General features: G+C 67.3%; 105 protein-coding genes (2 of these 105 cut by a window edge). 43 read left to right on the forward strand and 62 right to left on the reverse strand.

Annotation, left to right across the window (positions count from 1 at the left end):
• Positions 1-1,054 carry the 3' end of a DNA topoisomerase IV subunit A gene (gene parC, locus KXJ60_RS18575; RefSeq protein WP_291131337.1) on the forward strand. 1,298 nt of this gene lie to the left of the window's left edge, so the window shows 1,054 of its 2,352 coding nt (coding positions 1,299-2,352); its start codon lies off the left edge, out of view; the stop codon is at positions 1,052-1,054.
• A gap of 7 nt (positions 1,055-1,061) precedes the next feature.
• A complete protein-coding gene (locus tag KXJ60_RS18580) occupies positions 1,062-2,168 on the forward strand; it encodes a crosslink repair DNA glycosylase YcaQ family protein (RefSeq protein WP_291131339.1) in 1,107 nt (368 codons plus the stop codon).
• A gap of 27 nt (positions 2,169-2,195) precedes the next feature.
• On the opposite strand, the gene KXJ60_RS18585 is transcribed toward KXJ60_RS18580, so the two are convergent.
• From KXJ60_RS18585 to KXJ60_RS18605, 5 genes are all read right to left on the reverse strand, one after another.
• The gene (locus KXJ60_RS18585) at positions 2,196-2,570 is read right to left on the reverse strand and encodes a hypothetical protein (RefSeq protein ID WP_291131341.1); all 375 of its coding nucleotides are present in this window, start codon (positions 2,568-2,570) and stop codon (positions 2,196-2,198) included.
• A 110-nt stretch (positions 2,571-2,680) separates the two neighbouring features.
• Positions 2,681-3,148, reverse strand: coding sequence for a RidA family protein (locus tag KXJ60_RS18590; RefSeq protein ID WP_291131343.1), 468 nt, complete (start codon positions 3,146-3,148; stop codon positions 2,681-2,683).
• 52 nt (positions 3,149-3,200) lie between these two features.
• Entirely contained in the window at positions 3,201-4,163 is a 963-nt protein-coding gene (locus tag KXJ60_RS18595; RefSeq protein ID WP_291131345.1) for a transglutaminase family protein, read from the reverse strand.
• 91 nt (positions 4,164-4,254) lie between these two features.
• Entirely contained in the window at positions 4,255-6,855 is a 2,601-nt protein-coding gene (locus KXJ60_RS18600; protein ID WP_291131347.1) for a circularly permuted type 2 ATP-grasp protein, read from the reverse strand.
• 103 nt (positions 6,856-6,958) lie between these two features.
• Positions 6,959-10,465: a transglutaminase family protein gene (locus KXJ60_RS18605; RefSeq protein ID WP_291131349.1), complete on the reverse strand. Its 3,507-nt coding sequence runs from the start codon at positions 10,463-10,465 to the stop codon at positions 6,959-6,961.
• Positions 10,466-10,584: 119 nt separating this feature from the next.
• Between KXJ60_RS18605 and KXJ60_RS18610 the strand changes: the two genes are divergently transcribed.
• Complete coding sequence (locus KXJ60_RS18610; protein WP_363318040.1) at positions 10,585-13,056, forward strand: DNA internalization-related competence protein ComEC/Rec2; 2,472 nt, start codon at positions 10,585-10,587, stop codon at positions 13,054-13,056.
• On the opposite strand, the gene KXJ60_RS18615 is transcribed toward KXJ60_RS18610, so the two are convergent.
• A complete protein-coding gene (locus KXJ60_RS18615) occupies positions 13,053-14,393 on the reverse strand; it encodes a hypothetical protein (RefSeq protein ID WP_291131351.1) in 1,341 nt (446 codons plus the stop codon). The genes KXJ60_RS18610 and KXJ60_RS18615 overlap by 4 nt on opposite strands.
• A 102-nt stretch (positions 14,394-14,495) precedes the next feature.
• Here KXJ60_RS18615 and KXJ60_RS18620 point away from each other — a divergent pair, with 102 nt between their 5' ends.
• Positions 14,496-15,935, forward strand: coding sequence for a circularly permuted type 2 ATP-grasp protein (locus tag KXJ60_RS18620; protein WP_291131353.1), 1,440 nt, complete (start codon positions 14,496-14,498; stop codon positions 15,933-15,935).
• A 10-nt stretch (positions 15,936-15,945) separates the two neighbouring features.
• Positions 15,946-16,905 carry an alpha-E domain-containing protein gene (locus KXJ60_RS18625; RefSeq protein ID WP_291131354.1) on the forward strand — a complete coding sequence of 320 codons (960 nt, stop codon included), beginning with the start codon at positions 15,946-15,948 and terminating at the stop codon, positions 16,903-16,905.
• Here KXJ60_RS18625 and KXJ60_RS18630 read toward each other — a convergent pair.
• Positions 16,874-17,752 carry a LysR family transcriptional regulator gene (locus KXJ60_RS18630; RefSeq protein ID WP_291131356.1) on the reverse strand — a complete coding sequence of 293 codons (879 nt, stop codon included), beginning with the start codon at positions 17,750-17,752 and terminating at the stop codon, positions 16,874-16,876. The two genes, KXJ60_RS18625 and KXJ60_RS18630, sit on opposite strands and share 32 nt — an antisense overlap.
• An 85-nt stretch (positions 17,753-17,837) precedes the next feature.
• Here KXJ60_RS18630 and KXJ60_RS18635 point away from each other — a divergent pair, with 85 nt between their 5' ends.
• Entirely contained in the window at positions 17,838-18,773 is a 936-nt protein-coding gene (locus KXJ60_RS18635; protein ID WP_291131358.1) for a DMT family transporter, read from the forward strand.
• A 151-nt stretch (positions 18,774-18,924) separates the two neighbouring features.
• On the forward strand, positions 18,925-19,785 hold the full coding sequence (locus KXJ60_RS18640; RefSeq protein WP_291131360.1) for a hypothetical protein: 861 nt from the start codon (positions 18,925-18,927) through the stop codon (positions 19,783-19,785).
• On the opposite strand, the gene mltB is transcribed toward KXJ60_RS18640, so the two are convergent.
• The 4 genes from mltB to KXJ60_RS18660 form a co-directional block, all read right to left on the reverse strand.
• Positions 19,700-20,839 carry a lytic murein transglycosylase B gene (gene mltB / locus KXJ60_RS18645; protein WP_291131532.1) on the reverse strand — a complete coding sequence of 380 codons (1,140 nt, stop codon included), beginning with the start codon at positions 20,837-20,839 and terminating at the stop codon, positions 19,700-19,702. The two genes, KXJ60_RS18640 and mltB, sit on opposite strands and share 86 nt — an antisense overlap.
• Before the next feature lie 62 nt (positions 20,840-20,901).
• Entirely contained in the window at positions 20,902-22,923 is a 2,022-nt protein-coding gene (locus tag KXJ60_RS18650) for a DUF3488 and transglutaminase-like domain-containing protein (RefSeq protein WP_291131362.1), read from the reverse strand.
• Positions 22,920-23,870, reverse strand: coding sequence for a DUF58 domain-containing protein (locus tag KXJ60_RS18655; protein ID WP_291131534.1), 951 nt, complete (start codon positions 23,868-23,870; stop codon positions 22,920-22,922). The genes KXJ60_RS18650 and KXJ60_RS18655 overlap by 4 nt, the downstream gene beginning before the upstream one ends.
• Before the next feature lie 107 nt (positions 23,871-23,977).
• Complete coding sequence (locus tag KXJ60_RS18660) at positions 23,978-24,898, reverse strand: MoxR family ATPase (protein ID WP_291131363.1); 921 nt, start codon at positions 24,896-24,898, stop codon at positions 23,978-23,980.
• A gap of 26 nt (positions 24,899-24,924) precedes the next feature.
• On the opposite strand from KXJ60_RS18660, the gene KXJ60_RS18665 reads away from it, so the two are divergent.
• From KXJ60_RS18665 to KXJ60_RS18675, 3 genes are read left to right on the forward strand one after another with little or no spacing between them, the layout of a single operon-like run.
• Positions 24,925-25,878 (forward strand): histone deacetylase family protein, encoded by a 954-nt coding sequence (locus KXJ60_RS18665; protein ID WP_291131365.1) that lies wholly within the window; start codon positions 24,925-24,927, stop codon positions 25,876-25,878.
• Positions 25,879-25,913: 35 nt separating this feature from the next.
• Positions 25,914-26,726 (forward strand): enoyl-CoA hydratase, encoded by an 813-nt coding sequence (locus KXJ60_RS18670; RefSeq protein WP_291131367.1) that lies wholly within the window; start codon positions 25,914-25,916, stop codon positions 26,724-26,726.
• Between the two features lie 30 nt (positions 26,727-26,756).
• Positions 26,757-28,088 carry a mechanosensitive ion channel domain-containing protein gene (locus tag KXJ60_RS18675; RefSeq protein WP_291131369.1) on the forward strand — a complete coding sequence of 444 codons (1,332 nt, stop codon included), beginning with the start codon at positions 26,757-26,759 and terminating at the stop codon, positions 28,086-28,088.
• Here KXJ60_RS18675 and KXJ60_RS18680 read toward each other — a convergent pair.
• The 7 genes from KXJ60_RS18680 to KXJ60_RS18710 form a co-directional block, all read right to left on the reverse strand.
• Complete coding sequence (locus KXJ60_RS18680; protein WP_291131371.1) at positions 28,065-29,360, reverse strand: TRAP transporter large permease; 1,296 nt, start codon at positions 29,358-29,360, stop codon at positions 28,065-28,067. The genes KXJ60_RS18675 and KXJ60_RS18680 overlap by 24 nt on opposite strands.
• On the reverse strand, positions 29,357-29,851 hold the full coding sequence (locus KXJ60_RS18685) for a TRAP transporter small permease (protein ID WP_291131373.1): 495 nt from the start codon (positions 29,849-29,851) through the stop codon (positions 29,357-29,359). Before KXJ60_RS18685 ends, KXJ60_RS18680 begins: the two co-directional genes overlap by 4 nt.
• Before the next feature lie 78 nt (positions 29,852-29,929).
• Positions 29,930-30,943: a TRAP transporter substrate-binding protein gene (locus KXJ60_RS18690; RefSeq protein ID WP_291131375.1), complete on the reverse strand. Its 1,014-nt coding sequence runs from the start codon at positions 30,941-30,943 to the stop codon at positions 29,930-29,932.
• A 126-nt stretch (positions 30,944-31,069) separates the two neighbouring features.
• Positions 31,070-31,606 (reverse strand): hypothetical protein, encoded by a 537-nt coding sequence (locus KXJ60_RS18695; RefSeq protein WP_291131377.1) that lies wholly within the window; start codon positions 31,604-31,606, stop codon positions 31,070-31,072.
• A 185-nt stretch (positions 31,607-31,791) separates the two neighbouring features.
• On the reverse strand, positions 31,792-34,173 hold the full coding sequence (locus KXJ60_RS18700; RefSeq protein ID WP_291131378.1) for a CHASE2 domain-containing protein: 2,382 nt from the start codon (positions 34,171-34,173) through the stop codon (positions 31,792-31,794).
• A gap of 7 nt (positions 34,174-34,180) precedes the next feature.
• Complete coding sequence (locus tag KXJ60_RS18705; protein ID WP_291131380.1) at positions 34,181-35,869, reverse strand: FecR domain-containing protein; 1,689 nt, start codon at positions 35,867-35,869, stop codon at positions 34,181-34,183.
• The gene (locus KXJ60_RS18710) at positions 35,866-36,582 is read right to left on the reverse strand and encodes a response regulator transcription factor (protein WP_291131382.1); all 717 of its coding nucleotides are present in this window, start codon (positions 36,580-36,582) and stop codon (positions 35,866-35,868) included. Before KXJ60_RS18710 ends, KXJ60_RS18705 begins: the two co-directional genes overlap by 4 nt.
• Positions 36,583-36,916: 334 nt before the next feature.
• Here KXJ60_RS18710 and KXJ60_RS18715 point away from each other — a divergent pair, with 334 nt between their 5' ends.
• The 4 genes from KXJ60_RS18715 to KXJ60_RS18730 all read left to right on the forward strand — a co-directional run bounded on the left by KXJ60_RS18715 (position 36,917) and on the right by KXJ60_RS18730 (position 41,485).
• A complete protein-coding gene (locus KXJ60_RS18715; RefSeq protein ID WP_291131384.1) occupies positions 36,917-37,666 on the forward strand; it encodes an electron transfer flavoprotein subunit beta/FixA family protein in 750 nt (249 codons plus the stop codon).
• 11 nt (positions 37,667-37,677) lie between these two features.
• Positions 37,678-38,610: an FAD-binding protein gene (locus KXJ60_RS18720; protein WP_291131386.1), complete on the forward strand. Its 933-nt coding sequence runs from the start codon at positions 37,678-37,680 to the stop codon at positions 38,608-38,610.
• A 78-nt stretch (positions 38,611-38,688) separates the two neighbouring features.
• A complete protein-coding gene (locus KXJ60_RS18725) occupies positions 38,689-40,479 on the forward strand; it encodes an acyl-CoA dehydrogenase (protein ID WP_291131388.1) in 1,791 nt (596 codons plus the stop codon).
• 25 nt (positions 40,480-40,504) lie between these two features.
• Positions 40,505-41,485: a nitronate monooxygenase family protein gene (locus KXJ60_RS18730; protein ID WP_291131390.1), complete on the forward strand. Its 981-nt coding sequence runs from the start codon at positions 40,505-40,507 to the stop codon at positions 41,483-41,485.
• Here the strand turns inward: KXJ60_RS18730 and KXJ60_RS18735 are convergent, their stop codons facing one another.
• The gene (locus KXJ60_RS18735; RefSeq protein ID WP_291131392.1) at positions 41,486-43,810 is read right to left on the reverse strand and encodes a PBP1A family penicillin-binding protein; all 2,325 of its coding nucleotides are present in this window, start codon (positions 43,808-43,810) and stop codon (positions 41,486-41,488) included.
• Between the two features lie 163 nt (positions 43,811-43,973).
• Here KXJ60_RS18735 and creB point away from each other — a divergent pair, with 163 nt between their 5' ends.
• The 3 genes from creB (at position 43,974) to creD (ending at position 47,572) form a co-directional block, all read left to right on the forward strand.
• Positions 43,974-44,672 carry a two-component system response regulator CreB gene (gene creB / locus KXJ60_RS18740; protein ID WP_291131393.1) on the forward strand — a complete coding sequence of 233 codons (699 nt, stop codon included), beginning with the start codon at positions 43,974-43,976 and terminating at the stop codon, positions 44,670-44,672.
• Between the two features lie 6 nt (positions 44,673-44,678).
• On the forward strand, positions 44,679-46,118 hold the full coding sequence (gene creC, locus KXJ60_RS18745) for a two-component system sensor histidine kinase CreC (RefSeq protein ID WP_291131394.1): 1,440 nt from the start codon (positions 44,679-44,681) through the stop codon (positions 46,116-46,118).
• 95 nt (positions 46,119-46,213) lie between these two features.
• Entirely contained in the window at positions 46,214-47,572 is a 1,359-nt protein-coding gene (gene creD, locus KXJ60_RS18750) for a cell envelope integrity protein CreD (protein ID WP_291131396.1), read from the forward strand.
• A 6-nt stretch (positions 47,573-47,578) separates the two neighbouring features.
• Here creD and KXJ60_RS18755 read toward each other — a convergent pair whose 3' ends face one another.
• The 10 genes from KXJ60_RS18755 to KXJ60_RS18800 form a co-directional block, all read right to left on the reverse strand.
• Positions 47,579-47,866: a DUF1330 domain-containing protein gene (locus KXJ60_RS18755; RefSeq protein ID WP_291131397.1), complete on the reverse strand. Its 288-nt coding sequence runs from the start codon at positions 47,864-47,866 to the stop codon at positions 47,579-47,581.
• Between the two features lie 52 nt (positions 47,867-47,918).
• Positions 47,919-49,391 (reverse strand): xylulokinase, encoded by a 1,473-nt coding sequence (gene xylB / locus KXJ60_RS18760; RefSeq protein WP_291131399.1) that lies wholly within the window; start codon positions 49,389-49,391, stop codon positions 47,919-47,921.
• A 3-nt stretch (positions 49,392-49,394) separates the two neighbouring features.
• Positions 49,395-50,330 (reverse strand): AraC family transcriptional regulator, encoded by a 936-nt coding sequence (locus tag KXJ60_RS18765; protein WP_291131401.1) that lies wholly within the window; start codon positions 50,328-50,330, stop codon positions 49,395-49,397.
• Positions 50,331-50,356: 26 nt separating this feature from the next.
• Positions 50,357-51,775: a D-arabinitol 4-dehydrogenase gene (dalD, locus tag KXJ60_RS18770; protein WP_291131403.1), complete on the reverse strand. Its 1,419-nt coding sequence runs from the start codon at positions 51,773-51,775 to the stop codon at positions 50,357-50,359.
• 41 nt (positions 51,776-51,816) lie between these two features.
• Positions 51,817-52,551 (reverse strand): SDR family oxidoreductase, encoded by a 735-nt coding sequence (locus KXJ60_RS18775; protein ID WP_291131405.1) that lies wholly within the window; start codon positions 52,549-52,551, stop codon positions 51,817-51,819.
• A gap of 35 nt (positions 52,552-52,586) precedes the next feature.
• Positions 52,587-53,630 carry an ABC transporter ATP-binding protein gene (locus KXJ60_RS18780; protein ID WP_291131407.1) on the reverse strand — a complete coding sequence of 348 codons (1,044 nt, stop codon included), beginning with the start codon at positions 53,628-53,630 and terminating at the stop codon, positions 52,587-52,589.
• Between the two features lie 20 nt (positions 53,631-53,650).
• Positions 53,651-54,481: a carbohydrate ABC transporter permease gene (locus tag KXJ60_RS18785; RefSeq protein ID WP_291131410.1), complete on the reverse strand. Its 831-nt coding sequence runs from the start codon at positions 54,479-54,481 to the stop codon at positions 53,651-53,653.
• Between the two features lie 10 nt (positions 54,482-54,491).
• Positions 54,492-55,352 (reverse strand): sugar ABC transporter permease, encoded by an 861-nt coding sequence (locus tag KXJ60_RS18790; protein WP_291131412.1) that lies wholly within the window; start codon positions 55,350-55,352, stop codon positions 54,492-54,494.
• A gap of 78 nt (positions 55,353-55,430) precedes the next feature.
• Positions 55,431-56,738 (reverse strand): sugar ABC transporter substrate-binding protein, encoded by a 1,308-nt coding sequence (locus KXJ60_RS18795; RefSeq protein WP_291131414.1) that lies wholly within the window; start codon positions 56,736-56,738, stop codon positions 55,431-55,433.
• Between the two features lie 199 nt (positions 56,739-56,937).
• Positions 56,938-57,963: a LacI family DNA-binding transcriptional regulator gene (locus KXJ60_RS18800; protein WP_291131416.1), complete on the reverse strand. Its 1,026-nt coding sequence runs from the start codon at positions 57,961-57,963 to the stop codon at positions 56,938-56,940.
• A gap of 181 nt (positions 57,964-58,144) precedes the next feature.
• Between KXJ60_RS18800 and KXJ60_RS18805 the strand changes: the two genes are divergently transcribed.
• From KXJ60_RS18805 to KXJ60_RS18820, 4 genes are all read left to right on the forward strand, one after another.
• Positions 58,145-58,678, forward strand: coding sequence for a gluconokinase (locus tag KXJ60_RS18805; protein ID WP_291131418.1), 534 nt, complete (start codon positions 58,145-58,147; stop codon positions 58,676-58,678).
• Positions 58,675-59,169, forward strand: coding sequence for a TRAP transporter small permease (locus KXJ60_RS18810; RefSeq protein WP_291131420.1), 495 nt, complete (start codon positions 58,675-58,677; stop codon positions 59,167-59,169). Before KXJ60_RS18805 ends, KXJ60_RS18810 begins: the two co-directional genes overlap by 4 nt.
• Positions 59,166-60,443, forward strand: a complete 1,278-nt coding sequence (locus KXJ60_RS18815) for a TRAP transporter large permease subunit (RefSeq protein WP_291131422.1) — start codon at positions 59,166-59,168, stop codon at positions 60,441-60,443. The genes KXJ60_RS18810 and KXJ60_RS18815 overlap by 4 nt, the downstream gene beginning before the upstream one ends.
• 61 nt (positions 60,444-60,504) lie before the next feature.
• Entirely contained in the window at positions 60,505-61,521 is a 1,017-nt protein-coding gene (locus tag KXJ60_RS18820) for a TRAP transporter substrate-binding protein (RefSeq protein ID WP_291131423.1), read from the forward strand.
• A gap of 5 nt (positions 61,522-61,526) precedes the next feature.
• Here the strand turns inward: KXJ60_RS18820 and sulP are convergent, their stop codons facing one another.
• Genes sulP through KXJ60_RS18840 form a run of 4 tightly spaced genes read right to left on the reverse strand, consistent with a single transcriptional unit; the run spans position 61,527 to position 64,486 of the window.
• Positions 61,527-63,269, reverse strand: a complete 1,743-nt coding sequence (gene sulP, locus KXJ60_RS18825) for a sulfate permease (RefSeq protein ID WP_291131425.1) — start codon at positions 63,267-63,269, stop codon at positions 61,527-61,529.
• Between the two features lie 10 nt (positions 63,270-63,279).
• Positions 63,280-63,714, reverse strand: coding sequence for a YeeE/YedE family protein (locus KXJ60_RS18830; RefSeq protein WP_291131426.1), 435 nt, complete (start codon positions 63,712-63,714; stop codon positions 63,280-63,282).
• An 11-nt stretch (positions 63,715-63,725) separates the two neighbouring features.
• Positions 63,726-64,163 (reverse strand): YeeE/YedE family protein, encoded by a 438-nt coding sequence (locus KXJ60_RS18835; protein WP_291131428.1) that lies wholly within the window; start codon positions 64,161-64,163, stop codon positions 63,726-63,728.
• Positions 64,160-64,486 carry a metalloregulator ArsR/SmtB family transcription factor gene (locus KXJ60_RS18840; RefSeq protein ID WP_291131429.1) on the reverse strand — a complete coding sequence of 109 codons (327 nt, stop codon included), beginning with the start codon at positions 64,484-64,486 and terminating at the stop codon, positions 64,160-64,162. The genes KXJ60_RS18835 and KXJ60_RS18840 overlap by 4 nt, the downstream gene beginning before the upstream one ends.
• A 92-nt stretch (positions 64,487-64,578) precedes the next feature.
• Here KXJ60_RS18840 and KXJ60_RS18845 point away from each other — a divergent pair, with 92 nt between their 5' ends.
• Positions 64,579-65,454, forward strand: a complete 876-nt coding sequence (locus KXJ60_RS18845) for an MBL fold metallo-hydrolase (protein ID WP_291131430.1) — start codon at positions 64,579-64,581, stop codon at positions 65,452-65,454.
• Between the two features lie 60 nt (positions 65,455-65,514).
• On the opposite strand, the gene KXJ60_RS18850 is transcribed toward KXJ60_RS18845, so the two are convergent.
• From KXJ60_RS18850 to KXJ60_RS18880, 7 genes are all read right to left on the reverse strand, one after another.
• On the reverse strand, positions 65,515-65,862 hold the full coding sequence (locus KXJ60_RS18850) for a hypothetical protein (RefSeq protein ID WP_291131432.1): 348 nt from the start codon (positions 65,860-65,862) through the stop codon (positions 65,515-65,517).
• Positions 65,863-66,052: 190 nt separating this feature from the next.
• On the reverse strand, positions 66,053-67,627 hold the full coding sequence (pgi, locus tag KXJ60_RS18855; RefSeq protein WP_291131434.1) for a glucose-6-phosphate isomerase: 1,575 nt from the start codon (positions 67,625-67,627) through the stop codon (positions 66,053-66,055).
• Positions 67,628-67,636: 9 nt separating this feature from the next.
• Positions 67,637-68,275 carry a bifunctional 4-hydroxy-2-oxoglutarate aldolase/2-dehydro-3-deoxy-phosphogluconate aldolase gene (gene eda, locus KXJ60_RS18860; RefSeq protein WP_291131435.1) on the reverse strand — a complete coding sequence of 213 codons (639 nt, stop codon included), beginning with the start codon at positions 68,273-68,275 and terminating at the stop codon, positions 67,637-67,639.
• A gap of 10 nt (positions 68,276-68,285) precedes the next feature.
• A complete protein-coding gene (gene edd, locus KXJ60_RS18865) occupies positions 68,286-70,166 on the reverse strand; it encodes a phosphogluconate dehydratase (RefSeq protein WP_291131437.1) in 1,881 nt (626 codons plus the stop codon).
• Between the two features lie 14 nt (positions 70,167-70,180).
• On the reverse strand, positions 70,181-70,924 hold the full coding sequence (gene pgl, locus KXJ60_RS18870) for a 6-phosphogluconolactonase (protein WP_291131439.1): 744 nt from the start codon (positions 70,922-70,924) through the stop codon (positions 70,181-70,183).
• Between the two features lie 4 nt (positions 70,925-70,928).
• Positions 70,929-72,404 (reverse strand): glucose-6-phosphate dehydrogenase, encoded by a 1,476-nt coding sequence (zwf, locus tag KXJ60_RS18875; protein ID WP_291131440.1) that lies wholly within the window; start codon positions 72,402-72,404, stop codon positions 70,929-70,931.
• A gap of 122 nt (positions 72,405-72,526) precedes the next feature.
• Positions 72,527-73,540, reverse strand: a complete 1,014-nt coding sequence (locus tag KXJ60_RS18880) for a PfkB family carbohydrate kinase (RefSeq protein ID WP_291131441.1) — start codon at positions 73,538-73,540, stop codon at positions 72,527-72,529.
• Positions 73,541-73,676: 136 nt separating this feature from the next.
• Between KXJ60_RS18880 and KXJ60_RS18885 the strand changes: the two genes are divergently transcribed.
• The 5 genes from KXJ60_RS18885 (at position 73,677) to KXJ60_RS18905 (ending at position 78,150) form a co-directional block, all read left to right on the forward strand.
• Positions 73,677-74,675, forward strand: coding sequence for a sugar ABC transporter substrate-binding protein (locus tag KXJ60_RS18885; protein ID WP_291131444.1), 999 nt, complete (start codon positions 73,677-73,679; stop codon positions 74,673-74,675).
• A gap of 15 nt (positions 74,676-74,690) precedes the next feature.
• Positions 74,691-75,641, forward strand: coding sequence for an ABC transporter permease (locus KXJ60_RS18890; RefSeq protein ID WP_291131445.1), 951 nt, complete (start codon positions 74,691-74,693; stop codon positions 75,639-75,641).
• Positions 75,641-76,432 carry an ATP-binding cassette domain-containing protein gene (locus KXJ60_RS18895; RefSeq protein ID WP_291131446.1) on the forward strand — a complete coding sequence of 264 codons (792 nt, stop codon included), beginning with the start codon at positions 75,641-75,643 and terminating at the stop codon, positions 76,430-76,432. The genes KXJ60_RS18890 and KXJ60_RS18895 overlap by 1 nt, the downstream gene beginning before the upstream one ends.
• Before the next feature lie 2 nt (positions 76,433-76,434).
• Positions 76,435-76,887 (forward strand): RbsD/FucU domain-containing protein, encoded by a 453-nt coding sequence (locus KXJ60_RS18900; RefSeq protein WP_291131447.1) that lies wholly within the window; start codon positions 76,435-76,437, stop codon positions 76,885-76,887.
• Positions 76,888-76,992: 105 nt separating this feature from the next.
• Positions 76,993-78,150 (forward strand): ROK family transcriptional regulator, encoded by a 1,158-nt coding sequence (locus KXJ60_RS18905; RefSeq protein ID WP_291131535.1) that lies wholly within the window; start codon positions 76,993-76,995, stop codon positions 78,148-78,150.
• 11 nt (positions 78,151-78,161) lie between these two features.
• On the opposite strand, the gene KXJ60_RS18910 is transcribed toward KXJ60_RS18905, so the two are convergent.
• From KXJ60_RS18910 to mutL, 6 genes are all read right to left on the reverse strand, one after another.
• Positions 78,162-78,821: an ABC transporter ATP-binding protein gene (locus KXJ60_RS18910; protein WP_291131449.1), complete on the reverse strand. Its 660-nt coding sequence runs from the start codon at positions 78,819-78,821 to the stop codon at positions 78,162-78,164.
• Positions 78,818-79,786, reverse strand: a complete 969-nt coding sequence (gene miaA, locus KXJ60_RS18915) for a tRNA (adenosine(37)-N6)-dimethylallyltransferase MiaA (RefSeq protein WP_291131450.1) — start codon at positions 79,784-79,786, stop codon at positions 78,818-78,820. Before miaA ends, KXJ60_RS18910 begins: the two co-directional genes overlap by 4 nt.
• A 5-nt stretch (positions 79,787-79,791) precedes the next feature.
• Complete coding sequence (locus KXJ60_RS18920; protein WP_291131452.1) at positions 79,792-81,066, reverse strand: multidrug effflux MFS transporter; 1,275 nt, start codon at positions 81,064-81,066, stop codon at positions 79,792-79,794.
• Between the two features lie 47 nt (positions 81,067-81,113).
• Positions 81,114-81,992, reverse strand: coding sequence for an alpha/beta fold hydrolase (locus KXJ60_RS18925; RefSeq protein ID WP_291131454.1), 879 nt, complete (start codon positions 81,990-81,992; stop codon positions 81,114-81,116).
• Positions 81,993-82,095: 103 nt separating this feature from the next.
• Positions 82,096-83,439 (reverse strand): NADP-specific glutamate dehydrogenase, encoded by a 1,344-nt coding sequence (gene gdhA, locus KXJ60_RS18930; RefSeq protein ID WP_291131456.1) that lies wholly within the window; start codon positions 83,437-83,439, stop codon positions 82,096-82,098.
• A 145-nt stretch (positions 83,440-83,584) separates the two neighbouring features.
• The gene (mutL, locus tag KXJ60_RS18935; protein WP_291131458.1) at positions 83,585-85,588 is read right to left on the reverse strand and encodes a DNA mismatch repair endonuclease MutL; all 2,004 of its coding nucleotides are present in this window, start codon (positions 85,586-85,588) and stop codon (positions 83,585-83,587) included.
• Positions 85,589-85,624: 36 nt separating this feature from the next.
• On the opposite strand from mutL, the gene KXJ60_RS18940 reads away from it, so the two are divergent.
• Positions 85,625-86,278, forward strand: coding sequence for a DedA family protein (locus tag KXJ60_RS18940; RefSeq protein WP_291131459.1), 654 nt, complete (start codon positions 85,625-85,627; stop codon positions 86,276-86,278).
• A 12-nt stretch (positions 86,279-86,290) separates the two neighbouring features.
• On the opposite strand, the gene KXJ60_RS18945 is transcribed toward KXJ60_RS18940, so the two are convergent.
• The gene (locus KXJ60_RS18945) at positions 86,291-87,220 is read right to left on the reverse strand and encodes a LysR family transcriptional regulator (RefSeq protein WP_291131462.1); all 930 of its coding nucleotides are present in this window, start codon (positions 87,218-87,220) and stop codon (positions 86,291-86,293) included.
• Positions 87,221-87,351: 131 nt separating this feature from the next.
• Between KXJ60_RS18945 and KXJ60_RS18950 the strand changes: the two genes are divergently transcribed.
• The 4 genes from KXJ60_RS18950 to KXJ60_RS18965 are packed head-to-tail and all read left to right on the forward strand — an operon-like array spanning position 87,352 to position 90,460.
• A complete protein-coding gene (locus tag KXJ60_RS18950; RefSeq protein ID WP_291131463.1) occupies positions 87,352-88,338 on the forward strand; it encodes a 2Fe-2S iron-sulfur cluster-binding protein in 987 nt (328 codons plus the stop codon).
• Between the two features lie 14 nt (positions 88,339-88,352).
• Positions 88,353-89,627: an aromatic ring-hydroxylating dioxygenase subunit alpha gene (locus KXJ60_RS18955; protein ID WP_291131464.1), complete on the forward strand. Its 1,275-nt coding sequence runs from the start codon at positions 88,353-88,355 to the stop codon at positions 89,625-89,627.
• 2 nt (positions 89,628-89,629) lie between these two features.
• Positions 89,630-90,130 (forward strand): aromatic-ring-hydroxylating dioxygenase subunit beta, encoded by a 501-nt coding sequence (locus tag KXJ60_RS18960; protein ID WP_291131465.1) that lies wholly within the window; start codon positions 89,630-89,632, stop codon positions 90,128-90,130.
• A 6-nt stretch (positions 90,131-90,136) separates the two neighbouring features.
• Positions 90,137-90,460, forward strand: coding sequence for a non-heme iron oxygenase ferredoxin subunit (locus KXJ60_RS18965; protein ID WP_291131467.1), 324 nt, complete (start codon positions 90,137-90,139; stop codon positions 90,458-90,460).
• Between the two features lie 13 nt (positions 90,461-90,473).
• On the opposite strand, the gene KXJ60_RS18970 is transcribed toward KXJ60_RS18965, so the two are convergent.
• A complete protein-coding gene (locus KXJ60_RS18970; protein ID WP_291131468.1) occupies positions 90,474-91,901 on the reverse strand; it encodes an N-acetylmuramoyl-L-alanine amidase in 1,428 nt (475 codons plus the stop codon).
• Positions 91,898-92,446 (reverse strand): tRNA (adenosine(37)-N6)-threonylcarbamoyltransferase complex ATPase subunit type 1 TsaE, encoded by a 549-nt coding sequence (tsaE, locus tag KXJ60_RS18975; RefSeq protein ID WP_291131470.1) that lies wholly within the window; start codon positions 92,444-92,446, stop codon positions 91,898-91,900. Before tsaE ends, KXJ60_RS18970 begins: the two co-directional genes overlap by 4 nt.
• A 27-nt stretch (positions 92,447-92,473) precedes the next feature.
• Between tsaE and queG the strand changes: the two genes are divergently transcribed.
• The 4 genes from queG (at position 92,474) to KXJ60_RS18995 (ending at position 95,355) form a co-directional block, all read left to right on the forward strand.
• Positions 92,474-93,550 carry a tRNA epoxyqueuosine(34) reductase QueG gene (gene queG / locus KXJ60_RS18980; RefSeq protein WP_291131472.1) on the forward strand — a complete coding sequence of 359 codons (1,077 nt, stop codon included), beginning with the start codon at positions 92,474-92,476 and terminating at the stop codon, positions 93,548-93,550.
• A gap of 39 nt (positions 93,551-93,589) precedes the next feature.
• The gene (locus KXJ60_RS18985; RefSeq protein WP_291131474.1) at positions 93,590-93,982 is read left to right on the forward strand and encodes a VOC family protein; all 393 of its coding nucleotides are present in this window, start codon (positions 93,590-93,592) and stop codon (positions 93,980-93,982) included.
• 196 nt (positions 93,983-94,178) lie between these two features.
• Positions 94,179-94,811 carry a CDP-alcohol phosphatidyltransferase family protein gene (locus tag KXJ60_RS18990; RefSeq protein ID WP_291131476.1) on the forward strand — a complete coding sequence of 211 codons (633 nt, stop codon included), beginning with the start codon at positions 94,179-94,181 and terminating at the stop codon, positions 94,809-94,811.
• Positions 94,812-95,025: 214 nt separating this feature from the next.
• Positions 95,026-95,355 carry a hypothetical protein gene (locus KXJ60_RS18995; protein ID WP_291131478.1) on the forward strand — a complete coding sequence of 110 codons (330 nt, stop codon included), beginning with the start codon at positions 95,026-95,028 and terminating at the stop codon, positions 95,353-95,355.
• Positions 95,356-95,449: 94 nt separating this feature from the next.
• Here KXJ60_RS18995 and KXJ60_RS19000 read toward each other — a convergent pair whose 3' ends face one another.
• The 4 genes from KXJ60_RS19000 to KXJ60_RS19015 all read right to left on the reverse strand — a co-directional run bounded on the left by KXJ60_RS19000 (position 95,450) and on the right by KXJ60_RS19015 (position 97,919).
• Positions 95,450-95,761 (reverse strand): hypothetical protein, encoded by a 312-nt coding sequence (locus tag KXJ60_RS19000; RefSeq protein ID WP_291131479.1) that lies wholly within the window; start codon positions 95,759-95,761, stop codon positions 95,450-95,452.
• Positions 95,762-96,099: 338 nt separating this feature from the next.
• Positions 96,100-96,537 (reverse strand): hypothetical protein, encoded by a 438-nt coding sequence (locus tag KXJ60_RS19005; protein ID WP_291131481.1) that lies wholly within the window; start codon positions 96,535-96,537, stop codon positions 96,100-96,102.
• A 324-nt stretch (positions 96,538-96,861) separates the two neighbouring features.
• A complete protein-coding gene (locus KXJ60_RS19010) occupies positions 96,862-97,479 on the reverse strand; it encodes a class I SAM-dependent methyltransferase (RefSeq protein ID WP_291131482.1) in 618 nt (205 codons plus the stop codon).
• Positions 97,476-97,919, reverse strand: a complete 444-nt coding sequence (locus KXJ60_RS19015) for a MarR family transcriptional regulator (RefSeq protein WP_291131484.1) — start codon at positions 97,917-97,919, stop codon at positions 97,476-97,478. The genes KXJ60_RS19010 and KXJ60_RS19015 overlap by 4 nt, the downstream gene beginning before the upstream one ends.
• A 74-nt stretch (positions 97,920-97,993) precedes the next feature.
• Between KXJ60_RS19015 and KXJ60_RS19020 the strand changes: the two genes are divergently transcribed.
• Positions 97,994-98,800 (forward strand): siderophore-interacting protein, encoded by an 807-nt coding sequence (locus KXJ60_RS19020; protein ID WP_291131486.1) that lies wholly within the window; start codon positions 97,994-97,996, stop codon positions 98,798-98,800.
• Between the two features lie 16 nt (positions 98,801-98,816).
• On the opposite strand, the gene KXJ60_RS19025 is transcribed toward KXJ60_RS19020, so the two are convergent.
• Positions 98,817-100,379 (reverse strand): acyl-CoA synthetase, encoded by a 1,563-nt coding sequence (locus KXJ60_RS19025; RefSeq protein ID WP_291131488.1) that lies wholly within the window; start codon positions 100,377-100,379, stop codon positions 98,817-98,819.
• Between the two features lie 121 nt (positions 100,380-100,500).
• Between KXJ60_RS19025 and KXJ60_RS19030 the strand changes: the two genes are divergently transcribed.
• The 3 genes from KXJ60_RS19030 to KXJ60_RS19040 all read left to right on the forward strand — a co-directional run bounded on the left by KXJ60_RS19030 (position 100,501) and on the right by KXJ60_RS19040 (position 103,068).
• The gene (locus KXJ60_RS19030) at positions 100,501-101,307 is read left to right on the forward strand and encodes an ABC transporter permease (protein ID WP_291131490.1); all 807 of its coding nucleotides are present in this window, start codon (positions 100,501-100,503) and stop codon (positions 101,305-101,307) included.
• Positions 101,308-101,314: 7 nt separating this feature from the next.
• Complete coding sequence (locus tag KXJ60_RS19035) at positions 101,315-102,325, forward strand: MlaD family protein (protein WP_291131492.1); 1,011 nt, start codon at positions 101,315-101,317, stop codon at positions 102,323-102,325.
• Positions 102,326-102,495: 170 nt separating this feature from the next.
• Entirely contained in the window at positions 102,496-103,068 is a 573-nt protein-coding gene (locus KXJ60_RS19040) for a hypothetical protein (RefSeq protein ID WP_291131494.1), read from the forward strand.
• On the opposite strand, the gene KXJ60_RS19045 is transcribed toward KXJ60_RS19040, so the two are convergent.
• Together KXJ60_RS19045 and KXJ60_RS19050 are read right to left on the reverse strand one after the other, a co-directional pair.
• A complete protein-coding gene (locus KXJ60_RS19045; protein ID WP_291131496.1) occupies positions 103,069-104,046 on the reverse strand; it encodes a tripartite tricarboxylate transporter substrate binding protein in 978 nt (325 codons plus the stop codon).
• Positions 104,047-104,089: 43 nt separating this feature from the next.
• Entirely contained in the window at positions 104,090-104,962 is an 873-nt protein-coding gene (locus tag KXJ60_RS19050) for a fumarylacetoacetate hydrolase family protein (RefSeq protein WP_291131498.1), read from the reverse strand.
• 157 nt (positions 104,963-105,119) lie between these two features.
• Between KXJ60_RS19050 and KXJ60_RS19055 the strand changes: the two genes are divergently transcribed.
• On the forward strand, positions 105,120-105,791 hold the full coding sequence (locus KXJ60_RS19055; RefSeq protein WP_291131500.1) for a FadR/GntR family transcriptional regulator: 672 nt from the start codon (positions 105,120-105,122) through the stop codon (positions 105,789-105,791).
• A 12-nt stretch (positions 105,792-105,803) separates the two neighbouring features.
• On the opposite strand, the gene KXJ60_RS19060 is transcribed toward KXJ60_RS19055, so the two are convergent.
• A complete protein-coding gene (locus KXJ60_RS19060) occupies positions 105,804-106,718 on the reverse strand; it encodes an AEC family transporter (protein WP_291131502.1) in 915 nt (304 codons plus the stop codon).
• Positions 106,719-106,875: 157 nt separating this feature from the next.
• Here KXJ60_RS19060 and KXJ60_RS19065 point away from each other — a divergent pair, with 157 nt between their 5' ends.
• Together KXJ60_RS19065 and xerD are read left to right on the forward strand one after the other, a co-directional pair.
• Positions 106,876-107,853, forward strand: coding sequence for a tripartite tricarboxylate transporter substrate binding protein BugE (locus tag KXJ60_RS19065; RefSeq protein ID WP_291131503.1), 978 nt, complete (start codon positions 106,876-106,878; stop codon positions 107,851-107,853).
• Positions 107,853-108,770, forward strand: coding sequence for a site-specific tyrosine recombinase XerD (gene xerD, locus KXJ60_RS19070; RefSeq protein ID WP_291131504.1), 918 nt, complete (start codon positions 107,853-107,855; stop codon positions 108,768-108,770). Before KXJ60_RS19065 ends, xerD begins: the two co-directional genes overlap by 1 nt.
• Positions 108,771-108,789: 19 nt before the next feature.
• On the opposite strand, the gene msrA is transcribed toward xerD, so the two are convergent.
• From msrA to KXJ60_RS19095, 5 genes are all read right to left on the reverse strand, one after another.
• Positions 108,790-109,398 carry a peptide-methionine (S)-S-oxide reductase MsrA gene (gene msrA, locus KXJ60_RS19075; RefSeq protein WP_291131506.1) on the reverse strand — a complete coding sequence of 203 codons (609 nt, stop codon included), beginning with the start codon at positions 109,396-109,398 and terminating at the stop codon, positions 108,790-108,792.
• Positions 109,395-109,877 (reverse strand): peptide-methionine (R)-S-oxide reductase MsrB, encoded by a 483-nt coding sequence (msrB, locus tag KXJ60_RS19080; protein WP_291131507.1) that lies wholly within the window; start codon positions 109,875-109,877, stop codon positions 109,395-109,397. Before msrB ends, msrA begins: the two co-directional genes overlap by 4 nt.
• Before the next feature lie 112 nt (positions 109,878-109,989).
• On the reverse strand, positions 109,990-110,571 hold the full coding sequence (locus KXJ60_RS19085; protein WP_291131509.1) for a DUF1439 domain-containing protein: 582 nt from the start codon (positions 110,569-110,571) through the stop codon (positions 109,990-109,992).
• Between the two features lie 51 nt (positions 110,572-110,622).
• Positions 110,623-110,880 carry a DUF3297 family protein gene (locus KXJ60_RS19090; protein ID WP_291131511.1) on the reverse strand — a complete coding sequence of 86 codons (258 nt, stop codon included), beginning with the start codon at positions 110,878-110,880 and terminating at the stop codon, positions 110,623-110,625.
• Between the two features lie 30 nt (positions 110,881-110,910).
• Positions 110,911-111,295, reverse strand: partial view of a YebC/PmpR family DNA-binding transcriptional regulator gene (locus KXJ60_RS19095; protein WP_291131513.1) — the 3' portion only. It continues 329 nt past the right edge of the window; only the last 385 of its 714 coding nucleotides appear in the window; the start codon falls outside the window, past its right edge — the gene reads right to left on this strand; it ends in the stop codon at positions 110,911-110,913.

Raw genomic sequence — 111,295 nt, forward strand, 5'->3', positions numbered from 1 at the left:
GCAGAGCGACGAGCCCAAGGCCGCGCTCATCGAGCGCTTCAAGCTCAGCGACCGGCAGGCCGAGGACATTCTTGAGATTCGTCTGCGCCAGCTGGCTCGCCTCGAGGCCATCAAGATCGAACAGGAGCTCAAGGAGTTGCGCGAAGAGCAGGGCAAGCTCGAAGACATCCTGGGCAACCCCGGCAGCCTGAAGCGGCTGATGGTCAAGGAGATCGAGGCCGACGCCAAGACCTTTGCCGATGCGCGCCGCACGCTGATCCAGACCGAGAAGAAGGCCGTGGCCGAGATCAAGGTGGTGGACGAGCCGGTGACGGTGGTGGTCTCCAGCAAGGGCTGGGTGCGCGCGCGCACGGGGCACGGCCACGAGGCGGGCAGCTTTGCATTCAAGGCGGGCGACGGGCTGTATGGCACCTTCGAATGCCGCACGGTGGACACGCTCATCACCTTCGGCAGCAACGGCCGCGTGTACTCGGTGCCGGTGGCCAGCCTGCCGGGTGCGCGGGGCGATGGCCAGCCGATCACGACGCTGATCGAGCTCGAAAGCGGCACACAGCCATTGCACTACTTTGCGGGTCCGGCCAACGCGGCGTTGCTGCTCAGCAGCAGCGGCGGCTATGGCTTTATGGCGACGGTGGAGAACATGGTGTCGCGCCAGCGCGGCGGCAAGACGTTCCTGAACCTGGGCGAAGGCGAAACACCTTGCGCGCCCTCGCACGCGGCCTTCACGTCCGGCGGTACGCCGCTCAACGCCGCCACGCATGTGTGCTGCGCGTCCACGGGCGGGCGCATCCTCACCTTTGAAATTGGCGAGCTCAAGCTGATGGAGAAGGGTGGGCGTGGCCTCATGCTGATCGACTTGGAGCCCAAGGACACGCTGGCTGGCGCGGCCGCTTACACGCGCAGCGTGAAGATCGAAGGCATCGGGCGCGGTGGCAAGGAGCGCGACGAAACCCTGGAAATCCGCAGCCTGAACAACGCACGCGCGGCACGGGGCCGCAAGGGCAAGGCGGCGGACCTGGGCTTCAAGCCGAACCGCGTCACACGGGTGGAGTAAGACCGGCATGGCGCGCCCGCCCACGCTGGACGAGTTGCGCCGCCACGCGATCGCGCGCAGCCTGTTCCGGCCGGTCACGCTGCCCGCTGCGATCCGCCGGCTGGGCTTTGTGCAGGCCGATCCCATGCGCGCACCGGCCCGCGCGCAAGACCTCATCTTGTTCCAGCGGGTGCGCGACTACCGCGCCGGCGACCTGGAGCGCCGCTACGAGCGGCTGGGCATCGAAGAAGACGCCTTCGTCAACTACGGCTTCATGCCGCGCCAGACGCTCGCGCTGCTGCACCCACGCACGCCCCGCCGCCCCTGGGACGCGGCCACGCTCGCGCAGGCGCGTGAAGTGCTTGCCTTCGTGCAGGCGCGCGGTGCGGTGCATCCGCGGGACGTGGGCGAGGCGTTTGCCCACCACGGGCGCGTGGCCGGTTATTGGGGCGGTGAGCTCAATGCCAGCACCCGCCTGCTGGAGCGCATGCACCACCACGGCTGGCTGCGCGTGCGCCGCCGCGAGGCGGGCACGCGGGTTTATGAAGCCATGCAACACGACGAGCAGGACGACAGCCCGGCCGCCCGCAAGGCGCGCGCCGAGGCGCTGGTCGACACCATCGTGGCGCTGTATGCGCCGCTGCCGGCGCCCAGCCTGGGCTATCTGGTGACGCTGCTGCGCTATGGCGCGAACCACCTGTCCAGCGAGACCCGCGCCGTGGTGAAGGCGGCGCGCGAGCGCTATGGCCACGCCGTGGTGGATGGCACCACCTGGTTCTGGCCGGCCGATGAAAACCCCGCATCGCGCCGGCACCAGCCGGTTGACGGGGTGCGCCTGCTTGCGCCGTTCGATCCGGTGGTGTGGGACCGGCGGCGCTTCGAAATGCTGTGGGGCTGGGCCTATCGGTTCGAGGCGTATGTGCCTGCCCCGAAACGCACCATGGGCCACTACGCGCTGCCCGTGTTGTGGGGTGAACAGATGGTGGGCTGGGCCAACCTGCGCATGGAGCGCGGGCGGCTGCAGCATGCGCTGGGTTTTGTGGCAGCGCGCCCGCGCGAGGCGGGCTTTGAGCGTGCGCTGGAAGAAGAGCTCGCGGGCTTTGAGGCCTTTCTGCAGCCGGGCCCCGCGGCCTGACGCGTCAGCGCCAGGCGCTGCGCGGCGTCAGCAACGGCCAGCGGCCTTGTTCAGCGCATTGCAGTTGGGGGCCGCAGCGGCTGGCGCCTTGCCGCCCATGGGGGTGCAGATGGCATCCGAGTTGGGCGTCTGCCCGAACGACATCACCTGCTGGAATTTGGTGGCCGAGTACATGTAGCACTGGTAGCTCACGCCGTCCTTCGTTCTGGCCGTGTAGTTGATGCGCCCGCCGGTTTCCTCGCTCTGGTTGGCGATGGTGAAGCTGCCCACCTGGCGACCGATGGCCACCGAGGTGCGTTGTTCAAGACCTTCCTGGTTGATGGTGGCAGCGCAGCCGGTGAGGCCCAAGGCCACGAGGAGGGTGGCGCCGAGGCAGGTGCGCTGGGGCGGGCGGGGAGTCATGTGAAACAGGCCTTTCAGGTGAAGATCTGGCCAGTTTCAAAGGTTTGTCGCCGCCCGGGAACCCGACCTGTGTCGGGTGGACGGTCCCGGGTCGGTTGTGGCTGGAAGGGTCAGCCCAGTTCGGCGATCAGCTCGATTTCCACGCACGCGCCCATGGGCAGCTGTGCCACGCCAAACGCGCTGCGGGCGTGGGCGCCCACCGGGCCGAACACTTCACCGATGAGCTCGCTGCAGCCGTTGGTGACAAGGTGCTGCTCGGTGTAGGTGGCGGTGGAGTTGACCAGGCTGAGCACCTTGACGATGCGCTTGACGCTGTTGAGATCTTTGCCGGCGGCTTTGCAGGCCGCGTCCAGCGTGCCCAGCAGGTCGATGGCGACGGCGCGCGCGGCGGGCTTGGCTTCGTCGGTGGTCATGGTCAGGCCGAGCTGGCCGACCCAGGGCTTGCCGTCTTTGCGGGCGATGTGGCCGCTGAGGAAAATCATCGAGCCCGTCTGCACGAAGGGCACATAGGCCGCAGCCGGCACGGCCACGGGCGGCAGTGTGATGCCGAGTTGGGACAGCTTGTCGTAAACGCTCATGGGAAGCTCCTGAAGAAAGAGCGGCCCATTCTATCGACGGGGGTGTGCGGCCTCAGTCGGTCTCGGCGGCTTCGAGCTGGTCGAGTTCGTCGGGCGGGGCCACGGTCACGGCCACGGCCAGCGTGTGGCGCGCGCCGCTCTGGATCACACCGCGCATGGGTGAGACGTCGGCAAAGTCGCGCCCGGTGGCCAGCGTCACGTAGTCTTCACCGGGGCTGCCCCAGCCGCAGCGGTTGTTGGTGGGATCGAAGTCGAACCAGGCGCCCGTGAGCCCATCGGCGGCCTCACGGTCGTTGACCACCGGCACGTACACCGACACCCAGGCGTGTGAGGCATCGGCGCCGATCAGGCGGGGCTTGCCCGGCGGCGGGCGTGTGAGCAGGTAGCCGCTGACGTAGCGCGCCGGCAGCCCGAGCGAGCGCAGGCAGCCCAGCATGATGTGGGCGAAGTCCTGGCAGACGCCTTTGCCCTGGGCGAGCGCGGCCAGCGCCGGGGTGTTGACCTCGGTGCTGTCGGTTTCGTAGGTGAGCTCGGTGTGGATGCGCTCCATGAGCATGCGCGCGGCTTCCAGTGCGGGCAGGCCGGCTTTGTAGGCGGGGCGGGCGAAGGCGGTGAAGGCGTCGTCGCGGGGCACATAGGGCGAGGCGAACATGAATTCGCTGGCGGCGTCGAACGGTGCCTGCGCCCGGTAGCGGAAGTGCTCACGCACGCGCTCCCAGGTCATGCCGCGCCAGGGTGCGCCTTCGGGCAGGGGCTCGGGCGCGCGGGTCTGCACCAGGCTGTCGGCCTCGACGGTGAGCATGTTGTGTGTGGACTGCAGCGAGAAGAAGGTGCGCTGGTTGCCGAACACGTCGGTGGTGTCGCTGCGCGCCGCCGGGTTCGGGTCGATGCGCAACTCGTGCGACAGCACTTCCTGCGACGCCGTGTCCACAGGGCGCAAGTGCACCATGTGCTGCGCCATGTCGATCGCGCCGTGGTAGCGGTAGCGGGTGCGGTGGAGGATGCGAAGGAGCATGTTCAGGCCCTCCGCCGGGCCGCCCCAAGGCGGGCCTGCGCCCCCATGGGGGGCAGCGATGACACGAAGTGCAGAGCGTGGGGGTTCATGTTCAGGCGCCTAGTGACTGGTTGCGCTGGTCGGCGTGGCTGAAGTGCAGGCGCGTGATCTCGTCGGAGAGGTCGATCGCGGCGGCTTCGCAGCCGTCGAGCAGTTCGGCCAGGTCGCTCCAGGTGCGCTGGCCATCGGGGCCGCGTTGCCAGTTGCTGAGATCGGGCAGCACCCAGCCATCGGGGTTGGGCAGGCTGCGGGCGAGCACGGCGTCTTGCGGTGTGGCGCTGTGCGAGAGCTTGGCCAGCCGCGAACGCAGTGTCTGCACCACCCAGGCCAGCGAGCGCGGGTTGTCGCGGTCCATCACCAGCAGGTCGATCAGCGCGACCATGTCGCGCCGCTGCTGGTACTGCGCGTGGAAAGTGATGGTGCTGTCGAACAGCGCCACCACGGCTTCGAAGCCCGCCTGGTCGTGCACGCAGCCGTGCTCCAGCGCGAGCGAGAGCGCGCGGGAGAGCGTGATCAGCCGCTCGATGTGGCGCCCCATGGAGAGCAGGCGCCAGCCGTCGTCGCGCACCATGCGGTCGGTCTGCGATCCGGTGATGGCCGCGAGCAGTTCGCTGGCATTCTGCAGCGCGGCCATGGCTTCGGCGGTGGCGTATTCGGCGTCGGTGGAGAGCGCGGCGCAGTCGCGGGCAAAGCTGGCCTCGGTGCGCTCGATCAGGTTCCAGTGTTCTTGCGACAGGCGCTCGCGCACTTGCGAGGCCGCTGCCTTGAGCGAGCGCAGGTTGAAGCCGACGCTGAACGATGGCGCGGCCAGCGGATGGCCGGGGGCGGGCGACAGCGCGGCAATCAGGCTGCGCGCGAACACGCGTGCAGAGAGCGTGGCGGTCGGCACATCGGGCAGCACCAGGGCGTTCTCGCGCGCCATGTTGGAGAGCCAGGCCATGAGCGCGCGCGAATTAGGTTCTTCGCCGCCCATGTGGTTGAGCACGATCTGCGCGAGGCGAATGCTGTTTTCGGCGCGTTCGGTGTAACGGCCGAGCCAGAAGAGGTTTTCGGCGGCGCGGCTGGTCACGGGCTGCTTCTGCTGCGCGAGCGACAGCGTGCTGGGCGCGGACTGCAGCAGGCTGGTGTGGTCCACCGGGCCATCGGTCTGCACCCAGCAGTCCACGCTGCTGCCGCCCCGCTGCATGGCGGCAATCAATTCACCGCGCGGAGCCAGCCGCACCAGGCCGCCGGGCAGCACGCGCCAGGACTGCGGGCCGTCGGCCAGCGCGAAGACGCGCAGCATGGACGAGCGCGGCATCAGCCGCTCACCGCTCCAGGTGGGGGTTTGCGACAGCGGCAGCCACGACTGCACGGTGTAGTCGTCCGGGTGGCGGGCCATGCGGCCCGACCATTCGTCGAGTTCGCGCTCGCTCAGGCTCTGGCCCATGACGGTGTCCAGGCCCGAGCGCGGGTAGGTGGGCTTGATCACACTGTCCTTGAGCAGGGGCAGCACCTCGCGCAGCGCGGCGTCTTCGCCGCACCACCAGGTGGCCAGCGAGGGCAGGGCCAGCTCTTCGCCCAGCAGGTGGCGGCTGATGGCGGGCAGGAAGCCGAGCAAGGCGCTCGACTCCAGCGGCGCCGAGCCCGGGGCGTTGGCCAGCAGGAGGTTGCCCGCGCGCAGCACCTGCAGCAGGCCGGGCACACCCAGGCGCGAGTCCGAGCGCAGCTCCAGCGGGTCCAGCCACTCGTCGTCCAGGCGCTTGATGAGCGCATGCACCGGCTCCAGGCCGCTGAGCGTCTTGAGGAACAGGCGCTGGTCGCGCACGGTGAGGTCGTTGCCCTCCACCAGCGTGAGGCCGAGGTAACGCGCGAGGTACGCGTGCTCGAAGTAGGTTTCGTTGTACGGCCCCGGCGTGAGCAGGGCGATGCGCGCGTTCTCGCCTTCGGGCGCCATGTGCTTGATGCCGTCCATGAGGGCGCGGTAGCTCGCGGCCAGACGCTGCACTTTCATGCCGGCAAAGGCCTTGGGGAACTGCCGCGCGATGGCGATGCGGTTCTCCAGCAGGTAGCCCAGCCCCGACGGCGCCTGCGTGCGCTGGCCCACCACCCACCAGCGGCCATCGGGCCCCTGCGCGAGGTCAAAGCCCACGATGTGCAGCCAGGTGTCGCCCGGCGGGCGCATGCCCTGCATGGAGCGAAGGTAGCCCGGGTGCCCCTGCACCAGTGCAGCCGGCAGCAGCGCGCGCTTGAGCAGCTCGCGCTCGCCGTAGAGGTCGGCCATCATGGCGTTGAGCAAGCGGGTGCGCTGCAACACGCCGGTCTCGATCTGCGCCCAGTCTTGCGGGTCGATGAGTTTGGGGAAGAGGTCGAGCGACCAGGGCCGCTCCAGGCCCGTGGAGGCGTCGGCGTAGACGTTGTAGGTGACGCCGTTGTCGCGGATCTGGCGATCGAGGTTGTCGGCGCGGCGGTTCAGGTCGGCGAAGCCGTCGGCGCCGATGTGTTCGAAGAAGCTCGCCCAGGTGGGGGCGAGTTCGGTGGCATCGGGCTGACCGCCGGCTCGCAGGTCGTCGCGGTGGCCCGCGTCGGCCGCCACCGACAGCGACAGCGCCCAGTCACAAGGTGAGTCCGGGCGCAGCGCGGCAAAGAGGGATTCGGTCGGTTCGGGATTCACGGTCACCGAGTATGCCCGCTGGGGTGCGGACGCCTCGGGAGAGCGTGAGTCGCCTTGTTGCATCCTTCACACAGGGTTTGTCCCCGGTTCTGTGCGGGCGCTTTCAGGTGCGCAGGTCGAGCGTGAACGGGAACTCGCGGCTGTGCACCGCGGGCGCCACCTCCATGCGGCCGGGCGTGTGGCCCATCTGGAAGAAGCGCGAGAGCCGGCGGCTTTCGGCTTCGTAGGCGTTGATGGGGAAGGTGTCGTAGTTGCGCCCGCCCGGGTGGGCGACGTGGTACTGGCAGCCGCCCATGGAGCGCTTGAGCCAGGTGTCGACGATGTCGAAGGTGAGTGGCGCGTGCGCGGGAATGGACGGGTGCAGCGCCGACGGCGGGCTCCAGGCTTTGTAGCGAACTCCCGCTACGAATTCGCCCACCGTGCCGGTGCTCTGCAGGGGCAGGGCGCGGCCGTTGCAGGTGATGACGTGGCGGCTGTCGTTGAAGCCGCTGACGCGCACCTCCACGCGTTCGAGCGACGAATCGACATAGCGCACGGTGCCGCCGGGCGCGCCTTCTTCGCCCATGACGTGCCAGGGCTCGAGCGCGCTGCGGATGGTGAGCTCGATGCCGCGGGCGGTGACCTCACCCACCAGCGGGAAGCGGAACTCGAAGTGCGGTTCGAACCACGACATGTCGAAGGGGTAGCCGAAGCTGGCCATGTCGGTGAGCACGTCCTCGAAGTCCATGCGCACAAAGGTGGGCAGGAGGAAGCGGTCGTGCAGCTCGGTGCCCCAGCGCGTGAGCTTGCCCTGCCAGGGTTCCTGCCAGAAGCGCGCGACCATGGCGCGCAGCAGCAGCTGCTGCGCAATGCTCATGCGTGCATGCGGCGGCATTTCAAACGCGCGCAGCTCCAGCAGGCCCAGGCGGCCGGTGGGGCCGTCGGGCGAGTACAGCTTGTCGATGCAGAACTCGCTGCGGTGCGTGTTGCCGGTGACGTCGATCAGGATGTTGCGCAGCGTGCGGTCCACCATCCAGGGCGGCATGTCTTCGCCGTAGGTCTTGCGGTTCTTCTCGATCTGCGCCAGCGCGATGTCCAGCTCCACCAGCTGGTCGTTGCGCGCCTCGTCCACGCGCGGCGCCTGGCTCGTCGGGCCGATGAACAGACCGCTGAAGAGGTACGACAGCGAAGGGTGGTTGTGCCAGTAGGCCAGCAGGCTGCCCAGCAGCTCGGGCTTGCGCAGGAAGGGCGAGTCCGCCGGCGTGGCGCCACCCAGCACGAAGTGGTTGCCGCCACCGGTGCCGGTGTGGCGCCCGTCGGTCATGAACTTCTCGGCGCACAGGCGCGTCTGGTGGGCCGCACCGTAGAGAAATTCGGTGTGCTCCACCAATTCGCCCCAGTTGTGCGCGGGGTGGATGTTGACCTCGATCACGCCGGGGTCGGGCGTGACCTGCAGCATCTTCAGGCGCGGGTCGCGCGGCGGTGGGTAGCCTTCCAGCACGATGCCCATACCCAGCTTTTCGGCGGTGGCTTCCACCGCGGCGAGCAGGTCGAGGTAGTCCTCCAGGTGCGCCATGGGCGGCATGAAGATGTAGAGGTGGTGGTTCTTGCCGCCGCCGGCTTTCTCGGCCTTGGGGCCGTTGGCGCGGTGCGGGTCGCGCGCCTCCACGCACAGCGCGGTGCGCGTGAGCCAGGCCGCCGACTCACCGCGCTGCGGGAAGCGCGCGGCCAGTGCCTGCGCAGGGGCCGCACCGGGGCCCGGCTGGCCCGGGCGCAGGCCTTCCACGGTTTCGCTGTCGGGGTCGAAGTCCATGCCTTGCAGCGACACGGTGCCGCCCTCGGCAAAGCCGCCACCCACCTGGTGTGGTGACACCTGGTGCTTCACCGCGGCGCCGCGCGGCAGCGGGTCGCGCGCGGAGTGCGGGTCTTGCTCGATGTGGTACGGGTAGTCGCCCGCCGACACCCAGGGCAGCGAGTCCAGCGGCAGACGGTAGCCCATGGGCGAATCGCCCGGAATGAGGTACATGCGCTCGTCGCGGAAGAACCACGGCCCGGTGGACCACACCGTGCCGGAGATGCGCGGGTAGCCGCTCTTGCCGTTGCTGGAGAGCGCGCCGTTCATGCCCGAGGCCTGCAGCGGCAGCACGTAGCCCACGGTGGATTCCAGGCCCTGGCCGAACACGCGGCGCAGGCGCGCGCGCTCCAGTTCGTCGTCGAGCTTGCTGTCGAACGGGTCCACGTTCACGGGCAGGCGGCGCTCGCGCCAGAGGTAGTACCAAGTGTCCTCGTAGCCCGGGGTGATGTACTGAGTGGACAGGCCGAGCTTGCGGGCGAGGGCCTGCGTGAAGCGGCGCGCGTCGTCGGCGGTGTAGTGGGCTTCGTCGCGCTCATCGGCCAGCAGGGCCGGGTTGCGCCAGATGGTCTCGCCATCGGCGCGCCAGAACATCGAGAGCGCCCAGCGCGGCAGCTGCTCGCCGGGGTACCACTTGCCCTGGCCCATGTGCACGAAGCCGCCGGCGCCGTATTCCTCGCGCAGCCGCCCGAGCAGCTCGGTGGCATAGCCGCGTTTGGTCGGGCCCAGGGCGTCGGTGTTCCATTCGCCGGCGTCGCGGTCGCTGGTGGCCACGAAGGTGGGTTCGCCGCCCATGGTCAGGCGCACGTCGTGCTGCACGAGGTCGGCGTCCACCTTGTCGCCCAGGGCCAGCACGCCGGCCCACTGTTCGTCGGTGTAGGGGCTGGTCACGCGCGGCGATTCGTAGACGCGCGTCACGCTCATGTGGTGGCTGAACTCCACCTCGCATTTGTCCATGGCGCCTTCGACCGGTGCGGCGCTGGAGGGCTGCGGTGTGCAGGCCAGCGGCACGTGGCCTTCGCCAGCGAGCAGGCCGGAGGTGGGGTCCAGGCCGATCCAGCCGGCGCCGGGCAAGAACACCTCGCACCACGCGTGCAGGTCGGTGAAATCTTTCTCGGGACCGTTGGGGCCATCGACCGATTTCACATCGGCCGTGAGCTGAATGAGATAGCCCGAAACGAAGCGGGCGGCCAGGCCCATGTGGCGCAGGATCTGCACCAGCAGCCAGCCGCTGTCGCGGCACGAGCCGCTGCCCAGCTTGAGCGTTTCTTCAGGCGTCTGCACGCCGGGCTCCATGCGGATGGTGTACGCAATGTCGCGCTGCAGGCGCTGGTTGATATCGACCAGGAAGTCGATGGTGCGGCGTTCGGTGCGGTCCACTTCGTCCACGTACTTCTTGAGCAAGGGCGTGAGCGGTGCGGTGGCCAGGTAGGGCGCGAGTTCCTGCTTTTGCGCGTCGTCGTACTTGAACGGGAAGTTCTCGGCCGAAGGTTCGAGGAAGAAGTCGAACGGGTTGTAGACCGCCATTTCCACCACGAGGTCGATGGTGACCTTGAACTCGGTGGTGGGCTCGGGGAACACCAGGCGTGCCTGGTAGTTGGCAAACGGGTCTTGCTGCCAGTTGATGAAGTGGCCGCCGGGCTCGATGCGCTGCGAATACGAGAGCACCTTGGTGCGGCTGTGCGGCGCGGGCCGCAGCCTGACCACCTGAGGACCCAGCTTGACCAGGCGGTCGTACCGATAATGGGTGATGTGGCTCAGGGCGACGTGGATGGCCATACGAGAGACTTTCCAGGGAGGAATAAAACAATGGGTCCGCGGGCAACTCTTTTGCCGTCGCGGCTTGCAGCCATGCTAGCAAGTCTTGCGCCACGGCCTGATGACACTTCCGTCTGGCCTTGGCGCGCGACCTGATCATGCGCCATTGGGGTTTTGCGGCGCTGCTGGGTTGGGTGTGTGGCGTGGCCTTGCAGCTGCAGCAGGCCTATCTGTCGCCCATGGCGCTCTACGGCGCCGCGCTGGCCACCGGCCTGTGTGCCTTGGTGTGCATGCGGCGGTTGCGGCGGCCATGGCCCGCGCTGGGCGTGGCGCTGCTGGCGGGCGTGTTGCTGGGCTGGGGGCTGACCGGCGCGCGCGCCGTGCACTTTGCCGCCGACGCGCTCGACCCGAACCTGCAGGGCGTGGATATCGAGGTCACAGGCCGCATTGCCTCGCTGCCGCAGCGCAGCGCGCAGGGCGAGCGCTTTGATGTCGTGGTGGAGGCTGCCCGCCGCTCGGGCGACACCGTGCGCCTCCCGCCGCGCTTGCAGTTGGGCTGGTACGCCGGGGCCAGCGCAGAGCCTCAAGGGTCGCTGTGGAGCCTGTCGCAGGAAAGCCCGGGCCTGCGTGCGGGCGACCGCTGGCGTTTCACGGTGCGCCTGCGCAGCCCGCACGGCAACCTGAACCCCCACGGGTTTGACCGCGAACGCTGGCTCTGGGAGCAAGGCATCCAGGCCACCGGCTATGTGCGCAGCGGCCCGCGCGACCCGGCGCCGCAGCGGCTGGGGGCAACCTGGTGGCACCCGCTGGACCGCCTGCGACAGGCCGTGGCCGAGCGCATCGAAGCGCGCGTGGCGTCTGACCCGCGCAGCGCGGGCGTGCTGGCCGCGCTGGTGGTGGGCGATCAGTCGGCCATCGACCGTGCCGACTGGGACCTCTTTCGCAACACCGGTGTGGCGCACTTGATGAGCATTTCGGGCTTGCATGTGACGCTGTTTGCGTGGCTGGCCACGGCGCTGGTGGGTGCGCTGTGGCGCCGGCTGGCGCACGTCTGGCCGCAGGCCGTGCTGGCGCTGCCGGCCCCTTGGGCGGCTGGCCTGGGCGGTGTGGCGCTGGCCATGGCCTATGCGCTGTTTTCGGGCTGGGGCGTGCCGGCCCAGCGCACGGTGCTCATGCTGGCCGTGGTGGTGGCGCTGCGGCTGTCGGTGCGGCAATGGCCCTGGCCCGGTGTGTGGTTGCTGGCCATGGCGGCGGTGGTGCTGCTCGATCCCTGGGCGCTGCTGCAGGCGGGCTTCTGGCTCAGCTTCGTGGCGGTGGGCATTCTGTTTGCCACCGACCCGGGCCGCCGCTCTACAGATGCCGGCGCGCAACGCCCGCCCTGGCTGCGGCGGGGTGTGCAGGCGCTGGCGGGTTTGTTGCGCGAGCAAGGCGTGGTGACGGTGGCGCTCACGCCCCTCACGCTGTTGCTGTTTGGCCAGTTCTCGGTGGTGGGGCTGCTGGCCAACCTGGCAGCCATTCCGTGGGTCACGTTGCTGGTGACGCCGCTGGCGCTGCTGGGCGTGATCGTGCCGCCGCTCTGGGACGTGGCGGCCTGGGCCGTGCAGGCGCTGGCGCTGGCCTTGCAATGGCTGGGCGCGTGGCCCGGGGCCACGCTGTTCCGGCCTGCAGCGCCCTGGCCGCTGGCGCTGGCGGCCGTGCTGGGCGGCGCGCTGCTGGTGCTGCGCATGCCCTGGGCGGTGCGGCTCTCGGGAGCCCTGCTGTTGTGGCCCGCACTGCTGTACGCGCCGCCGCGCCCGGCGCCAGGCGAGTTCGAGCTGATGGCGCTGGACGTGGGTCAGGGCAGTGCGGTCCTGCTGCGCACCGCCACCCACAGCCTTCTGTACGACACCGGACCGCGCTACGGCCCGCAACCCGACGCGGCCGATGCCGGTGACCGCGTGGTGTTGCCGCTGTTGCGCGCCCTCGGGGAACGGCTGGATGCCGTGGTGGTGAGCCACCGCGACAGCGACCACGCCGGAGGCGCGGCGGCCGTGCAGGCGGCGCAGCCGCAGGCGCGCTGGTTGTCCTCGTTTGACGCCCAGGCCGAACGCCGCTGCGTGGCAGGCCAGCGCTGGCAGTGGGATGGGGTGGACTTCGAGGTGTTGCACCCGCAACCTGGGGACTACGCCGAGGACGGCTCCGGCCGGCTTTCCAGCAACGCCATGTCCTGCGTGCTGCGGGTGAGCAATGGCTCACAGAGCGCCTGGCTTGCCGGCGACCTCGATGCCGCGCACGAGGTGCGGCTGGCCATGGCCCGGCCCGAGCTGCGGGCCACGGTCATGCTCGCGCCCCACCACGGCAGCCTCACATCGAGCAGCCCGTTGCTGCTCAACACGCTGCAGCCGCGCTGGGTGCTGGTGCAGTCGGGCTACCGCAACCGCTTTGGCCACCCGGCGCCAGCCGTGCTGGAGCGGTATGTGCAGCGCGGCATTCCGTGGCGCAACTCGCCCGAATGCGGGGCGGCCACCTGGCGCAGCGAAGCACCCGATGCCGTGGTGTGCCAGCGTGAAGTGGGCCGCCGCTATTGGCACCGCTCGCTGCAGGCCGGCAAGGAGCGTGCGCAACAGCCCTAGATGCGCATGCCGGCTATGCCAGCCGGATCCACGCGCAGGATCTGGTGCGAGCGACGAGAGGGATCGAAGTGCGATGCGAAATCGTCGAGCACGTGGTCCTCCCATTGCTCGCGCTTGGCTCGCACGACATTGTCGCCATAGGCATCCTCGAGCTTGAGGCCGGCGTATGCCACGCTCGTCATTAGCGCGCCTGAAACCAACGTGCCCAGGAAGTCACGACGCTTGAGTTGTGATTTCAGATGGACCTGAAGGTCTTCTCGGTTATGTGCTCGGCTGCTCAGCAGGGCACTGACACTGGCTGAAAGTGCGGTGCCGATCACCAGGCTGCCTGCTAGTCGGTAGGAATCCATGTTCTCCGGTTGTGTCTCGCCAGCCACTGCATAGATTTCATCCTCATATCGACGCGCCACGCGCCGCAGTTCATCGAGGTCCACTGGTCCAGAGCGTGACAACAGAGCGAGGTAACCCAGGCGCTGGCGGTTGAGCGTGGAGTCTTGCTGTGCAAGCACAGCCAGCAGACGATCAAGGTGGCGCATCAACATGTCGGCGCAGATTTTCGGAAAAATGCCTTCATGGGAAATAGGTTGCTGGCGGCTGGCCTCGTGGACCACGGGTACAGCCAAGTCGTGTGGCGTCGTTTCAAAGCCAGTCTCGACGTGCAGTTGGGCGAGGTTGTTGACCTTTGAAATAGCCGCGGCCCGGATCAACTGGCGCTCGCGGTTTGCCAGGGCCATCAGCGCATGCACGGCGTGTGGTTCTTTGGGAAAAGTCAGTTGCAGCGCCGCTTCCCAGGCGGCCCTTGCAGTCCACTGCTTTCCCTGGTTGCCTTTGCGGTAACGGTACTCGTATTGCTGCGAGAAGTCAGTGGGCAGGCGCAGGGCCGAGGTGCTCAAAGTCGCGTGGGCCATATCAAGGGTTGCCACAGAGCGCAGTCGGCTGTATGTCAGTTCGTCGACGTGGTCTGGCGGGTACTGAACGAAGGCGTTCGCGGCTACGCATGCACTTTGCAGATCAACAAGGTACTGTTGACCTTGTGGCGTCTGCGGCGGACCGGCGTGTTGCAAGGCCCGCCGCTCCAGGGCGTATGCCTGCATGTCGCCGTGGCGGGTGGCCACGCGGATGAGACCGGCCCGTATCGCAGGGAGAAAGACTGAACGCGCACGACCGGGGTGGCGTGCCTCCTCTGAAGCCAGCACGAAACCTTCCTCGACCAGCAGTCGCTCGCGGCAAAAGAGCAACCGGTGCAGGATGGCTTTGTGTCCGGTCGCACCTTTGCTCCCCGTGCCTCCAAACGGGTACTGAATGGATTTGTCGTCGAGCGTTCCGAGGTAGAGCATGGGGTCTCCCTATAGACAAATTCTCGCCGGCCCCAAATTTGCCGGGCATGCTCGAAAACCCTGGCCCGGTCCTTGCTATGCTGTCTTCAGGAGAAAAAGCCCATGAGCAGACCGATGTTTGACGAAATGAATGCCTCGCCCAGCGAGGTCCGGGCCCACTATCAAAACTACGCCAACTGGCTGGCCCAGCAGCCCGAAGACGTGATGGCGGCCCGGCGGGAGGAGGCGGAAATGATCTTCCGCCGTGTCGGCATCACCTTCGCGGTGTACGGCGCCAAAGACGAGGACGGCTCCGGCACCGAGCGCCTCATTCCCTTCGACCTGATTCCCCGCGTCATTCCTGCCCACGAGTGGCAGAGCATGGAAGAAGGCCTGGTGCAGCGCGTGACCGCGCTCAACCGCTTCATCCACGACGTGTATCACGACCAGGAAATCATCAAGGCCGGCATCGTGCCCGCCGAGCAGATCTTCCAGAACGCGCAGTTCCGCCCCGAAATGATGGGCGTGGACGTGCCGCACAACATCTATTCGCACATCTCCGGCATCGATATCGTGCGCGCGCCCAACGCCGACGGCGTGGGTGAGTACTACGTCCTCGAAGACAACCTGCGGGTGCCCAGCGGCGTGAGCTACATGCTCGAAGACCGCAAGATGATGATGCGGCTTTTCCCCGAACTCTTCGGCCAGAACCGCGTGGCGCCCGTGGCGCATTACCCCGACCTGCTGCTCGAAACCCTGCGCGCCAGCAGCCCGGCCACCACCGCCGAGCCCACCGTGGTGGTGCTCACGCCCGGCATGTACAACAGCGCGTACTTCGAACACGCGTTCCTCGCGCAGCAGATGGGCATCGAGCTGGTGGAGGGGCAAGACCTCTTCGTGAAGGACAACTTCGTCTACATGCGCACCACGCGCGGCCCCAAGCGCGTGGACGTGATCTACCGCCGGGTGGACGACGATTTCCTCGACCCTTCGGTGTTCCGTCCGACGTCCACCCTGGGCTGCGAAGGCCTGCTGGGCGTCTACCGCAGCGGCAACGTGGCGATCTGCAACGCGGTGGGCACCGGTGTGGCCGACGACAAGTCGATCTACCCCTACGTGCCCAAGATGATCGAGTTCTACCTCGGGCAAAAGCCGATCCTCAACAACGTGCCGACCTTCATGGGCCGCGAGCCCGAAGACCTGAAGTACATGCTGGCCAACATGAAGGACCTGGTGGTCAAGGAAGTGCATGGCGCAGGCGGCTACGGCATGCTGGTCGGCCCTGCCTCCACGCAGGCCGAGATCGAGGACTTCCGCAAGGCCGTGGCGGCCAACCCCACGGGCTACATCGCGCAGCCCACGCTCTCGCTCTCCACCTGCCCCACCTATGTGCAAAGCGGCGTGGCGCCGCGCCACATTGACCTGCGGCCCTTCGTGCTCAGCGGCAAGACGGTGCAGATGGTGCCCGGCGGCCTGACGCGTGTGGCCCTCAAGGAGGGCTCGCTGGTCGTCAACTCGTCACAGGGTGGCGGTACAAAAGACACGTGGATTCTGGAAGACTGAGGGACACAACATGCTTTCGCGCACCGCCGATCACCTTTTCTGGATGTCCCGCTACACCGAGCGTGCGGAGAACACGGCCCGCATGCTGGACGTGAACTACCAGACCTCCTTGCTGCCGCAGTCTGCCGCGGTGGCGCAGGTGGGCTGGGAAGGCTTGCTCGCCATCAGCGAGCTCATGTACACCTACACGCAGAAGTACGGCAAGGAAATCACGCCGCGCAACGTGCTGGACTTCATGGTCCGGGACGAGAACAACCCCTCGAGCATCGTGTCCTGCCTGCGCGCGGCGCGTGAAAACGCCCGCGCCGTGCGCGGTGCGCTCACCACCGAATTCTGGGAAACGCAGAACCAGACCTGGCTCGAACTCACCCGCATGCTCAAGGGCAAGAACTTCGAGCGCGACCCGGGCGAATTCTTCGAGTGGGTCAAGTTCCGTTCGCACCTCTCGCGCGGGGTGGCCATTGGCACCATGCTGCAGGACGAAGCCTTTCACTTCTACCGCATGGGCACCTTCCTGGAGCGCGCCGACAACACCGCGCGCCTGCTGGACGTGAAGTTCCACGCCGTGCACAGCGACTTCTTCGGCGCCGCCAGCGAGCTCGATCAGGAGTACGACTTCTACCACTGGAGCGCGATCCTGCGCAGCGTCAGCGGCTTCGAGGTCTACCGCAAGGTGTACCGCGATGTCATCACGCCCGAGCGCGTGGCCGAGCTCTTGATCCTGCGCGCCGACATGCCGCGCAGCCTGGCCGCCAGCCTCAACGAAGTGGTGAACAACCTGGCCGTGGTCGCCAACGAACACAGCGGCGAAACGCTGCGCCGCGCGGGCAAGCTCAAGGCCGACCTGCAGTACGCCCGCATCGACGAAATCCTGTCCACGGGCCTGCACGCGTTCCTCACGCAGTTCCTCGATCGCGTGAACGAACTCGGCGGGCGCATCAGCCAGGACTTCCTCGTCCCTTCAAACTGAGCGTCTGCACCATTTGTTCAAACAGCGCGTCCACCGCCGGCTGGTGGCGTGAGGCCTGGCTGCGGTAGAGCGCCACGTCCATCGCTTCGAGCGCGGGCAGGCCTTGCCGCTCGCCCAGCACCGAGAGGTGCGCCGGCGCACTGCAGCGCGTGAGAACGGCCAGCGCCAGGCCACTCTCCACCGCAGCCAGCTGCCCCGCCAGGCTGGAGCTGTTGTAGACCACGCGGTAGGCGCGGCGCTGCGCGGAGAGCGCGGCGATCACCGCCCGGCGCGCCAGACTGGTGGCTTCGTACACCGCAATCGGCAAGGGGTCGCGCCGCCACACCTCGAACTGCGGTGACCCCACCCACACCAGCGGCTCCTGAAACAGCAGCGTGCCGCGCGTGGCCTTGTCGCGCGAGATCAGCGCCACATCGATCTCACCGCGCTGCACCTTGGGAATGAGCGACGTGGACTGTTCGCAGTGCAGCTCGATCTCCACGCCGGCATGGCGGTTCGCGTAGCTGCGCAGCACCGGGGTGAGGTAGCTGCCGGCGTAGTCGTCGGGCACACCCAGCCGCACGCGGCCGCTGAGCACGGGCCCGTGCAGCGCTTCCAGGGTTTCGTGGTGCAGCGCCAGCATGCGCCGCGCGTAGCCCAGCAGCTCGGTACCGGTGGGCGTCAACGCCAGGTGGCGAGGCCCGCGCAGCAGCACCGCGCGGCCCACGGCATCTTCGAGCTTTCGGATCTGCATGCTCACCGCCGGTTGCGAGCGGTGCAGCATCGGTGCGGCGGCGGACAGCGAGCCGCCATCGACCACGGCGACAAATGCGCGAAGCCAGTCCAGTTGCAGATCGGTGTGGTTCATGGGGACCTCAGTATTCGCTAATCGAATGCTTCGGATTTTATTTATCCGTTTGTCAAACGCAGGCAGCTGCCAGAAGATCGGTGCCATGAATTCTTCGGCCTCCCTGACCGCACCGTCGACCTCCCACCCGCTGGCCGCGTCGCGCGAGCGCCGTGGTACGTGGCTGATGGTGGCCGGTGGGCTGATGCTCGGCACGCTGGGCATCTTTCTGGAAGAGGCAGGCCAGAGCCCGCTCACCGCGGTGTGGTTTCGCTGCGCGTTTGGCCTGCTCGCGCTCACCGCTTGGTTTGCGCTGACGCGGCGCTGGTCAGAGCTGAAGCTTTCGGGCCGGGCGCTGTTGGCGGCGGTGAGTGCCGGCGTGCTTGCGGTGCTCAACTGGGTGATGTTCTTTGAAGCCATCGAGCGCACGTCCATCGGCGTGGCCACGGTGGTGGTGCACGTGCAGCCGTTTCTGGTGATGGCGTTTGGCGCCTGGTGGTGGAAGGAGCGGGTGACCCGCGCACAGGCGCTGGCGGCGCTGGCGGCGCTGGTCGGGCTCGCGCTGGCGTCGGGCTGGGTCGATGGTGCGCTGGGCGGTGTGGCGTGGTCGTCCGCGTACTTCTGGGGCGTGGCGCTCGCGTTGCTCAACTCGGTGGGCTATGCGGCGCTCACCCTGATCGCCAACCGCGCGCGTGGCGTCACGCCGCTGGCGCTCTCCTGGTGGCAATGCGCGGTGGGGGCGGTGGTACTGGCTTGGTGGCCGTGGGTGCACGGCTGGCCGCCCGCTGGTGTGGCCTGGGCCTGGCTCGCGGGCCTGGGCGTGATCCACACCGGCCTGGCCTACGTGGTGCTGTACGCCGGCGTGGCCCGCCTGAGCGCCGGCCGGGTGGCCGTGCTCCAGTTCGTATACCCCGCCTGCGCGGTGGCGGTGGAGTGGGCGGTGTACGGCCGCGCCCTGACGCCGAGCCAGCTGGCAGGCGTGTTGATGATGCTGGTGGCGCTCGTGGTGGTGGGCACCCAGCGCGCGCGACAAACGGCGTGAACGGCGCGGAAAACCCGGCGAACGGCAGCAAATGTCACGCAGGGCGCACGCGTTGAGGCTTGCACGCGCGCAAATGCACCTATGCTGACGTGTCAGGCCGGCGTGGGGCTTGTCGCCTTGCCCCGCCCGGAACGTCATCAACGGAGTCTCCATGGCCAGCGATCTGGATACGGTAAGGGTGCTGCGCGCCCTGTTCAACGACATGCCTCGGGCACCCCAAGGGCTCTCCCACGAAGAGACCATGGCCTGGGTGCAGCAGTCGATGGTCGACTTCGAGGGTGGCGACATGGCCTACATGATCGAACACATCACGCGCAGCTCCATGCTCGACATCGTGCTGCGCCTGCGCGAGGACGGCTACCTCAAAGACGACGCCGCCTTCACCGACACGGTGAACCTGATTTCCACGCCCGACGGGCGCAAGACCTTCATGGACCGGTGCATCCAGGCCCAGAAGAGCGCGGACGCCACCTCGCGCCTCATCAACCGCGCCAAGCGCGAATGGAGCGATCCGCTGCCGCTGTTCAGTTCCGACCCCGGCATGGTCGAGCGCTTCGTGAAGGGCGAGCTCTCCGGCCCCGGTCCGCTGTATGCCGAGTTCAAGGCCCGAGCCGACGTGACGGAGCTGGGCGTGTTTGCCCAGGCACCCGACGGCATTCATGAGTTTTCCTGGGGCTTTGTGGTGGAAGACCAGGGCGCCTGGCTGTTCTACATTGCCGACGTCTGGCGCAACGGCACGGTGGGCTGCTTTGACCGCTTCGACAGCGCATGGCAACAGTCGATGGCCGCCGCTTCAGGCGAGGGCCTGCCGCCTGTGCCCATGGGCCTCTCCATGGACGACGGCATCAGCACCTTCAGCGGCATGGCGCTGCAAAGCGCAGGCCCCATGAGCAACCCGGCCCTGCGCCGCTGGGTGGGCGAGGTGTTTATCGACCGCATGCTGCCGACGATGGCAGCACGGGTGGTGGATTCGAACTACGACTTTCCGCTGATGGGTTTGCAGGCGCATTGAGCTCGGGTGCACTCGCGGGGCGGTCGTTGCAGACCAACCCCCGAACCGCTTCTCCCAGCTCGATCACCGCCAGCGCGTAGTAACTGCTCCAGTTGTAGCGCGTGACCACATAGAAGTTGTCTGTGCCGGCCACGTAGCTGGACGGCGCGCCGGCGTTCTGCAGTTCCACCAGCGCGAGCTGGCCGGGGTGTTGCAAGGCGGCACCTTCCAGCACCGCGCCCTTGGCGGTGAAGCTCTCCACGCTGAAGCTGGGCAGGATGTCGGGCGCGAGCAGCGTTTCGAAATCTTCTTTCGTCTGGCCGGGGGCAAAGCGCACCGGGTAGTGCGTGGGCATGCCGGGCTTCCAGCCGAATGCCTTGAAGTAGTTGGCCACCGAGCCGATCACGTCGGCCTGGCTGTTGAAGAGGTCGACCTTGCCGTCGGCGTCGAAGTCGATGGCGTACTTCACCCAGCTGCTGGGCATGAACTGCGGCCAGCCCATGGCGCCGGCGTAGCTGCCCAGGTAGCTGGCGGGGTCTGTGCCGGTGCGCTCGGCCAGGCTCAGGAACTGCTCGAGTTCGCTGCGAAAGAACTCGCTGCGCGTGGCCGCGCGCGGGTGGCTGGCAGGGAAGTCAAAGGCCAGGGTGGTGAGCGCGTCGATCACACGGAAGTTGCCGGTGTGCTGGCCATAGAGGGTTTCCACGCCGATCACGCCCACGATCAGGCTGGCGGGCACGCCAAACTCGGCCTCGGCCCGCGCCAGGGTGTCGCGGTTGGCGTCCCAAAAGCGCTGGCCCGCGCGCAGCCGGATGGGCTCGATGAAGCGCGCGCGGTAGGCGGCCCAGTTCTTCGGGGAGCCGCTGGGCGCGGGTTGCATGAGGCGGATGACGGTGGGAATGCGCAGGGCCGAGCCAATCTGCTGGCGCACCCAGGCGGGGTCGAGGTTGCGGCGCTCGGCGAGGTCGGTGGCGAAGGCCATGGCGACCTCGCTCTGCGAGTAGCTGTACGCGGGCGCCTTGGCCTGGGCGGCGGGGCGCGCCTTGGCGGGCGACTGGGCGAGGGCGCTGGTGCCCAGGCAGAGCGCGAAGGCGCAGGCGGTGAATGCAGCGCGGACAGGGAACGGGACGTGAAGCGGTTTCAAAGAGGGTCTTTTCGGGGCCAGGCCAGTTGCCGGAACTCGCGTTGCAGCGCGGCCAGGGTGGGGGTGTCGGGAGCGCCCGGTCGGCTGTACCGCTGGGCTTCGAGTTGCAGCAGCCATTGTGCAATGCGTTGCGCGGCCTCCGAGCGGCCCCAGCGTTGCTGCACGCGGTGGGCCAGCTCGCGCGGCGGTGTGTGGTCGGCGCTGTCCAGGCCGAGCGCCTGCAGCCGGGTGCGGGCGCGCTGCAGCAGGCGCAGCCACGGGTCGTGCTGCTGGCGCTCCCACAGCGTCCAGGCGGCACCCAGCAGGCTCACAAAGACGATCACGCCGATCAGCACGTAGGCCAGGTCGGTCCAGCTGGGGGAGGGGAAGCCGAGGTTCTTGAGCAGGTCGAGCTGGCGGCCTTCGGTGTAGTTCAGCACCCACTGGTTCCAGCGGTTGTTGGCGGCCTCCCACGCGGCGCGCAGCTGGGCGACCATGGTGGGGTTGAGGTTGCGGATCGCGCCGGCCAGCGCGCCTTCGGGGGCGTTGAGGCGCTGCAGCGAGCCGATGCGCCCGGGCGACACGGCCGACGTGGGATCGACCCGCACCCAGCCCTGGCCTTGCAGCCACACCTCGGCCCAGGCGTGGGCGTCGCGCTGGCGTACGGTCCAGTAGCCGTCCACGCCGTTGAGCTCGCCGCCCTGGTAGCCGGTGACGATGCGCGCCGGAATGTCGAGCGCGCGCATGAGGATCACGAAGCTGCTGGCGATGTGTTCGCAGAAGCCCTGGCGGCGGTCGAACCAGAATTCGTCGGCAGTGTGCTGGCCGTACTGGCCCGGCTCCAGGGTGTAGGTGTAGCCACCGGTGCGCAGGCGGTCCATCACGGCGTTGATGATGCGCGGGCTGGCGTCGGGGCCAGGGCCGTGTTCGCGGCGCAGTTGTTGCGCAAGCACCATGGTGCGCGGGTTGTAGCCGGGCGGCAGCGACACGTGGTCCTGCAGGGCCACGGCGGGCGTGAGCGGGCCGTGGCGGAAGGTGGTGTGGCTGACCGCGGTGTAGCGCACCAGGCTGCTCATGGGGCGGTCGGTGAGCCATTGCAGCTCGCTGGTCATGCGCACGTTAGTGCCGGGGACCTCGGGCGCTTGTGAGGCGGCTTCCAGCACGAAGAGCCAGGGCCGGCGGTGCGGCTCCATGGTGACTTCGTAGCGGATGGGCTCGCCCGACACCACCAGCTCGCTGTTGAGCGCCAGGCGCGTGGGGAACTCCGAGCGGGTGGGCCGCCATTCGATGCCGTCAAAGTGGCTGAGCACCGGCCCGCGGAAGTACAGCTCGCCTTGCGGTGGCGGTCGGCCTTCGAAGCGCACGCGCAGGGCAATGGTGTCGTCGAGCACCAGCTCGGCGATCTGCCCCACGCGCATGGTGCTGGAGAGGCCGCTGCGCCCCCGGTCTTCGCTGGGCACGCCCCACAGCGGCGCCATGCGCGGAAACAGCAGGAACAGCACCAGCATGATGGGCGCGCCCATCAGGGCCATGCCGCACGCGATGCGCGCAGCCTGCGCCAGCGGCGGTCGCCCGACCGGCATGTGCGCGTTGACCAGCGCGGTGAGCAGGCCCAGCAGCGCGATCAGGATGCCGGCGGCGGTCAGCAACGACTGCGACTGGAAGAAATGCGTGAGCAGCGTGAAGAAGGCGAGGAAGAACACCACGAAGGCGTCGCGCCGCGCGCGCATCTCCAGCGTCTTCAAGGCCAGCAGCACCACCACGAGGGTGACGCCTGCGTCCTGCCCGAGCAGGGTGCCGTGTGTGGCCCAGGTGGCGGCCATGGCGATGGTGAGCAGACCCAGGCGCCAGGGCCAGCCGGGCAGCGGCAGGCCGCGCAAGACCAGCGTGGTGCGCCACACCAACACCCCGGCGGCCAGCGCCGTGCACCACACGGGAATCTGACCCACCTGCATCCCCACCACCCAGGCGACCACGGCCAGCAGGAACAGCGTGTCGCGCGTTTCGCGCGGCAGAGCGGACAAGTTGAGCGTGTTCATGCCAGCGCCAGCGCCTCCAGGCAGCGCGCCCGGTGCGCCGGGCCCTCGTCGGGTGCAATCTCGCGGCCCGGCAGGCGCAGGCCGTAGCTAAGCCCGAGGCGGTCGGCCATCAGCACCCAGGCGGTCAGGCGCGAGAGGCGCGCCTCCAGGCCGCTGTGGCCGCACTGGGCGTGGTCGAGCCACAGTTCCTGTCGCTGGGTGGAGAGCGCATCGCGGCTCACGAGCTCGTCGCGTCCGGCGGCAAACGCCTGCGCAGCCTTCTTCCACACCACAGCCTTGATCGGGTCGCCCCGCCGGTAGGCGCGCACGCCGTCAAACTCACCCGTGCTCTGCACGCGCGCGCTGCCCGAGCTCCCGGCCTGCGCCTCGCCGGGCGGGAGCGGTGGCGGCTGGAGCTCAGGGGCCGGATACACCAGCACCGTGGCGGCCGGGCGCCAGACCGTCCACACGCGAAAGGTGCCCAGCGGAAACAGCGTGAGCGCGTTCAGCGCTGGCAGCGCATGCAGGCCGCGCGCGGGCACCGGCCAGCCCACCTGCAGCGTGCTGCTGCCTTGCGCGGGCACATCGGTCCAGGCCAGCGGCGTGTGGGCCTGGTCGGCGCCGATCACGCCCAGGCCGATGCCATAGCGGGTGCGCTTGCGCTCGCTGGAGAGGCGGATGTTGAGCGCGGCCGCCTGCCCGGCGTGCACCGGGTCGGGCGGGTTCAGGTGCAGGGTGAGGCCACGCAGGTTGCCGTGGCACACGTGCATGCCCACCACCGCGCTGCCAGCCAGCAGGAAGGTGAGCAGGTAGCCCAGGTTGAGCTGGTAGTTGATGCTGGCCACGAGCAGCAGCACCAGCGTGAGCGCCAGCATCCAGCCGGCGCGCGTGGGCAGGATGTAGACGTTGCGCTGGGTGAGCGTGAGCGTGTCGCGGCGCGGCAGGCGGTTGTGCCACCAGGCCTGCAGGGCAGCGCGCGGATGTCTCCATCCAGAGGTGCCGGGGAACCGGCTTGGCCGGGCCTCAGGCACCGCCCCCCTCGCAGGGGGGACGCGCGGAGCGCGGCGGGGGGTGCTCACGGAAGCGGAGTCGCTTCCAGCAATGCACGCACCTGCTCCACCGGGCCGCGCCCGGCATCGCGCACGGGGATCAGCCGGTGAGCCACGGTCTGCGGCAGGATGGCGGCGATGTCGTCGGGTGCCACGTAGTCGCGCCCGCTCAGGTAGGCCTGCGCCTTGGCCGAGCGCACCACCGCCAGCGCGGCGCGCGGCGAGAGGCCTTGCGCAAACCAGCGCCCGCTGCGCGTGGCGGCCACGATGTCTTGAAGGTACTCCAGCACCGGCTCGGCGGTGTGCACCTGGCTCACCGTGTGCTGCAGCGCCGCGAGGTCGGCGGGCGTGAGCGCCGGTGGCAGGCGCTCCAGCATGTCGCGGCGGTCCTGGCCACGCAGCAGTTCGCGCTCGGCGGCGCGGTCGGGGTAGCCGATCGACAGCCGCATGTGGAAGCGGTCAAGCTGCGATTCGGGCAGGGCGTAGGTGCCGAGCTGGTCGTGCGGGTTCTGGGTGGCAATCACGAAGAAAGGCTCGGGCAGCGCGCGCGTTTCGCCTTCCACCGTGACCTGCTTTTCTTCCATGGCTTCGAGCAGGGCGCTCTGCGTCTTGGGGCTGGCGCGGTTGATCTCGTCGGCCAGCAGCACCTGGGCAAACACGGGGCCGGGGTGGAAGACAAAGTCTTCGCGGCCACGCTCGTAAATGGACACGCCCACCAGGTCGCTGGGCATGAGGTCGGCGGTGAATTGCACGCGCGAAAACTGCAAGCCAAACGAACGCGCCAGCGCGTGCGCCAGCGTGGTTTTTCCCACGCCAGGCACGTCTTCAATGAGCAGGTGCCCGCCGGCCAGCAAGCACGCCACGCAGTCTGAAACCTGCTGCGATTTGCCCACGATCACCGTGTTAAGCTGGTTCAGCAGCAGTTGAATTTTTGTGTCGGCTTGCATGCCGCGAACCTTACCGTAAAACCGCCATGAGCCAGGCCACGGGGTATTTCACCCACAAGGATTGTTGGAGGCACGAAATGGGCGCCGGCCACCCGGAATGCCCCGAACGGCTCGACGCGATCGAGGACCGCCTGCTCATCAGCGGCCTGGACATTGCGCTGGAGCGCCGAGAGGCCACCGCCGCCGCCATCGCCGACCTCGAACTCGCCCACGGGCGCATGCACCTGGCGTCGCTGCGCGGCCTGAGCGATCAGCTGCGCGACGACATCGCCGCCGGTGGCCCGAGCCACGCACAGGTCGACCCCGACACCTCCATCAACACCCACAGCTGGGACGCCATCCTCATGGCCGCCGGTGCCGCCATCGACGCCACCGACGCCGTCATCGCCGGTGAACTGGCCAATGCCTTCTGCGCGGTGCGCCCGCCCGGCCACCACGCCACGCGCAACCAGGCCATGGGCTTCTGTTTCGTGAACAACGTGGCCGTGGCCGCCAAGTACGCGCTGGAGCGCCACGGCTTGAAGCGCGTGGCCATCATCGATTTCGACGTGCACCACGGCAACGGCACCGAAGACATCGTGGCCGGTGACGAGCGCATCCTCATGTGCAGCTTCTACCAGCACCCGTTCTACCCACAGTGCGAGCACTCCACCGCCAGCAACCTGGTCAACCTGCCGGTGCCCGCGTACACCAAGGGCATGGACGTTCGCGAGCTGGTGGACATGATGTGGCTGCCCCGGCTGGAAGCGCACAAGCCGCAGATGATTTTTGTGAGCGCCGGTTTCGACGCCCACCGCGAAGACGACATGGCGCAGATGGGGCTGGTCGAGCAGGACTACGCCTGGATGACCGAGCGCATCAAGGAAGTGGCGCAGCGCCATGCCAAGGGCCGCATCGTGAGCTGCCTGGAAGGCGGCTACGCCCTGAGCGCGCTCGGGCGCAGCGTGGAAGCGCATCTGAGGGTCCTGGCCGGCGTCTGAACGTGGGTGACGCACGGGCGTCCCATAATGTTCCGATGACCGAGCCCACTCCCACTTCTTCACCGCCTGCCGGCGAGCCGGTGCTGTTGCAGTCGCGCGATGCGCGCGGCGTCTACACGCTGACGCTGAACACGCCGCGCAGTTTCAATGTGTTGTCCGAGGCCATGCTGTCTGCCTTGCAGGCGGCGGTGGCCAGCGTGGCTGCCGACCCGCAGGCGCGGCTGGTGGTCATGGCCGCCAGCGGCCGCGCGTTTTGTGCCGGGCACGACCTCAAGCAGATGCGTGCGTCGCCCGAGCTGGCCTACTACCAGAAGCTCTTCGCGCAGTGCTCGCGGCTGATGCTGGCGATTCGCCAGCTGGAGGTGCCGGTCGTGGCCCGCGTGCAGGGCCTGGCCACGGCGGCGGGCTGTCAATTGGTGGCGCAGTGCGACCTGGCCGTGGCCAGCGACAACGCCACCTTTGGCGTGAACGGCATCGACGTGGGCCTGTTCTGTGCCACGCCAAGTGTGGCGCTGTCGCGCAACATCCTGCCCAAGCAGGCGATGGAGATGCTGCTCACCGGCGACTTCATTTCCGCCGAAGAAGCGCGCGCGCGTGGCCTCGTCAACCGCGTGGTGGCCCCGGACGCGCTGGACGCGGCGCTGCACACGCTGGTGGATCGCATCCTGGCCAAGCCGCGCGAAGCCGTGGCCATGGGCAAGGCGCTGTTTTACCGGCAACTGGAAACCGGTATCGAGTCGGCCTACCAGCTCGCGGGCCAGACCATGGCCTGCAACATGGCGCACGACGTGGCGCAAGAAGGCGTGCAGGCGTTCATCGACAAGCGCGCGCCGAGCTGGCGCGCCTGAGTGTTATCAACTTTCGAGTTTCGTTTTCACATGAATGCTTCCGCGAATCCCAAGCCGATCGACGACATCGGTCTCTGGCTGGCCGGTTTCACGCAGCCCACGGTGCTGATCGAGCTGGTGGCGCTGCTCGTGTGCGTGGTGCTGGCGTGGGGCTTGAGCTGGGCCCTGCGCCGCGGCCTGCGCATGCAGGACGACAAGTCCTCCGTGCTGTTCGGGCGACGGCTCATTGACGGTGTGATGTTCCCGCTGGTGCTGTTGCTGCTGGGCTACGTGGCGCGCGCGCTGGTCACCACGGTCATGCCGTTGGCGGCGTTTCGGGTGGCCATACCGGTGCTGGTGTCGCTGGTGGTGATCCGGGTCGGCGTGAAGGTGCTGCAGGCCGCGTTCACCACCGCACCCTGGGTGCGTGCGCTGGAGCGCACCATTTCCTGGGTGGCGTGGCTGGCCATGGTGCTGTGGGTCAGCGGGCTGCTGCCCGTGGTGCTGGCCGAGATGGAAGACATCACCTGGAAGATTGGTTCCAGCACACTGAGCCTGCGCACATTGATTGAAGGCGTCATCACGGCGGGCGCCGTGATGATCCTGTCGCTGTGGGTGTCCGCCGCCATTGAAACGCGCCTGCTGCGCAAGGCCACGGGCGGTGATCTGTCCATGCGCAAGGCGGTGAGCAACGCCACCCGCGCGCTGCTGCTGTTCGTGGGTTTGATGATTGCGCTCTCGGCGGTGGGCATTGATCTCACCGCGCTCTCGGTGTTCAGCGGCGCCATTGGTGTGGGCATCGGCTTTGGGTTGCAGAAGCTGGCGTCCAACTACGTCAGCGGCTTTGTGATCCTGGCCGAGCGCCGCCTGCGCATTGGCGACAACGTGAAGGTCGACTCTTTCGAGGGGCGCATCCTCGACATCAACACCCGCTACAGCGTGATCCGCTCGCCTGCGGGGCGCGAGTCCATCGTGCCCAACGAACTCATGGTCATCAACCGGGTAGAGAACCTGTCGTCCGCGCTCACCCGCGTGTGGCAGACCTCGGTGGTGACGGTGGGGTACGACAGCGACGTGGAGCTGGTGGGCAGGTTGTTGCTGCAGGCGGTGAGCGAGCAGGACGCTGCCTTGAAAGAGCCGGCGCCGCAGGCTTCGCTCTCGGCGTTTGGCACCAGCGGGCTGGAGTTCACGGTGGGCTACTGGATCAACTCGGGCGATGGTGCCGAGCAGCTCAGGTTGCTCTCGTCGATCAACCTGGGCATCCTGCGTTTGCTGCGCGAGCATGGCATCGAGATGCCTTACCCGCAGAGCGTGGTGCACGTCCAGCCGCTGCCGGTGCCAGCGGCCCCGGGCGGCGCGTCACCGGGCCATCAGGCTGGGTAGCCACAGCGAGATCGCCGGGAAGGCGATCAGGATGCCCAGGCGCACCAGGTCGGCCATGACGAAGGGCCACACGCCCTGGAAGATGTGCTTGAGCTTCACCATCGGCAGGAGCGAGTTCATGACGAACAGGTTCATGCCCACGGGTGGCGAGATCATGCCGATCTCGACGATGGTGACGATGAGCACGCCGAACCACACCGGGTCAAAGCCCAGGCCGGTGATCACGGGGAAGAACACGGGGATGGTGAGCAGCACCATGGACAGCTCTTCCATCACCAGGCCCAGCGCCACATAGATCGCCATCATCACGACCACCACCATGATCGGGTGGGGGCTGAACTGCAGCAGGAAGTCGCGCAGGTCCGCAGGCATGCTGGTGAAGTTGATGAAGCTGGTGAACACCATCGCCCCGATGAGGATGGTGAACAGCATGGCGGTGGTGCGTGTGCTCTCCACCAGAATGTCCAGCAGCACGCGTGGCGTGAGGGCGCCGCGCAGCAAAGCAATCACGAAAGCCCCAGACGCACCCACGCCGGCGCCTTCGGTGGCGGTGAACACGCCGCCGTAGATGCCGCCGATGACGAGGGCGAACAGCAGTGCCACGCCCCAGATGTTGCGCATCGCCTGCATGCGCTGGCGCCAGGTGTAGCGCTCACCCGGCGGGCCGGCCAAGGGGTCGCGCCAGGTGACGTACACCACGGCCAGGCACAGGCACGCAATGGCCACCAGACCGGGCAGCACACCCGCGATGAACAATTTGCCGATGTCGGTCTCGGTGATGATCCCGTAGATCACCATGATGGTGGACGGCGGGATGAGGATGCCCAGCGTGCCGCCTGCGGCGATGGAGCCTGTGGCCAGCGTGTCCTTGTAGCCGTGGCGCTTCATTTCGGGGTAGGCCACGCGCGTCATGGTGGCGGCGGTGGCGATGGACGAACCACAGATGCAGCCGAAGCCACCCGAGGCCAGCACGCTGGCCATGGCCAGTCCGCCTTTGCGGTGACCGACGAACGAGTTCGCCGCGGTGTACAGCTCGCGCGCCATGCCGGCGCGCGCCACGAGGTTGCCCATCAGCACGAAGAGCGGGATGACCGACAGCACGTAGGCGAAACCCGTCTCGAAGATCACCTGGCTGGTGCTGGCAAACGCCGGCTGCCAGCCGCGCATGAGGCCCAGGCCCACGACGCCAGCGATGGCCATCGACAGCGCCAGCGGGATGCGCAGCAGCGCCATGGCAAACACGGCCAGAAAGCCGAGGCTGGCTTCGATCATGGTGTGGCCCCATCGATGGCAGCGGTCGGTGCCGGGACAAACACGAAAAGCAGGTGCACCAATGCGGTGATGGCCAGCATGACCGACATCATCCACGCCACGGGCGCAATGGACAGCTGCAGGTGCACGGTGGTGTCGCCGTATTCGGCGAGGCGGTCGGCGCGCGTGGTCATGAGGTAGGCGAGGAAGCCGAAACCACCGGCGCACACCAGATGCACCACGCGCGCCTGGATGCCGCGCACCCAGTCGGGCAGGTAGCTGTCGAGCGAGTCGAACACCACGTGCTCGTTGCGCCACGACACCAGGGGCAGGGCACCGAAGATCACGATGACCATGAGGATCTCGGTGAGCTCAAGGCCGCCGGGGACCGAGTGGTTGAAGAAGCGGCGGCCGGTCACGTCGACCAGGGTCAGCCACATGATGGTGAACAAGGCCATGGCGGCCATGAGGCCGGTGGACCAGCGCAGCATGCGTTCCAGCGTTTTGAGCATGGGGAGGGCGTGATGTGAAAAAGCCGGTCGGGCAGTGTGCAACAGACTGCCCGACCGGCCGGTGTGCAAGCGGGGGACTTACTTGACTTTCGCGATCTCGGCGCGGAACTCGGCCAGCACGGCCTTGGGGTTTTGCAGGCCCTTCACCTGGGCGCTGGCGGCCCATTTGGTTTCCAGGTAGTCCTGTTTGTCCATCACGGCCTTCACGAAGGCCTTGTCGGCCACGATGCGGGTCACGCCCTGGGTTTTCTGCAGTTCGCGGCTGGCGGCATCCACCTTGTCCCAGCCTTCGCCGAACATGCGCGCGGCGGTTTCGCCGGAGAGCTTGTCGACCACAGCCTTGTCTTGCGGCGACAGCGCGTTGTACTTGGCCTGGTTCATCATGAAGACGAAGCTGGTGTTGTACAGGCCGCCCGGGAAGGTGGTGGCGTGGCGCACCATGCTGAGCTTGAACGACGCCACCGATTCGTCGGGGAAGAAGGTGCCGTCCATCACGCCGGTGGACAACATCTCGAAGGATTCGGGCGCGGGCTTGAGGGTGGTGTTCCAGCCCATGGCCTTGGAGAGCTCGTTGATGTTGCCGCCACCGATGCGGAACTTGAGCTTGGCGGCGTCGGCGGCGCTGGCCACCGGTTGTTTGGTGGTGAAGATGATGCCTGGGCCATGGGTGAACACCGCCAGCGCCTTGACGCCCCGGTGCTCGCCCAGTGGCGCGAAGTATTTGCTGTAGATGCGCTGATAGGCCACCGAGGTGGCCGTGGCACTGTTGCCCAGGAACGGGAATTCCGCGACCTGCGTGTTGATGAAGCGCCCGGGCGTGTAGCCGTCGACCGTGTAGGAGATGTCGGCCAGGCCGTCGCGCACCGCGTCGAAGGTGCCGGGAGCGGCGGCCACCCCTTTGGGCAGGATGTTGCATTTCATGCGGCCTGCGCTTTCCTTCTCCAGCAGGTCACACCAGTTCTTCTGCACCGTGCTCAGGGTGTGCGCGGGTGGAACCCAGCTGGAGACGGTGAACACCGTCTGCGCCGAGGCCACGCCGCCTGAAACAGCGGTGGCAAACAGCAGGGCACGGCTAAGGCTGCGAGCATTCATTCAAGGTCTCCTGGGAGGGCGATCACAGTGAGCGCAGCCCGATGCAGGCCGGCGAAATCACTATAGGCGATGGCCTGCGTGCGTCTGCTACAGACTTACCCGGATGGCCCTCGGACCGCGCCTTGCTCAGGGGTTGGCAGGCAAGGCTTCGGAGCGCTGAAGCGGCAGACGGGGCCGCGACGATGGCCCGTGCGCCGCTGCGATCCCCATGGTGTGCAGCACGCGTTCGCCGGCCGCGAGCTGTTCGTGTTCGGCCAGGGTGCGCAGATCGCCAAACAGGCGCGTGGCGTTGTCGGGCGGCGTCACCGCCCGGGTGGCGAGGTACCAGAGGCGGAACACGTGCGCGGCGTCCGAGAGCGGCAAGCGGTGCTTGAGGTTCATCACCGTGGCAAACAGGTAGTCGGCCGTGCTCTCATTGGGCGCCTTGCCGTTGCGCAGCGGGCTGGGGTTGCTTTGCCACACCGGGCTGTTGACCAGTCGCTGCACGCGCCGGGCGCGGCCCAGCCCGCGGTCCACTTGCAGGGGCGAGTCCCAGGCGCGCACAGGGTCGTCCAGGCCTGAGCTGCTGGCGCTGGCGCGCGCGAGCTCAAGCGCCATGGCATTCGCCCGTTCGGGGTCCTGGCGGCTGAACAGCAATTGGGCAACACCGCCGACCCGTCTCATGGTGGTCGCCACCGCGGCGGCCTCGCCGCCCGGTGCATGCGCTATCGGGGGGCGGTGTGTCGTTGGGGTGCTCATGGGGTCTACGAAATTCGGATGCGAAGCGCCAGCGTAGTGAGTGCCGCCTTCGAACACAAACGCTTTAACAGTCGCATAACAGAGCGACGCCACAGCGCAGCCGGGTGGCTTCAGGGCGCGCGGGATTCGCTGGCCGCGAGCGTGAAGTGAAAGGTGGAGCCGCGGCCGGGTTCGCTGCTCACCTGAATGTGCCCGCCGTGGCGTTCGACCACGGTGCGCACGAACGCCAACCCCAGTCCCACGCCGCGTGTGGCGCTCTGCTCGTGGTCAAGCCTGCTGAATGGCCGGAACAGGCGTTGCTGCTCTTCGGCCGTCATGCCGGGGCCCTGGTCGGTGACGGACACGCGCCACGCGCTGCCAGCCCGCTGCACACCGCATGAGACGGTGGTGTGCGCGGCGGTGTACTTCACCGCGTTGCCCAGCAGGTTGGTCAAGGCGCGGCCGAGCAGGCCGCGGTCGGCTTCACACAGCGCAGGACCGTCGGGGCGCTGCACTTCGATGCGCACGCCGCGCGCCTGCGCCTGCGGCCACGTCTCGTCCACGGCGTCGTCCAGCAGATCCACCAGATCGGCGGTGCTCATCTGGTACGCGCTCGATTCGGCGCGCGCGAGCTGCACAAACTCTTCGGCCAGATCGAGGGTGCGCCGCGCATGGCGTTCGATGCGCTCCAGGGTGTCCTGCGGCACCGGCATGTCCGGGTCGAGTCGCTGCACGGCCAGCAGCGCGAGGATGGAAGACTGCGGCGAGCGCATGTCGTGCGAGATGAAGCGCAGCGCCACATCGCGCTGGCGTTCGGCTTCCCGAATCGGTGTGATGTCCACCAGGCTGGCGATCCAGCTCGTGGTCTGGCCATCGGTGTTGAAGCAGGGCACGAGGCGAACGAGCAGGTCGCGCCCGTCGGCGTCGCGGGCTTCCGAGCCCCAGGGCTCGGGTTCGCCCGCCAGCCGTTCGGTGTCGAACACCGGTTGTTGCGCCGTGCCGGCGCGGTAGACGCCTTCGAGCAGCGCGCTCAAGTGTTGGCCCCGCAGCCGAGCCACCTGGCGGTCGGCGAAATACCGGTGCGCGGCCTGGTTGGCGGCCAGCACCTGGCCGTTGGCATCGGCAATCAGGGTGGCGTCTGGCAGGCTGTTGAGCGTCTCGCCCACAAAGCGGTTGAGGTTGCGCAGTTGGGCCGAGGCGTTTTGCAGGGCATCGATGTGCCTGTCGAGCAGGTCGCCAGAGCGCGCGGCAGGCAGCATGGTCGGCAGTTCCCGGCGCGTCTCCATGCGCTGGAACTCTTCGAGCAAATAACCCATGGCGGCGCGCAGCCTGCGCCACACCCACAGCGGGTACGCAAGCAGCACGCCCAGCAACGCGGCCGTGGGGGCAAACTGCACGCCGAGTGTGCTGGGCGCAGCAGCCGTGGCGGCCAGGATCACCAGCAACAGCGCGCCGCTGACCAGCAGCGATGCGGTGGGCGTCAGCAGCAGCACGGCCAGCAGCGCCAAGGCCACGGGAACGGCGGTGAACCAGGCGTTTTGCCAGGCGCTGGCGCGCACCAGACGCTGGTCCAGCAACAGGGCGTTCATCACGTTGGCCGCGATCTCCACGCCGGGCATCAACTCGGCCTGGCCTGACCGTGGCGTGGCGTAGGCATCGCCCATGCCTGCGGCGGTGGCGCCCACAAGCACGTACTTGCCCGCCAGCTGCGCGGCAGGTACCTTGCCCTTGAGCACGTCCGCGTAGGACACCCGCGCAAAGCTGCCTGCGGGTCCGGCAAAGGGAATCTGAATCCAGTGGTCGCGCTGCCATGCCCCGGGGCTTGGCGGGTGCGCGGCCGGGGCGCGCAGGCCAGGCAGTGTGTGCGCGGGCGTGAAGCCGCCTGCGCGCAGCACGGCGAGCGAAAAATGGTCCCACCAGGTCTGGCCATCGCCTTCGCGCAAAAAGGTGCTGCGCACGATGCCGTCGTTGTCGATTTCGAGGTGGATGTGACCCGTGGCCAGGGCCGATGCCGCCAGCTCGGGCACCGGGCTTGCCCGCGCCAGGCGGCCCGTGCCCTGCGCGTCCATCAGCACCATCGGCAGAACGACCTTGCCGTTGCGCGCCATGGCATCGGCGAGCAAGGTGTCGTCCAGAGGGTCTTCAAGACCCGGCTCCACGAGGATCAGGTCCAGGCCCACGGCGCGCGGTCCGGCGGCGGTGATCTGGTCCAGCGCTGCGGCGTGAATCGCCCGCCGCCAGGGCCATCGGCCCACCTCGTTCAGGCTCTGGTCGTCGATCGCCACGATCACGATGTCGGGCGATACGGCCTGCCTGCCCAGCCTTGACAGCTGGTCGTTCAACGCCAGATCCATGTGCTCCAGGCCCCGAGAACACACCAGTGCCACCACGGCTGCCAGCAGCAACACGGCGAGCAGACACCATTCGAGCCAGCGCGTGCGCGGGCGGCGCGCGCGCGCGATCGGCTCCAGCAGTTGCGAGGTGAGGGGTTCGGTGGCGGGGCGCGTGTCCACGCGGCGATCAGTGCGTGCCAGGCCGCACCGCGCGGCCATCGGAGCTGTGTAGCGGCTGGGCGTCCGAGGTGGTCACGCGTGCCTGCACGTCGAGTCGTTGTGACGCGCTCCAGGCGCCTGCCAGACCTTGTGCATCGATCTGCCGCACCCTCAGGTGGTAGGTGCCTGCGGCGGGCATCGGTCGCGTGAACGACGGGCTGGCGAGCCGCTGGTCGTCGAGCAACTGGGCGAAGGCTGCATCGCGCGCGATCTGCAGCTGATGGGTCCAGGGGCCGCCGGGGCTGGCGCCCCAGGCCACCGCGAGCGTGTCCGCACCACCGCTGCGCGTGCGGGGTGCATCGGGCGTGGGTGGCAGCGCGATGACCTCGAACGGCACGGGCGCACTGAAAGGGCCCTGGTCGCGCTGCCCTTGTGCATCGAGCGCCACCGCAGCCACCCGCCACAGGTAGGCGCCCGGTTGCAGCGTGCGCACGACATGCTGGCAGCGGTCAAGGTCGGGCGTTTGCGCGACGAGGTCCTTGAAAGCGGCATCGCGTGCGACCTGAAAGCGGTAGCCCACAACACCACCCGTCTCGGTGCACGACAGCTCCACCATGGGCGCCACGGCCCGGCTGCCCGGTCGGGGTTCCAGCAACAACGGCGCCTGGGGACGCGCATTGACCACCACGCGTCGAACCGCCTGCGCACCCGGAATGCCTTGTGCGTCGAGGGCGCGCACCGAGACCAGATAGTTGCCGTCGTCCACCCCCGCAAAACGCGCCAGGGGTTCATTGAACGTGGCGTTGCGCACCACGTTCTGTGCCGCTTCGTCGGTGGACACGCGCACGTGCCACGCCTGCGCACCGGCATCGCGCGCCAGCGGCAGTTCAAGTCGGGCGATGTCTTCCAGCACGTCTGGAACACTTGAAAGATCCGGTGCAGCCAACAAGGACGCCACGCTGACGGCAGCGCCCACACGGGCACCCTGACCCGCTCGCACCAGGGCGGGCGCACCGCGCGACGCAGCGAGTGAACGCACCTCGATGGCGCCTTCGCGCACATCGCCAATCAGGTCGCCGCCGGGGCCAACGGCCACGCCAAAGGTGGTGCCGCGCACGCCGCCCACCGCGCGCGGCGTGAACACCTCAAAGCGGCTGCGCGGCGTGGGCAGGGGCGTCACAGTGGCATCCACGCGACCTTGCTCGATCTGGATGCGCGACTGAACGTGACCCGCAGCGGGGGCATGCCGCAGTTCGCGCAGGCGCGCACGGGTGCCGCCTGGCAGCCGCACCAGCGAGCCGTCGGCCAGGCGCAAGGTCACAAATCCGCCCTCGCCCACATCGATCTGTGCACCTTCTCCCACGCGTGCGCCCGTCAGCAGTGGCGCGGAAGCCGCCGTGGGCTCCACCTGCACGCCTACCGGCGCAGCGACATGCAGCACGTCTGCAACGGCGGACTGCGCGCGCGCCAGGCTGGCAGGAATCCGCAGCGTGCTGCCCGGCATCAGCCGGCGCGGGTCGCTGACGCGGTTGATGCGTTGCAGTTGCCTCCACTGCGCGGGGTCTTCCAGATAACGCCGCGAGAGTTCGTACAGGTTGTCCCCGGGCTGCACGGTGTGCACGTGCTCGGCTTGGGCGAGCGTTGATCCGCCCATGACCGCCACAGCGAAGAGGATCGCGCAGCGCAGTCCGGCGCAGGTGCAGGGAAGGCGTTTCATGTGGTGCTGGGCAGCGCCGCTGGCGGCACGCCCACATCTTCGAGGCGGTAGCCATGGTTGTACACAGACACCAGCTTGTAGCCGTTGTCCGCGCGCAGGCGCAGTTTGCTGCGCACGTGCGACATGTACACGTCCAGCGAGCGCGACGAGATGTCCGCGTCAATGCCCCACACCGATTCAATCAGGTGCGCGCGCGAAAGCAGGCGGCCCAGGTTGTGGAACATGATGAGCGCGAGCTCATACTCCTTGGCGTTGAGGCCAGTGACTTCCACCCCGAGCAGGCTCACGCTGCGGTCCTGAACCAGAAACCGGTAGGGCCCCCAGACCAGTTCGTTTGAAGGCGGAATGTGCCCGCCGCGGCGCAGCAAGGCCATCAGGCGCGCGCGCAGTTCGACCACGCGCGACGACTTGACCATGTAGTCATCGGCACCTGCGCCGAGTCCCTCGACGATGTCCCGCTCGTCGCTGCGGTTGGTCATCATCAGGATCGGGACAGGCGTCATGGCCATTCGGCGCAGGGCACGAATGACGTCGATGCCGGTCACGTCGGGCAGGCCCCAGTCGACGATGAACAGGTCAAACGTCTCCTTCGGCAAAACGCGCATCAACGCGTTGGCGTTCTCAAAAAGATGGCAGTCGTGTCCCATGGATGCGACGACTGCCTTGACCAGATCCAGTTGCGCTGGATCGTCATCAATGACGGCAATGCGCATGTGGCTTGGGCAAATAGGACAAGGGGTTCCCTGAATGTTTTTCACGAATATATCGATGGACCAGCGGTGACGCAGCCGTTTTGACAATCTCTTAAGAATTGAGTCGCGTCAGCCGCCTGTCGATGGCGGCTGCTTCTGCGTTTCGCGCATGCGTCTTCCCAGCAAGGCGGATAGCGCCTACAATCGCAAAAAAGCACGATCGTTCTTTTATTCCTTCGTACCGTACCCCCTGGGGTTTAAGCGGAGGAGTGCGAGACCCGCGGCATACAATCCGCGAATTGACGTGCACGTCAATTCGTGACGACATTTTTCCAATCATCAGGAGCAGCCCAACATGAAGGTCATCGTCCCCGTCAAGCGCGTGGTGGATTACAACGTCAAGGTACGCGTCAAGAGCGACGGCAGTGGCGTGGACATTGCCAACGTCAAGATGAGCATGAACCCGTTTGACGAGATCGCGGTGGAAGAAGCCGTGCGCCTGAAGGAAAAGGGCGTGGTCACGGAAGTGATCGCGGTCTCCTGCGGTGTGACGCAGTGCCAGGAAACGCTGCGCACCGCGATGGCCATTGGTGCCGACCGCGCCATCCTGGTCGAGACCACCGCCGAGCTGCAGCCGCTGGCCGTGGCCAAGCTGCTCAAGGCACTGGTGGACAAGGAGCAACCCCAGCTCGTCATCCTGGGCAAGCAGGCCATTGACGACGACTGCAACCAGACCGGGCAGATGCTAGCGGCGCTGGCCGGGCTGCCGCAAGCCACGTTTGCATCGAAGGTGGAAGTGGCCGATGGCAAGGCGAATGTCACGCGTGAAGTGGACGGCGGTCTGGAGACCCTCTCGATCACGCTGCCTGCGGTGATCACCACCGACCTGCGCCTGAACGAGCCGCGCTACGTGACGCTGCCCAACATCATGAAGGCCAAGAAGAAGCCGCTGGAGACGCTCAAGCCCGAAGACCTCGGTGTGGATGTGGCCCCGCGCATCAAGACCCTGAAGGTCAGCGAGCCGCCCAAGCGCGGTGCCGGCATCAAGGTGCCCGACGTGGCCACGCTGGTGAGCAAGCTCAAGACCGAAGCCAAAGTGATCTGAGGACCGAACAAATGACCGCACTCGTTATTGCCGAACACGACAACGCCACCATCAAGGGCGCAACCCTCAACACCGTGACTGCCGCCGCCCAGTGCGGTGGTGACGTGCATGTGCTCGTGGCCGGGCACAACGCTGCCGAAGCAGCGAAGGCCGCCAGCCAGATTGCTGGCGTGGCCAAGGTGATCCACGCCGATGCCCCGGGCTTCGAGCATGGGCTGGCCGAGAACGTGGCCGCGCAGGTGCTGACCATCGCCGGCAACTACAGCCACATCCTGTTCCCCGCCACCGCCAGCGGCAAGAACGTCGCGCCGCGCGTGGCCGCCACGCTGGACGTGGGCCAGGTCAGCGACATCACCAAGGTGGTGAGCGCCGACACCTTCGAGCGTCCCATCTACGCGGGCAACGCGATTGCCACCGTGCAGGCCGCTGACGCCACCAAGGTCATCACCGTGCGCACCACGGGCTTCGACCCGGCTGCGGCCACCGGCGGCAGCGCAGCGGTGGAAGCCGCCACGGCCGCCGCCGATGACGGCAAGAGCCAGTTCGTGGGCAGCGAGATCGCCAAGAGCGACCGCCCCGAGCTCACCGCGGCCAAGATCATCGTCTCGGGTGGTCGCGCGCTGGGCAGCGCGGAGAAGTTCAACGAGGTCATGACGCCGCTGGCCGACAAGCTCGGTGCGGCGCTGGGCGCCAGCCGTGCGGCGGTGGACGCGGGCTACGCGCCCAACGACTGGCAGGTGGGGCAGACGGGCAAGATCGTGGCGCCCCAGCTGTACATCGCAGCCGGCATCTCCGGCGCCATCCAGCATCTGGCCGGCATGAAGGACTCCAAGGTGATCGTGGCGATCAACAAGGACCCCGAAGCCCCGATCTTCTCGGTGGCGGACTACGGCCTGGAGGCCGACCTGTTTGAGGCCGTGCCGGAATTGATCAAGGCGCTCTGAGCCCTCTCACCAGCACAAGGGCATCGTTCGCGATGCCCTTGCTGTATCTGAACACTTGAATTTCATGGAGACATGACGATGAGCTACACCGCACCCCTCAAGGACATGCTTTTCGATATCGAGCACCTGGCCCTCATCGACGAAGTCGCACGGTTGCCGGGTTTTGAAGATGCCGGCCTGGAAACCGCGCAAGCCGTGCTCGAAGAGTGCGCCAAGCTCAATGAGGGCGTGATTGCGCCGCTGAACTGGGAGGGGGACAAGAACCCCTCGTTCTTCAAAGATGGCTCGGTGACCACCACGCCGGGTTTCAAGGAAGCCTTCAAGCAATACGCCGAAGGCGGCTGGCAGGGCCTGCAGCACCCGACCGACTTCGGCGGCCAGGGCCTGCCCAAGACCATCGGCGCCGCCTGTGGCGAGATCCTGAACAGCGCCAACATGAGCTTTGCGCTGTGCCCGCTGCTCACCGACGGCGCGATCGAAGCCCTGTTGACCGCCGGCAGCGACGAGCTCAAGGCCACCTATCTCGAGAAGCTGGTGAGCGGCCAGTGGACCGGCACCATGAACCTGACCGAGCCGCAGGCCGGCTCCGATCTGGCCGCCGTGCGCAGCCGCGCCGAGCCGCAGCCCGACGGCAGCTACAAGGTGTTCGGCACCAAGATCTACATCACCTACGGTGAGCACGACATGGCCGAGAACATCGTGCACCTCGTGCTGGCGCGCGTGACCGGCGCGCCCGAGGGCGTGAAAGGCATCAGCCTGTTTGTGGTGCCCAAGTTCATGGTGAACAAAGACGGTTCGCTCGGCGCGCGCAACGACGTGCACTGTGTGAGCATCGAGCACAAGATGGGCATCAAGGCGAGCCCCACGGCCGTGCTGCAGTACGGCGACCATGGCGGCGCCACGGGCTTCCTGGTGGGTCAGGAGAACAGGGGGCTGGAGTACATGTTCATCATGATGAACGCCGCGCGCTATGCCGTGGGTGTGCAGGGCATCGCGATTGCAGAGCGCGCCTACCAGAAGGCCGTGGGCTATGCGAAGGACCGCGTCCAGAGCCGTCCTGTCGATGGCTCGATGAACGCGGCTGCGCCCATCATTCACCACCCCGATGTCAAGCGCATGCTCATGACCATGCGCGCCTCCACCGAAGGTTGCCGCGCCATGGCCAGCGTGGCGGCCGCCGCCTACGACGCCGCGCATCACCACGCCGATGCCGAAGTGCGCAAGCAGAACGCGGCTTTCTACGAATTCCTGGTGCCGCTGGTCAAGGGCTACAGCACGGAGATGAGTCTCGAAGTCACGAGCCTGGGCGTGCAGGTGCACGGTGGCATGGGCTTCATTGAAGAAACCGGCGCGGCGCAGTACTACCGCGACGCCAAGATCCTCACCATCTACGAAGGCACCACGGCGATCCAGGCCAACGACCTCGTGGGCCGCAAGACCGCCCGCGATGGCGGCACCGGCGCCAAGGCCATCGCCGCGCAGATCGAAAAGACGGAAGCCGAACTGGCGCAGCGCAGCAGCGCCAACGCCAAGGCCGTGCACCTGCGCCTGAAGGCCGCGCGCGAGGCGTTCGTCGAGGTGGTGGAGTTCATCGCTGCCAACACCAAGTCCAACCCCAACGCCGCGTTTGCGGGCAGCGTGCCCTACCTCATGCTCGCAGGCAATCTCATGGCGGGCTGGCAGATGGCGCGCGCGCTGATGGTGGCCGAGGACTTGTCCGCCAAGGGACAGGACACCGCATTCATGCAGGCCAAGATCACGACAGCGCGTTTTTATGCCGATCACATCCTCAGCCGCGCACCCGGTGTGCGCGACAGCATCGTGCACGGTGCCGAGGCCGTGACCGCGCTCGCCATTGAATCGTTCTGAACCGAACCACCCCGACGGAGACACCATGACCGCACCCGCCCGCAGCCTGCCACCTGTTCTGAAGAACCTGAAGTTTCCGGTGATCGGCTCGCCGCTGTTCATCATCAGCAATCCCAAGCTCGTGATCGCCCAATGCAAGGCCGGCGTGGTGGGCTCCATGCCTGCGCTCAACGCGCGCCCCGCATCCCAGCTTGACGAGTGGCTGGCCGAGATCACCGAGGCACTGGCGGCGCACGACAAGGCACACCCCGACAACAAGGCTGCGCCGTTTGCCATTAACCAGATCGTGCACAAGAGCAACGACCGCCTGGAGCACGACATGCAGCTGTGCGCCAAGTACAAGGTGCCGATCATCATCACCAGCCTGGGGGCGCGTGAAGACGTGAACCAGGGCGTGCACAGCTGGGGTGGCATCGTGATGCACGACGTGATCAACAACGTGTTTGCGCACAAGGCGATCGAGAAGGGTGCCGATGGCCTCATTCCCGTGGCCGCTGGTGCAGGCGGACACGCCAGCGTGAAGAGCCCGTTTGCCATGGTGCAGGAAATCCGCGAATGGTTTGGCGGCCCGGTGGCGCTGTCGGGCTCCATCGCCTCGGGCGGCGCCATTCTGGCCGCGCAGGCCATGGGCGCCGACCTGGCCTACATCGGCTCGGCGTTCATCGCCACCGAAGAGGCGCGCGCGGTGGACGGCTACAAGGAGATGATCACGACGTCGAACTCGGACGACATCGTGTACAGCAACTTCTACACCGGTATCCACGGCAACTACCTCAAGGGCAGCATCAAGAACGCCGGCATGGACCCGGACAACCTGCCCGTGAGCGACCCGAGCAAGATGAACTTCTCCACCGGTGAAGGCGCCAACGCCGCCAAGGCCTGGCGCGACATCTGGGGCTGCGGTCAGGGCATCGGCGCCATCCGCGAGGTGTTGCCTGCGGCCGAGCTGGTGGCGCGCTTCAAGCGCGAATACGCCGAAGCCAAGGCGCGCATCTGCGCGGCTTGATCAGGGCTTCGATTCGCCCCGCAGCCACGCACCAAACGAGCTGAAGGCCTTGCCGATTTCGTTGCCGAAGTTCGTCTTGTACTGAACGCCGCTGGTGTCCGAAATCGCGGACACCCAGCCGCCTTCTCGCCACTCGGCGTACAGCCAGTCATCGCCTTCGCGCACCAGGCCGTCTGGTGGCGCGGGTGGCTGCGCCACGGGCACGCCCTTGAGCGCCGCGCCCATGTAGTCGATCCAGATCGGCAGCGCGATGCGCCCGCCCGATTCGTGGCCACCCAGGCTGCGCGGCTTGTCGTAACCCACCCACACGGCGGTGGCCAGCGTGGGCTGGTAGCCGGCAAACCAGGCGTCCACGGCGTCGTTGGTGGTGCCGGTCTTGCCGTACAGGTCGGGTCGTTTGAGCAGCGCTTGCGCGCGCGCCGCGGTGCCGGTGCGGGTCACGTCGTTGAGCAGGCTGCCCACCACGAAGGCGTTGCGCGCTGGAATGACACGCGTGTCTTCTGTCAGCGGGGCGGGTGGGGGCGCTTCAAACAGCACCTTGCCTTGCGCATCGGTGATCTTTTCGATGACCACGGGCGTCACGGGCCAGCCGCCATTGGCCAGCGTGGCGTAGGCCTGCGCCATCTGCAGCGGTGTGGCGCTGCCGGTGCCCAGCGCCAGGGTGAGGTCGTTGGGCTGTCGCGCCACGTCCAGCCCAAAGCGCCCGGTCCAGTCCCGTGCGGGCTGTGTGCCGGTGTGCTGCAGCACGCGCACGCTGGCCAGGTTACTCGAACGCGTGAGCGCTTCGCGCACCGTGATCGGTCCCTGGTGCTCGCCACTGGCGTTGTTCGGGCTCCAGCCGTTGGCGGCGGTGAACGGCAGGTCGTCGACCAGCGTGGCCGGCATCACGCGCGCTTCCAGGGCGGCGGAGTAGAGCAGCGGTTTCAACGCCGAGCCAGGTTGGCGCCAGCCCTGCGTGACGTGGTTGAAGGGTTGGTTGGTGAAGTCGAACCCGCCCACCAGCGCGCGCACGCGGCCGGTTTGCGGATCCAGCGACACCAGCGCCGCTTCGGCCTCCGGCCATTGCGAGAGGGCCCAGGTGGTGGTCGTCTTGCCTTTGGTTTTGCTGGTGCTGCTGACCACGCGCACGACGGCGCCGCGACCGATCTTCAGCGGTGCCTTGGCCTTGGGGTCCAGCGCGCGCTGCGCCCAGCGAAGGCCTTCGCCCTGCACGTCGACGCGCTCACCACTGGCCAGCTGAACCTGAACGGCCTTGGGGCTGGCGGCGAGCACGATGCCCACCCGCAGGGTTTCGTCGTCGCGGTGGTCTTTCAGCGCTTCGGCGGCCGCGCGCTCCAGCTCGGCGCCGTTGCCCGCAGGCAGGGATTCGGTGTCTTCCGGGCCGCGCCAGGCGCCCCGGCGGTCAAACGCCATCACGCCGCGCTGCACTGCGGTGTGCGCCGCGCGCTGGTCGGCGGCGCGCAGCGACGTGGTGACACGCAGGCCGCTGGAGTAGGCCTCGGTGCCGAAGCGCTCGACCACTGCACGCCGTGCCATTTCGGCCACGTGGGCCGCGTGCACGCTGCGCGTGCCCGGCGTCCGGATGGTGAGCTTCTCGGCGCGCGCGGCGGCGAGTTGCTGGTCGTTGATCACCTCGGTGGCGCGCATGCGCTCGAGCACCACGCGCTGGCGCTGCGTGGCGCGCTCGAAGTTGGCCACCGGGTTGGCGTAGTAGGGGTTCTGCGGCAGACCCGCGAGCATGGCGGTTTCGGCCAGCGAGAGTTTGTCCAGGGGTTTGCCGAAGTAAATCTGCGACGCCGCTGCAAAGCCATAGGCACGCTGGCCCAGAAAGATTTCGTTGAGGTAGATCTCCAGGATGCGGTCTTTGGAGAGTTCGTCTTCGAGCTTGAGCGCGAGCCAGATTTCCTTGGCCTTGCGCTCGGCAGAAAACTCGCGGGTGAGCAGCATGGTGCGCACGAGCTGCTGCGTGATGGTGGACGCGCCCTGCTTGCGCCCGCCAGTGACGGCCGCCACCAGCGCGCGCATCATGCCTTTGGGGTCGACACCCGAGTGCTCGCGAAAGCGCGCGTCCTCCACGGCCAGCACGGCCTGCTGCATCAAGGGTGGAATCTTTGAAAGGGGCAGGTATTCGCGCCGTTCGGTACCGAACTGCGCGATCTCTTCACCATCGGCCGTGTAGACCTGTAGCGGCAGTTTCGGCTGGTAGCGGACGATGCGGTCCAGGGACGGCAGATCGAAGGTCGAGGCGGGCACCGGCAGCGCCACGATGGTGACGGCGGCAAACGCCAGGACGATGGCCGTGCGGCGCGGGGTGAGCTCAAGCATGGGGCTGGATTATCCCGCTCCCGTGTGAAGCGGGCGTGCGTTCAAAGGTCGGCCACGTAACCAGCTGTGACGCGCTCGGGAGCCTTTGGACGGCCCTCAGAGCCTGCTTTTCAGCCATGCGGCGCAGGTAAGATGCCCGCTCCATCTGACCGCCGGGAACCCCATGCGCAAGCGCATTCTGCTGCTGGAAGACGAGCAGGCCATTGCCGACACGCTGATCTACGCGCTGCACAGCGAGAGCTTCGATGTCACCCATGTGCGCCTGGCGCGCGAGGCGCTCACCGCGCACGAGAAGACCCCACCCGACCTGGCCATTCTCGATGTCGGTGTGCCCGATGGCAGCGGCTTCGATGTGTGCCGCGCGATCCGCAAATCGAGCGATCTGCCCATCGTGTTCCTGACCGCGCGCCACGAGGAAATCGATCGCGTGCTCGGTCTGGAGTTGGGCGCCGATGACTATGTGGTGAAGCCCTTTTCGCCTCGCGAAGTCTGCGCGCGTGTGCGTGCGATCCTGCGCCGAAGCGCAGCCGCGGCGTCCGCCCTGGCGCCAATGGCCCCTGCGTCCGCCGGAGTCGCCCTCAAGCTGGATGAGCAGGCGCAGCGCATCGTGTGTGCGGGGCAGGTACTGGCGTTGACCCGGTATGAATTCCTGCTGCTGGCCACGTTGCTGCGGCGGCCGCAGCGCATCTTTTCGCGGACCGAGCTGATGGAGCTCGTGTGGGGCGGGGCGCCGCACACCTCCGACCGCACGGTGGATGCGCACGTCAAACTGCTGCGCGCCAAGCTGCGCGACCAAGGCTTGCAGGGCGAGGTGATCCAGACGCACCGCCACATGGGTTATTCGTTGCGCCTGCCGGACTGAATCACCATGCGCATCGGCCTGCGGCTCCTGCTCGGCTTCTTTCTCGTGCTGGGGATCTCCCTGTTCGTGGTGCTGCGCGTGCTGCTCGACGAAGTCAAGCCCGGCACGCGCCTGGCCATGGAAGACAGCCTGATTGACGCGGCGTACACGCTCGCGCAGCTGGCCACGCCAGACATGAAGGCGGGCACGATGGCCGACGGCTTCTTTGCCCGCTCCCTGCAGGGCCTGCACGCCGCCAGGCCGGGCGCCCACATCGGAGGCTTCAGCAAGGACCGCATCGACTACCGCATCAGCATCACCGATGCCCAGGGCATCGTGCGCTTCGACACGCAGCCCGAGGCGGTGGGCCAGGACCATTCGCGCTGGAACGATGTGGTGCGCACCCTGCGCGGCGAGTACGGCGCGCGCTCCAGCCCCGCGAGCCCTTACGACGTGGACAACACTGTCATGCACGTGGCCGCCCCCATTCGCGATGGCGACCGCATCATCGGCGTGCTCACAGTCTCCCGGCCCAACCAGCGCCTGCAGCCCTACATTGATCGCAGCGAGCAGCGCATCCTGCGCTGGTCTTGGGTGTTGCTCGGCTTGTCACTGCTCATCGGCGTGCTGTTCAGCTGGTGGATCGCGAGTTCGCTCTCTCGGCTGCGTGGTTATGCCAACGCCGTGTCGCGCGGCGAGCGAGCGCCCTTGCCCGTGCTCGGGCGCCTGAGTGGCAGCACGGAGTTCAGCGATCTGGCGGGCGCACTGGAGCGCATGCGGCTCAAGCTGGAAGACAAGGCCTATGTGGAGAGCTATGTGCACACGCTCACCCACGAACTCAAAAGCCCGCTGGCTGCGATACGCGGGGCCGCGGAACTGCTGCAGGAAGAACTGGCATCCGCAGACCGCCAGCGCTTTGCCGGGAACATCCAGCGCCAGGCCGAGCGCCTGCGGTTGCTGGTGGACAAGCTGCTGCAGCTGGCCCATGTGGAGCAGATGCGCGGGCTGGCTACGCGCGAGCCGGTGGACCTGAGCGCGCTCACCCGCGAACTGTTGGCGCGACTTGAACCGCGCCTTCGCCTCAAATCAATTCGGGTCCGCGATGAGCTGGGGCAGGGGCATGTGGTGCGCGGTGATCCGTTCCTGATCGGTCAGGCCTTGCAGAACCTGCTGGACAACGCGATCGATTTTTCACCCGCGCACGGCGAGCTGTGGCTGCACCTGCGGGCCGAAGGCGACCAGCTGGAGTGGTCGGTGCGCGACCAGGGGCCGGGCATTCCGGACTACGCGCGTGAGCGCCTTTTTGAGCGCTTCTACTCGCTGCCGCGTGGCGAGACGGGAGACAAGGGCTCGGGCCTCGGTCTGTGCCTGGTGAAAGAAGTGAGCGATCTGCACGGCGGGCAGGTGTGGGTGGAAAACGTCTCGCAGCCCACCGGTTGCCTCGCCCGCTGGCGTTTGCCCGCCTGAAGCGTTTCACACCGGCTTCACAAAACGCTCTGGCAGCGCACGCCCGCTTCGAGGGCGACCGCGAGACTGGCCGGGTTCTCACCACGGAGCCCGAATTGAACAAATACCCCCTGCTCAGCAAAGTCCTGGTCATTGGCCTGCTGATGCTTTTGCTGTCCATTCCCCTGATGATGGTGCGCGACGTGATCCAGGAGCGCAGCCTGAACCGCGAGGCGGCCACCCAGGAGGTGGCGCGCGCGCATGCCGGTGCACAGACCATCACCGGCCCTGTGCTCTATGTGCCCTACACCGAGACCTTCACACGCACCGTGGCCGTGGGCGACAGTGGCCACACCCGAGAGGAACGCGTCACGCAGGCGCACGCCGTGATCCGCTTCCCCACGTTGATGGAGACCCGCAGCCAGCTTGCCACCGAAACGCGCTGGCGCGGCGTGTTCCCGATCACCGTGTACACGAGCTTGAACCATAGCAGCGGCCGTTTCGTGTGGAGCGATGTGGAGCCCAAAGAGAAAAATGGCCAGATCAACCTGGGTCAGCCGCGCCTGCTGATGGGCGTGAGCGATCTGCGCGGCCTGCTGAACGCGCCGCAGTTGAAAGTGGAGGGGCGTGCGGTGGCCGTGGCGCCAGCGCCTGCCGCGCAACGCCTGCCGCTGCCCTTGGCCGCGTCGCTGGAGGTGGCGCAGTTGCGCCCGGGCGCGGTGCTGCCCTTCGAGCTGCAGCTGGACCTGGCGGGCACCGAGCGCATCGGCTGGGTGCCGCTGGCCGACGAGAACCGCGTGCAGCTGCAGTCCACCTGGCCTCACCCCAGCTTCGGCGGTGACTTTCTGCCGCGCACGCGAGCGGTGAGCGCGCAGGGCTTTGATGCCGCATGGAGCGTGCCGTCCCTCTCGACCCAGGCGCAGCAGCAGTTTGTCCAGCAACAGGGTGAACCACGGCGCGAACCCGAGAGCTTCTCGGTCTCGCTGGACAACCCGGTGGACGTCTATCGCATGACCGAGCGCGCCACCAAGTACGGAATGATGTTCATCGTGCTCACCTTCGCGGCCTTCTTCGTGCTGGAGATGGTGAAGCGCTGGCGCGTCCACCCCATGCAGTACTTGATGATCGGCGCCGCGCTGGTGTTGTTTTTCCTGCTGCTGCTCTCCATCTCCGAACACCTGGATTTCGTGTGGGCGTACACCGTGGCCAGCATCGCCTGCATTGGCCTGCTCGCGCACTACCTGCGGCATGTACTGGGAGGCTGGGCGCCAGGGTTGCTCATGAGCGGCCTGCTGGTGGCGCTGTATGGCGTGCTCTACGGCATTCTGGTGTCGGAGGACAACGCGCTGATGATGGGTTCGCTGCTGCTCTTCGGCGTGCTCGCCGCCATCATGATCGCCACGCGCAAGGTCGACTGGTACAGCGTGATGGGCGCACCCGCTGCGCAGAAGCCAATGACCGACCCGCAGGCCTGACCGTGTTCAGTAGCCTTCGATGGCGAACAGCGTCCCGCTGGCTGCGCGCTGGCGGATCGCCACCAGGCGCTGGTACTCGGGCGAGTGGTAGAAGGCCTGCAGGTGGGACATGTCGGGAAACTCCAGGATCACCTGGCGCTGCGGCACACCCGTGCCTTCGAGCACGCTGACCGCGCCGCCGCGCACCAGGTAGCGGCCGCCATGTGCGGCGATGAGCGCAGGCACCTCGCGGCGGTATTCCTCGTAAAGCTCGGGGTTGGTGATCTCGATGTTGCCGTAGATGTAGGCGGCCATGGCGTCTCCTGCTGGTGAATGACTGCGCAGCTTATCTGCACTTCGTCATGGGCTACGCAGCGCTGAGAAACTGAGGCAGCAGCGCGGCGTACAGCGACTGGAAGCGGGCATGCCGAAGCACCAGGGCGGCGTGGGACGCGGCGTCGGGCTCGAAGCGGCGCGAGACCGGGGGCGTGGTGCACACCGTGTCGATGGCGCCCCCGCACGCCAGCCAGGCCAGCCGGGCGGCTCCCAGCGCTGCGCCGGTTTCGCCCCCGGCATGCGCACGCAGTGTGAGACCCAGGGTGTCGGCCAGCAGTTGCGCCCACCAGGTATCGCGCGCGCCACCGCCCACCAGCGAGAGGGCGCGCATCGGCGGCTCGCTGGTGCTCAGGGTCTGCAGACCGTCGCGCAGGCCGAAACCCACGCCCTCGGCCACGGCATAGGCCAAGGCCTCGCGGCCTTGGCTGGCGGTCATGCAGAACCAGACGCCACTGGCCAGCGGCTGGTTGTGGGGTGTGCGCTCGCCGCTCAGGTAGGGCAGAAACAACGGCGCTGCGGCGCGCTCGGCGGGTGTGAGGCGCGCCGCCGCCGCGAGCAGTGCGGCTTCGTTGTCGAAGCCCAGCGTTCGCGCTGACCAGCTCACCGCGCCGGCCGCGCTCAGCATCACCGACATCTGGTGCCAGCGGTTGGGCAGTGCGTGGCAGAAGGCGTGCAGCGCACGCTGCGGGTTGGGCTGGAACCGGTCGCCGCTGACGAAGACCACGCCCGAGGTGCCGAGCGAGACAAAGCCTTCGCCGGGTTGCACCAGGCCCATGCCCACGGCGCTGGCCGCGTTGTCACCCGCGCCACCCGCCACCGGCACGCGCGCGGGCAGCCCCCAGCGTGCACAGACGGCGGGGGTGAGCAGGGCCGAGACTTCGCTGCCTTCCACCAGACGCGGCATGTGCGCGCGTGAGAGGCCGCAGGCCTGCAGCAAGGTGTCGGACCAGTCGCGCCGCGCGCCGTCGAGCCACAGCGTGCCGGCTGCATCGGACATCTCGCTCACCGCCTCTCCGGTGAGGCACAGGCGAAGCCAGTCTTTGGGCAGGAGCACGCGGCGCACGCGAGAAAACAGGGCGGGTTCGTGCTCGCGCACCCACAGCAGCTTGGGGGCGGTGAACCCGGGCATGGCGAGGTTGCCGGTGATCGCGGCGAGGTCGGGCACGGCAGCGGTGAGCTGCTCGCACTGCGCGCCACTGCGCCCGTCGTTCCACAGGATGGCCGGGCGCAGCACGGCGTCGTGTTCATCGAGCAGCACGGCGCCATGCATCTGGCCCGAGAGGCCCACGCCCTGCAGCCGGGCGAGCTCGGCGGCGTGGGTCTGCTGCAGCTGCGTCATCACGTCTTCCAGCGCAGACCACCAGTCCGCCGGTGCCTGCTCGGCCCACAGCGGCTGCGGGCGTTGCACGGTGAGCGGCGAACGTGCGGTGGCGATCACCTCGTGGGTGTCGGTGAGCAGCAGCGCTTTGAGTTCGGACGTGCCGAGGTCGAGACCGAGGAACATGAATCAGTTCGAACCACGAAAGCGGGTGAGTGACTGGCGCCGGAACTCCGACGGGGTCATGCCCTTGATGTCCAGGAAACGGCGGTTGAAGTTGGCCACGTTGTTGAAGCCCACCTCGTAGCAGATGTGGGTGATCTGCTGCTCGGTGTCCATCAGCAACTGGCAGGCGCGGCTGATGCGCACACGGTTGACGAAGTCGGTGAAGGTGTTGCCCGTGGCCTTGCGGAAAAACCGGCTGAACTTGCTCTCGCTCATGCCGAGTTCGCTGGCGAGCGCGGCGGCCGAGTGCTCGTCGGCCAGGTGGTCGGTGATGCGGCTGACGACGGCGTCAATCTGGTCGAGCTCGTTGGCATCGTCGGTGCTTTGCAGCTGCACGCTGGAGAGCAGGCGGTAGTCGGTGCAGGCCGCCAGATCGCTCAGGAAATCACAGAAGGCCGTGAACCGCTTGAGGCCCCGCGTGCCCTTGACCTTGTGCCAGTGGGCCTCGGCGGTGTCAGACAGTCCAAAGAACTCGATACCGTGTTTGGCGCGTTCGAGCAGCGGCAGCACCTCGGCCAGCTCCGGAATGGTTTCGCTCGCAAGCACCAGCGGTTCGTGGGAAAACTGGATCACCAGGTCGCGCAGCGCCACGCCGCCTTCGGGCATGTCCATGCTGACCCAGTTGTGCGGCAGGCGCGGCCCTGTGAGCACGAGCTGACCGGCCTGGAAGGGCCCGATCCAGTCGCCCACGAAGACCTTGCCCGAGGTCGCGGTGATCAGGTGCAGCTCGTACTCGTCGTGGTAGTGCCAGCGGGCCAGTGGCGTGGGAAAGCCGTGCGAGAGGCAGCGCACAAAGCCCACGTCGGTCGACGATTCGTAGCCCAGGTTCGGTGAGCGGACCAGCTCGTGTTCCAGCTCGGGCTTGATCTGGCGGGGGGCAGTGCGGCTGCGAACGGTCATGGAGCGGGCAGGCAACGTGGTGCGGGTCAGGTGAGTGAGGTGCTCACGCCAGTGTGCGCTGAAACGAAGCGGCTCACCCGGTCTCGCGCATCGCGCACGGCATCCACCAACCGGGGATGGCTGGCGAGCTCACCCCAGAGTGTCGTGTCGGCGCAGAACGCTTGCACGGGGTCAGCTGCGTCGCAGATGGCGCGGGCGGCGTCGGGTTTCATCGCCTGATCCTGGTAGGTGTAGGGGATCTGGCCAGCGTGCCAGCGCTGGAGGTAGGCCAGAAACAGCGCGGGCAGCATGGCCACGCTGTCAATTTTCTCGCTGCGCGCCAGGCGCTCGCGGATGGTGGGCGCAATGAAGCCCGGAATCTTGCTGAAGCCGTCCATGGCCACGCGCTGGTTGGTGTCGGCGATGGCCGGGTTGCTGAAGCGGTCGAGCACCACATCGCGGTAGTCGGGCAGGTTGATGGGGCAGGGGTGTTCCGGCGTGTCCAGCACGGGGATCACATCGGAGGTCACGTAATCGTAGGCGAAGCGGCGGATCACGGCTTGCTGCGTGCCCTCGTGGATGTACTGCAGACCGATCAGCGTGCCGGCCCATGCAATGCAGGAGTGGGTGGCGTTGAGCAGGCGAATCTTGGCTTCCTCAAAGGCGTCCACCGAGGCCACCATCTCCACGCCCACGCGTTCCCATTCGGGTCGGCCTGCGATGAAGCGGTCTTCGATGACCCACTGGATGAAGCTCTCGCCCATGAGGGCGGCTGGGTCGTCCTGGCCGGTGGCCGCCTTGACGCGCTGCACCACGTCGGGTGTGGGGCGGGGCGTGATGCGGTCCACCATGGCGTTGGGGCTGCTGGTGTTGGCCAACACCCAGTCGGCGAGGCTGGTGTCGCCCAGTGCCTCGATGAATTGCAGCAGGCCGCTGCGCGAGCGCTCACCGTTGTGGCGCAGGTTGTCGCAGTTCATCAGCGTCACCGGGCCTGCCTGGGTCTGCATGCGCGCGCGCAGCAGCGTGACCAGGCCACCGTATAGCGTGTGGCCGGCCCCGCCGCTCTTCACGGCAGCCAGATCGGCGCGCAGGTCAGGGAAGCTCGCCCAGTCGAGGTGGTTGTGGGCATCGAGGTAGTAGCCAGCTTCCGTGACGGTGAAGGAGATGATGCGCGTGGCCGGATCGGCCGCGACGGCCACCAGCGGTGCCAGATCGTCCTGGTACGGCAGCACGCGCTGGATCGAGGTGATGCGGGTGTAGCTGCGCTCGCCTTGCGGCGTCACGGTCTCCAGCGTGTAGGCGCCGCCTTGCGCCTGCAGCGCGGCGATGGTGTCCAGCATGTCGGGGCGCAGGTTGCCACCGGCAATGGCCCAACGGGTGTCGCCCAGCTGGCGCAGCTGGTGCACATACACGGCCTGGTGCGCGCGGTGGAACGAGCCCAGGCCCAGGTGGAGGATGGTGTTCATGGTGAGCAAAGCGTCGCAGGATCGTGAGAAAAAAGGGAGGGTCAGAGGTCGAAGTTCGTGGGCATCATCACCACGTCGCGGATGGTCATGCCGCGTGGGCGGGTGAGCATGAAGAGCACCACTTCAGCGACTTCGGCCGCGTCGATCAGGCTGCCGCTGGCCTTGGCTTCGGCCAGCTTTTCCGCCGGCCAGTCAGCCAGCAGCGAGGTGATCACGGGCCCCGGCGAAATGGCGCCCACGCGGATGCCGTGTTTGAACACCTGCCGGCGCACCGTCTGTACAAAGCAGTCAATGGCCCATTTCGAGGAGGCGTAAACCGGTTCCCAGGGGGTTGGGAAGTGCGCGGCGAGCGAGCTGGTCACGATGATGTCGCCGCGGCCGCGCGGGATCATGTGTGCCAGCACGCCGCGCACGTTCTTCATGACCACGTTGACGTTGAGCTGGAGCATGCGGTCGATCGCTTCGTCGCTGGCGTCCATCAGGTCACCGCCCACGTAAAGCCCGGCGTTGGCGTGAAAAATATCGATCTGACCGGCCAGGCCGAGGATGCGCTCGGGCAGGGAGGCGCATTGCGCGGGGTCCAGCAGGTCCAGCACCAGCGGCAGGGCGGCGGGGCCCAGTTTTTCGCGGGCTCGGGCCAGGGCTTTGGCGTCGCGGTCGATCAGCACGACCTGGGCACCCGCGGCCAGCAGCGCCAGGGCGCTCGCAAAACCGATGCCCGATGCGGCGCCCGTGACGGCGGCCACCTGACCGCTTAAAGGGTGAGCAGGACTCATGGGATGTCTGGAACGGGTGGGGTTTGGCGTGAGGCTCAGGCAGAAGCGCGGGCGACCACGCGACCGGCCTGGTCGAACCAGTGCGCATGTTGGGTGGCGATGTCGAGCGTGACGGCATCCCCCGCGGTGAGCGCGGTGCGCTCGCTCTGGCGCGCCACCAGCGGTGCGCCTTCGGTGGTTCTCAGGTAGATGAGCGTCTCGGCACCGAGCGCTTCAATCAGGTCCACCTGGCCCTTGATCGCGCCTTGCCCAGCCGGGCGCACGACCACGCTCTCCGGGCGCAGCCCGATCGAGCCCCCCGATGCGCCCACAGGCGCCTGCTGCTGGACCAGCGCGGGCATCTGCTGCAGCGGCGACACGTTCATCTGCGGTGTGCCGATGAACTGCGCGACAAACTGGTTGGCCGGGCGGTCGTAGAGCTCCAGCGGTGTGCCCACCTGTTCGATGACGCCATCGCGCAGCACCACCACACGGTCGGCCAGCGTCATGGCTTCCACCTGGTCGTGCGTCACGTAGATGGTGGTGGCGCCCAGGTCGCGGTGCAGCTTGGCGATCTCCACGCGGGTCTGGCCGCGCAGCGCAGCGTCCAGGTTGGACAGCGGTTCGTCGAACAGAAACACCTTGGGCGCACGCACGATGGCACGGCCAATGGCCACCCGCTGGCGCTGCCCGCCCGAGAGCTCCTTGGGCGTGCGCTGCAGGTAGGTCGTGAGGTTGAGGATGTCGGCGGCGCGCTGCACCTTGTCCTGGATGACCTTGGGGTCCACCTTGGCGAGCTTGAGCGCGAAGCTCATGTTTTCGAACACGCTCATGTGCGGGTAGAGCGCGTAGCTCTGAAACACCATGGCCAGGTCGCGCTTGCTGGAAGGCTGGTGCGTGATGTCGCGGTCTTCCAGGTGCAGCGTGCCGCCGTCGATGTGCTCCAGCCCGGCGATGAGCCGCAGCAGCGTGGACTTGCCGCAGCCCGAGGGCCCGACGAAGACGATGAATTCGCCCTGCTGGATGGACAGGTCGATGCCTTTGATGGCGCGGTGATCACCGAAAAACTTCTCGATGCCCTTGAGTTGCAGGTAAGCCATGGTGCGTGTCCTGAAGAGATTTACTTGACTGCGCCGAAGGTGAGGCCTTGGACCAACTGCTTCTGGCTGAACCAGCCGAACACCACGATGGGCGCAATGGCCATGAGCGAGGCCGCGGAGAGCTTGGCCCAGAACAGGCCTTCGGGGCTGGAGTAGCTGGCGATCAGCGTGGCCAGCGTGCCGGCTTGCGCCGAGCTGAGGTTCAGGCTCCAGAAGGCTTCGTTCCAGCTGAGCACCAGGCACAGCAAGCCGGTGGACGCCAGCGTGCCCAGAGACAGCGGCAGCAGCACCTTTGTGGCTTCCTGCCACAGCGTGGCGCCGTCCATGCGCGCGGCCTCCAGGATCTCGTTGGGTATTTCCTTGAATCCCGAATACAGCATCCACACCATGATGGGCAGGTTGGACAGCGTGAAGACGATGATGAGACCGAGCTGCGTGTCGAGCAGGTGGCTCTTTTGTGCGAGCACATAGATGGGCACCAGCGCACCCACGGCCGGCATCATCTTGGTGGAGAGCATCCACATGAGGATGTCCTTGTCGTACTTGCCTTTGAAGAAGGCCATGGCGTAGGCCGCAGGTGCCGCAATGGCCAGCCCGAGCAGGGTGGACACCACGCTGGTGACCACCGAGTTCCAGGCGTAGTGCAGGTAATCGCTGCGCTCCTGCACCTCGTGGAAGTTCTCCAGCGTGGGCTTGAAGAACAGCTCGGGCGGGACCGCAATGGCCTGCAGCTCGGTCTTGAACGCGGTGAGCAGCAGCCAGCCCAGTGGAAAGAACAGCAGCAGCGCCACCGCCCAGGCGGCCACGGTGCGCACCGCATATGCGGGGGTGAAGGTGGATTCGCGTGCCATGGTGTGTGCCCTATTTGTCGAGGTTCTTGCCGACCATGCGGATCAGGAAGATGGCCGCGATGTTGGCCAGCACCACCGCGAACAGCGCGCCGGCCGAGGCGACGCCCGCGTCGAAGTTGAGCAAGGCCTGCTTGAAGATCAGGAAGGCGACGTTGGTGCTCGCGTCTCCCGGGCCACCCCCGGTGGTGGTGTAGATCTCGGCGAACACACTGAGCAGGAAGATCATTTCGATCATCACGACCACCGCCACCGAGCGGCCCAGGTGCGGGAGGTAGAGGTAGCGCAGCTGCTGCAGGTAGGTGGCGCCATCCATGCGCGCGGCCTCCAGCTGCTCGCGGTTCATGCTCTGCAGCGAGGTCATGAAGATCAGCGTGGCAAACGGCAGCCACTGCCACGACACCATGACGATGACGGAGAAGAGCGGGTGGTCGGTGAGCCAGTCCACGGGAGCGGCTCCGAAGAAGGTCCACACCTGCGCGAGCACGCCGTAGATGGGGTTCATCATCATGTTCTTCCACAGCAGCGCATTCACCGTGGGCATGACGAAGAAGGGTGAGATCAGCAGCACGCGCACCAGGCCGCGGCCCGCAAAGGGCTCGTTGATCAGCAGGGCGATGGCCGTGCCGAAGCCCACGGTGATCAGGATCACGCTGCCCAGCAGGAGCAGGGTGTTGATCACCGCCGTGGTGAACGAGGCATCGGTGACGAAGTACTCGAAGTTCTCCAGGCCGGCAAAGCCGGTCACATCCGGCTGCATGAGGTTGTAGCGGATGAGGCTGAAGTAGATCGTCATCACCAGCGGCACGATCATCCAGAGGAAGAGCGTGGCCACGGCGGGCGTGAGCAGCAGGCGTGGAAGCAGGCGGTTCATGGTGAGACCCTGGAGAACAGCGGAATGATCGAACGCCCTCTCCCCTGTGTGGGAGAGGGTTGCGGCGAAGTGCCCCGCTTACTTGTAGTACCCGGCCTTCTTCATCTCACGCTCGGCCGCCGTCTGGCTCGCCTTCAGCGCCGCGTCCACCGTGGTCTTGCCGGCGAGGGCCGCGCTCATCTGCTGACCCACCGCAATGCCGATCGCCTGGAACTCCGGAATGGCGGCGAACTGCACGCCCACATACGGGCTCTTGGGCAAGGTCGAGTCGGTCGGGTTGGCCGAATCGATGGCCACCTTCTCGGCGGCCGCAAACCGCGCTGCCTTCTGGAACTCAGGCGAGGCATAGGTGCTCTTGCGCGTGCCGGTGGGCACGTTGGCCCAGCCGTTGGTCTTGGCGACCAACTGCACGTAGTCCTTGCTGGTCGCCCAGGTGATGAACTTCTGCGCCGCGTCCACCTTTTTCGAACCTGCGGGAATGGCCAGGTTCCACGACCACAACCAGTTCGCGCCCTTGGGTGTGACGGCGGTGGGGGCTTGTGCAAAGGCCATCTGGTCGGCCACCTTGGACTGCTTGGGGTCGCTCACGAACGAGGCGGCAATGGTCGCGTCGATCCACATGCCGCACTTGCCCGAGTTGGTCAGCGCCAGGATCTCGTTGAAGCTGTTGGCCGACGAACCGGGAGGGCCGTAGTTCTTCAGCAGGTCCACGTAGAAGGTGATCGCGTCTTTCCAGGGCTTGGTGTCGATCTGCGGTTTCCATTGCATGTCGAACCACTGGCCGCCATGGGTGTTGACCAGCGTGGTCAGGAAGGCCATGTTGTCGCCCCAGCCTGGCTTGCCGCGCAGGCAAATGCCGTACACGCCGTTCTTGGGGTCGTGCATCTTGGCGGCCAAGTCCTTGATCTGTACCCAGGTCGGGCGCTCGGGCACCTGCACGCCGGCCTTGTCGGCCAGGTCCTTGCGGTACATCAGCATCGAGCTCTCGCCGTAGAAAGGCGCGGCAAACAGTTTGCCGTCGATCGACAGGCCGCTGCGGATCGCGGGCAGCAGGTCGTCGACGTCGTAGCTGCCGCCGGTCTTGAGTTCCTGCAGCCAGCCCTTCTTGCCCCAGATCGGCGCTTCGTACATGCCGATGGTCATCACGTCGAACTGGCCGCCCTTGGTGGCGATGTCGGTGGTGACGCGCTGGCGCAGCACGCCTTCTTCGAGCGTGACCCACTTGAGCTTTATGTCGGGGTTGGCGGTCTCGAAGACTTTGCCGAGTTTCTGCATCTCGATCATGTGGCCGTTGTTCACGGTGGCGATCACGAGTTCGGTGTTGGCGTGCGCGAAGCCGGCGCCCAGGAGGGCGGCGGCCAGGACAGAAGCGAGGCGGAATTTCACGGTGTGTCTCCTGCGTTTTGGTGGAAAGCCGATGCGACGGTCTCCTGCAGACCGTGAAAGGATTCTGGCGACGGCGCCTGGCAAGGTTTGTACAGAAATGGGGCTGTTCCGTACTCTCTTGCATTCATGGGCAGGGATTTACCCTAAGAAGCGCGGGAGAGTTTGCGGCCTGGACCTGACCGACGTGCGCCGATCGGGCTCAGGAGCTGCCGCGAATCAAGGGCTCGAAGCCCAGGTCCACCGAATTCACCGCCGGCGCCTGGCCGCGCATCAGGCCCAGCAGCATCTGCGCGCTGGCCTCGCCCATGGCGCGGCGCGGCGTGCGCACGGTGGTGAGCGGCGGCAGCATCTGGTCGCTGCCCGAGAGGTCGTTGAAGCCCGCCACCGCGATGCGGCCCGGCACGTCCACGCCCAGCTTCAGCGCGGTGAGCAAGCCGCCTTGCGCCAGGTCGTCGTTGCAGAAAAACACGGCGTCCACGTCGGGGCGCGTGCGCAGCAGGTCTTCGAGCAGCTCGCCGCCCAGCCGCATGGACGAAGGCTGCGGGCTCAGCAGCTCCAGCCGTGCGTCGTAAATCCCGTGCTGTCGCAGGCAGCGGCGGTAGCCCTCGGCGCGCTGCATGGTGCGGGGGTCGAGCTGCGCGGCCACAAAGGCGATGCGCGTGCGCCCGCGCTGCACCAGGTGTCCGGTGATGGCGTGGCCGGCCTCGATCTGCGAGAAGCCCACGCAATACACGCCGGGCGCTTGTGTGAGCTCCATCAGGTGCACGCAGGGCACGCCGCTGGCCGCAATCAGCTGGCGTGCGGCCTCGGTGCGGTCAAAGCCGGTGAGCAGCAGCCCGGCGGGGCGGTGCGCCAGGTAGCTGCGCAGCAGCTGTTCTTCTTCGCGCGGTTCGTAGTGCGTCACGCCAATCAGCATCTGGTAGCCGTGCGGCAGCAGCGTGCGGTGCACGGCTTCGAGCACGTCGACGAAGAGGGCGTTGGAGAGCAGCGGCACGAGCACCGGTACCTGCGTGCTGCGCTGCGAGGCCAGCGCTCGGGCGGCCGGGTCCGGCACATAGCCCAGCTGCTCGGCGGCCCGCTTCACGCGCTCCACCAGCTCGGGCGCCACGCTGCGCTCGCCGCGCAGCGCGCGCGAGGCCGTGATAGGGCTGACGTCGGCCTCGCGCGCGACGTCGCTCAGGGTGGTGCGGCCGCTGTGGCGGCGCTTGCGTTCGGTCGGTTCCAAGGGTTTTCCCGGTATTTGAGTCCGTGGCGATGGCGTTAGGATAGCGCTGTCCAACACCTTGGACACCCGAATTTACCCTGAATCGTGGCGCTTGCAGCCGCTCTTCCCGCCACATGGTTTGAAGAGCCGACGGACTTGCAGGTCGCCGCTCTTTTTCAATCTCACGGGATAGCGCTACCCAATGAATGCACCGCCCGAAAACACCTCCCTCGTCGTCATGGGCGTGGCGGGTTGCGGCAAGTCCAGCCTGGGCCAGCTTTGTGCGCAGGCACTGGGGCTGCCCCTGCTGGAAGGCGACGACTTCCACTCCGCGAGCAACGTGGCCAAGATGCGCAGCGGCACGCCGCTGAGCGACGACGACCGCGCCGCCTGGCTCGACGCGCTGGCCGCCGAGCTGCAGGCGCGCCCGCAGGGCGTGGTGCTGACGTGCTCGGCGCTCAAGCGCCGTTACCGCGACCGCCTGCGCGCTGCCACGCCCGGCCTGCGCTTTGTGTTCCTGGAGCTCACGCAGGAGCAGGCGCGCGAGCGCGTGGCCGCACGGCCAGCGCACCTGTTCCCGGTGAGCCTGGTGGCGAGTCAGTTCGCCACCCTCGAGGACCCGAGCAGCGAGCCCGGCGTGTTGCCGCTGAATGCCAGCCAGTCGCTGCAAGACCTCGGCGCGGCCGTGGTGCGCTGGGTGCGCACCGAAACCCCTTCTCTGGAGACCCGCTCATGAAACTGGGCCAAGTTCTGAGGCATGGCATTGAAGCCTTGCTTGCGCTGTGCCTGCTGGGCATGGTGATCTGTGTGTTTGGCAACGTGATGCTGCGCTACTTCTGGGGCACCGGCTGGGTGGTGTCGGAAGAGTTGTCGCGCCTGCTGTTCGTCTGGCTGGTGTGTCTCTCGGCCACGCTGGCCTTTGGTGAACACAAGCACCTGGGCTTTGACCTGGTGACCGCGCGCCTCAAGGGCGCGCCTGCCGCGGTGTTCCGCTGGCTCACGCGCGGCCTGATCGCGCTGGCCCTGTATTACCTGATCGACGGCTCGTGGTCGCAGGTGCTGGTGGGCCTGGACAGCCGCAGCCCCGTGATGAACACGCCGCTGGCGGTGGGCGCGGCGGGCACGCTGGTGATGGGGGTGTGCATGGCGGTGCTGCTGGTGCTGCAAGCCTGGGACGACCTGCATGGCCGCGGCCCCGAAACGCTGAGCGAAGGGGAGCGCGCATGACCATCGCCATCTTCTTGCTGGTGCTGTTTGCCACCATGACGGTGGGGGTGCCGATTGCGTTCGCGCTGATGCTCACTGCGCTGGCGCTCATGGTGCACCTGGACTTCTTTGATGCCCAGTTGCTCGCCCAGAACGTGCAGGCCGGGTTCGACAGCTTCCCGCTGCTGGCCGTGCCGTTCTTCATTCTGGCGGGCGAGCTCATGAACGCCGGCGGCCTGAGCCGGCGCATCATCGACCTGGCGCGCGCGATGGTGGGCCATGTGCCCGGCGGTCTGGGCTATGTGGCGATTGCCGCCTCGGTGTTGCTCGCGTCCATGAGCGGTTCAGCCATTGCCGACACCGCCGCGCTGGCCACGCTGCTGTTGCCCATGATGCGGCGGCAGAACTACCCGGACGGATCGAGCGCAGGCCTGATTGCTTCGGGCGGCATCATCGCGCCGATCATTCCGCCGTCCATGCCGATGGTGATTTACGGTGTGACGACCAACACCTCGATCAGCAAACTGTTTCTCTCGGGCATCGTGCCGGGCTTGATGATGGCCGTTGCCCTGGTGCTGGTGTGGCGCTGGGTCGCCAAGGACAAGCAGCTCTCGGTGGCCACCAAAACCACCTGGCCCGAGCGCCGCCAGGCCCTGGCGAGCAGCGCGTGGGCGCTGATGATGCCGGTGATCATCATTGGCGGTCTGCGCATGGGCTTCTTCACGCCCACCGAGGCCGCCGTGGTGGCCGCGGTGTATGCGTTGATCGTGGCCACGCTGGTGTACCGCGAGCTCAACCTGGCCGGCGTGTACCGCGTACTGGTGGACGCTGCGCGCACCACCGGCGTGGTGATGTTCCTCTGCGGTGCCGCCACCGCGGCGTCTTACATGATCACGCTGGCCGATCTGCCCAACGAGCTGGCGCGCAACATGGGGCCGCTGCTCTCCGAGCCCATGCTGTTCATGGCGGTGGTGTGCCTGTTCCTGCTGGCGGTCGGCATGGTGATGGACCTCACGCCCACCATCCTGATCCTGGCGCCTGTGCTAGCGCCGTTGGCGGCCAAGGCCGGCATCGACCCCGTGTACTTCGGCTTTGTGTTCATCTTCGTGGGCTGCCTGGGGCTGCTCACGCCGCCGGTGGGCACGGTGCTCAACGTGGTGGCCGGTGTCGGGCGCCTGCGCATGGAGACCGTGATCCGCGGTGTCATGCCTTTCCTGTTGATCTACATGGCCATGCTGGCCCTGCTCATCGTGTTCCCGGCCATCGTGTTGTGGCCTCTCAAGCTGATGTTCTGACACTCAGCGTCCGTTCGTTCCCCCACGGCATTGCGCCGCATCCACTCCGAGGAGATAGACCATGAAATTGAAACAACTCGCCATCACCGCTGCGGTCGCGCTGGCCACCCTGGGTGCGGGTATTGCCCAGGCACAGGACATCAAGCCGCGCCTGATCCGCTTTGGCTACGGCCTCAACGAAGCCTCCAACCAGGGCCGCGCCACCAAGCTGTTTGCCGAAGAAGTTGAAAAGGCCTCGGGCGGCAAGATGAAGATCCGCGCCATCGGCGCCGCCGCGCTCGGCTCGGACGTACAGATGCAGCAAGCCCTGATCGGTGGCGCGCAGGAAATGATGGTGGGCTCCACCGCCACGTTGGTGGGCATCACCAAGGAAATGGCGATCTGGGACACGCCCTTCCTGTTCAACAACGCCCAGGAAGCCGATGCCGTGCTCGACGGCCCGGTGGGCCAGAAGGTGATGGACAAGCTCCAGGAAAAAGGCCTCGTGGGCCTGGTGTACTGGGAGAACGGTTTCCGCAACCTCACCAACAACAAGCGCGCCGTCACCAAGCTCGAAGACATGGACGGCATCAAGCTGCGCGTGATGCAGAACAACGTGTTCATCGACAGCTTCAAGACCCTGGGGGCGAACGCCGTGCCGCTGCCGTTCTCCGAGCTCTTCACCGCGCTGGAAACCAAGACAGTGGATGGCCAGGAGAACCCGTACAACACCATCCTCTCCAGCAAGTTCTACGAAGTGCAGAAGTACCTGACGGTGACCAACCACGTGTACAGCCCGTGGATCGTGACCGTGAGCAAGAAGTACTGGGACCAGCTGAGCAAGGACGAGCAGAAGGTGCTGATGGACGCCGCGAAAAAGAGCCGCGACTTCGAGCGCAAGGACACGCGCGCCGAAGCCGACAAGGCGCTGGCCGATCTCAAGGCCAAGGGCATGCAGATCAACCAGCTCTCGCCTGCCGAAGCCAACCGCATGCGCGATCAGCTGACCCGCATCAACGCGTCCATCGCCACCAACGTGGGCATGGACCTGTGGAAGGAAACGCAAGCCGCTGTGGCCAAGGCGCGCGGCGCGAAATAAGCCAGTCAGCCCACACCAGGCGCCAGTTCATGGACCGCCTGGTAGTGGCTGAGGAAGACCTTGCCGCTGAGCGTCTGCAGGAAATGCGTGCGCTTGAGCCGGTCCATTACCGGGCCTTTCACCTCTGAAAGATGCAGGCAGATGCCGGCGTCGTGCAGGCGCCGGTCGATCGCTTCCAGGCTTTCCAGTGCACTGGCGTCGATATCGTTGATGGCCGAGCACTGCAGCACCACATGTTTGAGCCCGGGGTGTGTGGCCACGGCGCTGTTCACACGGTCTTCCAGGGCGCGTGAGTTGGCAAAGTAAAGGCTCTCGTCCACACGAAGGCCCAGCACGTCGGGCGTGGTGAGCACAGCGTGCCGCTCGACGTTGCGAAAGTGCTGCGTGCCTGGCACCAGGCCCACTTCGGCCATGTGCGGGCGGCTGGTGCGAAACAGGTGGAGCGCCAGCGACACGCCCACGCCCACCACCAGGCCCGCCTCCACCCCCACACCCAGCGTGGTGAGCAGGGTGGCCAGCACGGCCATGAAGTCTGGCTTCGACACCGTCCACGTCTTGCGAAAGATGCTGAAGTCCACCAGCGACAGCACGGCCACCACGATGGTGGCGGCCAGGGTGGCCTGTGGCAGGTAGAACAGCGCTGGCGTGAGAAACAGCGAGGCCAGCAAGATGCCGCCCGCGGTGAACACCCCCGCAGCCGGCGTTTGCGCGCCCGCATCGAAGTTCACCACCGAACGCGCGAAGCCACCCGTGACCGGAAACCCGCCCGTGAAGGCTGCGCCCAGGTTGCTCGCGCCCAGGGCCACGAGCTCCTGGTCGGGGTCGATGCGCTGGCGCCGTTTGGCTGCCAGCGTCTGGCCGACCGACACCGACTCCACAAAGCCCACCACGCTGATGAGCAGCGCGGGCACCAGCAGCGACTGCCAGAGCGACAGGTCCCACAGCGGCAGCGTGAAGGGCGGCAGGCCTTGGGGCACCGTGCCCACGATCTTCACGCCCTGCTGCTGCCATTGCAGGGCCCAGGTCAGCAGGGCGGTGACACCGATCGCGGCAATCGGCCCTGTCTTGGCCAGCAGGTCGGCCGCGCGGGCGGGCAGGCCGGCGCGCACCAGCAGGGGCTTGAGGCCGCTGCGCACCCAGAAGAGAAACGCCAGGCTGGCCAGGCCCACCAGCGCGGTGAGCGCGTGCACGTGCGGCAGCTGCGCCAGCAGCGAACGAAACAGCTCGACGAAGTTGTGCCCTTCGGCTTTGACGCCCAGCAAGGTCTTGAGCTGGCTGGCCGCAATCAGCAGGCCCGACGCGGTGATGAAACCCGAGATGACCGGGTGGCTAAGGAAGTTGGCGAGGAACCCCAGCCGCAACACACCCATCAGCAGCAGCATCGCGCCCGACAGAAACGCCAGCGTGATGGCCACGGTCCAGTAAGCCTGCGAGCCCGCCACCGCATGCTCGCCAATGGCCGCCGCCGTCATGAGCGAGACCACCGCCACCGGGCCCACGGCAAGCACCCGGCTGGAGCCCAGCACCGCGTACAGCAACAGGGGCGCCACGCTCGCGTACAGCCCGACCTCGGGCGGCAGGCCGGCAAGCATCGCGTACGCCAGGCTCTGCGGGATCAGCATGACCGTGACGATGAGCGCGGCCACCCCGTCGCTCATGAGCGTGTCGCGCTGGTACCCGCGTGCCCATGCCAGCACGGGCAGCGAGAGCCGCCAGCGGGTGAGCGGGCCAGACGGTGCGGCGTTCATGTGAGGTCTTTCAGCCGGCAGAGTGACGACGGCTCGTGCGGCGCTCGGCCCATTCGTACACCGCCATGCCGACCACCATGGCCGCGACGAACACGGCGGCCTTCACCTCCCCGGAGGCCATCGACACGATGCCCGGTCCCGGGCAGAAGCCGGCCAGGCCCCAGCCTGCGCCGAAGGTCAGGCCACCGAGCACCAGGCGCCGGTCGATCTGCGTGGCCTTGGGCAGGTGCAGCGCACCGCCCAGAAAGTTGGTGGTGCGCTTGCGGGCCAGTGCGAAGGCAAAGAAGCCCACCGCGATGGCGCCGCCCATGACGAACGCGAGAGACGGGTCCCACGTGCCAAAGAGGTCGAGGAAGCCGAGCACCTTGCCCGGGTCGGTCATGCCGGAGAGCAGCAGGCCCAGGCCGAAGAGCAGGCCCACGAAAAATTCTGTGATGCGGTGCATGGTGGGGTTCCTCAGAGCAGGTGGCGGATCACGAAAACCATGGCGAAGCCCGCGCCCATGAAGGCGAGGGTGGCCACGAGCGAGCGCGGCGACAGGCGCGAGAGCCCGCACACGCCGTGGCCGCTGGTGCAGCCCGAGCCGTAGCGCGTGCCCAGCCCGACGAGCAGGCCCGCGGCCACGATGGCGCCCAACCCGGCGTCAATGCGCGGTGCCTGCACGAAGCCCGCTGGCGCCAGCAGACCGAACACCAGCGGTGCGGCCAGCATGCCCAGCAGAAAGGCCACGCGCCAGCCGGCGTCGCCCGCGCGGGGTGGCAGCAGCCCACCCAGAATGCCGCTGATGCCCAGCACGCGTCCATTCAGAAGAATGAACAAGGCCGATGCGACACCCAACAGAATGCCGCCCGCCAGAGAGGCCCAAGGGGTGAAGTTCGCCCAATCGATCGTCATGACTTTCTCCGTTTCTTGCCGCAAAACTGGGCGTACAGCACCTGCATCACCGCCAGCGCTTGCGGGCTGTCGAGCAGGTAGTAAATGTTTTTGCCGTCGCGCCGCGTGGTCACGAGCGCCTCTTCGCGCAACACCGTGAGTTGCTGCGACAGCGTGGGCTGAACGATGCCCAACAGCGCTTCGAGTTCGCCCACGCGGTATTCGCCCTGGGAGAGTTGGCACAGGATGAGCAGGCGGTCCGGGTTGGACAGCACCTTCATCAGCCGGCAGGCCTCGGCGGCGGCAGCCTGCATGTCGTCGAGATCCAGTGTCTCCTTGTTCATCGGGGTTCCTTGGCGTTCAACATGGCGCTCATTCTATTGACTAACAATATATAAGTCAATAAACTATTTTGAACTTAATTGAAGGAGTTGCCATGAAGCCAGACACCATCGCCCCGCAAGTCCACGGCCTCTTTGACCCCGCCACCTGGACCGTCACCTATGTCGTGCACAACGGGGCGGGCAGCGCTTGCGCCATCATCGACCCGGTGCTCGACTACGACCCCAAGGCGGGGCGCACGGGCCACACCTCGGCCGACAAGGTGATCGACTACGTGCAGTCAAACGGGCTGCGGGTGGCGTGGATCCTGGAGACCCATGCGCATGCCGATCACCTTTCCGCCGCGCCGTACCTCAAGGCCCGGCTCGGGGGGCGCCTGGCAATTGGCAGCCACATCACCGCGGTGCAGAAGGTGTTCAAGGGCATCTTCAACCTGGAGCCCGGTTTCAAACCCGATGGCTCGCAGTTCGACCACCTGTTCAAGGATGGGGAGACCTTCGCGGTGGGCGAGCTCGCAGGCGAAGTGCTGTACGTGCCTGGGCACACGCCGGCCTGTGTGGCCTACCGCATCGGCGACGCCGTGTTCGTGGGCGACACCCTGTTCATGCCCGATGTGGGCACCGCGCGCTGTGACTTTCCCGGCGGTGACGCGAAAACGCTCTATGCCTCCACGCGCAAGCTGCTGAGCCTGCCGCCGCAGACGCGGCTGTTCATGTGCCACGATTACCCGCCCGGCGGCCGCGCCGTGCGGTTCGAGACCACCGTGGCCGAGCAGCGTGCCCACAACATCCACGTGCACGACGGGGTGAGCGAGGAGGCCTTCGTGGCCATGCGCACCCAGCGCGACGCCACGCTGGAGATGCCGGTGCTGATCCTGCCGTCCGTGCAGATCAACATCCGCGCGGGCCAGCTGCCGCCGGCGGAAGACAACGGCACGACCTACCTCAAGATCCCGGTGAACGCGGTGTGAGTCCTGTGGTCTAACGGGTGGTGTGGGTGGGCTGCCCGAGCTGGCAGCCTGGCAGGAGCCTCAGCGCCGCTGGCCGCGCTGGAAGGCTTGCAGCTGGGCTTTGGAGACGTTGCCTTCAAACAGCGGCGTGAGGTCGGCCACGGCGGCCAGTGCGCTGGACTCGTCGCGCTGCAGGCACAGGGCCTGCGCCAGGTCCGCCCGCAGAAACCAGAGGGCTTCAATGCTGGAGGCGTAGCGGATGCGGTGCTCAAGCTGGGGGTTGAGCTCGGCGCCGCGCAGGCCCAGCAGGCGCAGCATGGACTTCTGGATCAGCACCATCGTCTGGGGGTCTGGCGCCTTCACGGCCGACTCGGCGTTCGGCGTGAGGATCGACGTCAGGGTGCTGAGGAAAGTCTTGACTCTTTGCATGCTGGTGAGTGCTTCCCGTGTGTGCGGAACCTGCGTGATTCGCGCCTGTCGTGGAGAAAGCTGGAGCGGTTATACCCGAGACCGTATTTTCCGGGCAATTGTGCGTCATAACGCACGCTTTGACGCTTTATTCCACCGCAATGCACGCGCACCAGCCATCAGGCGACCAGCCGAGTGGCCGGCCGCCGGGTCACTTGCCGGCCTTTTCCATGGCCTTGGCCATCGTCTTGCCCAGCTCCACTCCCCACTGGTCGTAGGCGTTGATGCCCCAGATGGCCGCCTGCGTGAACACCTTGTGTTCGTACAGCGCGATCAGCGCGCCCAGGCGGGCCGGGTCGAGGCGGTCCAGCCACAGGAGGTGGCTGGGGATGTTGCCCTCGAAGCTGCGGTGGGGCGCCATGGCCGCCGCATCGGTGGCACTCAGGCCGTCTTTTTCCAGCAGTGCTTGCGTGTCGGCCAGCGTGCGGCCGCGCGCCATGGCCTCGGCCTGGGCGCGCAGGTTGAGGTTGACGACCGCGTGGTGCGTGGCGGCCATGGGCAGCGGGGTGTCTTCGTTCTGCACGCCGATGAAATCCACCGGCACGGTGTGCCGGCCCTGGTGGATGAGCTGAAAGTAGGCGTGCTGGCCATCAATGCCCAGGCCGCCCCAGACGATAGGGCCGGTGTCGATGTCCACAGGGGTGCCGTTGCTGTGCGTGCGTTTGCCGTTGGACTCCATTTCCATCTGCTGCACGAAGGGCGTGAAGCGCACCAGGCGCGATGCATACGGGACGATGAGATGCGTGGGCAGGTTCAGGAAGTTGCGGTTCCAGATGCCGTTGAGCGCCAGTTGCACCGGCAGGTTCTGCGCCAGGGGGGCGGTGCAGAAGTGCTCGTCCATGGCGCGCGCGCCGGCGAGGAAGAGGCGGAAGTGTTCTTTGCCGATGGCAATCGCCAGTGGCAGACCCAGCGACGACCACACCGAGTAGCGCCCGCCCACCCAGTCCCAGAAGAGGAAGGTGCGCTCGGCGGGGTAGCCCAGCCGGGCGGCGGTGTCCGGGCTGGCGGTGATGGCCACCAGGTGCTGTGCCAGCGCGTCCGGCGGGCAGCCGTGATCGGTGAGCCAGCGCTGCGCGCTCGCGGCGTTGGTGAGGGTTTCCTGCGTGGTGAAGGTCTTGCTGGAAACAATGAAAAGGGTGCGGCTGGCGTCCAGCCCGCGCAGCACGCTCCAGAGCGCCCATGCGTCGGGGTTGGACACATAGTGCACCCGCACACCGGGGTGGGCCAGGTGCGCCAGCGCGTCGGCCGCCATGCGCGGGCCGAGGTCCGAGCCGCCGATGCCGATGTTGACCACGTCGGTGATGGTGTCGCCGCGGTGGCCTTTCACGCTGCCCGCGCGCAGGGCTTCGGCAAAGTCGCCGATGCGCGCGAGCTCGCGCTGCACGTCGGCCTGCACCGCCGCACCCCAGGGGCCGGTGTGCAGCGGGTCGCCGCGCAGGGCGACGTGGAGCACGGGGCGGTCTTCGGTGGCGTTGATGCGATCGCCCCGGAACAGGGCTTCGCGCTGCGCCTCCACACCAGCCTGTTCGGCCAGGGCGACCAGAGCCTGCTGGATGGCGGGACTGACGCGCTGGCGGCTGGCATCGAGCGTGATGCCTGCGGCGCGCAGCGTCATGTGGTCGGGGCGGCCCGCGTCGGCGGACAGCAGATCGCGAAGGTGCGGCTGGGGCGCGTGGGCCAGGGATTGCAGCTGGGCCCAGGCGGGCAGGGTGTGGGGCGTCGTCATGGCGAGAATTTACACGCCCGCCGACAGGGTGCTGGCTTCGCGGGCGAGCCGGGCGATGCGCTTCCAGTCGCCCTGGCGCAGCGCATCGGAGGGCGTGAGCCAGGAGCCGCCGGCCATGGCCACGTTGGGCAGCGCCAGGAAATCGCGCAGGTTGTCGGTGCTCACGCCGCCGGTGGGGCAGAAGCGCACGTCGGGCAGCGGCGCCCCCAGCGCCTTGAGCATGCCGATGCCGCCGGCCTGCGAGGCCGGAAACAGCTTCATGAGCGTGAACCCGTGGTCGCGGGCGCGCATCACCTCGCCGGGCGTCATCACGCCGGGAATGAAGGGCAGGTTGGCCTTGCGCACGGCTTCCACGAGCGCGTCGGTGCAGCCCGGTGACAGGGCGAACTTCGCGCCGGCGTTGATGACCTGTGCGACCTCGGCCGCGCGGGTCACGGTGCCTGCGCCCAGGTGCATCTTGGGCACGGCGCGCGCCACGGCCTCGATGGCGCGCAGCGCCACGCCGGAGCGCAGGGTGATCTCCATCACGTCAATGCCGCCTTCAAGCAGCGCATGCGCCAGTGGCGCCGCCTGCGCCTCGTCGCTCAGGACGATGACGGGCACGACGCGGGAGGTGAAGCTGGGGTGGGAAAAACAGGTGGTCGTCATGGGGTCGGGCTCAGACAGGGTCGGTTTCAACAATGGCCACAGGGCGGTCCACCGCCAGCGGGCCAAACAGCGGTGAGGCGCCCCATTCGGCAGCGCCTGCGTTCTGGCGGAACAGGCCAAACAGTTCGCGCCCGGTGCCGTGTTCGTTGGCGCTCAGGTCGGGGTGGATCACTTCGCGGCTGGCCAGGGTGTGGGCGTCCACCTCGAGTTCGAGCACGCCGCGCTCGCAGTCCAGCGTGATCCAGTCGCCGTCGCGCACGCGCGCAATCGGGCCGTTGGCCAGGGCCTCGGGGCTCAGGTGGATGGCCGCGGGCACCTTGCCCGAGGCGCCCGACATGCGCCCGTCGGTCACCAGCGCCACCTTGAAGCCTTTGTCCTGCAGCACGGCCAGCGGTGGCGTGAGCTTGTGCAGCTCGGGCATGCCGTTGGCGCGCGGGCCCTGGTAGCGCACCACGGCAATCAGGTCGCGTTCGAGTTGCCCGGCGTTGAACAGGGCGAGCAGGTCCTGCTGGTCGCTGACCACCACGGCCTGGGCGCGCACCACGCGGTGCTCGGGCTTGACGGCCGAGACTTTCACCACGCTGCGGCCCAGGTTGCCCTGCAGCAGGCGCAGCCCGCCGTCGGCGCTGAAGGGTGCGTCCACCGGGCGCAGCACCGACAGGTCGCCGCTGAGTGCCGGCACCGGCCGCCAGGCGAGCTGGCCGTTGTCGAGCCAGGGTTCGCGCGCGTAGGCGTCCAGGCCCGGGCCCATGACGGTGTTCACGTCGGCGTGCAGCAGGCCGGCGGCGAGCAGTTCTTTCATGAGAAAGCCCATGCCCCCGGCGGCGTGGAAGTGGTTCACGTCGGCGCTGCCGTTGGGGTACACGCGCGCCAGCAGCGGCACCACGTGCGAGAGCTCGGCGAAGTCGTCCCAGTCGATCAGCACGCCGGCAGCGCGCGCCATGGCCACCAGGTGCAGCGTGTGGTTGGTCGAGCCACCGGTGGCGAGCAGGCCGATGATGCCGTTGACCAGCGTTTTCTCGTTGACGATGTCGGCCAGGCACAGCGCGGGCTCACCCGTGCGCCCGGTGTTGGCCACCGCGCGCTTGACGGCGCCCAGCGTGAGGGCATCGCGCAGCGGCGTGCCGGGGTTGACGAAGGAGGCGCCTGGCAGGTGCAGGCCCATGATTTCCATCAGCATCTGGTTGCTGTTGGCCGTGCCGTAGAAGGTGCAGGTGCCGGGGCTGTGGTACGCCTGTGCCTCCGATTCGAGCAGTGCGTCGCGGCCCACCAGGCCTTGTGCGTACTGCTGGCGTACCTTGGCCTTGGCGTCGTTGGACAGGCCGGAGGTCATGGGGCCGGCGGGCACGAACACGGTGCTCAGGTGACCGAACTGCAGCGCGCCCATGAAGAGGCCCGGCACGATCTTGTCGCAGATGCCCAGCATGAGCGAGGCGTCAAACACGTTGTGCGAGAGCGCCACGGCGGTCGAGAGCGCGATGACGTCGCGCGAGAACAGCGAGAGCTCCATGCCGGCGGCACCCTGCGTGACGCCGTCGCACATGGCGGGCACGCCACCGGCCACCTGCGCGGTGGCGCCCAGCGTGTGCGCGTGGTCGCGGATTTTTTGCGGGTAGGTCTCGTACGGCTGGTGCGCCGAGAGCATGTCGTTGTAGGCGGTGACGATGCCGATGTGTGGCGCACGCTCGGCGTGGATCTTGAGTTTGTCGGCCAGCGGCAGCGCGGCCGTGGTGTGGGCCATGTTGGCGCAGCCCATGCCGGAGCGCTGCGTACCCGCCTTGCGTTGCGCGGCGGTGGCGGCCAGGTAGGCAGCGCGCGTGCCGGCGCTGCGCTCGGTGATGCGGCGGGTGACGTGGTCGATGGTGGCGTGGAGTGGGGCTTGGGTGGTCATCGTGGGGATCTCGGTCAGGCCAGCCAGACACTGACGGGCGTGAGGTGTTGGTTGAGCACGAGCGAGACGGGCAGGCTCTCGTCCGCGGCGCGTTGGGCCTGCTGGAACACGGCGAGCTTGCTGGCGCCGGTGATCGACAGGGCAATTTCGCGTGTGGCCAGCAGGGCTGGCAGGGTGAGCGTGAGGCGCGGATGTGGTGCGTTCGACGCCGGGCCGGGGCGCAGCCAGGTCACGGGTCCGCTGCCATGCAGCGCACGGGCCAGGCCCGCTGCGCCGGGGAAGATCGAGGCGGTGTGGCCGTCTTCCCCCATGCCCAGCACGGCCACGTCCATGGGCCAGGGTTGGGCCGCCAGGCGTTCGTTGGCGGCGCCAGCCAGTGCCTCCAGCGCGCGGTCATCCAGCGAAGCAGGCAGCTGATCGAAGAAGGGCACGAAGTGAGCGGCTGCGGCGGCGCCTTGCAGCAGGTGGGTGCGCACCAGGGCGGTGTTGCTGTCGGCGTGGTCGTGCGGGACACAGCGCTCGTCCACCAGCAGCACGCTCACGTGCGACCACGCCACGGTCTGCTGGCGCAGCTGCTCGAACATCGCCACGGGTGACTTGCCCCCCGAGACCGCGAGCACCGCGTGGCCGCGCGTGGTGATGGCCTCGCGCAGGCGCCGCGCAATGTGGCGCGCCAGCTGCTGTGCGAGTTCCGCCGTGCTGCCGGCGGGGTGCACCTGCAGCGTGCCGGGTGGAAGGGGCTCGGTGTGCTTGTCCATGTGCTCAGGCTTCTTCAACCCAGGCCGAACCTTCGCGCGCCATCAGGGCGGAGGAGGCCGCAGGCCCCCAGCTGCCAGCGGTGTAGGGGCGCGGCTTCTCGCTGAGGTTGCGCCAGCCGTCCAGGATGGGTTCGACCCAGGTCCACGCGGCTTCGAGTTCGTCGCGCCGCATGAAGTGCGTGAGGCGCCCCTTGATCACGTCCATCAGCAGGCGTTCGTAGGCTTCGGCGCGGCGCGTGCTGAAGGCGGACTCCAGGTCCAGATCGAGGCTCACCGGGCGCAGGCGCATGCCGCTGCCGGGTTCCTTGGCCATCATCTGGAGTTGCACGTGTTCTTCGGGCTGCAGGCGGATCATCAGGCGGTTGACGGGCTGGCGCGGTGCGTCGGGGAAGATGGTGTAGGGCAGGTCGGCGAACTCGATGACGATCTCCGAGCGGCGCTCGGCCATGCGCTTGCCCGTGCGCAGGAAGATCGGCACGTTGGCCCAGCGCCAGTTGTTGATGTGGGCGCGCAGCGCCACAAAGGTTTCGGTGGTGCTGTCGGCAGGCACGTTGTCTTCTTGCAGGTAGCTCACGGCCTTGTCGCCGTTGGAGGCACCCGCTGTGTACTGGCCGCGCACCGTGTCGCGGGCCACATCGGCCTCGGTCATGGGGCGCAGCGAGCGCAGCACCTTGAGCTTTTCGTCGCGCACGGCGTCGGGGTCGAGCGAGACCGGTGGCTCCATGGCCACGATGCACAGCAGCTGCAGCAGGTGGTTCTGCACCATGTCGCGCAGCGCGCCGGTGCCGTCGTAGAAGCCGGCGCGGCTGCCCACGCCCACCGACTCGGCCACCGTGATCTGCACGCTCTTGATGTAGGGGCTGCGCCACAGGGGCTCGAAGATGATGTTGCCAAAGCGCAGCACCATGAGGTTTTGCACCGTTTCCTTGCCCAGGTAGTGGTCGATGCGGAAGGTTTGCGCTTCGGTGAAGTAGCGGCCCACCTCGTCGTTGATGGCGCGTGCCGAGGCCAGGTCGTGGCCCAGCGGCTTTTCCAGCACCACGCGTGAGCGCGGGTCGATCAACCCCGCGCCGTGCAGGTGTGCGCAGATGCCGGTGAACAGCGTGGGGGCGGTGGCCAGGTAGTACACGCGGTCCGAGCCCGGCTGCAGGGCGCTGGCGAGCTTGTCAAAGTCGCTGGCCTGGGTGGCATCGATGCACACGTAGTTCAGGCGCGCCAGAAAGCCCAGCCACGCGGCATGCTCCAGCGCCGGGGGATCGATGAAGTCGCGCACCTTGTCGTGCACGAAGGCGTTGAAGGCCTGGCGGTCCCAGGGCTGGCGGCCCAGTGCGTGAATGCGCGTGGCCTCGGGCAGGTTGTTGTGCAGGTGCGCCATGTAGAGCGCGGGCAGCAGCTTGCGCACGGAGAGATCACCGGCACCTCCGAAGATCACCAGATCGAGTGGCTCGGTGGAGGTGGATGCGGGCGTCGAGGGTGTCATGATCTAATTTAGTTACTTGCGTTTTTGGATTTTATTGTAATCAAGTTACAAACCGGGTTCTTTCTGCATGTCCGGTGCATCACCTTAACCCGATGCACCCCGCCTTGCACCTGCGGGATGCATCAGCATGTGTGCACCGAAGGCGGCGCTGCGCGCAGTCGGGTCTGGACTTCCACCAGGCTGGGCGGCACACAGCCGGTCTGCATCACGCACAGGCTGGCGCTGGCCACTGCATGGGCCAGCAGGTGCCGCACGTCGTCGTCGGTCAAGGGCATAGGGTCTTCGGTGCCGAGCGGATGCGGCGTGGCGCGCTGCAGCAGGGCCACCAGCAGTCCCGCCAGAAAACTGTCGCCCGCGCCCACGGTGTCCGCCACCTTGACCGGTGTGGTTTCGCTGGCGTGCCAGGCGCGCCCATCGCGGTGCAGCAGCATGGCGCCCTGCGCGCCGAGCGTGAGGGCCAGCCAGGTGGCCTGGGTGCGCGCGAGCAGGTCGCGGGCCTGGGCCATCGCATCGCCGCCTTGGAGGGCGAGCAACAGCAGGTCGTCGTCGCTCGCCTTGATCAGGTGGGCTTGCTGCAGGGCCGCCAACACGCTCTCGCGGTACGCACCCATGTCGGACGCCAGGGCCGGGCGCAGGTTGGCGTCCACCACCACCAGCAGGCCCGACGCGCGCTGGGCCTGCAGCCAGGGCAGGTAGCACGGGCTGTCCTCGGGCACCAGCGCGAGGCAGCCCGTGGCCACCACGCGCAGCGTGGGTGCGGCGGCGCAGGCGGCCTTGAGCCCGGCGGCGTCCACCTCGCGGTCGGCCACGCCGTCGCGGTAGAAGCTGTAGGACGCCTTGCCCTGCGCGTCGAGCCCGACCACGGCAAGCGAAGTGGGCTGGGGCACGGCGGCTTCGCGCGCCTGCACCACACCGGCTTGCAACAGACCCGCAGCGAGTTCGCGGCCGAAGCGGTCGTGCGAGAGCGGGTTGAGGTAGAGCGTGCCCACACCCTGCAGGCCCAGCGCCCGGGTGAGGTTGTAAACGGCGCCGCCCGCGCAGGGCCGCAGTCGGCCGTCGGCCTCTTCGATCATGTCGATCAGGGCTTCGCCGGCGGTGGCGATCTGGAGCGGTGGCGTGTGCTTAGGGAAAACCATAATTAAATCCACTTGATTTATTAACCTGCCGAGAAATATAGTTCAACCACCGCGCAGCGACCCTCGTGAAAACCCCAAGAACGCTGCGTTGTGCCCCGATGTCCGCCTTCCCGAAATGCCCTACAGGAGACAAGCCATGAACCGCATCCCCGCATCCTTCTTCGTCGCCTCCGCCCTGACCCTGGCCGCCAGCGCGGCCATGGCGCAGCCCGTGATTGGCCTGATCACCAAGACCGATTCCAACCCCTTCTTCGTGAAGATGAAAGAGGGCGCCGACGCGGAGGCGAAAAAGCTCGGGGCCAAGCTGCTCACGGCCTCGGGCAAGACCGATGGCGACAACGCCGGGCAGGTGACCGCCATGGAAAACATGATCGCCGCCGGCGCCAAGACCATCCTGCTCGCGCCGAGCGATGCCAAGGCCATCATCCCGGCCGTGCGGCGGGCGCAGGCGCAGGGCGTGATGGTGATCGCGCTTGACAGCCCGACCGACCCGGTGAGCGCGGTGGATGGCCTGTTTGCCACCGACAACTACAAGGCCGGCGTGCTGATCGGCCAGTACGCCAAGGCCGCCCTTGGCGGCAAGGCCCCGGTGATCGCCACGCTGGACCTGTTCCCCGGCCACCCGGTCGGCGCGCAGCGCCACAACGGCTTTCTGCAGGGCTACGGCCTGAAGTCGCTCGACGCCAAGAGCAACGACCTCGCCAAGCCCGCCGAGGTGGTGTGCATGGCCGACAGCTTTGGCGATGCGGCAAAAGGCCAGACCGGCATGGAAAACTGCCTGCAGAAGAACCCGGGCATCAACGTGGTCTACACGATCAACGAGCCCGCCGCCGCGGGCGCCTACAAGGCGCTCAAGGCCGCCGGCAAGGAAAAGGACGTGGTCATCGTCTCGGTGGATGGCGGTTGTGCCGGCATCAAGGACGTGGGCGCCGGCGTGATCGCCGCCACCTCGCAGCAGTACCCGCTGCGCATGGCGGCCATGGGTGTGGCGGCGGGCGTGGAATACGCCAAGACCGGCAAGAAGGTGAGTGGCTACACCGACACCGGCGTGACGCTGATCGCGGCCAGGCCGGTGGCCGGCGTGGACAGCAAGGATGTGAAGACCGGCATGGACCTCTGCTGGGGCAACAAGTAACGCAGGGGCCCGGACATGAAAGCCAAACTACCTCCCATGGGCACGCTCGGGCCCTTCATTGCCCTGCTGCTGGCTTGTGCCTTCTTTGCGTCGCAGAGCGACCGCTTCCTCACGCTGCAGAACTTCTCGCTGATCCTGCAGCAGGTGATGGTGGTCGGCACCATCGCCATCGGCCAGACGCTGATCATCCTGACCGCGGGCATCGACCTCTCGTGCGGGATGATCATGGCGCTGGGCAGCATCGTCATGACCAAGATGGCGGCCGACTTCGGGTTGTCAGCGCCGGTGGCGATTGCCCTGGGCATCGGCGCCACCGCGCTGTTTGGCCTGGTCAACGGCCTGCTCGTGACCAAGGCCAAGCTGCCGCCCTTCATCGTCACGCTGGGCACGCTCAACATCGCGTTCGCCATCACCCAGCTCTACAGCGGCTCGCAAACCATCACCGACATTCCCGAGGGCATGAACTGGCTGGGGCAGTCGTTTCGCATCGGCGGCGCCAACGTGCTCTACGGCGTGGTGTTGATGCTGGCGCTTTACCTCGTGACCTGGTTTGCGCTGCGCGAGACCGCGCCCGGGCGCCACATCTACGCGGTGGGCAACAGCCCCGAGGCCACCCGCCTCACGGGCATTTCCACCGACAAGGTGCTGCTCGGTGTGTACGTGGCGGCCGGTGTGTTCTATGGCCTTGCGTCCATGCTGAGCGTGGCGCGCATCGGCGCGGGCGATCCCAACGCCGGGCAAACCGAAAACCTCGATGCCATCACCGCTGTGGTGCTGGGCGGCACCAGCCTGTTTGGCGGGCGCGGCATCATCCTCGGCACGCTGGTGGGTGCGCTCATCGTGGGTGTGTTCCGCAATGGCCTCACGCTCATGGGCGTGAGCTCGGTCTATCAAATTCTGGTCACCGGCATCCTGGTCATCCTGGCCGTGGCCACCGACCAGATGTCTCGCAAGGGAGTCCGCTGATGAACCCGAACGCACCCTTGGTCATTCAGGCCAAAGGCCTGGTGAAGCGCTACGGCCAGGTGACCGCGCTGGACGGCGCCGATTTCGAGCTGCGGGCCGGTGAAATCCTGGCGGTCATCGGTGACAACGGCGCCGGCAAATCGAGCCTCATCAAGGCCTTGTCCGGCGCCACCATTCCCGATGAAGGCCAGATCCTGCTGGACGGCAAGCCCATCCAGTTCAAGAGCCCGATCGATGCGCGCCGCGCCGGCATCGAAACCGTCTACCAGGACCTCGCCGTGGCCCCCGCCATGACCATCGCCGAGAACCTGTTCCTGGGCCGCGAGATCCGCCGCCCCGGCTTTATGGGTCGCTTCCTGCACATGATCGACAAGAAGCAGATGCTGGCCGAAAGCATTGCGCGCATGAACGACCTCAAGGTCGGCATCCGCTCCATGACGCAGGCGGTGGAGACGCTCTCGGGCGGGCAGCGCCAGTGTGTGGCGGTGGCGCGTGCGGCGGCCTTTGCGCAGCACGTCGTGATCATGGACGAGCCCACCGCTGCACTCGGTGTGAAGGAAGGCAACATGGTCCTCGAGCTCATCCGCCGCGTGCGCGACAAGGGCCTGCCGGTGATCCTGATCAGCCACAACATGCCGCACGTGTTCGAGATCGCCGACCGCATCCACATCGCACGGCTGGGCAAGCGCGCGGCGGTGGTCAACCCCAAGGTGATCAGCATGAGCGACACCGTGGCCGTGATGACCGGCGCGAAGCTGGCCGAAGAACTCCCCGCAGAGGCGCTGGCGTAACCATGCTCAAAGGCATTGATCCCCTGCTCAGCCCCGAACTGCTGAAGCTGCTGGCCGAGATGGGCCACGACGACGCGCTGGTGCTGGCCGATGCGAACTTCACCGCCATGAGCCTGGGCGCGGGCAAGCCCGTGCTGCGCCTGCCCGGCGTGGGCATGGTGCGCACCGTGCAGGCCGTGGCCAGCGTGTTGCCGCTCGCAGCCGATGTGCCGCAGCCGGTGGCCTACATGCAGGTCGGCGGCACCGAAGCGCCGTACCGCTCGGCCTTGCAGCGCGAGGCGCTCGCGATGCTGGCCACCGAAGGGCTGGAAGAAGGCCAGGCCGAAGCGGTCGAGCGCTTCGCCTTTTACGAGCGCGTGAAAAAGGCCTACGCCATCGTGGTGACCGGCGAGTTGCAGCCCTGGGGCAATTTCATTCTGCGCAAGGGTGTCCTCGGCGACACTTTGCGCTCCTGATCCGACACCGAAACCGACGCAGTGAACCCAGAAGCCGCCACCGAAGCCACCCCTGATGTTGAACCGGGCGACCAGCCCCGCCTGCGCCCGCGCGGCTCCAACCAGATGGGCATGCGCCAGTTCAATGAACGCGTGGTGCTGCAGGCGCTGCGCGTGCACGGCAGCCTGGCCAAAGCCGACATCGCGCGCCTCACCGGGCTCACCGCGCAGACCATTGGCCTGATCACCGCGCGGCTGGACGAAGACCAGCTGCTGCGCCGCGAGGCCCCGGTGCGCGGGCGTGTGGGCCAGCCCTCGGTGCCGCTGGGCCTGCACCCCGATGGCGCGTTCGCCATCGGCATCAAGATCGGCCGCCGCAGCGCCGACTGGTTGCTGGTCGATTTCACCGGCCAGGTGCGCGAGCGCCTCGTTCTCGACTACGCCTTCCCCGACATCCCGGTGTTGCTGCCGGCGATCAAGGCCAACCTCAACCGCCTCCTGAAGAAGCTCGGCCCCTTGCAGGACCGCGTGGTGGGCGTGGGCGTGGCCGCGCCGTTTCAGCTGGGTGGCTGGCACCGCATGCTGGGGCTCACGAGCGAACAGTCCCAGGCCTGGAACGACATCGACCTGGGCGCGGAAGTGCAGCGGCTCACCGACCTTCCGGTGAGCTTCGCCAAAGACACCTCGGCCGCCTGCGTGGCCGAGCTGCTGCAGGGCCGCGGCCGAGACCTGCGCAACTTCCTCTACCTGTTCATGGACACCTTCGTGGGCGGTGGGCTGGTGCTCAACTCGCACCTGCACCGCGGCATTCATGGCAACGCCGCAGCCGTGGCCTCGCTGCCACTGCAGGTCGCGCAGGCGGGTGGCGCGCTGCCGCCGCAGCTGATCAGCCAGGCGTCACTGTGGGATCTGGAGCAGCGCTACCGCGAGCACGGCCTGGACCCGATGGCCGCCTACGACGCGCGCGCGCTGCAGGCACCCTGGCTGGTGCACAGCCAGGAGTGGATCGGCCGCGCCGCGCTGGCGCTGGCGCAGTGCGTGGTGTCGGGCACCGCTTTCCTCGATGTGGAGGCGGTGGTGATGGACGGCGCCGTGGCCCCCGACCTGCTGCGCGCGCTGTGCGAGCAGACCCGCGCCGCCCTGGCCGCCTACGACTGGGAGGGCCTGCACCGGCCGCGTCTGGAACTGGGCGGCATGGGCTCCGATGCGCGGGCGCTGGGTGGCGCGCTGCTGCCGCTGCACGCCTGCTTTGCGCCCGACCACGAGACGTTTCTGAAAGGCTGAGCGTGCGGCGTTCAGGCCGCCTGCAGGCCGCTGGCGGTGAGGTGCAGCACACGCTGAGCCCGCGCCGCTGCGGCGCTGGAGTGCGTGACCAGCACCAGCGCCGCGTCGCTCTCGGTGGCCTGCTGCTGCAGCACGTCCATCACCTGCGCGGCGGTGGTGGGGTCCAGGTTGCCGGTGGGCTCGTCGGCCAGCAGCAGGCCCGGGCGGTGCACCAGCGCGCGCGCAATCGCCACGCGCTGCAGCTGGCCGCCGGAGAGCTCGGCAGGCAGCCGCGCACCGAGGTCACCCAGGCCCACCGCGTCCAGCATGGCCTGCACGCGCGCGGCATCGGGGCGGCCCAGCAGCAGCAGGGGCAGCCCGACGTTCTGCGCCACGTCCAGATGCGGCAACACGTGAAAGGCCTGGAACACGAAGCCCAGGTGGGCGCGGCGCCAGTGCGCGCGCTGCGGTTCGTTCAGCGTGCCCAGGTCCACGCCCGCGTGAAGAATGCGGCCTTCGCTCCAGTCGTCCAGCGCGGCCAGGCAGTTGAGCAGGCTGGACTTGCCCACGCCCGATTCGCCCACGATGGCCACAAACTCACCCGGCGCCACGCTCAGGCTCACGCCGCTGAACACGGTGGTGCTGCCGTAGCGCTTGCCCAGTTGTTCCACCACCAGTGCCGCCTGGCTCATGCGGGTGCTCCCAGAAGTTGTTCCACGGTGTTGAGCACCTGAGCCAGTGCGTCGGGTGCGTCGCAGGCGATCACGCGGCGCTGCGGCATGGAGCGCAGCCAGGTGAGCTGGCGCTTGCCGAGCTGGCGCGTGGCAAAAATGCCGAGGTCGCGCAGCTCGGCCATGTGTGCGGGGGTGAGCGCATCGCCGTGGGCGTCCAGCATGTCCCAGGCCTGGCGGTAGCCCACGCAGCGCATGGAGGACAGGTCAGTGCAGAGGTCGCCGCGCGCGCGCAGCTTGCGCACCTCGTCGATGAAGCCCGCAGCGAGCATGTCGTCGAAGCGCTGCGCAATGCGCGCGTGCAGCCAGGCGCGGTCGTGCGGTTCCAGCGAGATCAGGTGCTCGGGCGCGAGTGGGCTGTCCGGGTTGTGCGAGCGCCCGGTCTGGAAGCTGGAGATGGGTTTGCCCGACACCTCGAACACTTCGAGCGCGCGCTGGATGCGCTGCGCGTCGTTGGGCGGCAGGCGCGCGGCGGTGGCGGGGTCCACCCGCGCGAGCTCGGCGTGCAGCGCAGGCCAGCCCGCTTCGCGCGCCCGCACCTCAATGCGTTCGCGCACGGCGGTGTCGGCCTGTGGCATGTCGTCCAGGCCCACGAGCAGGGCCTTGAAATACAGCATGGTGCCGCCCACCAGCAGCGCGGTGCGCCCGCGCGCCTGGATCTCGGCCACCAGGCGGGTGGTGTCACGCACGAAGTCGGCGGCGCTGTAGCTCTGCAGCGGGTCAAGGATGTCGATGAGGTGGTGCGGGACCCGCGCGCGTTCGGCGGCGCTGGGCTTGGCGCTGCCGATGTCCATGCCCCGGTACACCAGGGCCGAGTCCACGCTGATGATCTCCACCGGCCAACGCTCGGCAATGGCCATGGAGGCCGCACTCTTGCCACTCGCCGTGGGGCCGGCGAGGGCGATGCAACGCACGGGCAGTGCCATGGCCGTCAAGGTGCAGAGGCTGGCGCGACCGGCGCCGTGCGTTGGAGAGCGGGGCGGGCTTCACCGTGGCGCTGCACCAGCGTCCAGGCGGTGAGGGCGATCATCACGCTCCAGAACCACACGCCGTGGGTGAGCGGCAGCACCGAACCTTGACCCTGCGAGATGCCGGCCAGGCTCTTGCCCAGCCAGCCGCCGATGGCAAAGGCCACCACCATCGACAGGAAGCCACTGAGCGCCGAGGCCGCGCCGGCGGCCTGGGGGAACGGGCCCACGGCACCGCTCTGGCTGCAAGGCTGGTGCACACCGTGCGCCAGCATGAACAGCCAGAAAGGCACCAGGATGGCCCACATGCTGCGCACCCCCATCAGGCCCAGCACACCCATGACCGTGCCGGCGCTCAGCGTGAGGCACCCGGCAATCGCCACAGCGCGCCGCACGCCCACGCGCGGCAGCAGATGGCGGCACAGGAAGGTGCCCAGGATGTAGACCAGCGACATGCTGAACATCACCAGGCCGTAGGCGGTGGTGGACAGGCCCAGCACGCGGATGAACACGAACGACGACGCGGCCAGGAAGGTGAACAGGCCGCCATAGGAGGCGGTGGAGAGCAGCGCATAGGCCCAGAAGGTGGGGTGGCGCCCGATCAGCGCCCAGTTGGCCAGCAGCGTGCGAGGCTCCAGCGCGCGCGGGTTTTTGGTGGCCAGGGTTTCTTCAAAGCGCCACGCCACCACCACCAGCGCGATGGCGCCGAACACGGCCAGCGAGAGCAGCGAGATGCGCCAGCTGAAGAGGTCCGACAGCAGGCCGCCCAGCGGAGACGCGGTGCAGGCAATCAAGCCCAGGCCAGTGAGCCCCTTGGACATGACCCGCGCTCCCTCGTTCGGGGCATAGAGGTCGCGCACGATGGCGCGCGCACACATCACGCCCGCACCCAGCGCCACCCCCTGCACCGCGCGCCAGACGATCAGCTGCTCCATCGATGGCGCCAGGGTGCTGCCGATGGCGGCCACCACAAACGTCGACATGCCCACGATGAGCACCGGGCGGCGGCCAAAGCGGTCCGACAACGGACCCCACACCAGCTGCGACACACCGAAGCACAGCAGCAGCGCGGTGAGGGTGAGCTGCGCCTGCGACATGGGCGCGCCAAAGCCCGAGGTGAGCGCCGGCAGGGCCGGCAGGTAGAGATCGGTGGCGATGGGCTGCAGGCCCAGCAGCATCGAGAGCACCAGCACGATCAGGCCGGGCGACATGGCAGAAGGGGAGGGCGTGGCGGGCATCCGGTCGAGGGTAGCAGAACACCCCCGGTTGGCGCCCGCGGTGGGGGCTACTGCCTGACCACTTTCAGGGCATCTGCGCTGGCATCGCGCATGCCGAACAGGCTGGCCAGGGCGGTGCGGTATTGCGCCTGCCCGACCGAGTTGGTGTTGTGGTGCGAACCGCCTTCCACCAGCACGAAGGCCTTGCGCCCCTTGGCCGCTTCGTACAGCTTGCGGCCGAGCTCGGGTTGGATGAGCCGGTCCTCGCCGCCGTGCACCACCAGCAGCGGTGAGCCGATGTCGGGCACGCGCTTGACGGCCTCAAAGCGCTGGGTGATGAGCAAGGAGATCGGCAGCCAGCCCCACTTGAAGGTGCTCACCACGTCGGGGATGGAGGTGAAAGTGCCTTCGACCACCGTGCCCGCTTCGTCGTCCACCTGCGCGGCCAGCTCGATGGCAATGGCGCCGCCCAGCGAGTGCCCGAAGATGTAGCGCGGGCGCCCCGGGTACTTCGCGGCGAGCCAGTCCCAGGCCGCGCGGGCGTCTTCGTAGGCGGTGGCTTCCGAGGGGAGTTCGTTGGTGCTCTTGCCAAAGCCGCGGTAGTCGATGGCCAGCACCGAAAACCCCAGGTCTTCCATGCGCCGGGCCCGGAAGGCCGAGCCCGTGACGTTGAAACGCGCACCGTGCAGGTACAGCAGCACCGGGGCGTTCTTTTGCTGTTCGAAGTGGTCGTGCGCCGCCCACAGGCCATGCAGCTTGACCGGCTTGCCGGTCTTGGGGGACTGGAAGTCGATCCACACGTCTTCCATGCCCAGCGCGGCAAGCTCACCGCCGGCCCAGCTGCGGTCGGAGGGCTGGAAGATCCAGACCCGCTGCTTTTCATCCAGGGTGGCGCACCCTGCCAACAGGGCCAGCGCGGCGAGCAAAGTGGCAATGAGGCGCTTCATGGCGTTGATGGATGCACCGGGACGGGGAAAAGTTCAGCGACCCCGCCGATGGTGCACGTTCCATGCCACGAACGCTCCCCGTTGAAACCCGCAGCGCCGTGCGTTACACCACGCCCTGTGCCAGCATCGCGTCGGCCACCTTCACGAAGCCGGCGATGTTCGCCCCGTCGACGTAGCTCACCGTGCCGTCCGCACGCCGCCCGTGCTGCAGGCAGGCCTGGTGAATGCCCACCATGATGCTGTGCAGGCGCGCGTCCACCTCTTCGCGCGGCCAGCTCAGGCGCATGGCGTTCTGGCTCATCTCCAGCCCGGAGGTGGCCACGCCGCCCGCGTTGCTGGCCTTGCCCGGGGCGTACAACACGCCCGCGTCTTCGAAGCGCTGCACCGCTTCCATGGTGGTGGGCATGTTGGCGCCTTCGGCCACGCAGATCACGCCGTTGCGGATCAGCATGTCGGCATCGCTGGCGTCCAGCTCGTTCTGGGTGGCGCACGGCAGGGCCACGTCCACCGGCACCGCCCAGGGCTTCACGCCTGGCTCAAACCGGGTGTGGGTGCGCTCGGCGTAGTCGCTCACGCGGCCGTACAGGTGGTTCTTCACCTCCATCAGCTCGGCGAGTTTTTCGGGGCTGAAACCGTCTTCGTCGATCACCGTGCCGCTGGAATCCGACACCGTGACCACCTTGGCGCCCAGCGCCATGGCTTTCTCCACCGCGTATTGCGCCACGTTGCCCGAGCCCGACACGCTCACGCGCAGGCCCTGGAAGCCCTTGCCTCGTTGCTTGAGCATTTCCTCGGCGAAATACACCGTGCCGTAGCCGGTGGCTTCGGGGCGGATCAGCGAGCCGCCGAACGACAAGCCTTTGCCGGTGAAAACGCAGTCGGCGCGGTTGCTGAGCTTTTTCATCATGCCGGCCATGAAGCCGACTTCGCGCCCACCCACGCCGATGTCGCCGGCGGGCACGTCGGTGTCGCTGCCCACGTGGCGGAAGAGTTCCGTCACCAGCGCCTGGCAAAAGCGCATCACCTCACCCGGGCTCTTGCCCTTGGGGTCGAAGTCTGAGCCGCCTTTGCCGCCGCCCATGGGCAGGGTGGTGAGCGCGTTCTTGAAGGTCTGCTCGAACGCAAGAAACTTCAGGATCGACAGGTTCACCGACGGGTGAAAGCGCATGCCGCCCTTGTAGGGCCCGATGGCCGAGCTGTGCTGGATGCGGTAGCCGCGGTTGACCTGCACATCGCCGTGGTCGTTCACCCAGGAGATGCGGAACATCACCACCCGCTCGGGCTCGATGAGGCGGTCCAGCAGGCCGTGTTCGGCGTACTTGGGGTGGGCGGCAATGAAAGGCCAGAGGCTTTCCATCACCTCGCCCACGGCTTGGTGGAATTCGGGCTGGCCCGGGTTCTGGCGGGCGACGTGTTCGAGGAACTGGTGGGAAGAGGCGTATTTCATGGATCTCATGCTTCAAAAAGGTGCATGAGATTATGCGCAAGCCGCATGTTGGTGCTGATTTCGCCCGTTTTTGGAGCGTTCGAACCGCAATCGACCGTGGAAATGCCTTTATTTGGTGCAGCTTCGGGCGGCTGGGTCAGCGGATCTATCGGCCCCGCAGAAAGAGCGCGTCCAGCTCCTTCATGCCCATTTGCCGCCAGGTGGGGCGGCCGTGGTTGCACTGGTCGGAGCGTTCGGTGACTTCCATCTGCCGCAGCAACGCATTCATTTCGTCGAGGGTAAGGCGCCGGTTGGCGCGCACCGCGCCGTGGCAAGCCATGGTGGCCAGCAGTTCGTTGCGGGCCCTTTGCACCACGGTGCTGGCCTCGTGCTGGCCCAGCTCGGCCAGCACGCTGCGCGCCAGCTCCACTGGGTCGCCCTGCGCCAGCGTGGTGGGCACGGCGCGCACGGCCAGCGTCTTGATGGACAGCGCGGTGACCTCCAGGCCGAGCGTGGCCAGCACCTCTGCGCAGCTCTCGGCGGTGGCCACTTCGTCGGGCGTGGCCGAAAACGTGGCCGGAATCAGCAGCGGCTGGCTGGCCACCTGCTGGTCGTCGAGCTGCTGCTTGAGCCGCTCGTAGACGATGCGTTCGTGCGCCGCGTGCATGTCCACCACGACGAGGCCGTGTGCGTTCTCGGCCAGGATGTAGACGCCCTGCAGCTGCGCAATGGCGCGGCCCAGCGGCCAGTCACCTTCTGGCAAGGCTTGCAGGTGGGCGGGGGCTTCGACAGGCTCAGCCCGAACGGAAGGGGTCTGGGGCCACGCGCCTGAAAACGCATCCATCGGGATTGCGCTTGTCCCCGCTCGGCCTGCATCCTGCGCCACTCGGGTTGAGTCGTCCAGCGTTCTGGCTGAGCCCCCCTCCGTTCGGGCTGAGCCTGTCGAAGCCCCGCCCGAGCCCTGGCCCCACAACGCGCCCACATCGCTCACGCGGTGGCCGACCTCGGCTTCACGCGGGGCAAAGGAAAAGGGCGCCTGTCGGGCCGGTGGCGTCCAGGCGGGTGCAGGCGCCACGGGCGCGGGCTCCGGCGTGGCGCCCGAGCGGGGCACCGCCAACGCGGTTTCCACCGCGTGGTGCACGCCCTGGTGCACTTCGCGGCTGTCGCGAAAGCGCACCTCGATCTTGGTGGGGTGCACGTTCACGTCCACCCGCGCCGGGTCGAGCGAGATGAACAGGGCGTACACCGGCTGGCGGTGGCCGTGCAGCACGTCTTCGTAGGCGCTGCGCGCGGCGTGCGTGATGACCTTGTCGCGCACGTAGCGGCCGTTCACGTAGGCAAACTGCCAGTCCGCGCGCGAGCGGGCGGCGTCCGGCACGCCGGCAAATCCCCACACGCGCAGGCGCTGCGGGCCGTCGGCGCTGTCGTCCGCAGGCGCGTTCACCGGCCAGTCGACCGCGACCGCCTGCTGCACGAAGTCTTCACCCAGCACGTCGGCCAGGCGCTGGCGCAGCGCCTCCATGCCGCCACCGGCCACCGCGCGCCATTGCGCCACCAGCTTGCCGTCGTGCCAGATGGCAAAGCCCACGTCGGGCCGCGCGAGCGCGTGGCGGCGCACGGCCTCGATGCAGTGCGCGAGCTCGGTCGCGTCGGTCTTGAGGAACTTGCGCCGCGCCGGCGTGGCAAAAAACAGCTCGCGCACCTCCACCGTGGTGCCGGGCGCGCGGGCGGTGGGCTGCAGCTCGCCGCTGCGGCCATCGAGCAGCCAGCCATGCGGCTCTTCGTGCGTGTCCACGCGGGTGAGCAGCGACACCTCGGCAATGGAGCAGATGGCGGCCAGCGCTTCGCCCCGAAAGCCCATGGTGCCCACCGATTCGAGATCGGCCAGGCTGGCGATCTTGCTGGTGGCGTGGCGCTTGAGGGCGTGGGGCAGTTCGCTGCGCAGGATGCCGCAGCCGTTGTCTTCCACGCTGATGAGACGCACCCCGCCGGCCTGCAGCCTCAGCGTGACTTGTGTGGCACCCGCGTCGAGCGCGTTGTCCACCAGTTCGCGCACCACCGAGGCCGGGCGCTCCACCACTTCGCCAGCAGCAATCTGGCTGATGAGCTCATCGGGCAGTTCGCGGATGGGGCGGCGGGGGGGCAGGGCGGTGGGCGGCAGGTCAGTCACCGGCGCATTTTAGGTGGCAGGGATAATGCCCCCTCTATGGAAATCGTTACCTTCCTCATCGACTTCATCCTGCACGTGGACCAGCACCTGCAGACCTTCGTGCAGAACTACGGGGCCTGGGTGTACGCGCTGCTGTTCCTGATCATCTTCACCGAGACCGGGGTGGTGGTGATGCCCTTCCTGCCGGGGGACTCGTTGCTGTTCGTGGTGGGTGCGCTGTGCGGCGTGGGGCTCATGAACCTGCCGCTGGTGATGGCGCTGCTGGTGGTGGCGGCGATCCTGGGCGACCAGACCAACTACACCATTGGCCGCTACTTCGGGCCCAAGGTGTTCCAGTGGGAAAACTCCAGGCTGTTCAACCGCAACGCCTTCAACCAGGCGCATGCCTTCTATGAGAAGTACGGCGGCATCACGATCATCCTGGCGCGCTTCATGCCCTTCATCCGCACGTTCGCGCCCTTTGTGGCGGGCGTGGCCGAAATGACGCGCACCAAGTTCACCGCCTACAACGTGGTGGGCGCGCTCATCTGGGTGGTGGGGCTGGTGGGCGCGGGTTACCTCTTTGGCAACCTGCCCTGGGTGCAGGACAACCTCAGCCTGATCATCTGGGCCATGATTTTCATCCCCGGCCTGATCGCGATTTTTGGCGCCTGGAAAGCCAGCCGCGAAGCCAAGCAAAACGCGGTCTGAGCGCGCGGCGCTTCAGCGCTTGCGTGGCGGTGCGCGCTCGGGCTCGGCGTGCAGCTCGGCCACCAGCTGGCGCAGCCACTGGTTGGCCGGGTCCTTGTGGTACTTGGCGTGCCAGAACACATTGATGGCGATGCGCGGCAGCTCCACCGGGTGGGGCAGGTGCTTCAGGCCAAACGGCTGCACCATGCGCTCGGCCAGCTTCTCGGGCACGGTGGCGATCAGGTCGGTGGACTGAAGCAGGTGGCCGATGGCCACGAAGTGCGGCACCTTGAGCGTGACCCGGCGCTGCGGGGTGTGGTTGTCCAGAATCTCGTCCACCTGCCCGTGCCCCGTGCCGGCCGACACCACGGCCACATGGTCGGCCGCAAAAAAATCGGCCACCTTCATGCGCTTGCCATCCAGCCGGTGGCCCTGGCGAAACAGGCACACATAGCGCTGCTCGAACAACCGGCGCTGAAAGAAGCCCGACTTGAGTTGCGGCAGCAGGCCGATGGCCAGGTCCACCTGGCCCGCCTCCATGGCGTCGCGCAAATGCAGTGAGGTGTTGCGCACGGTGCTGATGGTGACACCGGGCGCCAGCTGCTGGATGCGCTGCATCAGGCGCGGCAGGAAATAGATCTCGCCAATGTCCGTCATGCCGACCGAGAAGCTGCGCTGGCTGGTGGCGGGGTCGAACGAGCTGCGCGCGTTCACCGCGCTGTGGATCATGCCCAGCGCGTAGCCGATGGACTCGGCGAGTTGCTCGGCAAAGGGCGTGGGCTGCATGCCCTGGGCGGTGCGCAGGAAGAGCTCGTCGTCAAACAGTTTGCGCAGCCGCGCCAGCGCATTGCTCACGGCCGGCTGGCCCAGGCCGAGGTTCTCGGCCACCCTGGAGACCTTGCGCTCGGCCAGCAGCTGGTTGAACACCACCAGCAGGTTCAGGTCGATCTCTTCGAGCTTCATGGGCGTGCCTTTCAGTCCGGTTTGCGTTATTGATCTGAATGATACGGATCATCGATCTCATTGCATTGACTGATTGTGGCGCGGCCGTGATCATGGCCGCCGTTCCCCACACCACAGCAGAGACAAGCCCGATGGACCTCCACATACGCCCGCTGCAGCGCACGCTTCGCGTGGAAGCCGGCGTGAACCTGCTGGAGGCGCTGCGCGCGCACGACATCCCGGTGTCGTACAGCTGCCTGGCCGGGCGCTGTGGCACCTGCCGCTGCAAGGTGGTGGCGGGCCAGGTGCTGGAGGCGGGCGGCGAGCAGCGGCCGCCCCAGGCGCTGGAAGCCGCCGACACCGTGCTGGCCTGCCAGACCTTCATCACCGAAGACTGCACGGTCGAGATTGCCGAGCCCGACGAGGTGGTGGTGCACACCGCGCGCATCGTCAAGGCCACGGTGCTGGGCATCGATGCGCCCACGCATGACATTCGGCGGCTGCGGCTCAAGCCCGCCAAGCCGCTGGATTTTTCGCCCGGGCAGTATGTGCAGCTGCAGTTCACGCCCGATCACATCCGCCCGTATTCGATGGCCGGCCTGTGCACCGATGGCGAGCTGGAGTTTCATGTGCGCTGCGTGCCCGATGGGCGCGTGAGTGGCTACATCGCCAACGAGCTGAAGGTGGGCGACGCCGTGCGCGTGACCGGCCCGCTGGGTTCGGCCTACCTGCGCCGCAAGCACACCGGGCCCATGCTCTGTGTGGCGGGCGGCACGGGGCTGGCGCCCATCCTGTCCATCGTGCGGGGTGTGGTGGCCGCCGGCATGCACAACCCGATCCACCTCTACCTGGGCGTGCGCGCCGAGCGCGACGTGTACGGACAAGCGTGGCTGGCCGAGTTGCAATCGCAGTACCCCGCGCTGCAGGTGCACACGGTGGTGGCCTCCGGCCATGCGCCGGGCTGCCGCAGCGGGCTGGTGACCGACGCCATCGAGCACGACTGGCCCAGCCTGAGCGGCTTTCGCGCCTACCTCTGCGGTGCGCCGCCCATGGTGGAGGCCACTTCGCGGCTGGTGAGCCGCCTGGGTGTGCTGCCCGAGCAGATTTACGCCGATGCGTTCTACGCCAGCGGCACTTGAAGAAGGAGACCCCCATGACCCACCCCACCACCCCGAACGGTGAACCCACGTTCCCGCAGCAGATCCGCTGGGAGAGCGAAGGCACGAGCCGCATTCCCTTCATGGCCTACACCGACGACGGGCAGCACAAGAAGGAACTGGAGCGGTTCTTCTACACCAAGCACTGGAACTACGTGGGCCTGGAGGCCGAGGTGCCGAACGCGGGCGACTACAAACGCACGGTGGTCGGTGAGCGCTCGGTGCTCATGGTGCGCGACGCCGATGGCAGCATCAGCGTGGTGGAAAACGTGTGCGCGCACCGCGGCATGCAGTTCTGCCGCGAGCGCCATGGCAACAAGAAAGAGTTTGTCTGCCCCTACCACCAGTGGAGCTACACGCTCAAGGGCGATCTGCAAGGCGTGCCGTTTCGCCGTGGGGTGAAGCAGGACGGCAAGGTCAACGGCGGCATGCCCGCCGACTTCAAGACGACGGACCACGGCCTCAACAAACTCAAGGTGGCCACGCGCGGTGGCGTGGTGTTTGCCAGCTTCGACCACGAGGTCGAATCGCTGGAAGACTTCATGGGGCCGACCATCCTCGGCTACTTCGACCGCCTCTTCAACGGCCGCAAGCTCACCATCCTGGGCTACAACCGCCAGCGCATTCCGGGCAACTGGAAACTGATGCAGGAGAACATCAAGGACCCGTATCACCCGGGCCTGCTGCACACCTGGTTCGTCACCTTCGGGCTCTGGCGCGCCGACAACAAGAGCGAGCTGAAGATGGACGCACGCCACCGCCACGCCGCCATGATTTCCACGCGCGGCCAGTCGGGCAAGGCCGAGCAGGTGACGCAGGTCTCCAGCTTCAAGGAAAGCATGCAACTGCACGACCCGCGCTTTCTGGACATCGTGCCCGAGGCCTGGTGGGACGGCCCCACGGCGGTGATGATGACGCTGTTCCCCAGTGTCATCCTGCAGCAGCAGGTCAACAGCGTGTCCACGCGCCACATCCAGCCCGATGGCCACGGCGCCTTCGATTTTGTGTGGACGCACTTCGGCTTTGAAGACGACACCCCCGAGATGACCCAGCGCCGCCTGCGCCAGGCCAACCTGTTTGGCCCCGCCGGTTTTGTCTCAGCCGACGACGGCGAGGTGATCGAGTTTTCGCAGCAGGGCTTCGAGCAGAAGCCGTATCACCGAGCGCTGGCCGAGCTGGGCGGGCGCGAGGTGGGCGACACCGATCACATGGTCACCGAGACGCTGATTCGCGGCATGTACGCCTACTGGCGCGAAGTGATGGAGGCCTGAGCATGAGCGAACCCCAACGCACCACGAACAGCCCGAGCTTCGAAGACCACATGGCCATTGCGCGGCTCTACGCCGACTACGCGCAGGCGGTCGACTCCGGCGACTGGAACCTCTGGCCCGAGTTCTTCATTGAAGACTGCGTCTACAAACTGATTCCGCGCGAAAACCACGAGCGCGGCTTTCCGCTGGCCACGCTGTCCTTCGAGAGCAAGGGCATGCTCAAGGACCGCGCCTACGGCATCCAGGAAACGCTGTTCCACGATCCGTATTACCAGCGCCATGTGGTGGGTGCGCCGTTGGTGCACAAGGCCGAGGCCGACCGCTTCGAGGTGGAAGCCAACTACGCCGTGTTCCGCACCAAGCTCTCGCGCGAGTCGACGGTGTTCAACGTCGGGCGCTACATCGACGTGATCGTGCGCACCCCCGAAGGCCTCAAGTTCGCTTCACGCCTGTGCGTGTACGACAGCGAAATGATCCCGAACTCCATCATCTATCCGATCTGACCAACCATGAGCAACACCACCCCCTGGCTGGATGCCGCCGACGCCAGCGATGTGCCCGACGACGACGTGATCGGTGTGGAAGTGGCCGGCCGCGACATCGCCCTCTACAAGGTCGACGGCAGCGTGTTTGCCACCGACAACCTCTGCACCCACGGCCACGCGCGCCTGTGCGACGGTTTTCTGGAAGGGCATGAAATCGAATGCCCGCTGCACCAGGGCAAGTTCGATGTGCGCGACGGCAGCCCCACTTGCGCGCCGGTCACCGAGGCCTTGCGCTGCTACCCGGTGCGCATCGAAGCGGGTCGGGTGTTTCTGCAGCTGGAGGGCTGAGCGCCGCCGCGGCTCAAATCTGCCGGTTGCGCGCCAGCGGTGGGTTTTTGGAGAAGTAGGCCACGATGCCGCGCAGCAGCGCATCGGCCAGGTCGTCCTGGTACTTCGGGTCGTTCAGGCGCTTCTCTTCGTCGGGGTTGCTGATGAACGCCGTTTCCACCAGCACGCTGGGGATGTCGGGCGCGCGCAGCACCGCAAAGTTGGCTTGCTCCACCTGCGGCTTGTGCAGTTTGCCGATGCGTTTGACGTGGCCCAGCATCGCGGTGCCCAGCTTCAGGCTGTCGTTGATCTGCGCGGTGGTGCTCATGTCCAGCAGGGCGCGGCGCACGTTGGCGTCGGCGGCTTTCGTGTTCAGGCCTCCCACCAGGTCGGCCGCGTTTTCCTTGTCGGCCATCCAGCGCGCGGCAGCGCTGCTGGCGCCGCGCGTGCTCAGCGCATACACGCTGGCGCCTTGCGGGCGCGGGGTCAGGAAGGCGTCGGCGTGCAGGCTGATGAACAGGTCGGCCTGCACCCGCTGCGCTTTCTGTACCCGCACCTGCAGCGGCACGAAGAAGTCCTTGTCGCGCGTCATGTAGGCGCGCATCGGGTTGCCATTGACGCGCGTGTCGTTGATGCGGTCGCGCAGCTTCTGCGCGATCTGCAGCACCACCTTTTTCTCGTGCGTGCCACCGGGGCCGATGGCGCCCGGGTCTTCACCGCCGTGGCCCGGGTCCAGCGCGACGATGATCAACCGCTCCGTCTTGCCCTTGCCCGCTGGCGGCTGTTTGGCCGGGCTGCCTTTGCCGCTGCCCGCCACCTGGGTGTCTTCGGTGTCGGGCGCGCCGGGTGTCTTGCCCGCGCTGGCGGGCGGCTTGGGCTGCTCGCGGCCTGCGATCAGGTCGCCCAGCGGGTCGTCTGCGCGGGTGGCGGGCTTGGTGACCTTGTCGGCCTCCAGGCCCAGCAGGCGCGCGGCGCGCTCGCTGGCGGCGTCCATGTCCTTCATGCGCTGGGCGATCAGCTGCTCCAGCGGGTCGGGCGGGTTCACGGGGTACAGGTCGAACACCAGCCGGTGCTGGTAGGCCGCCACGGGTTCGAGGTTGAACACCTGCGGCTTGATCGGCTTCTTGAGGTCGATCACCAGGCGCACCACGTTGGGCGCGTTCTGTGCCGCACGAATGCCGGCGATGTTGGGATCGTCCGACTTGAGCTTGCCCACCAGCTCCCGCAGGCCGGGCAGCAGGTCGATGCCCTCGATGTCCACCGCCAGGCGCGGCGGGTCGGTGACGAAGAACTGCCTGGCCTGCAGCGCGCCGTCGGACTCGATGGTCACGCGGGTGTAGTCCTCGGCCGGCCAGATGCGCACGGCCACCACGCTGGCACCGCGCGCAATCTGCTGCGCGCCCAGCAGCAGCACCAGCGAGCCGGTGCGCAGGAGCGTGCGGCGGGTGAGGGCGCCGCTCATGCGAGCGCCTCCAGCAGGCGCTGGCCGGTGGGGGTGAGCGCCGTGGCGTGCACGGTGCGCCGGGTGTCCTGTTCCGGGTCGGTGAGGTGGGAGGTCGTCATGTCGTCGGGTTGGATGTCGATCTGCAGATCGATCACCGGGAGAAATTCGCCGGCGCGCTCGGGCCACTCCACCAGCTTGAGACCGGGGCTGGCAAAAAGTTCGCGGAAGCCCGCGTCTTCCCATTCGCGCGGGTCGTTGAAGCGGTAGAAGTCAAAGTGCCAGATCTGCAGCGGCACGCCAGCCGGCATCAGCGGGCAGCCCACGGCGCTGTGAGGCTCCACCACCGCATACGTGGGGCTCTTGATGCGCCCTTGCACGCCGAGTGCGCGCAGCAGGTGGCGCACCAGCGTGGTCTTGCCGGCACCCAGGTCGCCTTGCAGCGTGAGCGTGGCGTGGGTGATGGCGGGGGAGCTGGCCAGCCGGCGCGCAAAGGCTTGTGTGTCGTCTTCGGTGGCCCAGTGCCCCTGCCAGCGGTGGGCCGGGGACGCGGTGCCCGCAGGCACCGGCTCGGTTCCTACAATGGGCTTCACATGAAGTTCGCTTTGGATGCCGCTCAACTCGTCTCGCAGATACAGGCCTGGGGCCAGGAGCTCGCATTTTCACAAATTGGCGTGGCCGGTGTGGATTTGTCGGCTGCCGAGCCGGGTCTGCAGGCCTGGTTGTCGGCTGGATGGCACGGTGACATGGGGTACATGGCCACGCATGGCATGAAGCGTGCCCGCCCCGCCGAGCTGGTGCCCGGCACGCTGAGCGTCATCACCGCGCGCATGGACTACCTGCCGCGCGACACCCCCGAAGACTGGCAGACCCGGGAGCTGCAGCGCCTGCAGCGCCCGGGCGAGGCCATCGTGTCGGTGTATGCCAGGGGGCGGGACTACCACAAGGTGCTGCGCAACCGCCTGCAGACGCTGGCCGAGCGCATCCAGGCCGCGGTGGGGCCGCTCGGGCACCGCGTGTTCACCGACTCCGCGCCCGTGCTCGAGGCCGAGCTGGCGCAGCGCAGCGGCCAGGGCTGGCGCGGCAAACACACGCTGCTGCTCCACCGCGAAGCGGGCTCCATGTTCTTCCTGGGCGAGATCTACCTCGACATCGCCCTGCCACCCACCGAACCCGTGACCCCGCACTGCGGCGGCTGCAGCGCCTGCATCGACATCTGCCCCACGCAAGCCATCACTGCGCCACACCGGCTCGATGCACGCCGTTGCATCAGTTACCTCACCATCGAACACGCCGGGCCCATTCCCGAAGCCATTCGACCCCTCATGGGCAACCGCATCTACGGCTGCGACGATTGCCAGCTCATCTGCCCGTGGAACAAGTTCGCCCAGCGCAGCCCCTTGCCCGACTTTGACGCCCGCGAAGGCCTGAGCGGCACCACGCTGGCGGCCTTGTTCGCCTGGAGCGAAGCGGAGTTTCTGCGCCGCACCGAAGGCAGCCCGATCCGGCGCATCGGGCACGAGCGCTGGCTGCGCAACATCGCGGTGTCGCTTGGCAACGCGCTGCGCGCGGGCGCTGGCGAAGAAGTGCGGCAAGCCCTGCAAACCCGCGCCGGGCACCCCAGTGAGCTGGTGCGCGAGCATGTGGCCTGGGCGCTGGCGCAGGCGTAAGCGGGCCACGCTGTTTGTTTCAACTCACGGACCAAAAAAATGAAGTTGGGATACACCATCGTCTACGTGCCCCATGTAGAAGCCTCGCTGGCGTTTTTTGAGCAAGCATTCGGCTTCTCCAGGCGGTTCCTGCATGAATCTGGCACGTATGGCGAGCTGCAAAGCGGTGACACGACCCTCGCGTTTGCAGCCCACGAACTCGCGTCTTCCAACTTTTCCGGCGGTCATGTTGCTGCTTCGGAATCGAAGGAGCCATTGGGCATGGAGCTGGGCCTGGTGACCGACGATGTGGAGGCTGCACATGCGCAAGCACTGGCGGCCGGAGCAACGCAACTGGCGGAGCCTCGCAGCAAGCCTTGGGGGCAAGTCGTGTCCTATGTGCGCTGCCCGGACGGCACGCTCGTTGAGCTTTGCACGCCCGTGGGGGGATGAGCTTGGCGGGCGCGTTCTGGTCAGTTCCCGGCGTTTGGATACTGGGTCACACGCCTCTATGGGTTTCGGTTGCTGCGTTGGCAACGATCAAGCAGAACGCGATTGAAGCAAGCGTGCTCGCCAAGGTGGGCGATGCCGCAGCGTGGCTCGACGTCGCGTACCCTGTCGAAGCAAAGCCAACGACGGAGACACTGACATGCCACCCATGACGCCCCAGCCACGCCGCTTCACGATGATCCGGGGCTTTCACCTGGCCGACTTCATCACGCTGGGCAATGCCGCCTGTGGCTTGTTGTCGGTGTTCCTGGCCATGATGTTCATGGCCAGCGGCTCGCTCACGCACTTTTGGCTGTCGGCCGCCATGACCCCGCTGGCCTTCGTCTTTGACGTCTTCGATGGCAAGGTCGCGCGCTGGCGCCACCAGCATTCACCGCTGGGCCGCGAGCTGGATTCGCTGGCCGACGTCATCTCCTTCGGCGTGGGCCCCGCAGCGCTGGGCTTCGCCGCGGGGCTGCAGGGCGGGTGGGACATCGTGCTGCTGTGCTATTTCGTCTGCTGCGGCGTCAGCCGGCTGGCGCGCTTCAACGTCACCGCCGAACAACTCACCACCGACTCGGGCAAGGTCGCCTACTTCGAAGGCACACCGATCCCCACCAGCGTGATCCTGACGGCCGTGCTCTCATGGGCCGCCTGGCAGGGTGCGCTGGGTGCGCAACTGTGGGGCGGCGTGTGGCAACTCGGGCCCTGGCAGCTGCACCCCATGAGCCTGCTGTTCGCGCTGTCGGGCACGGCGATGATCAGCAAGACCTTGCGCATCCCCAAGTTCTGAAGGCGGTAGGTGGTGTAACGCTGGATTCGGCCAACAGAGAGCGATGCTGCGACGCCCTGTTGCCCTGCAGATAGGCCGGGCGGGTGCGCGGCTGGCTAGACTTCGGGAATTGGCCAGAAGCGGCCGCTCGATGAAATCCTAGACGCACCTGCTGCTCGTTGTCAGATTCGATTGTTGGCCTGTAGCCCGTGGCGATACTTTCACCAAGAAGAACATGCTGTCCTCACTCTCATTGTCTGGCGCGGCCGCAATCCTCCTGCACATTCCGATGCTTGGCATTATCTTGATGGTGGTAGTACTCGCCACGGGCGACAGTCATCTTCGACAATTTGCTCGTGGCCCAGCCGTCTTGTTGTTGGCGTACTTGGTGACCGTCGCGCTGGTATGGTCATCGGGCCTTTGGGGAGGCTGGTTCGGTGCTGGGTTTTGGTTACTTATCTTGCTGTTTGCAGTACCTTTGCCGCTGTTCTTCGTCGTGCTGGTCATGTTCCTTAAGAGCCATGGCATGGCGAAGATTCTTCGAAATGGCGCGAGCAGTACTTAGCTATTTCTGGATGAATCGAGGTGTTGCGTCAAACTTCCGCTTAGGGCCCGTTGCAGACGTACATATAAACGTTGATTAGTTGAAGTCTGGACGATCATTTCCCTGTTCTCGATGGCGTAATGGTGTTTAGAACATCAAATGCGAATTGAGTAAATTCTGCGCCTGAGCCTATTCGTGGAAGTTGCTCGCACTGGGCTGCGATTTCCCACATGGTATTACCTTGTCTGCGCGGCTTCGTGAAGGCAATCAAGAAATTCCGCCGAACCGCCAGTACCTCTTGGGTCTGCAGGTCGTAAATGAGCAGTTCACCGCCAGAAATGCCATGCTCACGGTCCCGCGCTCGAGCAATGCCACGCCAGGTGTAGCCATATCGGGCGGTTATGGCGGGAATGCCGATCACCTGCATGGGAGTGGCCTCCTTGAGATGTGTGGTCACTCTGCCGTTTTGATCAAGCGCAGGAACCCGTGTGAATCCAAACAACCGGATGTATGGCGCACGAATGTCTGCCTGCCACTTCACATCTCGACGGGGGTATTCGACGAATTGGTAGTTATATATAGGAGGCTGCACAAACCGCATTCCATGCATCTTCAAGCTATCTCCATCCAACCTGAATATCCGTTGAATCCACGGCATCTCCAATGCATACGGCAGAGTCAGAGGGTCGTCATGTTTCGCCGACGCCGGTGAGGGGCTGCCCTGCGGCCGCGCAAAGTAAAGGCCCTCCACGTTGGGCACGGTCCTCACGATCCATTGCCCTGCTTCGGTGCTGCACAGGTGCGCGCAGTGACGTAGCCGAGATAGATGTGGGTCATGTCGTTGGTGTGCGCAGCGTAGCTGACTTCCAGGCCGCCGCCCCCGGAGTAGGGCTTCGCACTGCGGCTGACAACCGTGAGTGTGTCGCCACAGGCCTCTGCAAGGGCCTTGTGTCGGCCCTCCAGAGTCACCTCCGCTACGTTCGCCCACTTGCTCTCGGGCACTTCATAGAAGTCCACGCTGACGATGATTTCGGCCTTGAGTTTGTCTGAATACCACCGCAGCGTTCTGTCCTTGGAGACCGGAACTTGTCGCCAGTCCGCCGATAGGCTAAGCAGGAACTCGTTGTAGTCGTAGGGGTGAAGTTCCTCCGAAGCCACTTGGGGAGCCAGTGCGGGGAGGCTGAAGGAGTAGCTGAACTTCATCGTGCGTTGTGATGGATTCGAAAGTCTGGTTCTGGCCGAAAACACCATGCTAGCTCAGGCTGTACCGGGACCGTAGCGGAAGTTCAGCTACTCTGTGCTTCGTATCTCAAGGAATACAGAGCCAACCATGAAGCGTCATGGGACTACGCGGAGATTCGGCTCACCAGGCCAACAACAGCTAGCCCCTGCCGACCTGATTCGGCTAACCCATGCAAACTACCGCAGTGAATGCTTTATAGAAGCTCTTGGGACGTCCGCTGATGGCCGATAGCAGGCATGCTAGCTGAGGTCTGCCTTGGGCCCCCGACTAAACGCAAACCCAAGCTACGCTCCAGCCGGCGTCCGCCTCAACGCCAGAAAACTCCAACTAACATCCACGCGCCCCAGCATGTCCTCACGCTCGGCCCTGTGGCTGCAGCTCAACCCATGCACGGCTGCCAGGCTAATGGTTTCCTCGGCCGAGACGTCAAACATTCTTCTGCCTTCGGGGATCGGGCCGTGTCGAAGCGACATGAAGACCTGGCCGTTGTCGGCCGTCAGTTCGGTGATGGCCTGCATGGCCATCTCCCGTTCTTGTAGGTCCAGGTGCATCCACACGGCGGTGAGCAGGACGACATCGAAGCGTCGCTGGGCCTCCCGCAACACCTTCAGGTGGGGCAGATGGTCGTCAACCCATTCGATGGGCAGTGCGCCATGCAGGCGCTGCCCTTCGTGGCGCAGTTCGGTGGTGGGCTCCACCGCCACCACGTGGTGACCCAGCCGGGCGAGCGCTGCGGCATCGCGGCCTGAACCGGCGCCGATGTCCACCACCGAGGCGGGCTGTGCCGGGAACAGGTGGATGAGGTCGCGGTAGACCTCGGCGAAGGTGATGCTTTCGTATTGAGCCGCCAGGGCGTTTGCGTTCGCGCCGTAGCCGGCTGCGCCGGGGACTTGTGCGGTCACGCGGCGTCCTCGCCCACGTTGTCCTGCAGCCGGCCCAGCAGGGCGAGCAGGGTGGAGCGCTCGGTGTCGCTCAGGCCGGCGGTCATGGTTTTTTCAAACCGCACGCGGTGCTGGTGCAGCTTGCGGTGCAGCGCCTGGCCCTGGGCGGTCACGCTCACGCGCTGGCTGCGTCCGTCGTTCGGGTCGGGCTGGCTTTGCAGCAGGCCGCGCTCGTGCAGGGCTTTGACGATGCGGGCGATTTGCGCCTTGTCGCGCCCGGCGTGCTGCACCAGCTCGCTTTGCGTGGCGCCGCCGTGCCGCATGAAGTAACCCAGGCAACGGATCTCCATGGGCCCCAGGCCTTCGCCGTCCGCGCGCGCGGCCTCCTGAACGTGCCGGCGCAGGCCGTGCATGAGGGCGTGGATGCGGTCGAGCACGTCGGTGTTGGCTTGTCGGGTCATCGTGGGCAGGTTAATTGGTTGACACTGTCATCCAGTCGTGACATGATGGTTGTCATTATCAACCAAATGGCAACATGAACACATCAACGACTTCCCTGGCTGTGGAGCGCGTGCGCCACACCCTTCTGGTGCGCCGGCTGCGGGTGCAGCGCATCGAACCGGTGAGCGCGCATTTTCTGTGCGTGCGCTTCGCTGGCGACGCCTTGCGCGATTTCGTCAGCGCCTCGTTTGACGACCACACCAAGCTCATGCTCCCGGCGCAGCCCGGCCTGCCGCTGGTGTTGCCCGAGCCCGGCCCGGACGGCATGGCCTTGCCGCCGGGCGCCGACAAACCCGCCATGCGCGACTACACACCGCGCCGCTTTGACCGCGCCGCAGGCACGCTCGACATTGAGTTCGTGCTGCACGGCGAAGGCGTCGCGTCGAGCTGGGCGCAGGCCGCCAGGCCGGGCGACGAGGTGGGCCTGGGCGGTCCGCGGGGTTCGTTTGTGGTGCCCACCGGGTTTGACTGGCACCTGCTGATCGGCGACGAGACCGCCTTGCCCGCCATTGCGCGGCGGCTGGAAGAGTTGCCCGAGACCGCGCAGGCGATCACCGTGATCGAGACACAAGACCCGGCCGACCGCCGCGCGCTGGCGTCTCGCGCGCGGCTGCAAACGCACTGGGTGCAGACCGGTGCCACCGACGCACTGGCCCAGGCCGTGGCGGGCCTGCGGCTGCCGGCAGGCGAGGGCTTTGCGTGGGCGGGTGGGGAAGCCGCCAGCATCGCCGCGGCACGGCAAGCGCTGGTAAACCGCCACGGGCTGGACAAGGCGCGCGTGCGCGCCTCGGCCTACTGGAAGCGCGGCAGCGTGGGGCACCACGGGGCCATTGAAGATTGAGCTCCAGGACTGAGCTTCAGCCCGTGTAGCGCTGGCGCAGTTCGCGCTTGAGCAGCTTGCCGCTGGGGTTCTTGGGCAGGCTGTCGGTGAACAGCACGCGCTTGGGCGCCTTGAAGGCGGCCATGTGGCGGTTGCAGTGGTCGATCACCTCGGCCTCGGTCAGCGTGTGCCCGGCCTTGACGACGATCACCGCCGTGACCGCCTCCACCCACTTCGCATCCGGCAGGCCGACCACCGCCACCTCGCTCACGGCGGGCAGGCGGTAGACCATTTCTTCCACCTCGCGGCTGGCCACGTTTTCACCGCCAGTCTTGATCATGTCCTTCTTGCGGTCGACCACGGTGATGTAGCCCTCGGCGTCGATCACCGCCAGGTCGCCGCTGTGGAACCAGTCGCCGTCAAACGCGGCCTGGGTGCGTTCGGGGTCGTTGAAGTAGCCCAGCATGAGGTGCGGCGAGCGGTGCACGATTTCGCCCACCTCGCCCACGGCCACGTCTTGCATGGTGTCGGTGACCACGCGGGTTTCCACGTTGAGCACGGCCTTGCCGCACGAGCCGGGTTTGCGCAGCTGGTCGTCGGGGCCGAGCATGGTGGCCAGCGGGGCAATTTCGGTCTGGCCGTAGAGGTTCCACAGCCGCACGGCGGGCAGGCGCGAGGCCAGTTCCTTGAGCACCTCCACCGGCATGATGGACGCGCCGTAGTAGCCCTTGGCCAGGCTCTTGAGCTTGGTGGCGTCGAACGCGGGCGAGCGCAGCAGGGCGATCCACACCGTGGGCGGTGCGAAGAAGCTGGTGATCTGGAATTTTTCGATGAGCGCAATGAGGTGTTCGGGCACAGGCTTGGCAGTGATCACGTTGCTGCTGCCGATGTAGATGGCGGGGCCGAAGAACACGTCGAGCTGGGCGCAGTGGTAGAGCGGCAGCGCGTGCAGGGCGTGGTCGTGTTCGGCAATTTCAGCGTTCACCACGCAGCTCACGTACTGCCACAGCACCGCGTCGTGGGTGAGCATGGCGCCCTTGGGTGTGGACTCGGTGCCGCTGGTGTAGACGATTTGCGCCAGGTCGAAGCTGCCCAGCGTCACCTCGGGCAAGGGGTCGGTGCAGGCGGCGAGTTCATCGAAGCGGTGCATGCCCGGCACGGGCTCGCTCGGGTCTTCGGATGGCAGCCACACGTACTGGCGCACCTGCGTGTCCAGCGCTGCTGCGGTGCGGGCCAGCTCGGCCAGTCCGCTGTCGGTGGCGAGCGTTTTCGCGCCCGCATGCCGCTGGATGTAGGCCACCTCGTCGGCCTTGAGCATGAAGTTGATGGGCACCATCACTGCGCCGCGGCGGGCGAGCGCGAAGCGCAGCGCGGCAAAGCCATGCGAGTTGCGCGCCAGCACCGCCACCTTGTCGCCCTGCGCCACGCCGATGCCGGCCAGCCCGGCCGCCAGCCGCGTGACGAGCGCGTTGAACTCGGCGTAGGTCCATTGCGTGGTGCCGCACACCACCGCCGATTTCTGGGGGAGGCGCTGGGCCGTGCGGTGCAGTGCGTCGGCAATGGTTTGTCGGCGCACCACGGGGTGTAGGGCAGCGTGCATGGGTGGTCTCCTCATGGCAAATGGGCTCGGCGGATTCTGGCCGCTGCGGCGTCTGCATGCTGTCACATTTGCAGGCTCCCAAGGGGATGGCCGCGCGCAGGCCCACGGCTATCATCGGCCGATGCAACCCGTGAACGCCGCACACGACACGCTGGTCCGCTGGGCCCGTGGCGCGCGTGCGAGCTGGGACGCCTGGTGGCACACGCTGTTGGTAGGCGCGCAGATTCTGGTGCTGGCGCTCTCGCCGGCGAGCTACCGCGCCGGCGCGCACCGCCATGCGGTGCTCAGCAGCGTGTACCGCGCCACCGCGCCTTTGCTCACCTGGTTCATGGTGCTCTCTGCGCTGGTGAGCCTGGTGCTGATCCGCATCGTCGTGGCCACCGCGTACAGCTACGGGCTGTCGCAGTACGCGCTGGAGGTGCTGGTGCGCACGCTGGTGCTCGAACTCATTCCGCTGTATGTGGCGCTGTTTGTGGCCGCGCGCTACGCCATGCCGGGCGCGCAAGAGGTGCGCAAGCACCTGGCGCTGCAGCAGCGCGAAGGCGTGTTGCCGCAGCGCCAGGCCTTGCTGGTGGACCAGCTGTTGCCGCGCGCGCTGGGCAGCCTGTTTTCGGTGCAGCTGCTCGCGGCCCTGAGCTCGGTGGTGGCGCTGGTGCTCACCTACCTCACCGTGTACGGCTTTTCGCCCTGGGGCTTCCCGGGCTACACGCGCGCTGTGGGCGGTGTGTTCACGCCGGCGGTCACGCTGATCTTTGGCCTCAAGACGCTGTTCTTCGGGCTGGCGGTGGCGGTGGTGCCGCTGGCCGCCGCTGCGCAGCCCGACCGCCTGGGCCGCTACACGCGGCGCAGCGACATGAGCGAGTTCGCGCGCCTGTTTTCCGTGGTGCTGCTGATCGAGGTCGTCTCGCTGGTCGGCAACTACTATTGACGAACCCATGAATCCGACGCCTGCACCGCCTCCGTCGCCCGACGCACCGCCCGTGAAAAACCTGGAGTTCAAGGCCGGCCTGCTGCTCATGCTCATGGCCGTCTTGCTGGTGGGCTCGGCGGCTTACATCCTGTATGCGCGGGGCGTGCTGGAGCCCACGCAGCGGCTGGTGCTCATTTCCGACGATTCCGAAGGCGTGGTGGTGGGCATGGACATCACCTTCGCCGGCTTTGCCATTGGCCGCGTGGCGCGCATCGAGCTGGGCGACGACGGCAATGCGCGCATCCTGGTCGACGTGCCGCGCAAGGACGCCAAGTGGCTGCGCACCTCCAGCATCTTCACGATGGAGCGCGGGCTGGTGGGTGGCACGCGCATTCGCGCTTACAGCGGCGTGCTCGAAGACCCGCCGCTGCCGCCCGGCGCCGAGCGCCAGGTGCTGCGGGGCGACACCGCGGCCGAAATTCCGAAGCTGGCCGCCAGCATGCGCGAGGTGCTCGACAACCTGGCCGCCCTCACGGCCGCCGACGGCGCTGTGGCCGGCACCCTGGGTGGCGTGCAGGTGGCCACTGAGCGGCTCAAAGGCCCGCACGGTGGGCTGGGTGTGCTCATGGGCAACGACGACGATGCCAAAAAACTCGTACTCACCATCGACCGCACCAACGCGCTGCTGCTGCGCGCCGACGCTGTGGCCAGGCGGCTGGACAGCCTGGCCGCCAACGCCGACCGCCAGGTGTTTGGCCAGGGCGCTGCGCCCGGTGAGGCGGGCCTGGTGGGCGATGCGCGCGCCACGGTGCAGCAGCTCAACGGCCTGCTGGCCGAAACGCGCACCAGCCTGAAAAAGGTGGACGCCGTGCTGGTGGAGGTGCAGGGCATTGCCGGCAACACGCGCGAGGCCACGAGCGACCTGGGGTATCTGCGTGGCGAGGTCGAGTCCAGCCTGCGCAAGGTGGACAGCATGATCAACGACATCAACCGCAAGTGGCCTTTCAAGAGCGACCCGGAGATCAAGCTGCCATGAAGAGGCCCACCCCTGCGCCGGTCCCTTCGGTCCCGTCACCCCCTCAAGGGGGCAGCACCTGCGGCCCGGCGAAGCCGGTTCTGCGGTGCTTCTGGACGGGCGTTTCGATTCTCGTGGCGGGCCTGGCGCTCGCAGCCTGTTCCAGTGCGCCGCCGGCGCCCGAATGGCAGATGAACGCCAAGGGCAGTGCCGAGCGCGCGGCCGACGCCTGGCTGGCGGGGGACGCGCGCGTGGAGGCGGCGGAATGGGCCCGCGTGCGCGCCGAGCTCACCCGCACCGGGCGGTCCGACCTGCTGGCGCGTGCGGAGCTGCTGCGCTGCGCCACGCGGGTGGCCGCGCTGGTGTTTGAACCCTGCGCAGGCTTCGAGGCGCTGGCGCAAGACGCTGCGCCCGCCGAGCTGGCCTATTCGCGCTACCTCGCCGGTGCCAGCCAGCCTGGCGACGCAGCGCTGTTGCCCGAGGCCGCGCGCGCGGTGGTGGCCACTGGTTCGCCCGAAGCGGTGCTGGCCGGTTTGAAAGATCCGCTGTCGCGCCTGGTGGCAGCCGGCGTGTTGCTGCGCAGCGGGCGCGCCACACCGGCCGTGCTGGCGCAGGCGGTGGACACCGCCTCTGCCCAGGGCTGGCGCCGGCCGCTGGGCGCCTGGCTCACGCTGCAGCAGCAGCGCGCGCAGGCCGCAGGCGCCACTGACGAGGCCGCGCGCCTGCAACGGCGCATCGACCTCGTGCTGGGCACCTCGCGCTGATCAGTTGACCTTGCCGATCTTCTGCACCACGGCCGACATGGCCTTGGCGTCGGCCTGCACGAACTTGTCGAAGTCCGCCGCGTCCTGAAACTGGAACGAGGTGCCGGCGGTGGTCATCACCTGCACCGTGCGCGGGTCCTGCGCGGCCGCGCGCGCGGCTTCGCGCAGCTTGTTCACCACCGCGGCCGGCGTGCCGGCCGGCACGAAGATGCCCGACCACTGCGAGTAGCTGATCGGCACGCCGAGTTCCTTGAAGCTGGGCACGTCGGGCAGCAGCGCCAGGCGTCCTTCACCCCAGTGCGCCAGCGCGCGCAGCTTGCCCGCCTTGATCTGCCCCACCGCGCTCGCCGGGCCGGTGGCCACCGCATCGACCTGGCCGCTGAGCATGCCCAGAATGGCCGGGCCGGCGCCCGTGTAGGGCACGTGCAGCAAGTAGCTGCTGGTGGCGGCCTTGAGCTGTTCCATGGGCACGTGCATGGTGCCGTAGTTGCCCGACGAACCAAACGTGATCTGGCCGGGGTTGGCCTTGGCGTGGGCGATGAACTCGGCGTAGGTCTTCCAGGGGCTGTCGGCGCGCACCACGAGCACCGTGGGGTCGGCCGTCATGCGGGCCACGGGGATGAGCTGGTTCAGTTCGAACATCGGCGCGCGGCCCAGGATCTTGTCCGCTTCGGGCAGCACCACGATGGACGACAGCGCCATGAGCACGTTGTAGCCATCGGGTGCGGCCTTGGCCACCTGCGCCATGCCGATGCCGCCGCCCGCGCCCGCACGGTTGACCACCACCACCGGCTGGTTCAGGTGGCGCGCCATGGCTTCGGCCACCGGGCGGCCCACCACGTCGGCCACGCCGCCGGGCGGGAAGGGCACCACCATGGTCACGGGCTTGCTGGGGTAGGCGTCCTGTGCGTGGGCGGCGCCCACCGTGGCGGCCAGTGCGAGGGCCAGGCTGCACAGCTGCAATGCGGTTCGGTTCATCGTTGTCTCCTGTCGTTGTGGGTGGTGAAGGCCGCGCGGGCGATCAGACGAAGCGGTTCTGCAGCGTGCCGATGCCATCGATCTCGATGCGCACCACGTCGCCGGTTTTCAGGAAGGTGGGCGGCGTCATGCCCAGGCCCACACCGGCGGGCGTGCCGGTGGCGATCACGTCGCCGGGGTAGAGCGTGATGCCGCGCGAGATCGTTTCGATCAGTGTGGGGATGTCGAAGATCAGGTCTTCGGTGCGGCCGTCCTGGCGCGGCTGGTCATTGACCCAGCAGCGCACGCGCGTGTGCTGACCATCGAGCTCGTCGGCCGTGACGATCCACGGCCCCATGGGACAGAAGGTGTCGAAGCTCTTGCCCATGTCCCATTGCTGGTGGCGCATCTGCACGTCGCGAGCGGTCACGTCGTTGACGATGGTGTAACCGTAGATGTGCTTCATGGCGTCGGCCTTGGCGATGTTCTTGCCGCCGGTGCCGATGACCACGGCGAGTTCGGCCTCGTAGTCGATCTGCGGCGAGATGTCATCGCCCGGCAGCAGCACGTCGGCGCGGTCGGCCACCACGCACTCGGGCACCTTGGTGAACACGATGGGCCACACGGCGGGGTTGCTGTTGTTGTTCTTGAACACCGAGCCCTGCAGCTCCTTGGCGTGCTCGTGGTAGTTGCGGCCCACGCACCAGAGGTTGCGCCGGGGCAGCGGCAGCGGGGCCTCCAGCGTCACGTCGGCCAGCGGGAGCGCCGCGCCGGCGGCAGCGGGCAGCGGCTGGCCCTGGGCCGCGCCTTCAATGATCGGCAGCACGCCGCGCTGGGCCACCGCCGCGTCCAGCGCGAGCGGGGTGACGGTCTGGCCGTCCGGTGAAACGATGCCGACCCGGCGTTGACCCTGATGAACGAAAGTGGCGAGGCGCACGCAAACTCCTTGTTGAAACTGTCCAGATGAAGTACCAAAAAATACCAATTGGTACCAGGTGGTTGATCGTAGGGCAGAGGAGCGGTTTGCGGACTGGGGAAATCACTGAGTGCCGGTGAATGCCGTCGATTGGTCTGCTTTGGTACAGTCTTCAGCCATGAGCTTGTCCACCCCGCTTCGCGATGCCATCCTCGACCGCTTGCAGTCCGGCCACTGGCGCGCAGGCGACCGCCTGCCCACCGAGCGCGAGCTCTCGGAGCGCTTTGGCGTGAGCCGCACCACGGTGCGCAAGGCGCTGCTGGAGCTCAAGCAGCAAGGGCTGATCGAGCAGACCGTGGGCAGTGGCACCTTCGTGGCCGAGCAGGTGGGCGCCAGCCTGGGCCGCCGTGTGCAGCAGGACTCGTCACAACACACCAGCCCGGCCGAGCTGATGGAGGCGCGCCTGGCCATGGAGCCGGCCATCATCGACATGGCGATCCGCAACGCCAACCAGGCCGACCTGCAGCGTATGGACGCCTGCTGCGCCAACGCCGAGAGCGCTCAGACGCTGGAAGATTTCGAGCATTGGGACGCCGAGCTGCACCAGGCGATTGCCGACGCAGCGCACAACAGCTTTGTGGTCAACGTGTTCACCCTGATGAAGACGGTGCGCGCGCAGGGCGACTGGGGGCAGCTCAAGAAAAAGAGCGTGACGCCCGAGCGGCGGCTCGCGTACCAGCGGGAACACCGCGCCATCGTGGACGCCCTGCGCGACAGGGATGCCGCGCGCGCCCGTGAGCTGACCCTGGCGCATCTGCTGCATGTGCGGCAGAACTTGCTGGGGTACTAGGCTGCAGGCACCTCAGGGCAGGTTGCTGAGCACGCCCAGTGCAAACGGCAGGCTCACCATGCCCAGCAAGGTGGAAAGCGTCACCAGCCCGGCCACATACGGGCCGTTGTAGCCCATGCGCGCGGCCAGCACGTAGCAGCTCGATGCCGTGGGCACGGCCGAAAACGTGAGCAGCACCGCGGTTTGCAGCGGGTCGAGCTGGAACAGCCGGGCCAGCAGGAAGGCCATCACGGGCACCACCGCGTGCTTGAGCGCCAGCACGGCCACCGCCAGCGCCTTGGCCGAGGCCATGGACGCGAACTGCATGCCCGCGCCCGCGGCCATGAGCCCCAGCGCCAGCGATGCCTGCCCGATGCGGTTGACCGTGGGCTCCAGCCAGACGGGCATGGAGAAGCCCAGCAGGTTGGCCACCAGGCCTGAGGCCGTGGCCACGATCAGCGGGTTGCGGACCAACTCGCGCGCAAAGCCCCGGTTGGCGTGGCGCGCCATCGGCCACACCGCACCGATGTTGAAGATCGGCACACAAAAGCCAATGATCACCGCCACCAGCAGCAGCCCCTGCGGGCCGGCCACGCGGTCGGCCAGCGCAAGCAGGATGAACGAGTTGAAGCGAAACGCCACCTGCGCACTGGCGGCGTGCAGCCGCACGTCGATGCGCTTGCCCAGCCACGGCCAGTGCGGCAGCGAGTACGACAGCGCGATGGCGCACACGGCCAGCGAGATGGCCGCGCCCACCAGGCTGGACGCCGCAGAAAGATCGAGCGGGCTCTTGACGATGCTGTGGAACAGCAGCACCGGGAAAAGGAAGTAGTAGACGAGGCTCTCGACCTGTTCCCACACCGTGCGGTTGAGCTTGGTGAAGCGGCAGACGAGGTAGCCGCAGAGGATGAGGGAGAAATCCGGGAAGAGCAGTTGGGCGAAATTCACCGTGCGAGCATAGCCGCTGGAGGGAGCGGCTTTCGGGTTAATACGTATGTAGTCTCCCCATGTTCATGCACCCCCACCCCGTCTACAGTGCGGTGCTGGTAGGGGTATGCTGCGACCCCTTTATTCTTTCGATGTTTCAACGCAAGGAGTACATGTCATGGTTTCTCGTCGTCAGATGGTGGCGCTCGGTCTGGTGACCGCTTCGGTGGCTGCGGCCGGTGGTGCGTGGGCGCAGGCCTACCCCAACAAGATCATCAAACTGCAGGTGCCCTTCGCGCCCGGCGGCACCACCGACATCATTGCGCGTGTCATGTCCGACTCCCTGGGCAAGGCCCTGGGCCAGAGCATGGTGGTGGAAAACAAGGCCGGTGGCGGCGGTGTGGTGGGTGCCACCGAACTGGCGCGCACACCAGCCGACGGCTACGTGCTGGGCATGGCCACGGTGTCGACCACGGCGGCCAACCCGGCCATCAACGACAAGATTCCGTACAACACGCTCACGGACTTCACGCCCATCGTCAACATCGCGGCCACGCCCAACGTGATCGCGGTGCACCCCAGCTTCCCGGCCAAAGACTACAAGTCCTTTGTGGCCGAGCTCAAGAAGAACCCCGGCAAGTACAGCTACGCCAGCTCGGGCACCGGCGGCATTGGCCACCTGCAGACCGAGCTGTTCAAGAGCCTGACCAACACCTTCATCACCCACATTCCGTACCGTGGCGCGGGCCCTGCGCTCAACGACACCGTGGGTGGCCAGGTGCCGATCATTTTTGACAACCTGCCTTCGGCCCTGCCGCACATCAAGTCCGGCCGCCTGGTGGCCATCGTGGTGGCCGCGCCGCAGCGCCTGGCCGTGCTGCCCGACATCCCGACCTTCAAGGAAGTGGGCCTGGAGCCGGTGAACCGCATGGCGTATTACGGCCTGATCGGCCCGAAGGGCTTGCCGCAGGACGTGGTGGACAAGGTCTACAACGCCACCAAGCAGGCCCTGACCGACCCGGCCGTGAAGAAGCGCATTGAAGACACCGGCTCGCTGATCGTGGGCAACACGCCCGCCGAATTCACCGCGCAGATCAAGGCCGAGTTCGAGGTTTACAAGGAAGTGGTCGTCAAGCAGAAGCTCAAGCTGGAGTGATGGACCCGGCCCTGGCGTCGGCCAGCGAAGGCCTCGCCGGGGCCTTCGTGGACAGCCTCTGGCTGGAAGAAGGCCTCTCGCGCAACACGCTCGATGCCTACCGGCGCGATCTTGTGCTGCTCGGCCAGTGGCTGGCCGGGCGTGGCAAGACGCTGCCCGAGACGCAGGAAGCCGACCTCAACGCGTATTTCAGCGAACGCCACGCCCAGACGCGCGCCACCACCGCCAACCGGCGGCTCACGGTGTTCAAGCGCTACTTCCGCTGGGCGCTGCGCGAACGCTTCATCCACACCGACCCCACGCTTCGCCTGGTGCCCGCGCGCCAGCCGCTGCGCGTGCCCAAGACGATGTCGGAGGCGCAGGTCGAGGCGCTGCTGAATGCGCCGGACGTGGGCACGCCGCTGGGTCTGCGCGACCGCTGCATGCTGGAGCTGATCTACGCCAGCGGCCTGCGCGTGAGCGAGCTCGTCACGCTCAAGACCTGGCATATGGGCATGAACGAGCACGTGCTGCGCATCACCGGCAAGGGCAACAAGGAGCGCCTGGTGCCCTTCGGGCAACTGGCGGGCCAATGGCTGCAGCGCTACCTGGCGCAGGCGCGTGGCGAGATCCTCAATGGCCTGCAGAGCGAAGACCTGTTCGTCACCTCGCGCGGTTCGCGGGCGGGCGAGGCCATGACGCGGGCGATGTTCTGGCAGCTGGTGAAGAAGTACGCGCAGCAGGCGGGCATCACCTCACCGCTGTCGCCGCACACCTTGCGCCACGCGTTTGCCACCCACCTGCTCAACCACGGCGCCGACTTGCGCGCAGTGCAGATGCTGCTGGGCCATGCCGACATTTCCACCACCACGATCTACACCCACGTGGCGCGCGAACGCCTCAAGACCATCGTGGCGCAGCACCACCCGCGCGGCTAGTGCGCCAGGCGAACAAGCGCTACGGCTTGCCCCAGAGCTGTTCGAGGCGCGCATCGCGCCCGCAGCTGGTACGGTAGTACTTGTAGCGAATCGGGTTCTTCAGGTAGTAGTCCTGGTGGTAGTCCTCGGCCGCGTAAAACGGCCCCGCGATCACGATCTCGGTGACGATGGGCTCCTTGAACGGCTTGCTCTTTTCGAGCGCCTGCAGCGAGCGCCGCGCGGTCTCCAGCTGGGTGGCGTCGTGCGCAAAGATCGCCGTGCGGTACGGGTTGCCGCTGTCGCAGAACTGGCGGTCTTTGGTGGTGGGGTCGATGGTGCGCCAGAACTTTTCCACCAGCGTGGCGTAGCTCACCTTGGCCGGGTCGAACACGATTTCCACCGCCTCCGCGTGGCCCGTGCTCTTGCGCGAGACCTGCTGGTACGTGGGGTTGGCCACGGTGCCACCGATGTAGCCCGAGGTGGTGGATACCACGCCGGGCACCTTGTCGAAGTCGGCCTCCACACACCAGAAGCAGCCGCCGGCAAAGGTGGCCTTGGCGGTGGCTTGAGCGTGGGCGGGCAGGGCGCCGGTGGCGAGCAGCAGCGCCAGCAGCGGGGCCAGACGGCCGGGCAAACGGCGCGCCATCATGCCGCCGCCGGCGCAAAGCGCAGCGCCACCCCGTTGTTGCAGTAGCGCTGGCCGCTGGGCTTGGGGCCGTCGTTGAACACGTGGCCCTGGTGGCCGTCGCAGCGCACGCAGTGGTACTCGGTGCGCGGCAGGATCAGCTTGTAGTCGGTCTTGGTGCCGACCGCCCCCGGCAGGGGCGTGTGAAAGCTGGGCCAGCCGGTGCCGCTCTCGTATTTGGTGTCGGACGCAAACAGCGGCAGGTCGCAGCCCGCGCAGTGGTAGGTGCCTTTGCGCTTCTCGGCGTTCAGCGGGCTGGTGCCGGCGCGCTCGGTGCCTTCGTTGCGCAGCACCTCGTATTGGGCTGGCGTGAGGCGCTTCTTCCACTCGGCAGCAGGCAGTTTCCAGGGGTCGGTGGCGGCGGTGGCGCTGGCCACAGGCGCAGCGGCCTGGGCGCCGAGGCCGAAGAAGGCGAGCAGTTTCACGGTGAGGCGTCGGTTCATGGTGGTGGGCTTCATGCGTATGGGTCGGGCTGGACGGCACAACCTTACAAGGCTCCCCGTGGGAGTCGGGTGCGCCGCGCAAGTTCAGTTCGGTGGCGGACGCCCGGGAGCGCTAGAGCGGCTTGAGCACGAGGCCCACCACGAGGCCGGTTTTCGTCACCGTGATGGCGCCGGGCTGCATGCCCATGGCGTCCACGGCGCGCAGGTCTTGCGCCGTGAGTTCGTGCACCACCACCTCGCGCAGCGACTGGTCGGCCAGCGTGGGGGCGTAGAGGTTGATCATTTCGGTGGCGCGCGCAGGCAGGGTGGGGAAGGTCAGGCGCGCCAGTCGCAGTTGGTGGGCGCGCAGGGTGCGGTCGCTGGGTTCGTAGCGCAAGGCAAAGTCCACGTCGAAGCTGCCCTGGTGCACCCGGTTGAGCGCCGGCCCGGCGGCCGCCACGGCCATTTCGGCGCGCAGGCGGTTCTGCTCGGGCAGCAGGTGCAGGCGCGGGGTTTGCAGGTCCAGGTCCAGCAGGCCCTGCACGGGGTAACGGCGCGGAAAGCGTTGGGCCAGTGCCTGCTGCATTTGTGCCAGCGACACCGGGTAGCCCTTGGGCTGCTCGGGGCGGTCTTCGGTGTCGGTGCCGGCGGCCAGCCCCATGGCGGGGCCGCCCATGGCCAGGGGGAGGGAGATAAGGAGGGTTCTGCGTCGCATGGTGGTCTCTTTCGAGCCGATTCTGCGCGGCAGGTTCGCGGCGAAACGTCTCTATTTGTAGAACGCTTCGACGGTGCCCTTGAGCTGGATGAGCAGCGGGTTGCCCTTGCGGTCCAGCGTCTTGCCCGAAGGCACCTTCACCCAGCCTTCGCTGATGCAGTACTCGGTGACGTCAAAGCGCTCCTTGCCGTTGAGGCGGATGCCGATGTCGTGCTCGAACACGGCCGCCACGTGGTGCGGGCTGCGCGGGTCGATGGACAGGTGGTCGGGCAGGGGTGGGCGGGAGGGGGATGCGGTCGTGTCGTTCATGGGTGAATTGTCGGCCAGTTCGGGGCGCGTTCAGCCGCCCAGGCCGGCAAACACGTTCTGCACGTCTTCGTTGGCGTCGAGTGCGGCGAGGAAGGTTTCCACCTCTTCCAGCTGCTCGGCGTTGAGGCTGCCGGGGTCGACCGGGTTCTTCGGCAGGTAGCCCAGCCGCGACGACAACACGGTGAAGCCCTGCGCAGGCAGGGCTCGGCTCACGAGGTCGAGGTCGGTCGGGTCGGTCTGGAACAGCGTCACGCCGTCTTCGTCTCCGGGCTGGAAGTCCTGTGCGCCGGCTTCGATGGCGGCGAGCTCGGGGTCGGCGCCCGCGGTGCTGGCTTCGGCTTCGATCAGGCCGACGTGGTTGAAGTCCCACGACACGCTGCCCGAGGTGCCCAGCTGCCCCTTGCGGAACAGCACG

This window comes from Hydrogenophaga sp., assembly GCF_019264445.1.
In the GTDB taxonomy this organism is placed as follows: Bacteria; Pseudomonadota; Gammaproteobacteria; order Burkholderiales; family Burkholderiaceae_C; genus Hydrogenophaga.

Excerpts from the sequence above, each read along its gene's own strand:
- KXJ60_RS18985 (WP_291131474.1), top strand. The coding sequence starts at position 93,590 with ATGAAGTTGGGATACACCATCGTCTACGTGCCCCATGTAGAAGCCTCG.
- KXJ60_RS18820 (WP_291131423.1), top strand. The coding sequence starts at position 60,505 with ATGAAATTGAAACAACTCGCCATCACCGCTGCGGTCGCGCTGGCCACC.
- KXJ60_RS18625 (WP_291131354.1), top strand. The coding sequence starts at position 15,946 with ATGCTTTCGCGCACCGCCGATCACCTTTTCTGGATGTCCCGCTACACC.
- msrB (WP_291131507.1), bottom strand. The coding sequence starts at position 109,877 with ATGAACCGACGCCTCACCGTGAAACTGCTCGCCTTCTTCGGCCTCGGC.
- KXJ60_RS19030 (WP_291131490.1), top strand. The coding sequence starts at position 100,501 with ATGCAACCCGTGAACGCCGCACACGACACGCTGGTCCGCTGGGCCCGT.
- KXJ60_RS18685 (WP_291131373.1), bottom strand. The coding sequence starts at position 29,851 with ATGCTCAAAACGCTGGAACGCATGCTGCGCTGGTCCACCGGCCTCATG.
- queG (WP_291131472.1), top strand. The coding sequence starts at position 92,474 with ATGAAGTTCGCTTTGGATGCCGCTCAACTCGTCTCGCAGATACAGGCC.
- KXJ60_RS18595 (WP_291131345.1), bottom strand. The coding sequence starts at position 4,163 with ATGCTCCTTCGCATCCTCCACCGCACCCGCTACCGCTACCACGGCGCG.
- pgl (WP_291131439.1), bottom strand. The coding sequence starts at position 70,924 with ATGGACAAGCACACCGAGCCCCTTCCACCCGGCACGCTGCAGGTGCAC.
- zwf (WP_291131440.1), bottom strand. The coding sequence starts at position 72,404 with ATGACACCCTCGACGCCCGCATCCACCTCCACCGAGCCACTCGATCTG.
- KXJ60_RS18580 (WP_291131339.1), top strand. The coding sequence starts at position 1,062 with ATGGCGCGCCCGCCCACGCTGGACGAGTTGCGCCGCCACGCGATCGCG.
- KXJ60_RS18585 (WP_291131341.1), bottom strand. The coding sequence starts at position 2,570 with ATGACTCCCCGCCCGCCCCAGCGCACCTGCCTCGGCGCCACCCTCCTC.
- KXJ60_RS18755 (WP_291131397.1), bottom strand. The coding sequence starts at position 47,866 with ATGGCCGCCTACATCTACGGCAACATCGAGATCACCAACCCCGAGCTT.
- KXJ60_RS18995 (WP_291131478.1), top strand. The coding sequence starts at position 95,026 with ATGCTGTCCTCACTCTCATTGTCTGGCGCGGCCGCAATCCTCCTGCAC.
- KXJ60_RS18805 (WP_291131418.1), top strand. The coding sequence starts at position 58,145 with ATGAATGCACCGCCCGAAAACACCTCCCTCGTCGTCATGGGCGTGGCG.
- KXJ60_RS18830 (WP_291131426.1), bottom strand. The coding sequence starts at position 63,714 with ATGCACCGCATCACAGAATTTTTCGTGGGCCTGCTCTTCGGCCTGGGC.
- KXJ60_RS19015 (WP_291131484.1), bottom strand. The coding sequence starts at position 97,919 with ATGACCCGACAAGCCAACACCGACGTGCTCGACCGCATCCACGCCCTC.
- KXJ60_RS19055 (WP_291131500.1), top strand. The coding sequence starts at position 105,120 with ATGAGCTTGTCCACCCCGCTTCGCGATGCCATCCTCGACCGCTTGCAG.
- KXJ60_RS19000 (WP_291131479.1), bottom strand. The coding sequence starts at position 95,761 with ATGCAGGTGATCGGCATTCCCGCCATAACCGCCCGATATGGCTACACC.
- eda (WP_291131435.1), bottom strand. The coding sequence starts at position 68,275 with ATGACGACCACCTGTTTTTCCCACCCCAGCTTCACCTCCCGCGTCGTG.
- dalD (WP_291131403.1), bottom strand. The coding sequence starts at position 51,775 with ATGAACACCATCCTCCACCTGGGCCTGGGCTCGTTCCACCGCGCGCAC.
- KXJ60_RS18970 (WP_291131468.1), bottom strand. The coding sequence starts at position 91,901 with ATGAGCGGCGCCCTCACCCGCCGCACGCTCCTGCGCACCGGCTCGCTG.
- KXJ60_RS18960 (WP_291131465.1), top strand. The coding sequence starts at position 89,630 with ATGAGCGAACCCCAACGCACCACGAACAGCCCGAGCTTCGAAGACCAC.
- KXJ60_RS18640 (WP_291131360.1), top strand. The coding sequence starts at position 18,925 with ATGGCCAGCGATCTGGATACGGTAAGGGTGCTGCGCGCCCTGTTCAAC.
- KXJ60_RS18890 (WP_291131445.1), top strand. The coding sequence starts at position 74,691 with ATGAAAGCCAAACTACCTCCCATGGGCACGCTCGGGCCCTTCATTGCC.
- edd (WP_291131437.1), bottom strand. The coding sequence starts at position 70,166 with ATGACCACCCAAGCCCCACTCCACGCCACCATCGACCACGTCACCCGC.
- KXJ60_RS19090 (WP_291131511.1), bottom strand. The coding sequence starts at position 110,880 with ATGAACGACACGACCGCATCCCCCTCCCGCCCACCCCTGCCCGACCAC.
- miaA (WP_291131450.1), bottom strand. The coding sequence starts at position 79,786 with ATGGCACTGCCCGTGCGTTGCATCGCCCTCGCCGGCCCCACGGCGAGT.
- KXJ60_RS19020 (WP_291131486.1), top strand. The coding sequence starts at position 97,994 with ATGAACACATCAACGACTTCCCTGGCTGTGGAGCGCGTGCGCCACACC.
- KXJ60_RS19040 (WP_291131494.1), top strand. The coding sequence starts at position 102,496 with ATGAACGCCAAGGGCAGTGCCGAGCGCGCGGCCGACGCCTGGCTGGCG.
- KXJ60_RS19025 (WP_291131488.1), bottom strand. The coding sequence starts at position 100,379 with ATGCACGCTGCCCTACACCCCGTGGTGCGCCGACAAACCATTGCCGAC.
- creB (WP_291131393.1), top strand. The coding sequence starts at position 43,974 with ATGCGCAAGCGCATTCTGCTGCTGGAAGACGAGCAGGCCATTGCCGAC.
- KXJ60_RS18620 (WP_291131353.1), top strand. The coding sequence starts at position 14,496 with ATGAGCAGACCGATGTTTGACGAAATGAATGCCTCGCCCAGCGAGGTC.
- KXJ60_RS18945 (WP_291131462.1), bottom strand. The coding sequence starts at position 87,220 with ATGAAGCTCGAAGAGATCGACCTGAACCTGCTGGTGGTGTTCAACCAG.
- KXJ60_RS18835 (WP_291131428.1), bottom strand. The coding sequence starts at position 64,163 with ATGACGATCGATTGGGCGAACTTCACCCCTTGGGCCTCTCTGGCGGGC.
- KXJ60_RS18710 (WP_291131382.1), bottom strand. The coding sequence starts at position 36,582 with ATGCGCATTGCCGTCATTGATGACGATCCAGCGCAACTGGATCTGGTC.
- KXJ60_RS18615 (WP_291131351.1), bottom strand. The coding sequence starts at position 14,393 with ATGCTCTACCTCGGAACGCTCGACGACAAATCCATTCAGTACCCGTTT.
- KXJ60_RS18630 (WP_291131356.1), bottom strand. The coding sequence starts at position 17,752 with ATGAACCACACCGATCTGCAACTGGACTGGCTTCGCGCATTTGTCGCC.
- KXJ60_RS18790 (WP_291131412.1), bottom strand. The coding sequence starts at position 55,352 with ATGAACCGCCTGCTTCCACGCCTGCTGCTCACGCCCGCCGTGGCCACG.
- gdhA (WP_291131456.1), bottom strand. The coding sequence starts at position 83,439 with ATGAAATACGCCTCTTCCCACCAGTTCCTCGAACACGTCGCCCGCCAG.
- KXJ60_RS18905 (WP_291131535.1), top strand. The coding sequence starts at position 76,993 with ATGGGCATGCGCCAGTTCAATGAACGCGTGGTGCTGCAGGCGCTGCGC.
- KXJ60_RS19045 (WP_291131496.1), bottom strand. The coding sequence starts at position 104,046 with ATGAACCGAACCGCATTGCAGCTGTGCAGCCTGGCCCTCGCACTGGCC.
- KXJ60_RS18735 (WP_291131392.1), bottom strand. The coding sequence starts at position 43,810 with ATGCTTGAGCTCACCCCGCGCCGCACGGCCATCGTCCTGGCGTTTGCC.
- KXJ60_RS18590 (WP_291131343.1), bottom strand. The coding sequence starts at position 3,148 with ATGAGCGTTTACGACAAGCTGTCCCAACTCGGCATCACACTGCCGCCC.
- KXJ60_RS18720 (WP_291131386.1), top strand. The coding sequence starts at position 37,678 with ATGACCGCACTCGTTATTGCCGAACACGACAACGCCACCATCAAGGGC.
- KXJ60_RS18765 (WP_291131401.1), bottom strand. The coding sequence starts at position 50,330 with ATGACCGTTCGCAGCCGCACTGCCCCCCGCCAGATCAAGCCCGAGCTG.
- KXJ60_RS18675 (WP_291131369.1), top strand. The coding sequence starts at position 26,757 with ATGAATGCTTCCGCGAATCCCAAGCCGATCGACGACATCGGTCTCTGG.
- KXJ60_RS18885 (WP_291131444.1), top strand. The coding sequence starts at position 73,677 with ATGAACCGCATCCCCGCATCCTTCTTCGTCGCCTCCGCCCTGACCCTG.
- KXJ60_RS19085 (WP_291131509.1), bottom strand. The coding sequence starts at position 110,571 with ATGCGACGCAGAACCCTCCTTATCTCCCTCCCCCTGGCCATGGGCGGC.
- KXJ60_RS18850 (WP_291131432.1), bottom strand. The coding sequence starts at position 65,862 with ATGCAAAGAGTCAAGACTTTCCTCAGCACCCTGACGTCGATCCTCACG.
- sulP (WP_291131425.1), bottom strand. The coding sequence starts at position 63,269 with ATGAACGCCGCACCGTCTGGCCCGCTCACCCGCTGGCGGCTCTCGCTG.
- KXJ60_RS18955 (WP_291131464.1), top strand. The coding sequence starts at position 88,353 with ATGACCCACCCCACCACCCCGAACGGTGAACCCACGTTCCCGCAGCAG.
- KXJ60_RS18660 (WP_291131363.1), bottom strand. The coding sequence starts at position 24,898 with ATGCAAGCCGACACAAAAATTCAACTGCTGCTGAACCAGCTTAACACG.
- msrA (WP_291131506.1), bottom strand. The coding sequence starts at position 109,398 with ATGATGGCGCGCCGTTTGCCCGGCCGTCTGGCCCCGCTGCTGGCGCTG.
- KXJ60_RS18680 (WP_291131371.1), bottom strand. The coding sequence starts at position 29,360 with ATGATCGAAGCCAGCCTCGGCTTTCTGGCCGTGTTTGCCATGGCGCTG.
- KXJ60_RS18650 (WP_291131362.1), bottom strand. The coding sequence starts at position 22,923 with ATGAACACGCTCAACTTGTCCGCTCTGCCGCGCGAAACGCGCGACACG.
- KXJ60_RS18730 (WP_291131390.1), top strand. The coding sequence starts at position 40,505 with ATGACCGCACCCGCCCGCAGCCTGCCACCTGTTCTGAAGAACCTGAAG.
- KXJ60_RS18705 (WP_291131380.1), bottom strand. The coding sequence starts at position 35,869 with ATGAAACGCCTTCCCTGCACCTGCGCCGGACTGCGCTGCGCGATCCTC.
- KXJ60_RS18920 (WP_291131452.1), bottom strand. The coding sequence starts at position 81,066 with ATGCCCGCCACGCCCTCCCCTTCTGCCATGTCGCCCGGCCTGATCGTG.
- KXJ60_RS18690 (WP_291131375.1), bottom strand. The coding sequence starts at position 30,943 with ATGAATGCTCGCAGCCTTAGCCGTGCCCTGCTGTTTGCCACCGCTGTT.
- KXJ60_RS18845 (WP_291131430.1), top strand. The coding sequence starts at position 64,579 with ATGAAGCCAGACACCATCGCCCCGCAAGTCCACGGCCTCTTTGACCCC.
- KXJ60_RS18785 (WP_291131410.1), bottom strand. The coding sequence starts at position 54,481 with ATGGCACGCGAATCCACCTTCACCCCCGCATATGCGGTGCGCACCGTG.
- KXJ60_RS18665 (WP_291131365.1), top strand. The coding sequence starts at position 24,925 with ATGAGCCAGGCCACGGGGTATTTCACCCACAAGGATTGTTGGAGGCAC.
- creC (WP_291131394.1), top strand. The coding sequence starts at position 44,679 with ATGCGCATCGGCCTGCGGCTCCTGCTCGGCTTCTTTCTCGTGCTGGGG.
- KXJ60_RS18725 (WP_291131388.1), top strand. The coding sequence starts at position 38,689 with ATGAGCTACACCGCACCCCTCAAGGACATGCTTTTCGATATCGAGCAC.
- KXJ60_RS18990 (WP_291131476.1), top strand. The coding sequence starts at position 94,179 with ATGCCACCCATGACGCCCCAGCCACGCCGCTTCACGATGATCCGGGGC.
- KXJ60_RS18895 (WP_291131446.1), top strand. The coding sequence starts at position 75,641 with ATGAACCCGAACGCACCCTTGGTCATTCAGGCCAAAGGCCTGGTGAAG.
- KXJ60_RS18910 (WP_291131449.1), bottom strand. The coding sequence starts at position 78,821 with ATGAGCCAGGCGGCACTGGTGGTGGAACAACTGGGCAAGCGCTACGGC.
- xylB (WP_291131399.1), bottom strand. The coding sequence starts at position 49,391 with ATGTTCCTCGGTCTCGACCTCGGCACGTCCGAACTCAAAGCGCTGCTG.
- KXJ60_RS18715 (WP_291131384.1), top strand. The coding sequence starts at position 36,917 with ATGAAGGTCATCGTCCCCGTCAAGCGCGTGGTGGATTACAACGTCAAG.
- KXJ60_RS18670 (WP_291131367.1), top strand. The coding sequence starts at position 25,914 with ATGACCGAGCCCACTCCCACTTCTTCACCGCCTGCCGGCGAGCCGGTG.
- KXJ60_RS18925 (WP_291131454.1), bottom strand. The coding sequence starts at position 81,992 with ATGAAGCGCCTCATTGCCACTTTGCTCGCCGCGCTGGCCCTGTTGGCA.
- KXJ60_RS18880 (WP_291131441.1), bottom strand. The coding sequence starts at position 73,540 with ATGGTTTTCCCTAAGCACACGCCACCGCTCCAGATCGCCACCGCCGGC.
- KXJ60_RS19065 (WP_291131503.1), top strand. The coding sequence starts at position 106,876 with ATGGTTTCTCGTCGTCAGATGGTGGCGCTCGGTCTGGTGACCGCTTCG.
- KXJ60_RS18810 (WP_291131420.1), top strand. The coding sequence starts at position 58,675 with ATGAAACTGGGCCAAGTTCTGAGGCATGGCATTGAAGCCTTGCTTGCG.
- KXJ60_RS18950 (WP_291131463.1), top strand. The coding sequence starts at position 87,352 with ATGGACCTCCACATACGCCCGCTGCAGCGCACGCTTCGCGTGGAAGCC.
- KXJ60_RS18775 (WP_291131405.1), bottom strand. The coding sequence starts at position 52,551 with ATGAGTCCTGCTCACCCTTTAAGCGGTCAGGTGGCCGCCGTCACGGGC.
- KXJ60_RS18815 (WP_291131422.1), top strand. The coding sequence starts at position 59,166 with ATGACCATCGCCATCTTCTTGCTGGTGCTGTTTGCCACCATGACGGTG.
- KXJ60_RS18695 (WP_291131377.1), bottom strand. The coding sequence starts at position 31,606 with ATGAGACGGGTCGGCGGTGTTGCCCAATTGCTGTTCAGCCGCCAGGAC.
- KXJ60_RS18900 (WP_291131447.1), top strand. The coding sequence starts at position 76,435 with ATGCTCAAAGGCATTGATCCCCTGCTCAGCCCCGAACTGCTGAAGCTG.
- KXJ60_RS18780 (WP_291131407.1), bottom strand. The coding sequence starts at position 53,630 with ATGGCTTACCTGCAACTCAAGGGCATCGAGAAGTTTTTCGGTGATCAC.
- KXJ60_RS18635 (WP_291131358.1), top strand. The coding sequence starts at position 17,838 with ATGAATTCTTCGGCCTCCCTGACCGCACCGTCGACCTCCCACCCGCTG.
- KXJ60_RS18940 (WP_291131459.1), top strand. The coding sequence starts at position 85,625 with ATGGAAATCGTTACCTTCCTCATCGACTTCATCCTGCACGTGGACCAG.
- KXJ60_RS19005 (WP_291131481.1), bottom strand. The coding sequence starts at position 96,537 with ATGAAGTTCAGCTACTCCTTCAGCCTCCCCGCACTGGCTCCCCAAGTG.
- KXJ60_RS19035 (WP_291131492.1), top strand. The coding sequence starts at position 101,315 with ATGAATCCGACGCCTGCACCGCCTCCGTCGCCCGACGCACCGCCCGTG.
- KXJ60_RS18840 (WP_291131429.1), bottom strand. The coding sequence starts at position 64,486 with ATGAACAAGGAGACACTGGATCTCGACGACATGCAGGCTGCCGCCGCC.
- pgi (WP_291131434.1), bottom strand. The coding sequence starts at position 67,627 with ATGACGACGCCCCACACCCTGCCCGCCTGGGCCCAGCTGCAATCCCTG.
- xerD (WP_291131504.1), top strand. The coding sequence starts at position 107,853 with ATGGACCCGGCCCTGGCGTCGGCCAGCGAAGGCCTCGCCGGGGCCTTC.
- KXJ60_RS18965 (WP_291131467.1), top strand. The coding sequence starts at position 90,137 with ATGAGCAACACCACCCCCTGGCTGGATGCCGCCGACGCCAGCGATGTG.
- KXJ60_RS18605 (WP_291131349.1), bottom strand. The coding sequence starts at position 10,465 with ATGGCCATCCACGTCGCCCTGAGCCACATCACCCATTATCGGTACGAC.